At 48.3% G+C, this 115,343-nt stretch carries 94 protein-coding genes and 3 tRNA genes (1 of these 97 running past the window's edge); 68 read left to right on the forward strand and 29 right to left on the reverse strand.

The window, feature by feature from the left end:
- Positions 1-279: 279 nt before the first annotated feature.
- From GCU44_RS01435 to miaB, 6 genes are all read right to left on the reverse strand, one after another.
- Positions 280-1,254, reverse strand: coding sequence for a sterol desaturase family protein (locus GCU44_RS01435; RefSeq protein ID WP_154852827.1), 975 nt, complete (start codon positions 1,252-1,254; stop codon positions 280-282).
- A 151-nt stretch (positions 1,255-1,405) separates the two neighbouring features.
- A complete protein-coding gene (secG, locus tag GCU44_RS01440; protein WP_154852830.1) occupies positions 1,406-1,777 on the reverse strand; it encodes a preprotein translocase subunit SecG in 372 nt (123 codons plus the stop codon).
- 3 nt (positions 1,778-1,780) lie between these two features.
- On the reverse strand, positions 1,781-2,629 hold the full coding sequence (locus GCU44_RS01445) for a hypothetical protein (RefSeq protein ID WP_154852833.1): 849 nt from the start codon (positions 2,627-2,629) through the stop codon (positions 1,781-1,783).
- 42 nt (positions 2,630-2,671) lie between these two features.
- A complete protein-coding gene (locus GCU44_RS01450; RefSeq protein ID WP_154852836.1) occupies positions 2,672-3,208 on the reverse strand; it encodes an LptE family protein in 537 nt (178 codons plus the stop codon).
- Positions 3,195-4,508 carry a sigma-54 interaction domain-containing protein gene (locus tag GCU44_RS01455; RefSeq protein ID WP_154852839.1) on the reverse strand — a complete coding sequence of 438 codons (1,314 nt, stop codon included), beginning with the start codon at positions 4,506-4,508 and terminating at the stop codon, positions 3,195-3,197. The genes GCU44_RS01450 and GCU44_RS01455 overlap by 14 nt, the downstream gene beginning before the upstream one ends.
- A gap of 14 nt (positions 4,509-4,522) precedes the next feature.
- A complete protein-coding gene (gene miaB / locus GCU44_RS01460; RefSeq protein ID WP_154852841.1) occupies positions 4,523-5,986 on the reverse strand; it encodes a tRNA (N6-isopentenyl adenosine(37)-C2)-methylthiotransferase MiaB in 1,464 nt (487 codons plus the stop codon).
- A gap of 238 nt (positions 5,987-6,224) precedes the next feature.
- On the opposite strand from miaB, the gene GCU44_RS01465 reads away from it, so the two are divergent.
- The 26 genes from GCU44_RS01465 (at position 6,225) to rplT (ending at position 38,284) form a co-directional block, all read left to right on the forward strand.
- Positions 6,225-11,258 (forward strand): translocation/assembly module TamB domain-containing protein, encoded by a 5,034-nt coding sequence (locus tag GCU44_RS01465; protein ID WP_154852844.1) that lies wholly within the window; start codon positions 6,225-6,227, stop codon positions 11,256-11,258.
- Positions 11,200-13,575, forward strand: coding sequence for a translocation and assembly module lipoprotein TamL (gene tamL / locus GCU44_RS01470; protein WP_241684803.1), 2,376 nt, complete (start codon positions 11,200-11,202; stop codon positions 13,573-13,575). Before GCU44_RS01465 ends, tamL begins: the two co-directional genes overlap by 59 nt.
- 367 nt (positions 13,576-13,942) lie before the next feature.
- Positions 13,943-15,190, forward strand: a complete 1,248-nt coding sequence (locus GCU44_RS01475; protein WP_154852847.1) for a dihydroorotase — start codon at positions 13,943-13,945, stop codon at positions 15,188-15,190.
- Positions 15,183-15,701 (forward strand): DUF4199 domain-containing protein, encoded by a 519-nt coding sequence (locus GCU44_RS01480; protein WP_154852850.1) that lies wholly within the window; start codon positions 15,183-15,185, stop codon positions 15,699-15,701. The genes GCU44_RS01475 and GCU44_RS01480 overlap by 8 nt, the downstream gene beginning before the upstream one ends.
- 11 nt (positions 15,702-15,712) lie before the next feature.
- A complete protein-coding gene (locus GCU44_RS01485; protein ID WP_154852853.1) occupies positions 15,713-16,270 on the forward strand; it encodes a DUF4199 domain-containing protein in 558 nt (185 codons plus the stop codon).
- A gap of 6 nt (positions 16,271-16,276) precedes the next feature.
- A complete protein-coding gene (locus tag GCU44_RS01490; protein ID WP_092175240.1) occupies positions 16,277-17,239 on the forward strand; it encodes a glycosyltransferase family 2 protein in 963 nt (320 codons plus the stop codon).
- Complete coding sequence (locus tag GCU44_RS01495; protein WP_154852856.1) at positions 17,239-18,195, forward strand: glycosyltransferase; 957 nt, start codon at positions 17,239-17,241, stop codon at positions 18,193-18,195. Before GCU44_RS01490 ends, GCU44_RS01495 begins: the two co-directional genes overlap by 1 nt.
- 412 nt (positions 18,196-18,607) lie before the next feature.
- Complete coding sequence (locus GCU44_RS01500) at positions 18,608-20,014, forward strand: anthranilate synthase component I family protein (protein WP_154852859.1); 1,407 nt, start codon at positions 18,608-18,610, stop codon at positions 20,012-20,014.
- A gap of 23 nt (positions 20,015-20,037) precedes the next feature.
- Complete coding sequence (locus GCU44_RS01505; RefSeq protein WP_154852862.1) at positions 20,038-20,601, forward strand: anthranilate synthase component II; 564 nt, start codon at positions 20,038-20,040, stop codon at positions 20,599-20,601.
- 11 nt (positions 20,602-20,612) lie between these two features.
- Positions 20,613-21,623: an anthranilate phosphoribosyltransferase gene (trpD, locus tag GCU44_RS01510; protein ID WP_092175252.1), complete on the forward strand. Its 1,011-nt coding sequence runs from the start codon at positions 20,613-20,615 to the stop codon at positions 21,621-21,623.
- A 1-nt stretch (position 21,624) separates the two neighbouring features.
- A complete protein-coding gene (trpC, locus tag GCU44_RS01515; protein WP_154852866.1) occupies positions 21,625-22,446 on the forward strand; it encodes an indole-3-glycerol phosphate synthase TrpC in 822 nt (273 codons plus the stop codon).
- Positions 22,443-23,096: a phosphoribosylanthranilate isomerase gene (locus GCU44_RS01520; protein ID WP_154852868.1), complete on the forward strand. Its 654-nt coding sequence runs from the start codon at positions 22,443-22,445 to the stop codon at positions 23,094-23,096. Before trpC ends, GCU44_RS01520 begins: the two co-directional genes overlap by 4 nt.
- Before the next feature lie 12 nt (positions 23,097-23,108).
- Positions 23,109-24,287, forward strand: coding sequence for a tryptophan synthase subunit beta (gene trpB, locus GCU44_RS01525; RefSeq protein ID WP_092176061.1), 1,179 nt, complete (start codon positions 23,109-23,111; stop codon positions 24,285-24,287).
- Between the two features lie 5 nt (positions 24,288-24,292).
- Positions 24,293-25,066, forward strand: coding sequence for a tryptophan synthase subunit alpha (trpA, locus tag GCU44_RS01530; protein ID WP_154852871.1), 774 nt, complete (start codon positions 24,293-24,295; stop codon positions 25,064-25,066).
- Complete coding sequence (gene aroF, locus GCU44_RS01535) at positions 25,063-26,082, forward strand: 3-deoxy-7-phosphoheptulonate synthase (protein WP_154852874.1); 1,020 nt, start codon at positions 25,063-25,065, stop codon at positions 26,080-26,082. The genes trpA and aroF overlap by 4 nt, the downstream gene beginning before the upstream one ends.
- Positions 26,083-26,246: 164 nt before the next feature.
- Entirely contained in the window at positions 26,247-27,023 is a 777-nt protein-coding gene (locus GCU44_RS01540) for a phenylalanine 4-monooxygenase (RefSeq protein ID WP_154852877.1), read from the forward strand.
- Between the two features lie 118 nt (positions 27,024-27,141).
- Entirely contained in the window at positions 27,142-28,683 is a 1,542-nt protein-coding gene (locus GCU44_RS01545; protein ID WP_161993878.1) for a sialate O-acetylesterase, read from the forward strand.
- Between the two features lie 96 nt (positions 28,684-28,779).
- A complete protein-coding gene (locus GCU44_RS01550; RefSeq protein WP_092175272.1) occupies positions 28,780-29,283 on the forward strand; it encodes a DNA topoisomerase IV in 504 nt (167 codons plus the stop codon).
- A gap of 13 nt (positions 29,284-29,296) precedes the next feature.
- Positions 29,297-31,195, forward strand: a complete 1,899-nt coding sequence (locus tag GCU44_RS01555) for a DNA topoisomerase IV subunit B (protein WP_092175274.1) — start codon at positions 29,297-29,299, stop codon at positions 31,193-31,195.
- Positions 31,196-31,309: 114 nt separating this feature from the next.
- A complete protein-coding gene (locus GCU44_RS01560) occupies positions 31,310-31,558 on the forward strand; it encodes a hypothetical protein (protein ID WP_154852883.1) in 249 nt (82 codons plus the stop codon).
- A gap of 60 nt (positions 31,559-31,618) precedes the next feature.
- Complete coding sequence (locus GCU44_RS01565; protein WP_154852886.1) at positions 31,619-31,786, forward strand: hypothetical protein; 168 nt, start codon at positions 31,619-31,621, stop codon at positions 31,784-31,786.
- A 32-nt stretch (positions 31,787-31,818) separates the two neighbouring features.
- A complete protein-coding gene (locus tag GCU44_RS01570; protein ID WP_154852889.1) occupies positions 31,819-34,434 on the forward strand; it encodes a DNA gyrase/topoisomerase IV subunit A in 2,616 nt (871 codons plus the stop codon).
- Positions 34,435-35,030: 596 nt separating this feature from the next.
- The gene (thrS, locus tag GCU44_RS01580; protein ID WP_154852892.1) at positions 35,031-36,986 is read left to right on the forward strand and encodes a threonine--tRNA ligase; all 1,956 of its coding nucleotides are present in this window, start codon (positions 35,031-35,033) and stop codon (positions 36,984-36,986) included.
- 85 nt (positions 36,987-37,071) lie between these two features.
- Positions 37,072-37,623, forward strand: a complete 552-nt coding sequence (gene infC / locus GCU44_RS01585) for a translation initiation factor IF-3 (protein ID WP_092175293.1) — start codon at positions 37,072-37,074, stop codon at positions 37,621-37,623.
- Between the two features lie 22 nt (positions 37,624-37,645).
- Positions 37,646-37,840 carry a 50S ribosomal protein L35 gene (rpmI, locus tag GCU44_RS01590; RefSeq protein WP_092175295.1) on the forward strand — a complete coding sequence of 65 codons (195 nt, stop codon included), beginning with the start codon at positions 37,646-37,648 and terminating at the stop codon, positions 37,838-37,840.
- Positions 37,841-37,939: 99 nt separating this feature from the next.
- Positions 37,940-38,284: a 50S ribosomal protein L20 gene (rplT, locus tag GCU44_RS01595; protein WP_092175298.1), complete on the forward strand. Its 345-nt coding sequence runs from the start codon at positions 37,940-37,942 to the stop codon at positions 38,282-38,284.
- Between the two features lie 309 nt (positions 38,285-38,593).
- Here rplT and GCU44_RS01600 read toward each other — a convergent pair.
- A tRNA-Met gene (locus tag GCU44_RS01600) sits at positions 38,594-38,667 on the reverse strand.
- A gap of 91 nt (positions 38,668-38,758) precedes the next feature.
- Between GCU44_RS01600 and GCU44_RS01605 the strand changes: the two genes are divergently transcribed.
- The 8 genes from GCU44_RS01605 to bshB1 all read left to right on the forward strand — a co-directional run bounded on the left by GCU44_RS01605 (position 38,759) and on the right by bshB1 (position 47,515).
- Positions 38,759-39,160, forward strand: coding sequence for an START-like domain-containing protein (locus GCU44_RS01605; protein ID WP_092176064.1), 402 nt, complete (start codon positions 38,759-38,761; stop codon positions 39,158-39,160).
- Between the two features lie 72 nt (positions 39,161-39,232).
- Positions 39,233-41,092 (forward strand): LptF/LptG family permease, encoded by a 1,860-nt coding sequence (locus tag GCU44_RS01610; protein WP_154852895.1) that lies wholly within the window; start codon positions 39,233-39,235, stop codon positions 41,090-41,092.
- 63 nt (positions 41,093-41,155) lie between these two features.
- The gene (rpsO, locus tag GCU44_RS01615) at positions 41,156-41,431 is read left to right on the forward strand and encodes a 30S ribosomal protein S15 (RefSeq protein WP_092175303.1); all 276 of its coding nucleotides are present in this window, start codon (positions 41,156-41,158) and stop codon (positions 41,429-41,431) included.
- A 101-nt stretch (positions 41,432-41,532) separates the two neighbouring features.
- Complete coding sequence (gene pnp / locus GCU44_RS01620; protein ID WP_092175305.1) at positions 41,533-43,668, forward strand: polyribonucleotide nucleotidyltransferase; 2,136 nt, start codon at positions 41,533-41,535, stop codon at positions 43,666-43,668.
- 99 nt (positions 43,669-43,767) lie between these two features.
- On the forward strand, positions 43,768-44,631 hold the full coding sequence (locus tag GCU44_RS01625) for a sigma-70 family RNA polymerase sigma factor (protein ID WP_010853621.1): 864 nt from the start codon (positions 43,768-43,770) through the stop codon (positions 44,629-44,631).
- Between the two features lie 157 nt (positions 44,632-44,788).
- The gene (trxB, locus tag GCU44_RS01630) at positions 44,789-45,727 is read left to right on the forward strand and encodes a thioredoxin-disulfide reductase (protein WP_154852899.1); all 939 of its coding nucleotides are present in this window, start codon (positions 44,789-44,791) and stop codon (positions 45,725-45,727) included.
- Positions 45,728-45,739: 12 nt separating this feature from the next.
- Positions 45,740-46,771 carry a M23 family metallopeptidase gene (locus tag GCU44_RS01635; protein ID WP_154852902.1) on the forward strand — a complete coding sequence of 344 codons (1,032 nt, stop codon included), beginning with the start codon at positions 45,740-45,742 and terminating at the stop codon, positions 46,769-46,771.
- Positions 46,772-46,798: 27 nt separating this feature from the next.
- Positions 46,799-47,515, forward strand: a complete 717-nt coding sequence (gene bshB1 / locus GCU44_RS01640) for a bacillithiol biosynthesis deacetylase BshB1 (protein WP_092175312.1) — start codon at positions 46,799-46,801, stop codon at positions 47,513-47,515.
- A gap of 173 nt (positions 47,516-47,688) precedes the next feature.
- On the opposite strand, the gene pdxH is transcribed toward bshB1, so the two are convergent.
- Positions 47,689-48,327: a pyridoxamine 5'-phosphate oxidase gene (pdxH, locus tag GCU44_RS01645; protein ID WP_154852905.1), complete on the reverse strand. Its 639-nt coding sequence runs from the start codon at positions 48,325-48,327 to the stop codon at positions 47,689-47,691.
- A gap of 97 nt (positions 48,328-48,424) precedes the next feature.
- Between pdxH and GCU44_RS01650 the strand changes: the two genes are divergently transcribed.
- From GCU44_RS01650 to GCU44_RS01665, 4 genes are all read left to right on the forward strand, one after another.
- Complete coding sequence (locus GCU44_RS01650) at positions 48,425-48,994, forward strand: YqgE/AlgH family protein (protein ID WP_154853406.1); 570 nt, start codon at positions 48,425-48,427, stop codon at positions 48,992-48,994.
- A 58-nt stretch (positions 48,995-49,052) separates the two neighbouring features.
- Entirely contained in the window at positions 49,053-51,218 is a 2,166-nt protein-coding gene (locus GCU44_RS01655) for a DUF349 domain-containing protein (RefSeq protein WP_154852909.1), read from the forward strand.
- Positions 51,219-51,366: 148 nt separating this feature from the next.
- Positions 51,367-51,439, forward strand: a tRNA-Thr gene (locus tag GCU44_RS01660).
- Positions 51,440-52,206: 767 nt separating this feature from the next.
- Positions 52,207-53,907: a DUF262 domain-containing protein gene (locus GCU44_RS01665; RefSeq protein WP_154852912.1), complete on the forward strand. Its 1,701-nt coding sequence runs from the start codon at positions 52,207-52,209 to the stop codon at positions 53,905-53,907.
- Between the two features lie 162 nt (positions 53,908-54,069).
- Here GCU44_RS01665 and GCU44_RS01670 read toward each other — a convergent pair whose 3' ends face one another.
- Positions 54,070-54,759, reverse strand: coding sequence for a TVP38/TMEM64 family protein (locus tag GCU44_RS01670; protein ID WP_154852915.1), 690 nt, complete (start codon positions 54,757-54,759; stop codon positions 54,070-54,072).
- Between the two features lie 326 nt (positions 54,760-55,085).
- Between GCU44_RS01670 and GCU44_RS01675 the strand changes: the two genes are divergently transcribed.
- The 5 genes from GCU44_RS01675 to tnpA all read left to right on the forward strand — a co-directional run bounded on the left by GCU44_RS01675 (position 55,086) and on the right by tnpA (position 62,438).
- The gene (locus GCU44_RS01675; protein WP_154852918.1) at positions 55,086-56,384 is read left to right on the forward strand and encodes a glycoside hydrolase family protein; all 1,299 of its coding nucleotides are present in this window, start codon (positions 55,086-55,088) and stop codon (positions 56,382-56,384) included.
- A 175-nt stretch (positions 56,385-56,559) separates the two neighbouring features.
- Positions 56,560-57,861 (forward strand): amidohydrolase family protein, encoded by a 1,302-nt coding sequence (locus tag GCU44_RS01680; RefSeq protein WP_206670796.1) that lies wholly within the window; start codon positions 56,560-56,562, stop codon positions 57,859-57,861.
- Between the two features lie 404 nt (positions 57,862-58,265).
- Entirely contained in the window at positions 58,266-58,961 is a 696-nt protein-coding gene (locus GCU44_RS22985) for a putative phage abortive infection protein (protein ID WP_161993880.1), read from the forward strand.
- 422 nt (positions 58,962-59,383) lie between these two features.
- On the forward strand, positions 59,384-61,045 hold the full coding sequence (gene ggt / locus GCU44_RS01690; protein ID WP_154852927.1) for a gamma-glutamyltransferase: 1,662 nt from the start codon (positions 59,384-59,386) through the stop codon (positions 61,043-61,045).
- A gap of 931 nt (positions 61,046-61,976) precedes the next feature.
- Positions 61,977-62,438, forward strand: a complete 462-nt coding sequence (gene tnpA, locus GCU44_RS01695; protein ID WP_154852930.1) for an IS200/IS605 family transposase — start codon at positions 61,977-61,979, stop codon at positions 62,436-62,438.
- Positions 62,439-63,103: 665 nt separating this feature from the next.
- Here the strand turns inward: tnpA and GCU44_RS01700 are convergent.
- Positions 63,104-63,176, reverse strand: a tRNA-Gln gene (locus GCU44_RS01700).
- 360 nt (positions 63,177-63,536) lie between these two features.
- Here GCU44_RS01700 and GCU44_RS01705 point away from each other — a divergent pair.
- Positions 63,537-66,290 carry a TonB-dependent receptor gene (locus tag GCU44_RS01705; protein WP_154852933.1) on the forward strand — a complete coding sequence of 918 codons (2,754 nt, stop codon included), beginning with the start codon at positions 63,537-63,539 and terminating at the stop codon, positions 66,288-66,290.
- Positions 66,291-66,354: 64 nt separating this feature from the next.
- Here GCU44_RS01705 and GCU44_RS01710 read toward each other — a convergent pair whose 3' ends face one another.
- Positions 66,355-67,530 (reverse strand): hypothetical protein, encoded by a 1,176-nt coding sequence (locus GCU44_RS01710; protein ID WP_154852936.1) that lies wholly within the window; start codon positions 67,528-67,530, stop codon positions 66,355-66,357.
- A gap of 132 nt (positions 67,531-67,662) precedes the next feature.
- On the opposite strand from GCU44_RS01710, the gene GCU44_RS01715 reads away from it, so the two are divergent.
- The 3 genes from GCU44_RS01715 (at position 67,663) to GCU44_RS01725 (ending at position 71,704) form a co-directional block, all read left to right on the forward strand.
- A complete protein-coding gene (locus tag GCU44_RS01715; protein WP_154852939.1) occupies positions 67,663-68,238 on the forward strand; it encodes a uracil-DNA glycosylase family protein in 576 nt (191 codons plus the stop codon).
- Between the two features lie 162 nt (positions 68,239-68,400).
- Positions 68,401-69,768 carry a Gfo/Idh/MocA family protein gene (locus tag GCU44_RS01720; protein ID WP_154852942.1) on the forward strand — a complete coding sequence of 456 codons (1,368 nt, stop codon included), beginning with the start codon at positions 68,401-68,403 and terminating at the stop codon, positions 69,766-69,768.
- A 166-nt stretch (positions 69,769-69,934) separates the two neighbouring features.
- On the forward strand, positions 69,935-71,704 hold the full coding sequence (locus tag GCU44_RS01725; protein WP_154852945.1) for a hypothetical protein: 1,770 nt from the start codon (positions 69,935-69,937) through the stop codon (positions 71,702-71,704).
- A 157-nt stretch (positions 71,705-71,861) separates the two neighbouring features.
- On the opposite strand, the gene GCU44_RS01730 is transcribed toward GCU44_RS01725, so the two are convergent.
- The gene (locus GCU44_RS01730) at positions 71,862-72,980 is read right to left on the reverse strand and encodes an alkene reductase (protein ID WP_154852948.1); all 1,119 of its coding nucleotides are present in this window, start codon (positions 72,978-72,980) and stop codon (positions 71,862-71,864) included.
- 324 nt (positions 72,981-73,304) lie between these two features.
- On the opposite strand from GCU44_RS01730, the gene GCU44_RS01735 reads away from it, so the two are divergent.
- From GCU44_RS01735 to GCU44_RS01765, 7 genes are all read left to right on the forward strand, one after another.
- A complete protein-coding gene (locus GCU44_RS01735) occupies positions 73,305-74,039 on the forward strand; it encodes a DUF542 domain-containing protein (protein ID WP_154852950.1) in 735 nt (244 codons plus the stop codon).
- 10 nt (positions 74,040-74,049) lie between these two features.
- Positions 74,050-75,156, forward strand: a complete 1,107-nt coding sequence (locus tag GCU44_RS01740; protein ID WP_154852953.1) for a hypothetical protein — start codon at positions 74,050-74,052, stop codon at positions 75,154-75,156.
- 50 nt (positions 75,157-75,206) lie between these two features.
- Complete coding sequence (locus GCU44_RS01745; RefSeq protein ID WP_154852956.1) at positions 75,207-75,596, forward strand: hypothetical protein; 390 nt, start codon at positions 75,207-75,209, stop codon at positions 75,594-75,596.
- A gap of 324 nt (positions 75,597-75,920) precedes the next feature.
- Positions 75,921-78,176 carry a TonB-dependent receptor domain-containing protein gene (locus GCU44_RS01750; RefSeq protein WP_154852959.1) on the forward strand — a complete coding sequence of 752 codons (2,256 nt, stop codon included), beginning with the start codon at positions 75,921-75,923 and terminating at the stop codon, positions 78,174-78,176.
- A gap of 94 nt (positions 78,177-78,270) precedes the next feature.
- Positions 78,271-78,759: a hemerythrin domain-containing protein gene (locus GCU44_RS01755; RefSeq protein WP_154852962.1), complete on the forward strand. Its 489-nt coding sequence runs from the start codon at positions 78,271-78,273 to the stop codon at positions 78,757-78,759.
- A 6-nt stretch (positions 78,760-78,765) separates the two neighbouring features.
- Complete coding sequence (locus GCU44_RS01760; protein ID WP_154852965.1) at positions 78,766-79,209, forward strand: RrF2 family transcriptional regulator; 444 nt, start codon at positions 78,766-78,768, stop codon at positions 79,207-79,209.
- A 22-nt stretch (positions 79,210-79,231) separates the two neighbouring features.
- Positions 79,232-79,630 (forward strand): group III truncated hemoglobin, encoded by a 399-nt coding sequence (locus GCU44_RS01765; RefSeq protein ID WP_154852968.1) that lies wholly within the window; start codon positions 79,232-79,234, stop codon positions 79,628-79,630.
- On the opposite strand, the gene GCU44_RS01770 is transcribed toward GCU44_RS01765, so the two are convergent.
- From GCU44_RS01770 to GCU44_RS01780, 3 genes are all read right to left on the reverse strand, one after another.
- Positions 79,627-80,232 (reverse strand): SCO family protein, encoded by a 606-nt coding sequence (locus GCU44_RS01770; RefSeq protein ID WP_154852971.1) that lies wholly within the window; start codon positions 80,230-80,232, stop codon positions 79,627-79,629. The genes GCU44_RS01765 and GCU44_RS01770 overlap by 4 nt on opposite strands.
- A gap of 36 nt (positions 80,233-80,268) precedes the next feature.
- The gene (locus tag GCU44_RS23245) at positions 80,269-80,736 is read right to left on the reverse strand and encodes a formylglycine-generating enzyme family protein (RefSeq protein ID WP_241684804.1); all 468 of its coding nucleotides are present in this window, start codon (positions 80,734-80,736) and stop codon (positions 80,269-80,271) included.
- A 188-nt stretch (positions 80,737-80,924) separates the two neighbouring features.
- Positions 80,925-81,542, reverse strand: coding sequence for a multicopper oxidase domain-containing protein (locus GCU44_RS01780; protein ID WP_241684805.1), 618 nt, complete (start codon positions 81,540-81,542; stop codon positions 80,925-80,927).
- 335 nt (positions 81,543-81,877) lie between these two features.
- Between GCU44_RS01780 and GCU44_RS01785 the strand changes: the two genes are divergently transcribed.
- The 8 genes from GCU44_RS01785 to GCU44_RS01820 all read left to right on the forward strand — a co-directional run bounded on the left by GCU44_RS01785 (position 81,878) and on the right by GCU44_RS01820 (position 89,519).
- Entirely contained in the window at positions 81,878-83,140 is a 1,263-nt protein-coding gene (locus tag GCU44_RS01785; RefSeq protein WP_194201667.1) for a hypothetical protein, read from the forward strand.
- A 25-nt stretch (positions 83,141-83,165) separates the two neighbouring features.
- On the forward strand, positions 83,166-83,657 hold the full coding sequence (locus GCU44_RS01790; RefSeq protein WP_154852974.1) for a c-type cytochrome: 492 nt from the start codon (positions 83,166-83,168) through the stop codon (positions 83,655-83,657).
- Between the two features lie 25 nt (positions 83,658-83,682).
- Positions 83,683-85,653: a Sec-dependent nitrous-oxide reductase gene (nosZ, locus tag GCU44_RS01795; protein ID WP_154852977.1), complete on the forward strand. Its 1,971-nt coding sequence runs from the start codon at positions 83,683-83,685 to the stop codon at positions 85,651-85,653.
- 117 nt (positions 85,654-85,770) lie between these two features.
- On the forward strand, positions 85,771-86,361 hold the full coding sequence (locus tag GCU44_RS01800) for a hypothetical protein (protein WP_154852980.1): 591 nt from the start codon (positions 85,771-85,773) through the stop codon (positions 86,359-86,361).
- Between the two features lie 2 nt (positions 86,362-86,363).
- Positions 86,364-86,804 (forward strand): nitrous oxide reductase accessory protein NosL, encoded by a 441-nt coding sequence (locus GCU44_RS01805; protein WP_154852984.1) that lies wholly within the window; start codon positions 86,364-86,366, stop codon positions 86,802-86,804.
- 7 nt (positions 86,805-86,811) lie between these two features.
- Complete coding sequence (locus GCU44_RS01810) at positions 86,812-88,053, forward strand: nitrous oxide reductase family maturation protein NosD (RefSeq protein ID WP_154852987.1); 1,242 nt, start codon at positions 86,812-86,814, stop codon at positions 88,051-88,053.
- On the forward strand, positions 88,040-88,759 hold the full coding sequence (locus GCU44_RS01815; protein ID WP_154852990.1) for an ABC transporter ATP-binding protein: 720 nt from the start codon (positions 88,040-88,042) through the stop codon (positions 88,757-88,759). The genes GCU44_RS01810 and GCU44_RS01815 overlap by 14 nt, the downstream gene beginning before the upstream one ends.
- Positions 88,752-89,519, forward strand: a complete 768-nt coding sequence (locus GCU44_RS01820; RefSeq protein ID WP_154852993.1) for an ABC transporter permease — start codon at positions 88,752-88,754, stop codon at positions 89,517-89,519. The genes GCU44_RS01815 and GCU44_RS01820 overlap by 8 nt, the downstream gene beginning before the upstream one ends.
- A gap of 1,576 nt (positions 89,520-91,095) precedes the next feature.
- Here the strand turns inward: GCU44_RS01820 and GCU44_RS01830 are convergent.
- The 4 genes from GCU44_RS01830 to GCU44_RS01845 form a co-directional block, all read right to left on the reverse strand.
- A complete protein-coding gene (locus GCU44_RS01830; RefSeq protein ID WP_154852999.1) occupies positions 91,096-91,578 on the reverse strand; it encodes a hypothetical protein in 483 nt (160 codons plus the stop codon).
- 383 nt (positions 91,579-91,961) lie between these two features.
- A complete protein-coding gene (locus GCU44_RS01835; RefSeq protein ID WP_154853002.1) occupies positions 91,962-92,468 on the reverse strand; it encodes a hypothetical protein in 507 nt (168 codons plus the stop codon).
- Between the two features lie 235 nt (positions 92,469-92,703).
- Positions 92,704-93,981, reverse strand: a complete 1,278-nt coding sequence (locus tag GCU44_RS01840) for an ApeA N-terminal domain 1-containing protein (RefSeq protein WP_154853005.1) — start codon at positions 93,979-93,981, stop codon at positions 92,704-92,706.
- Positions 93,978-97,034, reverse strand: a complete 3,057-nt coding sequence (locus tag GCU44_RS01845) for an Eco57I restriction-modification methylase domain-containing protein (RefSeq protein WP_154853008.1) — start codon at positions 97,032-97,034, stop codon at positions 93,978-93,980. The genes GCU44_RS01840 and GCU44_RS01845 overlap by 4 nt, the downstream gene beginning before the upstream one ends.
- Before the next feature lie 367 nt (positions 97,035-97,401).
- On the opposite strand from GCU44_RS01845, the gene GCU44_RS01850 reads away from it, so the two are divergent.
- Positions 97,402-98,592, forward strand: a complete 1,191-nt coding sequence (locus GCU44_RS01850) for a T9SS type A sorting domain-containing protein (protein ID WP_154853011.1) — start codon at positions 97,402-97,404, stop codon at positions 98,590-98,592.
- 62 nt (positions 98,593-98,654) lie between these two features.
- Positions 98,655-99,293 (forward strand): porin family protein, encoded by a 639-nt coding sequence (locus tag GCU44_RS01855; RefSeq protein WP_154853014.1) that lies wholly within the window; start codon positions 98,655-98,657, stop codon positions 99,291-99,293.
- Between the two features lie 126 nt (positions 99,294-99,419).
- Here GCU44_RS01855 and GCU44_RS01860 read toward each other — a convergent pair whose 3' ends face one another.
- Complete coding sequence (locus GCU44_RS01860) at positions 99,420-99,983, reverse strand: hypothetical protein (RefSeq protein WP_154853017.1); 564 nt, start codon at positions 99,981-99,983, stop codon at positions 99,420-99,422.
- A 463-nt stretch (positions 99,984-100,446) separates the two neighbouring features.
- Here GCU44_RS01860 and GCU44_RS01865 point away from each other — a divergent pair, with 463 nt between their 5' ends.
- Positions 100,447-101,079, forward strand: coding sequence for a hypothetical protein (locus GCU44_RS01865; protein WP_154853020.1), 633 nt, complete (start codon positions 100,447-100,449; stop codon positions 101,077-101,079).
- On the opposite strand, the gene ccsA is transcribed toward GCU44_RS01865, so the two are convergent.
- The 6 genes from ccsA to GCU44_RS01895 form a co-directional block, all read right to left on the reverse strand.
- The gene (gene ccsA, locus GCU44_RS01870) at positions 101,069-104,191 is read right to left on the reverse strand and encodes a cytochrome c biogenesis protein (RefSeq protein ID WP_154853023.1); all 3,123 of its coding nucleotides are present in this window, start codon (positions 104,189-104,191) and stop codon (positions 101,069-101,071) included. The two genes, GCU44_RS01865 and ccsA, sit on opposite strands and share 11 nt — an antisense overlap.
- Positions 104,192-104,202: 11 nt before the next feature.
- Positions 104,203-105,525, reverse strand: a complete 1,323-nt coding sequence (locus GCU44_RS01875; protein WP_154853026.1) for an alginate export family protein — start codon at positions 105,523-105,525, stop codon at positions 104,203-104,205.
- Positions 105,526-105,589: 64 nt separating this feature from the next.
- Positions 105,590-107,083: an ammonia-forming cytochrome c nitrite reductase gene (nrfA, locus tag GCU44_RS01880; protein ID WP_154853029.1), complete on the reverse strand. Its 1,494-nt coding sequence runs from the start codon at positions 107,081-107,083 to the stop codon at positions 105,590-105,592.
- Between the two features lie 11 nt (positions 107,084-107,094).
- Positions 107,095-107,727: a cytochrome c nitrite reductase small subunit gene (gene nrfH, locus GCU44_RS01885; RefSeq protein ID WP_206670797.1), complete on the reverse strand. Its 633-nt coding sequence runs from the start codon at positions 107,725-107,727 to the stop codon at positions 107,095-107,097.
- A 748-nt stretch (positions 107,728-108,475) separates the two neighbouring features.
- Positions 108,476-109,684 (reverse strand): chromate efflux transporter, encoded by a 1,209-nt coding sequence (gene chrA / locus GCU44_RS01890; protein WP_154853409.1) that lies wholly within the window; start codon positions 109,682-109,684, stop codon positions 108,476-108,478.
- Between the two features lie 9 nt (positions 109,685-109,693).
- Complete coding sequence (locus GCU44_RS01895) at positions 109,694-110,674, reverse strand: isopenicillin N synthase family dioxygenase (RefSeq protein WP_154853035.1); 981 nt, start codon at positions 110,672-110,674, stop codon at positions 109,694-109,696.
- A gap of 77 nt (positions 110,675-110,751) precedes the next feature.
- Between GCU44_RS01895 and GCU44_RS01900 the strand changes: the two genes are divergently transcribed.
- Complete coding sequence (locus GCU44_RS01900) at positions 110,752-111,510, forward strand: hypothetical protein (RefSeq protein ID WP_154853038.1); 759 nt, start codon at positions 110,752-110,754, stop codon at positions 111,508-111,510.
- A gap of 11 nt (positions 111,511-111,521) precedes the next feature.
- Here the strand turns inward: GCU44_RS01900 and recO are convergent, their stop codons facing one another.
- Positions 111,522-112,208 (reverse strand): DNA repair protein RecO, encoded by a 687-nt coding sequence (gene recO / locus GCU44_RS01905; RefSeq protein ID WP_154853067.1) that lies wholly within the window; start codon positions 112,206-112,208, stop codon positions 111,522-111,524.
- 4 nt (positions 112,209-112,212) lie between these two features.
- Positions 112,213-112,797: a thymidine kinase gene (locus GCU44_RS01910; RefSeq protein ID WP_154853412.1), complete on the reverse strand. Its 585-nt coding sequence runs from the start codon at positions 112,795-112,797 to the stop codon at positions 112,213-112,215.
- 223 nt (positions 112,798-113,020) lie between these two features.
- On the opposite strand from GCU44_RS01910, the gene GCU44_RS01915 reads away from it, so the two are divergent.
- Together GCU44_RS01915 and GCU44_RS01920 are read left to right on the forward strand one after the other, a co-directional pair.
- Positions 113,021-114,070 (forward strand): hypothetical protein, encoded by a 1,050-nt coding sequence (locus GCU44_RS01915; protein ID WP_154853070.1) that lies wholly within the window; start codon positions 113,021-113,023, stop codon positions 114,068-114,070.
- Positions 114,071-114,075: 5 nt separating this feature from the next.
- Positions 114,076-114,780: a 2'-5' RNA ligase family protein gene (locus tag GCU44_RS01920; protein ID WP_154853073.1), complete on the forward strand. Its 705-nt coding sequence runs from the start codon at positions 114,076-114,078 to the stop codon at positions 114,778-114,780.
- A 1-nt stretch (position 114,781) separates the two neighbouring features.
- Here the strand turns inward: GCU44_RS01920 and GCU44_RS01925 are convergent, their stop codons facing one another.
- Positions 114,782-115,343 carry the end of an exo-alpha-sialidase gene (locus GCU44_RS01925; RefSeq protein ID WP_241684806.1) on the reverse strand. Its footprint extends 1,301 nt past the window's final position, so only the last 562 of its 1,863 coding nucleotides appear in the window; its start codon lies beyond the right edge, outside the window — the gene reads right to left on this strand; its stop codon occupies positions 114,782-114,784.

Consider the following 115,343-nt stretch of genomic DNA (forward strand, 5'->3'; position numbering starts at 1 on the left):
CAGCCTAAAGACGAAAACGATCAAAAACCCTTTCCGATGGGATAACTATGCCCCATTGACAAAAAAGCAAAAAAGAGGTACTCGATTCACCAGAAAATTGTACTTTACCGTAGCGGAATTGTACTGTCGATCAGAGCAAATAATCATAAAAAAAAACCACGAAGGATATAGTTTCATCCTACGTGGTCAAATTTTATTGGATTTTCCAAGAAGCCCTACAAAAAAAAAGAGGCTGTCTCCTTCGTAAGAGACAGCCTCTTTTAGCACTTGTGCGGTGGATTAATCTTCTTTTTTCAACAAGGAATTTTCGTTGCTTACCAAAATGGGACGCGGAGCCTGGCTGGCCCGGTTCTCGGTGGGCTTTTCCAAGGCTTCTCTCTCGCGAAGCTCCCGGTTTTTGATTACCTCGTCTCCTGGTTTTCCGAAAAGTATCTGAAATACCTCGGTTCCATTTTTCGCTTTCCTAAGGTCTTTGACGATATCTGCCCATTCGTGGAAATTAAGATAAATCGGATTGTAGGAAGTGACGGGCTTGGTTATTCCGTAGTTGGGGCGTTCGCCTTCCGGCATGAAGGTACCAAATATTCGGTCCCAAATAATGAATGTGGAACCATAATTCTTATCCAGGTAATGTGCATCGCTCGCGTGATGAACACGGTGGTGAGAAGGCGTGGTAAAAAAGTATTCGATGGGCCTGGGAAGTTTTGTAATGTATTCGGTATGGATCCAAAACTGATACAACACAGCTATCTGATGACAAATAAAGAAGACAAAAGGATCGAATCCCATGAGCATCACCGGTACGAAGAAGATGATTTTTATATGTTGGGTCCATCCCAGGCGGAAGGATACCGAAAAGTTGTACTTGGAAGAATTGTGATGCGTAATGTGCGTAGCCCACCAAAAACGCTGCTCGTGCGCTACCCGGTGTGCCCAATAGCGGGCAAAATCAATGGCAAAAAAGCAAGCAATAAACGACCACCAGGTAGCGGGGATTTTCCAGGGTACCAGGTTCCAGCAAAACAATGCGATTCCAAAGATAAACACTTTAAGCAAGGCACTGATGCCCACGTTTACCAGGCCGATCGTCGTAGCAGCCAAGAAATCTTTCTTATCATAGGTGTCTTTTTTTTGGTATAAGCTAATTCCCCACTCGATGAATACCAATAAGAACATCACAGGAGCTGCCCACAGGATGATATTGGGCCATTTGTCCGCACCCAAATCTTCCATTGTTAAATGATTTTCAAACATAAATCGTGATTTTGGTTGATTTTTTATGGTTGTTAAAACGTTAAATTAATCATATTCCTCCTTTTCTTCAATGTTTTCGGGGATTTGTTGGAAAATAAAAAAAAGGCCTGTTTAAAAAAACAGGCCCGGTAAATATCGTTTAAATGTTTCGTTACTCGACGGAATCAGCTCCGCTTTCGGCGTCGATCGGTTCTATCGGCTGGCCCTCTGTAGGGAGTAGTGGCTCGTCATCGAAGGAAGGCGTCAGAATCTGTTTTTGCGCGTTTTCGACGTTAGGTGAACTAAACCCGGAAGGAGCGCTGGTTTTATGAAAGGCCGAAGATCCGAGCGACAGTACCAAAATGGCAATGGCCAATACCCAGGTCGCCTTTTCAAGGATGTTACCCGTTTTGGTTACACCCATGATTTGAGAAGCGCTTCCGCCAAATGCGGCCCCCACTCCTCCTTTGGAATTTTGGCCAAGAATAACCAAAATCAACAACACCGCCAACACTATAATGATACTAATTAGTACTACAAACATGTTTTATGCTTTTAATTTCTCAATTTGATCCGCAAAGTAAGTCTTTTTCTTTGGGAATTTCAATATTAATTTTCTATATATTTCAATGGCCTCCTGCTTTTTATTTTGCTTTACCAACAGCTTGGCGAAGGATTCGGAGAGCATGGAATCGTTTAAATGAGTGCTCTTTTCGGAAAGGTCTGGCAGGTCCGGCTGGGATTCTATCTGCTCACGTGGTAAGCGAATCGGCTTTTCCTGAAATGAATTGATTAGTGCTAGTTGTTCTTTTTTCCGATGATCCGATACCAACCGTTCCTCTTTTTTGGCAATGCTTTCGATCAAATCACTCCCCTCCGAATCCGGGTTTGCCCCCGGATTTACCTCCTTTTTTTTTTCTGGGGTTGCATCGGAAGACCCGCCGCCATCATTTTTTTTTATTTTTTTCAGGTTTTCCTCTAGCCTGCGCAGGATTTCATCCCGGTTGGGTCGGGAGCTGCTGGGTTCGGGTGTTTCTGGTATTGCGGCGGCTTCTGGCTGGTCCGGTTTGGTAGAGGACTCCTTTTCTGCCAGGTTGTTTTCTTTTTTTTCTTCTGCCACCTCTACGGACGGCAGGTCTGGAAAGCGAACCTGAGGTAATGAAATGCTTCCTGTAAGCAAGCCCTTTAGTCGTTTTCGATTGGGACTGAGCACGGCCGCGGCGTGCAACAGCGCATTTGACGTACCTGAGGATCGTTCCCACTCGTATTTCGCACCAAGTACCTTCGGTATCAAGAAATAGGGGAAATCCTCCTGCAAAGAAAGCACGTCTTTAAAATCTTCTGGACTCAATTGCTCCGATTTTTGAAGCAGGGCTAGAAATTCTTGAGCGTTCACAGCATTTCAGTTTACGTTACTTTTAGTAAGGTACTTATTTTTTTACCAATTAGCCACTGTTGAGGTGAAAACATCTTGGATGATGTTTTCAAATATTACTTCTACCAGTTCTGTCTCTACCTGCAGCAGGGAGGTGGTGCGGGGATCGTAATCCTGGAAAAACGAAAAGCTTTTCTTACCATTTTCTTCCTCGTTGGCCAGATTCACGAAATCCACTTCCACCCCTATTGTGATGCGCATCTGACCAGCTCTGTCGGGTTGGTTGCTGTTGGGATTGGATACCGTAGCCTGAGGACTGATGGTGTACCGGGTGATGGCTCCGGATAGCTGTAGGTCTCCGCTGTTTCGTATCAATTCCAATTGCGTGTTTCGCTGAAAATAATCCTTAAGCTCTTCCGTAAATAATTGCCCCATATTGGCCGGTCCTCCGCCGGAGTCATTGAAGAAATTCGCCACCGAAAAGGTCTTTGTGACGTTGTAATCCAGGGTGGTTCCCGTAAAGCTGTACTCTATCTTACAGGCATGCATCCAGCAGGATGCCAGGCAAATCAGAACCAGGGAAAACTTACTGGATGTCATACTGCTTTATTTTTCGATAAAGGGTCCGTTCCGAAATGCCCAGGTCCATAGCTGTGTATTTTCTTTTGTTCTGGTGTTTTTTTAGTGCCCTGCTGATCAATTCTTTTTCTTTTTTTTCCAACGATAGGGAGTGATCGTCCTCTTCGTGTACAATGTCCTCGATAATGTCTTCTTCGTAGCTGCTTCGTACCGATTCCTTCTCCTCTGCATTCGCATTTTTGTCGCTCAATGATTCCAGGACCAGCGGCAGGTTTTTGGAAGGAGCAGGACGGTCTTCGTAGGAATTATCCGTATCCATATCGTCAAAGAGCGTTTGGTGTTTTTTCATAATTGTTTGATCCAACCCGCCCGAACGATACGACTCAAGAATCAACTTTTTCAATTCGGTCATGTCTTTTTTCATGTCAAACAAGACCTTGTAGAGAATTTCCCGCTCGGAGAAATCCGAAAAACTATCCTGTTGCCCCTTGTTTCCAGGCAGGGAGGCAGGTAAACTACTTCCTTCTTTCGGTAAATACCTGGCAAGTGTATCGGCATCTACCTCGCGCTCCTGCTCCAATAACGAAATCTGCTCTGCTAAATTTTTTAGCTGCCGGATATTTCCCGGAAAAGGAAACTTGGTCAGCAGAATTTTTGCCTCATCGGTCAAAACAATAGGTTTTACCTGATATTTTTCCGAAAAGTCCGTGGTGAATTTCCGAAAGAGCAAGACCATGTCCTCACCTCGCTGCCGCAAAGGGGGTACAAAAATCGGAACGGTATTGAGCCGGTAGTACAAATCTTCTCTGAATTTGCCCTTTTCCACCGCCTTTAGCAGGTTTACATTTGTGGCAGCGATTACCCGCACGTCGGTTTTCAGGACTTTGGAGGAACCCACTTTTATAAACTCCCCGTTTTCGAGCACACGCAAAAGCCGGGCCTGGGTTCCAAGGGGCATTTCTCCGATTTCATCCAGAAAAATCGACCCTCCGTCGGTGACTTCAAAGTACCCTTTTCTTGCTTCGTGCGCCCCCGTAAATGAGCCTTTTTCGTGCCCAAAAAGCTCGGAATCTATCGTGCCTTCCGGTATTGCCCCACAGTTAATGGCAATGAATTTTCCATGCTTTCGCTTGCTAAGGGCGTGAATGATCTTCGAGAAAGACTCCTTTCCGCTTCCGCTTTCTCCCGTAATCAATACCGTCATTTCCGTGGGCGAGGCCTGCATGGCTACCTGGATGGCATGATTCAATAAGGGGCTGTTGCCAATGATTCCAAACCGTTGTTTGACACTAAGAATTTCTGATTCGCTGATTGGGACCATACCTTTTTTCCTGATTATCGGTCGATGACTTCTCCAAATAAGGTGGCTGAGGAGCAATCCGTAATCCGTACCTGCACGTAATCCCCGACCGCTAACCCTTGCGAAGGAACGATCACCACTTTGTTTGCGGAGTTTCTTCCCTTTAGTTCTGCGGCAGAGCGTTTGGATTGACCCTCAATTAAAATCTCCTGCACGCGGCCAATGTCTCGTTGGTTACGCATCAGGGAAAGTTGATTTTGTTTTTCGATGATTTCCTGGAGTCGCCGTTTTTTTATCTCCAACGGTACATCGTCTGGTAACTTTTTGGCGGCCAGGGTTCCGGGGCGTTCCGAGTAATAAAACATGTAGGAGAAATCGTACTGGACCAAATCCATCATGCTGAGGGTGTCCTGGTGTTCTGACTCCGTTTCCGTGCAAAACCCAGCGATCATGTCGGAAGAAATGCCACAGTCTTCGCCCAGGATTTCCCGGATTTTCCGAACCCGATCCAGGTACCAGTCCCGGTCATAGGTGCGGTTCATCAGGGCCAATACACGTGAATTGCCGCTTTGTACCGGCAAATGAATGTATTTGCAAATGTTGTCGTGCCGTTTCATGGTCAGCAGCACCTCGTCCGTGATGTCCTTGGGGTGAGAAGTGGAAAACCGCACCCGCAATTTAGGATCGACAAGTGCGACCATCTCTAGTAAATCGGAAAAATGGATCACTTCCGATAGTGCGGTCTCTTTCTTGGTCAGCCGGGCCTTGTTGTTTTCCTCTGCGGACCATTTGTAACTGTCTACATTTTGCCCCAAGAGGGTAACTTCCTTGTATCCTTTTTCAAACAGTTCGCGGGCTTCTTTCACGATGGAATGGGGGTCCCGGCTTCTCTCGCGGCCCCTGGTAAACGGAACCACACAGAAAGAACACATATTGTCACAGCCGCGCATGATGGAAATAAATGCCGTAACACCGTTGGAATTGAGCCTTACCGGGGAAATATCCGCATAGGTTTCCTCTCGCGACAAAAAGGTGTTCACCCCTTTGTTGCCTACTTCGGCCTGTCCTACCAGGTTGGGCAAGTCCCGGTACGCATCCGGCCCCACGACCAGGTCGACCAATTTCTCTTCTTCAAGCAATTTTTCCTTGAGTCGTTCGGCCATGCATCCCAGCACCCCGATCGTGAGTTCGGGGTTCTCAGACTTGACCTGATTAAACTGGCTTAGGCGCTTCCGCACCGTTTGCTCTGCTTTCTCCCGGATCGAACAGGTATTTAGAAAAATAACGTCCGCACTCGTGAAATCAGACGTCGTATCAAACCCATGGTCCTTCATAATGGAAGCCACGATCTCGCTATCAGAAAAATTCATCTGACAACCGTAACTTTCAATGTATAATTTTTTTGTTTTCCCCGTACTTTCATCCGCGGTGATCGCAACGTCACAACTTTTCTCTTCCTCATCCCGGATGATATCGATGTCTTTGATGATGTTTTCCATTGGCTGACTTTCTTTCAGACGGCAAATTTAATAAAATACAGACAGATTGTCAGGATAACGTCGCATTATTATGGAGCAAATATGCGGTTTGGATTTTCATTCGGGAAAAATTGAGATTACCCCTGATTTTTTGTAAATTTTTGGTGTAGTCTTTGATACGATTGGTCTGAACAATAAATTGTATGTAACACGGGAGTGGGTTGTTTATCCACTCTTTTTTTTACCCATATTTGTAGTCTTGAGCAAGCGAAAAAACATACTGCGACAGATTTTTAAAGTAGCCGGCTGGATTTCCCTGGTCCTGTTCCTACTTCTGGCAGTCCTGTTGCTATTCATTCGAAGTCCTTTTGGTCAGAAACTACTCGTAGGCAAAGCGACGAGCTACGTATCCGAAAAAACAAACACGAAATTTTCCATCGATCGCTTGTTTGTCACCTTCCGCGGCGATCTTTTTTTGGAAGGTCTCTACCTGGAAGACCAAAGAGGAGACACGCTTATTTATTCACACCGGCTGGAGACCGGAGTGTCCTTGCTCCCCTTTTTTAGAAAAAATGAACTTGCCATTTCCCGTTTGGAATGGGAAGGCCTGCAGGCAAACGTTCGCCGGGATACATCCGGGACCTTTAATTTTGATTTCCTTCTGGAGGCATTTTCGGGTTCCCCAGCGGATAGCACCTCCCGTTCCGAACCACAGCAGGAGCAACCCCAGGCCTTTCCGGAAATTTCTACGGGCCCGGTAGTCCTTCAACAGTGGAAAATCCGCTACGAGGACGATTTTTCCGGTACGGACGCTACCCTGGACCTGGGCGAGTTGAACGCAAAATTGGAGAGGATGTCCCTGGACAGCATGGCGTTTCATGTTAGCAACCTCCATTTTGAAAATAGTGAGTTTAGTTACATCCAACGGGAGCCGCTTCCGGAAGAAACGGATAGCAGCGATTCAGAACTTGCCCTGCCCTTGCTTATCCTGGATCGGTTATCCCTCAGCAATATTCACGTACAGTATCAATCTTTACCGGATGGCATGGATCTGGAGGCTAGTATTGGGGAGTTTCTGCTGGATTTGCCGGAAGCAAACCTGCCGGAAAAACGCATTCGTATCAACCGAGTACAGCTCAAGCACAGCCAGGTGGCCTACCGCAGTTTACAGGAAGAAGGTGATACGAGAACCGGGTCCACAGCGGATGCTCCAGCAGATGATTTTTCCTGGCCGGAATGGAACATAGAACTGGCTTCCCTGGATTTGGTAGAAAACGAAATAAGGTATCAGGTGGCAGATAAGCCTGTCCGCACCGGAGAATTTGATCCCGATAATTTGGTGCTTACAGGTATCAACATGGAGTTTGATCACGTGTTTTTTACTACCCGGGGGGCCGGAGCTTCCGTTAAGCAGTTGGCTTTCCGCGAGCGTTCCGGATTTGCCCTGGAGAAGTTTCAGCTGGATCTTGGCATGGACACTACAGGCCTGCGGCTGGAGGAGATCCGGATGGCTACTGGCTCGAGTAAGCTAGCCGGTGCCTTGAGCCTTTCGTTTGAGTCACTGGACCGTTTCATTGCCCGGCCGGAAGACTCCGGCTTTGCGATCCGGCTTGGTGAGTTGGGGCTGGGCTTGACGGATGCTTATTATTTTGCTCCGGAGTTGCGGGAAGATCCCTACCTTCGAATACTCGAAAGCAAGCCCCTTTCCGGGGAAATCGAGGCCTCGGGTACGTTGCAGTCCGTGAAACTCGAAAACGTTGCAGCGCATTGGGGAAGCCAGACAGGGATGCATTTGCACGGCCAAATCGGGTCACCGATCGATCCCGAGCGGATCTCCTGGCGGTTAGACACCCTTACGTTTGCCAGTGTTCGGGAGGACTTAAACCGGCTTTATCCGCAGGATAGCCTGGGGATCGCTTATCCGGACAATCTGGGCCTGGCGCTTCGTAGCGAAGGGACCCTCGAGGAATTTTCCCTAAACTCCCGGTTGGATGCCTTCGAAAGCAGCATGGGCCTGGAAGCAACCGCTACCGCGGCCGAAGGTGGCTACACCTACGCTCTTCGGTCCGATTTATCCAGCTTTCCCCTGGGCAACTTGTTGCAGAATTCCGAGCTTGGAAACCTCGGCTTTACGCTTATAGCGGAAGGAAATACCGGACCTCCCGAAGCTCTGGACCTGGTGCTCGAAACCCAAATCAGCGAATGGGAGGTATTCGGGCACGACTATGCCGGGCTTCGGTTGCAGGCGGACATTTCGGAAGGTCTGGGAAAGTTGGAACTATCCCAGGAGGAGGAGTTTCTCGATTTGCAGCTGCGGGCGGAGGTAGACCTGGATCCTAACGATTTCGACCTGCAGCTGGATTTCAATCTCAACGGCGCTGACTTGAACGGGTTGAACCTAAGTTCCCGCATGCTCCGCATAGGAATGGACCTGACGGCAAATGCGAAAGGAAACGGCAGCAGTTACGAGTTGCAATCCCAGCTTAGAAACGGTACCGTGGTGCTGGAGGAGCAATCCTTGCCTATGGGTGATTGGGATCTTGCGCTTGGCGTCAGTCCGGATACCACTGACTTTAGGGTAGAGAGTAATTTGTTACAGGGAACCCTTCATGCAAATGCCGATCCGAGCCGCATTATGGACGGGCTGCTTCGGCATGTTAACCGGTATTTTTCCGACAGCCTGCCCCGGTTGGACAGGCAGGATTCTACGGGACTACTGGCAGATTTGGTGCTTAAGGTACGTCCCACGCTTTTACTTGACGAGGTGGTCTTGCCGGGGCTGGAGCGAATGGATGAAGGATCCATCGAAGTTACTTTTGACGAAGCAAATGCGGCCCTGGAGGGAAGGGTTGATTTCCCGTACCTGTCCAATTCCGGTTTAGTCATGGATAGTCTGGGTATTCGAATTCACAGCGATTCGGAGAATTTTGACTTTGGTTTCGGGCTGGTAGGATTGGAGTCCGGCCCAGTCTCTTTGGGACGTACCTACGTTACTGGCAAAATTCTTGAAAAAATGCTCTACCTGGACTTCAATGCCTGGGATGAGGAGGAGTTGCTGACGCACGTCGCCTTTGATGTGAGCCCCGTCCCGGATAGCCTGCGTATTCACGTAAATCCAGACAGCCTGATTTTTAACCGAAAAGAATGGACGGTTCCTCCGGATAACGAGGTGCTATTGGGTCCTTCGTTGATCGGTTTTCGTGAGTTCGCATATAGCAGGGAAGGTCAGGAATTTTCGATTGCGAATAAGGGCGATGATGCCATTGCGCTGAAATTTAATGATTTTCGACTGGCGACCTTTACCACCTTGTTAAATACCGATGAGATGGTCGCATCCGGCCTGTTGAACGGGGAGGTAGTGGTTGAAAACCCATTTGGTGCCACCGGCTTGCTAGCGGACATTACGATTCGGGATCTGGGCTTTTTAGAAGTTCCGCTCGGAAACTTGAGTTTGAACGCGGCTACCTCGAGCCAGAATAGCTATGATTTTGATTTGGCGCTTGCAGATAAGGGCATTGAATTGCAGCTTTCGGGAGGCTATAGAGCTGACCCGGAGGGAGCTCAATTGGATCTTGCGCTTAATCTCGAACGCCTGGACATGGACGTTTTGGCCGGGCTGTCTGCTGGCAACATCCGAGACGGATCGGGCTACCTGTCAGGTTCATTTGGCGTGGAAGGAAGCATCAATTCTCCCAGGTACCAGGGTTCCCTTCGCTTTCAGGATACAGAATTCAGTGTTTCTGCTTTAAATGCTGCCTTTACGCTGGACAATCAGGAGATTGACTTGGATCAGACCGGAGTTTTCCTGAATCAATTGACCATTCGGGATGCCCAGGGCAATGAATTTAAACTCGATGGGGAAATTTCAACAGAAAGCCTCAGCAATCCGGGATTTGATTTGGCGTTGGAAACCAAAAATTTCCGCGTATTGAACTCCACCGTGGAGGACAATGATCTTTTTTACGGAGATGCGATCATCGGTGCCAACGTAACCGTTCAGGGTGATTTGAACTTACCGGTAGTGGATGCCGAATTGACCATCGAAGACGGCACCAACCTGAGTTTTGTGGTTCCGGAGAGTCAACTCGATGTGGTAGAACGAGAGGGCGTGGTCCTTTTTGTTAACCGGGAGGATCCTGAGGATGTGCTTACCAAACGAATGGACGAAAACGTCAGTGCCGGCTTTTCCGGTTACCAAATATCCGCATTACTCAACGTGTCGTCCTCAGCCATTTTTAACCTGGTCATCGATCAGCGATCCGGGGACAATCTGCTGGTGGAAGGTGCCGCGGACCTGCGGTTAAACATCGATCCCAATGGCCGCATCAACCTTACCGGCAGGTACGAACTGAGCAGGGGGCACTATGAACTCAGTTTGTACAACCTGGTCAACCGGAAGTTTGATATACAAGAAGGAAGTTCCATTACCTGGGCCGGGGATCCCCTGGATGCAACCCTTGACATTACGGCCATCTACCGCATTCGAACGTCTGCGGCAGGACTGATGACGGCTGCGGCAGCCGGCGGGAGCAGGGAAAACATGGCACAATACCGTCAGGAACTACCCTTTCTGGTCTATTTGATGATCAATGGCGAGCTGCTCAGCCCACTGATTTCCTTTCGGATGGACATGCCGGAAGACCAGCGTGGGGCTGCGGGCGGTAGTGTGTATGCACAGGTACAGCAATTGAACAACCGGGAAGGAGAACTAAACCGACAGGTTTTTTCCCTGATGGTATTGAACCGGTTTTTTCCCGATGGGGACAATGCCGGGGGCGGAAGTACCGCGGCCATGGCAAGGTCCAGCGTAAGTCAGCTACTTTCGGGGCAGCTAAAAAGTCTCACGGATAATGTATTGGGAAACAGCGGGCTGGAACTGGATGTGGATTTGGATAGCTTTCAAGACTACCAGCAGGGGTCTCTTCAAGCCCGAACCCAACTCAACCTGAATGCCAGGAAGCGGTTTTTAGACGACCGACTGGTGGTGCAGGTAGGTAGCCAGATTGACATTGAAGGCAGCTCCCAAAACCGCGGCGCGGAAAACACCCTGCTGGGAAACGTCAGCATCGAATACCTGCTTACCGAAAACGGCAGGTATCGTCTCCGCGGATTTCGAAAAAATCAGTTTGAAAGTTTTATCGACGGGCAGTTGGTGGTCACTGGTGTCTCGGCCATTTTCAATCGAGAGTTTAACCACTTTCGCGAGTTATGGAAAGGCATCGAAACCCGCAGAAATGGCAGCAACCTTATGGCATCACCGACAGAAAACCCAGAAAAAAACCCAGAAAATTAACATGGATACCAACCGTTTTTTGCAGTTGTACCGCTTGGATACATCCTGGCTATTCGCTCTGGTACTGGTAACCACATCCTGCAACGTCAGCAAATACCTGCCCGAGGACGAGTTTCTCTACACGGGCGCCCACCTGGAGATCGTACAGGAAGCACCCGTAAAGGGAATGAAAGCCGTCCGTGAAGAGCTCCAGGGACTGCTTCGCCCCAAGCCAAACAGCAAAATTTTGGGGCAGTACCTGGGATTATGGGCGCATTATAAAATGCAACAGGAGCATCCCGGATTTATCAACCGCTTTATCTATAACAGACTTGGGGAAGAACCGGTGTATTTTAGCCAGGTGCAGCCCGAAAAAACCGAAGAACTGCTACTCAACAGGTTGGATAATAACGGGTTTTTTTACGCGGAGGTGTTGTCCACGAGTTCGCGAGATGCCAAGAAAGCGGATATTACCTATCAGGTAACCCTTCCTCCGCCGTATTCACTGAGAAACTACTATTACGAGCAGGACAGCCTGCCCATTGATCGGCACCTAAAAGAACTTCTGGAAAGCAGTGAGCTTACCTCTGGAGATCGATTTGCGTTGGACAAAATGAAGGCGGAGCGGGAACGAATAAATACGGCACTCAAAAATCGGGGCTTTTATAATTTTAATCCCGACTACCTGATTTTTGAGGCCGATACCAACCAATACGAGGGGCGTGAATACGATTTGTATGTACGCCTAAAGGAAAGCGTTCCCGAGGAAGGCATTCTTCCCTACCAAATCCGGTCCATCCGTGTTTTTCCCAATTACTCCCTGGATGAATACGGCGCAGGTACGGATACGACGAGGATCGAGGGGGTGGAATTTATTCAGGAACAATTTTCTTTTAAACCCGAACTGCTGCGGCAATACCTGCTCATCGAAAAGGGCGGACTATTCAATGCGCAACGGTCCCGGCTTACCAGTAACCGCCTTTCGGGCATTGGCAATTACCGCTTTGTGAACATCCGCTACACGGAAGTTGCCGGGGAGAAAGACGGGGAAAGCGGCCTCTTGGATGCCAATATTTACCTATCTCCGTTGGATAAACGCTCGGTTCGGGCCGAATTGCAGGGGGTTTCCAAGTCGAACAACTTTGCCGGCCCCGCGTTGCTTTTGAACTACCGAAATAGAAACCTGTTTTTCGGTGGAGAAACCTTTGATTTGACAGGGAAGGTAGCCTACGAAAGCCAGATCGCATCCGGAGAACGGGAGGGATTGAATGCCTTTGAGTTTGGCCTAAAAGGAGACCTGATTTTTCCACGAGTGGTGTTTCCTATTCCCATCAAGGAGCGTTTTGCCTATTCCGTGCCCAAGACCAAGATCAGCCTGGGTTCCGAATACCAGGACCGCAGGGGACTTTACCGCTTGAATAGCCTTTCCGCGTCCTACGGATATTTTTGGAACGCCAATCGGTTTGTATACCACGAGATTACCCCGATCAGCCTAAACTTTGTAGATTTGTCCAACACCTCGGGGGAGTTTGAGGAAATACTGAACAACAATCCATTTTTGCGGCAAAGTTTCGAGCAGCAATTTATCGCCGGGGTTACCTACAGCTATGCTTTCAACAAGCTGATGGATACGTACCGAACCCACAGCGTATACGTCGGTGTCAATATGGACCTGGCCGGATTTGGTCTTCGGTTTGCCAACAACGTCTTCAATGGGGCTGACCCCAATACCTTTCTCGGATTTACTTATGCGCAATACAACAAAGGGGACATAGATTTTCGGTATTACTTGCGGTTTACGGAAGAGAAGTTACTGGCACTTCGCTTGTTTGGGGGAGCGGGACTTCCCTATGGAAATTCGGTTTCGCTTCCGTTTGTGAAACAATATTTTTCGGGTGGTCCGAGCAGCGTACGTGCGTTCCGCATTCGATCGTTGGGGCCTGGGTCCTTTCGGCCTGACAGCGAGACGACGGCCAATTTTTTTGATCAGGCGGGAGACGTGCGCATCGAAGGAAATCTGGAATTTCGCTTCCCGATTTTTTCGTACCTAAAAGGAGCCGTTTTTGCCGATGCAGGAAACGTTTGGCTCATAAACGAGAACGAAGCCCTACCGGGAGGTAAACTGGGTAGCGATTGGTACCGGGAATTGGGAATAGGGGCTGGCCTTGGATTGCGGGTGGATATTGAGTTTTTTGTTCTCCGGTTTGACCTGGCCACCCCTTTGCGAAGGCCCTACCGTGAGGAAGGGCAGCGATGGGAAAGAGATTTTCGGTTTGGGGACAATGACTGGAGAAAGGAAAATTTTATTTTTAATTTTGCAATCGGGTACCCGTTTTGATTCCAGCCTCAAACCGGCGGTGCGCCAATATGGTCAGCCTTTTTCACACGGCATGGAGCAAGCGGTCTGGGACCTTCCCAAGGATGTGCGATGTTCTCCGCGGAGTTAAGGAAAAGACCCTACTACCGATAATAATGGCTTTCGATCAGCCCAAAAAGGGGCAAAAAGCAAGTCGCTAACCCATGCAAGCCGGTGTTTCCCGGAAATTAACAAACGTTTTTGTCGGGCATGCATCCATTTCTGCGCGAAGACCGAGGCTTACACCGGTGTTCCCCTATTTTTTCCAAGGGACTAATTGGGGCTTTCCTTTTCATTTATTTCCATTTTCAGGAATAAAATTGCAGTTTTGCAAAAATACCTACCGCACATGACCGTACGCTTTCAGTCCCTAAAAATCATCACTGAAAAGGAACTACTTCCTCCCGCTGATTATCTTTTTGATGGCCATAAACTCACGAAAGCTAGCACCGCTGCCGCTGCAGACCAGGAGGTCAGGGTTGATTGCTCAGGATTGCTCGGTTCCAGGGGATGGACCGACTTGAGGTGTTTTTCCGGTGAGCCAGGCCAGGAATACCGAGAAACCCTGGAAACCCTGGCCTTGGCGCTCATCCAGGGAGGGATGACCGAGGCGGTGCTACTTCCAAATACCCAGCCACCCCTGCAATCCAAAAATGAGGTGGCCTATGTACAAAGCAGAACGGCCGGGTTATTCCCAACCTTTCACATTCAGGCGGCGGTAACAAAAAATTTTATGGGGGAGGAATTGACGGAAATGCTCGATCTCAACCATCACGGGGTTCGGATATTTGGGGAAGGGATGGAGCCCCTGGCGCACTCGGACCGGATGATGAAAGCGCTTCAGTACCTTCAAAAGTTCGACGGCGTACTTTTTGACCAAAGCGTAGACCCGATGCTGGCCCTTTTTGGGCACATGCACGAGGGACTGGCCTCTACCCGGCTGGGGCTTAAAGGTATCCCGGATCTGGCGGAGGAAGTAGCTATTCAGAAAAACCTGGAAATTCTCCGGTATACCGGAGGAAGACTACACATTCAGACCGTAAGTACCCGCGGTGCATTGGAGCAAATCCGCAAGGCGAAGAAAGAGGGGCTGGCAGTTACCGCAGATGTATCGATTTACCAGTTGCTGTTTTTTGACAAAGATCTGCGGGAGTTTGATACCCGTCTGAAAGTGATGCCGCCCTTTCGGGGAGATTCCCAACGGGAAGCCCTGATAGAAGGATTAAAAGACGGAACCATCGATGCCCTGGTATCCAATCACGTTCCTCAGGATACCGATGCCAAAAACAGGGAATTTGACCTGGCACCCTTTGGAATGTCTGGTTTGCCGGCATTTGTACCGGCAGTGGTGACGCTTGCGGATGAATTAGGCTATCCCTTATTGGTCAGCAAACTTACTTCAGGACCACGACGGGTTTTGGGACAAACGGAAGACGACTGGACCAGCCTTACGGTTTTTGACCCCGAAGAAGTGTGGGAATTGAACGAGGCTACAAACGCTTCGCTAGCCGAAAATAGCCCTTATTGGGGCCAGTCGGTAAAAGGCCGGGTGAAATACCTGATCAATCGTGGAAAAATGGAGGGACTTTATGTATAGGTACTGGAGGGCGGCGTATCCGTTTGGACTTTCGGGTGCTGGCCTATGCCTGTTGGGGATGTTGGTCATGTACCTGCTGCAGGTGGAGCCCATTCGTATGAACCTCATAATCGGGTACATTTTTACGCCCATTTTTGTTTTTTTTGGGATCAAAGGCTTTCGGGATGGCTACAATGGGGGAGAGTTGTTCTTTAGCCAGGGGATGACGGTGGGATTCTTTGTCTACACGCTAATTGCTCTACTCTCCGGACTCTATGTATTTATTTTCCTTCAGGTAGACGCACAGGCTTTTGAAACATTCCGGCAGGTGAACCTGGATCTAATGAGCGACAATCAGGAGGTGCTGAAGGAACAGCTAAACGAGCAGGCCTACGCCGATACCTACGCCAGTATTGCGGGGATGAGCCGGGGGGATGTAGCCATGAACGATTTTCTCAGAAAAATTTTCCCGGGTTTGTTCTTTACCATTATTATTTCCATAATTTTAAAGAGGACTAGTCAAAATCAATAACATTCTGCATCATGGACTTACAACCACAACCAACAAATTCCCCAGCGAGTAGCGCAGTAAAAACAGGGCTGATTATCGGTCTTGTCATGCTCAGCATCAATTTTATCGTGTATTTCATTGATTACAGTTACCTCGTAGCTGGATGGTACGGTTTTTTCGTAGTGGTATTGTTTTTCGGACAGGTGATTTACTTCGGCAAGCAATACCGAAAAGAGATCGGTGGGTTTATGGATTTTGGTACGGCGTTTCAGTTTTCCCTCGTCACACTCATTGTATCCGGCTTTATCAGTACCCTCGGAAACATGCTGCTGTATTTTGTCATCCATCCCGGACTTCCTGAATTGCTGGTTGAGACCCAATTGGAAAACATGGTGGCCATGTTGGACAGTTTCGGAGCAGGTGACAGCCTATCCGGCGATCAGATCGACGAGATGCGTGAAGAAATGGCTTCCAATTTTACTCCCCTGGGCCAATTCAAAGCCTTTGGCATTTCACTGATAATCTATGCCATCCTTTCCTTGATCCTGGGAGCCATTTTTAAAAAAAGAGACAAATCAAACGATTACTAAACCTGCATGCCCGAGCTATCCATCCTTATACCCGTATACAACGAAGAAGAATCCCTTCCCGAACTCCAGGATTGGATCGTAACGGTGGTGGATGATGCCGGGTTGGATGCGGAACTTCTATACATTGACGACGGATCCACGGATGGATCCTGGAAGGTGATCCAATCCCTGTCCAAAAAAGATGCTCGGGTAAAAGCCGTTCGGTTTATCCGCAATTACGGAAAATCCGCAGCCCTGGATGTGGGCTTTTCGCGGGCCGATGGGCAGGTGGTAGTGACCCTGGACGCAGACCTTCAGGACAGCCCCGAAGAAATCCCCGAGCTTTACCGCATGATTCGGGAAGAGGGTTACGATCTGGTGAGTGGCTGGAAACGAAAGCGCTACGATCCCCTTTCCAAAACCCTGCCGTCCCGCTTTTTCAACGGCGTTACCCGGCTTTTGTCCGGGATCAAGCTTCACGACTTTAATTGCGGACTTAAGGCCTACAGCCAGCGGGTGGTAAAAAACATACACATCTACGGAGAAATGCACCGGTACATTCCCCTGATCGCCAAATGGAATGGATTTGGTAACATCGGCGAAAAAGAGGTAGCCCATAGGCCCCGAAAATACGGTACTACCAAGTTTGGACTGGAGCGATTTGTTCACGGTTTTTTGGACCTTATTTCGGTGTCTTTTGTCAATCGGTACCGCAAGAATCCCATGCATTTTTTTGGTGCCTTCGGCACGCTTTCCTTTTTGTCTGGCTTTGGCATCACCATCTGGCTAGCCCTCGAAAAAATTCAAGGATTGCGCAAGGGAATTGCGGTGCGGGAAATTACCGATCAACCCCTATTTTTTCTTGCGCTTGTGGCCCTGATAATTGGTGTGCAGTTATTCCTTACCGGATTTCTCGCCGAAATGATGACGTCCAATAATTCCGGAAAAGGCGATTACAACATTTCTGACGAGATCAAGAAGAATAGCTGATGCGTTTTTCTGTGATTGTTCCGGTATATAACCGTCCAGCGGAAATCAGGGAGCTGTTGGAGAGTCTGTACCGGCAGACCTACACCGACTTTGAAGTGTTGATTGTGGAGGATGGATCGTTTCTGACTTGCGCGGATGTCGTTGCTGACTACCGGGAAAAGCTGGATTTGCGGTATCATTTTCAGGCCAATACCGGGCAGGGCTTTGCACGAAACAAAGGCATGGAATTGGCAGAGGGCGATTATTTTGTATTTTTTGATTCGGATTGTATCCTCCCGCCGGGTTACATGGATGCCCTGGAGCAGGCCATTCAGACCCGGGGACTGCAGGCACATGGCGGACCGGATGATGCCGATGATACCTTTTCTGCCTGGCAAAAGGCCATGAATTTCAGCATGACCTCTTTCTGGACGACGGGAGGCATACGGGGCAAAATGAAAAACCCGGCGAAATACCAGGCCAGGGGGTACAACATGGGATTTTCCCGGGAGATCTACGAGCGTTTGGGGGGATTTGTGCATGCAAACATGGCGGAGGACATCGAAATGAGCCTTCGAATAAAAAAAGCCGGTTTTCGCCTGGAGCTGGTTGAAAAGGCCCTGGTGTATCACCGGCGGAAGAATACCCTGAAATCCTTTCTGCGACAAAGTTTCCAATTCGGTAGAAACCGGGTGTTCATTCGCCGATTTCATCCCGAAGCCGTAAAGGCGGTTCATCTCTTGCCGGTATTTTTCCTTTTAGGGCTCCTGTTTCTACCAGTGCTTGCGCTGATCGCCCCCCAGGCAGCGCTGGTAATGGTACTGGGGATTCTGGCATGGACGCTGCTTGTTTTCTTTTCGGCTTTTGAAAATCTTCGGGTGGCTTCCTATGCCGTCCTCACTTCTTACGGGCAACTGCTTGGCTACGGGCTGGGCATTCTTCGGGAATTTTTATTTCCGGATACGGAGGACAAGTAGGCTTTTTCCCGAATCAACGTTCGGCACCAAGGGAATACGCGCCGGTATAATACAGGTAATGGGCAATGGTGGCAACGGCCGGTGTTCCGTTTATGAGACTTCTTTTTTTGCCCGATGGCCAACAAATACTGGGTAGGCATGCGCAACGAAATCCCGTTTTGTATCCAGTATTTACATGAGCCGTACCTGCTTCTGGCAATTCACGTTTAAAATAAATCATATTTACTTTTGAAAATGAGCCCCCTTTTCTATATTTGCCCAACCTTATGAAACAAACGAATCAAATTTGGTGGTGGCTTTCTTACTTCTTTTAAAGGGAGAACAGCTATCCATTGCCCAAATTTGTTAGTGTAACGATACCATGGCTTGCTGGACTCCCGGCAAGCCTTTTTTTATTTTAAACACACAGCACATGAAACCTATTCGCATCAATACCCGGTATAAAAAATTGCTGGCAGATACCATCACTCCGGTGAGTATTTACCTGCAAATTCGGGATAGGTACCATAATACCATCCTGTTGGAAAGTTCGGATTACCATGGAAATGAAAACAGTTATTCCTACATCTGTTGTGAGCCGATCGCCTCTTTTTCGCTGATTAATACCACAATCCGGCAATCGTTTCCAAATGGGCAGACCAGCCTCCGGGAGCTGGCAGCGGGGGAAAAGGTAATGGATGCCTTGCGGGCATTTTCCAATACCTTCCAGGAAGAGAAACTCGATTTCAAGTTTATCACCAACGGCTTGTTTGGCTACATTCAATACGATGCGGTAAGCCAGTTTGAAGACATCGATTTGCAGAATACGGAAACATCCCAGACGCCCCTGATTCACTATGCAGTGTACAAAAACATGATCGTGGTGGATCACTTTAAGAACGAACTGCACATCTTTGAACATTACCTGGAAGAAGAACCGGGGGAATCGGGTATCGCCAAAATCGAAATGATTCTTAATAATAAGAACATTCCGAGCTACGATTTTAAATTGGACGGGGAGGAACGCTCCAACTACACCGATGGAGAGTTTTTGGAGATTCTTGCCAAAGGGAGGGAGCATTGCTTCCGGGGAGATGTATTCCAGATTGTATTGTCACGGGCATTTTCCACCGGGTTCAAGGGAGATGAATTTAACGTGTATCGGGCACTGCGTTCCATAAACCCTTCTCCGTATTTGTTTTATTTCGATTACGGATCGTACAAGGTTTTTGGGAGTAGCCCCGAAGCGCAGATTGTGGTAAAAGGCAACAAGGCCACCATCTATCCCATCGCGGGTACGTTTAAACGTACCGGTAACGACGCCGCCGATGCGAAACTTGCCATCAAGCTGTACGACGACCCCAAAGAAAACTCGGAGCACGTTATGTTGGTGGACCTTGCCAGAAATGACCTCAGCCGTTCGTCCGAAAAAGTAAACGTGGAGGTATTCAAAGAAATTCAGTACTATTCACACGTAATTCATCTGGTATCCAAAGTAACCGGTGAGTTGCCCGAGGGAGCCAATCCACTTCAATTGGTGGCAGATACGTTTCCAGCCGGTACCCTTTCGGGAGCACCCAAATACCGGGCCATGGAGTTGATCGATTCCCTTGAAAACAAGGCCCGGAGGTTTTACGGTGGCGCCATCGGCTTTCTGGGTTTCAACGGGGATTTCAACCATGCCATCCTGATTCGTTCCTTCATCTCAGAAAACAACCAGTTGCGCTTTCAGGCAGGAGCAGGGGTGGTGGCCAAGTCTTCTATCGAAAGTGAACTTCAGGAAGTCAGCAACAAGCTGGAAGCTTTACGGGTAGCACTGAAGTCTGCCGAGGCGATTTAATTTTTATACGAAAACAACAGACAATGAAAATACTGGTACTGGATAATTACGATTCCTTCACCTACAATCTGGTCTATATTCTCCGGGAATTGGGATGCGAGCTGGACATTTATAGAAACGACAAAATCAGCCTGGAAGCGGTGAATCACTACGACAAAATCCTGTTGTCACCCGGACCCGGCATTCCTTCGGAAGCCGGTATCATGCCCGAACTGATCAAGAAATACGCACCTACCAAGGACATACTGGGGGTCTGCCTGGGTCACCAGGCCATCGGTGAGGCCTTTGGGGGAGGATTGATAAACCTGAGCGAAGTCGTGCATGGAGTGGCCTCCAAAGTACGTATTCAACCGGACGCCTTATTCAAGGGACTGCCTGAGTTTTTTACCGTGGGGAGGTACCACAGCTGGGTCATTGACGAAACGCTGCTACCTTCGGAGCTGGAAGTTATTGCCAAAACCCCCGACGGCCAAATCATGGCCGTCAGGCACAACAGCTACCGGGTCAAGGGCCTGCAATTTCACCCGGAAAGCATTCTGACCGAACATGGCGTAGAGATCATCAAAAACTGGATTGACGGAGAATAAACGATTGGACAATGAAAGATATTCTGAATCACCTGATTGAACACAAAACCCTGAATAAGGAACAGGCGAAAGGGGTCCTGAAAGAAATGACTTCCGGAGAGGTCAACCAAAGCCAGATGGCTGCCTTTTTGACTATATTCATGATGCGTAGCGTTCGTGTAGAGGAGCTGATGGGATTTCGAGAGGCCATGTTGGAACGGTGCATTCCGGTGGATATTCCCGAATACGGCGCCATCGATCTTTGCGGTACCGGAGGCGACGGCAAAGATACCTTTAATATTTCCACGCTGGCTTCCTTTATTGTGGCTGGTGCGGGACAGCCGGTCGCCAAGCATGGGAACGTGGGGGTGTCCTCGGTTTGTGGCTCCTCCAATCTGCTGGCCCATTTTGGCTACGAGTTTACCAACGACCCGGACAAACTAAAAAGCAGTCTGGATCGGGCCGGAATCTGTTTTCTGCACGCGCCGTTGTTTCATCCCGCCATGAAATACGTAGGGCCGGTACGCAAGGAGTTGGGTGTAAAGACGTTTTTTAACATGCTGGGCCCGATGGTGAATCCCAGTTTTCCAAAAAAACAACTGGTGGGGGTCTTTAGCCTGGAACTAGCCCGTTTATACGGGTACCTTTACCAAAACAACGAGGTGCAGTTTAGCATCCTGCACGCACTCGACGGCTACGACGAAATATCCCTCACCGGTGACCTAAAGTGGATTTCCAATGGGGGAGAGCGCGTAGTTAGCCCAGGGGAACTTGGTTTTGAAACCCTATCTCCGGAATCCATCGTGGGAGGCAGTACCGTGGAAGAATCCGCCAAAATCTTCCTGGAAATCCTGCAAGGGAAAGGCAGCCCGGCACAGGATGCCGTGGTGATCGCCAATGCCGCTGCGGCGCTGCTGACCGCCAAGCCGGAATGGACCTTTTTAAAAGCAAAGGAAGTGGCGACCGAAACCCTTAAAAACGGTACGGCTTTTTCCGTGTTCAAGAAATTAGTCGACCCCCAAACGTCTATTACAACGAGTTGATATGAATATACTGGATACCATTATTGCCCGTAAAAAAGAAGAAGTAGCGGAGAAGAAGGCACTTTACCCCGAAAAATTGCTGGAAAAAAGCCTGTTCTTTGGAAGCCCGGTGGTTTCCATGAAAAAATACGTGAGAGACCCGGAAAAAACCGGAATCATCGCCGAATTCAAAAGAAAATCTCCCTCCAAAGGGTGGATCAATCCGAGCGCATCCGTCGAAAAAACCACCATCGGATACATGCAAGCAGGGGCTTCTGCACTGTCCGTATTGACCGATAGCACCTTTTTTGGAGGATCAGAAGAGGACCTGAAACAGGCGCGAAAGTTCAATTATTGCCCCCTCCTCCGTAAGGATTTTATGGTGGACGAATACCAATTGATCGAATCCCGCTCATTGGGAGCAGACTGCATTTTATTGATAGCAGCCGCGCTATCGGCCCAGGAAATCAGGAAACTGGCGGCTTTCGCCAAGGACCTGGGGATGGAAGTGTTGCTCGAAGTCCATAATCGGGAGGAACTGGACGCTTCACTAAACGAATACGTCGACCTGGTGGGGGTGAATAACCGTAACCTGAAAACCTTTGAGGTAAGCGTGGAAACTTCCCTGGAGTTGATTCAGCGCATTCCTGAATCCTACGTTCGGATTTCGGAAAGCGGACTGTCTGAGCCGGCTACCCTGGTGCAGTTAAAGCAGGCGGGTTTTGACGGATTTCTTATTGGTGAAAACTTCATGAAAACCATCCGACCCCATCAGGCGGCGTACAATTTTATGAATCATTACCGGAAATTACTGAAACCTGTAACCGAAGCAAAGAACCCGTGATTATCAAAGTCTGTGGAATGGCCGAACCCGCTAATATTCGGGGACTTGTGGACCTACAGCTGGTAGACTGGATGGGTATGATATTTTATCCCCCTTCCCGGCGATACCTGCCAGGATTCCAGGTAGCCCCGGAATTTTACCGGAACATTGTCCTGCCGAAAGTAGGGGTGTTTGTCAATGCCAGTGCTGCGGAGATACAGGAGGCAGCGACCACCTATGGGCTGGATCGCGTTCAACTTCATGGAGACGAAAGCCCGGAGCAGGTCAGAGAGGTCAAACAGCAAACAGGGCTGCCGGTAATCAAAGTATTGCGGATCGGTGCGGATTGGGCCTGGGAGGGGCTCGAAAATTACGAAGAGCCGGTGGATTTTTTTCTCTTGGATACGGATGGTCCTTCCTACGGAGGTACCGGGCATCGATTTAATTGGGGAATCGGTAAACAATATCCCTTCCACAAACCGTTTTTACTGAGCGGTGGCATTCAGGAGGATCATGTGGACGAATTGGTGGATCTGTACCGCTCCTGTCCGCAGATGGCGGGAATCGATATCAACTCAAAATTTGAGCTGCGACCGGGAGTAAAAAACCTGGACCTGATCCGGATATTTGCCAGCAAAATCAGACAACAACTTGAAAAAACGAACGAATAAATGGAAAGAGCGATGATAAAAGTAGACGAAAATGGATTCTATGGGCAGTTTGGGGGTGCCTTTATCCCAGAGATGTTGTATCCCAACATCGAAGAACTACGGGAGAATTACGAAGCAATCATGGCCACTCCTGCTTTTCGGCAGGAATTTGATTCTCTCCTCAAAGATTACGTGGGCAGACCCACCCCTTTGTTTCTGGCGCAACGGTTGTCAGAAAAGTACGGGGCCAAGATCTACCTGAAGCGAGAGGACCTTTGCCACACGGGCGCACACAAGATCAACAATACCGTGGGACAGATCATACTGGCCAAAAAACTAAACAAAAAGCGTATCATCGCCGAAACCGGTGCCGGTCAGCATGGAGTAGCCACGGCTACGGTCTGCGCCCTTATGGGGATGGAATGTACGGTATACATGGGAGCGGTGGACATGGAGCGGCAAAAGCCCAACGTGGAGCGCATGCGCATCCTGGGTGCCAAGGTGGTGCCCGCCAATTCCGGAAGCAAGACCCTAAAAGATGCCACCAACGAGGCCATGCGTCAATGGATCAACAATCCGGTAGATACGCATTACATCATTGGTTCCGTGGTCGGGCCGCACCCCTATCCGGAAATGGTCGCCCGCTTTCAATCCGTGATTTCGGAGGAGATGAAGTGGCAACTCCAGGAAAAAGAAGGCAGAGAAAACCCCGATCTCGTGATTGCCTGCGTGGGAGGAGGAAGCAACGCGGCCGGTTCGTTTTACCACTACTACAACGAGCCTTCGGTTCGTCTGATTGCCGTAGAAGCAGCCGGAATGGGCATCACTTCAGGCAGGTCGGCCGCCACTACTACTCTCGGTAAACCGGGTATTCTGCATGGGAGTAAAACACTGCTGATGCAAACCGATGACGGTCAGGTAGTGGAACCGCATAGTATTTCGGCAGGGCTGGACTATCCGGGGATCGGGCCGGTACACGCCCACTTGTTTGATTCCGGTAGGGGAGAGTTTGTGGCCGTAGAAGACGAGCACGCCATGCAGTCAGGAATCGAAGTGAGTCGTTTGGAGGGCATTATTCCGGCCATCGAATCGGCCCATGCGTTTTCCGCTCTGAATCAGATCCACTACGAGCCAACCGATGTGATCGTCATTAATCTCTCGGGCAGGGGAGACAAAGATTTGGAAACCTACATTAAATGGGGAAATTACTAGCAGTTATGAATCGTATAGACGAATTATTTAAACAAAAAAAGGAGCGTATTTTATCCATCTATTTTACGGCAGGGTTTCCGCAACTTGACGATACGGTGTCGATCATGGAGGCCATACAGGCGGCGGGGGCTAATATCATTGAGATAGGGGTGCCCTATTCGGATCCCATAGCCGATGGTCCCACGATACAGGAAAGCAATAACCAGGCCTTGAAGAACGGCATGACCCTGAAGGTTCTTTTTGAACAATTAAAGGGGTTTCGGGAACGCATACACATCCCGGTGATTCTCATGGGATACCTAAACCCCGTGGTGCAATACGGCATGGAGGCCTTTTGTAAAACCTGCAAGGAGGTGGGCATCGACGGGCTAATCTTACCGGATTTACCCATGCAACAGTACCTGACAGAGTACAAGCATACATTCGATGCCTACGACTTGCGCAATACCTTCCTTATTTCTCCCCAGACTTCGGAAGCCAGAATCCGTCAAATAGACCAGCACACGGATGGATTTATTTACATGGTTTCTTCGGCCAGCATCACCGGAGCGAAAAAAGAGGTGAGCCCGGAACAAATTGCCTATTTTGAGCGGGTGAAGGCCATGAACCTGAAAAATCCCCGCTTGATAGGCTTTGGAATCTCCGACAAGCCTTCCTTCCAAACAGCAGCTGCCCATTCGCATGGGGCTATCATCGGCAGTGCCTTTATCAACGTACTACGCGAATCAACAAATTTAAAAGAGGACATTCAGGAATACATTCAAGGAATACTAGCATGATTATTCAGCTCAAACAAGACATCCCTTCCGTACAAAAAGAAACCCTGATCGAGAAAGTAAATGGGTTGGGCTACACCGTCACGGAAGTGAAAACGCAGGTAGGCGCTTACCTGATCGGCATTGGGAAGAAAGCATTTGATATCCGAAAAATCGGTGCGTTGGATGGGATTCAGGACATTCACATCGTTTCGGACGAATACAAACTGGTTTCGAAAAAATGGAAAGTCAAGCCCACCAGCATCGACCTGGGCGATGGCATTGCGATCAAAGATGGCGACATGGCCATCATTACCGGGCCCTGCTCCATCGAGTCGGAGGAGCAAATCGTAAAGGTGATCGAACACATGAAGGAAAATAACCTGACCATGATGCGGGGAGGGGTATTTAAACCCAGAAGCAGTCCCTATGCGTTTAGAGGATTGGGCATGGAAGGGCTCAAGCTTTGGTACCGGTTGGCGAAAGAGGCCGGCATTAAGATCGTGACGGAAGTCATGCAGGTGTCCCAAATCGAAGAGATGTATGACTATGTGGATGTATTTCAAGTTGGGGCGAGAAACACACAAAATTTCAATTTGTTGGATGAATTGGGTAAGGTGGATAAGGCCGTTTTGATAAAACGGGGCATTTCCGGTACCATAGAGGAATTGTTGCAATCCGCCGAATACGTGTTTTCCGGAGGAAACGAGAAACTGATCCTCTGCGAACGTGGCATCCGTACCTACGAAAAAGCCAGCAGAAACACCTTGGATCTAAACGCCGTTCCTATTCTTAAATCCAAATCGCACCTGCCGGTGGTGGTGGATCCCTCGCACGGTATTGGTATCCGTGAATTTGTACCTCAAATGGCGCTGGCAGGCGTCATGGCAGGAGCAGATGGCATCATTTATGAATCCCACGAAAACCCCGATAAGGCCTATTCGGACGGACAGCAGACACTTAATTTTGCGCAAAGTTCCCTGCTGGCCGAGCAAATCCGGAAAATATTTGCCATGAGAAAAACCTTCGACCTGTTGTAGCAGACCTGCGCAATGTGGATCGTCCTTGAAACCGAAAAATAAAGGTACCATGGAAACAGAACGGGAATTTATCCGTTAGCTAATTGAAGGGAAGAGCCCCACTGAAAAAATAATCGCCGCAGTTAGTTAGGTAAACGCCCTGTCGAAAATCCCAGATGACTACCATGACCGATTCACCATCGCCGACCAATTTTTCCGACCCACGATTGAAACCCCTGCATCAGGAATACGGGGCCTACACCTCGGAGGATTTTCAGGTGTGGAAAATTCTTTTTGAACGGCAATACAAAAACCTACCCGGAGCAGCGTCTCGCAAGTTTTTGGAAGGACTGGGCATAATCGGTTTTACAGCCCACCGCATTGCCAACTTTGCGGAGGCAAACGAGCGGTTGGGAGCCGCTACCGGTTGGTCCATCCAGGTAGTTCCCGGATTGATCGATGACGATTTGTTTTTTGGCTTGCTGCATCAGCGCCGGTTTCCGGCGTCTACCTGGCTACGTTCGTTGGAGCAGTTGGATTATTTGCAGGAACCGGATATGTTTCACGACGCCTTTGCCCACCTGCCCTTGTTGACTGACCCTGCCTACGCGCGGTTTTTACAAGATTTGGCAGGGATTGCATTGAAGCACCTGGACAACCCCCTGGCGATCGACCTACTTTCCAGGGTCTACTGGTATACCATCGAATTTGGGCTGATCCGGGAAGCTGGACAGGTAAAGGTTTATGGTGCGGGTATCCTTAGTTCGGCAGGCGAGACGCAGTTTTCCCTTTCCGACGAGCCCCGTCACCTGCAATACGATGTGGAGGAAATCCTGAATACGCCCTATTGGAAAAACAAATTTCAGGAGAGGTATTTTATCATCGATAGTTTTGAAGACCTCTACACGTCCATTCCATTGATTGAAGAAAAATTGGGCGAACTTCTTGAGAAAGCAGGTTAAATTTCGAAAGATTTTCAGTATTCTTGGTTTGGAAACCTAATGCGACCAAACCAGTAGCCTTCGTATGCGCGTCTCAATTAAACTTCTATTCTTGCTTATTTTCGTAATCTGGCCATTTATGGGACAGCTATTCGCCCAGCAAAGCAGGGTTTTGGATATTTACCTGGCCATTGGGCAGTCCAATATGGCAGGCAGGGCTGTCGTTCCGCCCGACCTTTTGGCTCCCCTTGAAGGGGTCTTTTTATTTACCGGAGCGGATTGGGTTGCCGCCACCAATCCGCTCAATATCCACTCCACCATCCGAAAAGATAGCAGCATGCAACGGCTGAGTCCCAGCTACGGTTTTGCCAGAAAGATGCAGGAGTTGCAGGGAAGCAAAAACCTGGGCCTTGTCGTCAATGCCAAAGGCGGAACGGCCATTGAGGAATGGATGCCTGGTACCCCCTTCTTCAGGGACATGCTGCTTCGCGCTCGGCTTGCCGCCAAGGATGGAACGCTCCGTGGGGTGATTTGGCATCAGGGTGAGTCCAACGCAGGCAAACCTGACCGGTACCTGGAGCAGCTGGGGCAGTTCATTACCGCTTTGCGGGATTCGCTTTCATTGCCCGATCTGCCCTTCGTCGCTGGTCAGCTTTCGGAGGACAAGGACATTCGAAAACCCTTCAACGAACGATTGCTGGAGCTCCCTAAAAGGATTCCTCACACCGCGGTGGTTCGGTCCTACGGTACCGCTACCTTTGATAGCACCCATTTTGACAGTCCCAGTCAGGTTTTATTGGGAGAACGATATGCCGAAAAAATGAACCAACTTCTGGAAAAAAATCATGGCCGGCACGAATTTGCGTTCGGACTTATTGCCGATGTGCAATACGCCGACGCAGCGACGGCAGGAAAAAGAAATTACCGGGGTACGCTGACGACACTGCAGCAAACCATTCCTTTTTTGAATGCGTTTGAACCGGAGTTTGTCGTAAGCCTTGGAGATTTGATTGACCGGGATTTTGCCAGTTTTGATGCCCCGCTTGGAATCCTGGAGGGCGTCAACGCTCCCATGCATCACATTTGGGGTAACCACGACTTTTCGGTTGCGGATAGCCTCAAAGCAAAGGTGGGGGAGAAGCTGGACAACCCTACCGGTTACTACTCCTTCGAAAAGGGGGGGCTGATTTTTTTGGTAGTCAATGGTATGGATATTAGTCTGGAAGGACATCCGGAGGGAAGCGAAAATTACCAAAAAGCCAGTGAATGGATGGCCCGATTGGAGTCCTCGGGTGCCAACAATGCCAAACCCTGGAACGGCGGTATTGGCGAGGAGCAACTGAATTGGTTGGTTTCGAAAGTGAACGAAGCCGAGGAATCCGGGAAAAAGGTACTGGTATTTTGCCACTACCCGCTGCTTCCCGAAAATGGCCTTCATCTGCTCAATAGCCGGGAGGTATTGGCAAAAATTGGTCCTTCTCCGGCCCTTGTCGCCTGGATTTCCGGACATCATCACGAAGGTAACTATGTACAAGACGATCAGGGCACGCATCACCTTACCCTTCGCGGAATGGTGGAGGCACGGTCCCCGGCCATGGGGGCGGTGGTTCGGGTGTATACAAATAAATTGCTTATTCATGGCATCGGTGACGAAGTAGACCGTGTGCTGGAATTCAAGTGATTATCCCGATTAGCTGGTTATTTTCCAAAATGGGGCCGGAACTTTCCAAAATTCGTACTGGATAAATTTTTATATTAGCGATCTAAATAAAAAACCATGTACACCCGTTTCGCCAAAGTGTTTTATTTTCTTTCCCTGGGGTTGTTCCTGTTCCTGCTACTATACGTCTATGCCGCACTTCCCGAGTTTGCCACCTATGCCGTAAACGATGCGGGCATGCCGCTAAAGCAGGTTAGCAGAAACAGTTTCTTCTACGCCGCCATCGGGGTATTTTTGGTTGTAAACCTGGCCTTGATCGTACCGGCGAAACTGATGGAAATGAAACTGAGCAATTCACTGAATCGCTTGTTTCCCGTGGGGGATGTGTACCGGGACAAAATGTTGGCCTGGCTGTTCTCCTTTATTGCCGTTGCCAATCTGGCCACAGCGGTACTGGTTTTTTACATACACAGCATCAGCAACCAAAATGTCATCAGCAGTTCAGAGTATAATTTCTTTTTTTACCTGGCTCCAGTATTGATGCTGGTGTGGGTAGCCCTTCTTTTTTTCCTGATCGCCGGGAAAATAAAACAGGTGAAGTCAGGAAACATCCTAAGTTGAATTACGGTATTTTATGGCAGCAAACGCAAATTATACAGAAGACAGCATCAAATCCCTTGATTGGAAGGAACACATTCGCCTGCGACCCGGCATGTATATTGGGAAGTTGGGGGACGGCAGTGCACAAGACGATGGTATCTACGTGTTGGTAAAGGAAATCCTCGACAATAGCATTGACGAACACATGATGGGGCACGGACGCACCATCGAGGTAAAGATCAGTGAGCACAAGGTGGAGATTCGGGACTACGGCCGCGGAATTCCCCTGGGGAAGGTGATCGATTGCGTGTCAAAGATCAATACCGGGGGCAAGTACGACTCCGGCGCCTTTCAAAAATCAGTGGGCTTGAACGGCGTGGGTACCAAAGCGGTAAATGCCCTCTCGGAAAACTTCATGGTCCAATCCTATCGGGAAGGCGAGTGCAAAGTGGCACGCTTTCAAATGGGGGAATTGATCGAAGATCGGAAAATCGAAAAAACTTCCGAGCGGAACGGTACCCGGATTGTGTTTTCGCCGGATGCGAGCATTTTTAAAAATTACCATTTCATCCCCGAATACCTGGAAAACCAGATTTGGAATTATGCTTTTCTGAACTCCGGATTGACCATCAACTTCAACGGGGTGAAGTTTTATTCCCAAAACGGCCTGCTGGATCTGCTGGATCGGAAAGTGGACGACGATAGCCGCAGGTACCCCATCATCCACCTGAAAGGAACCGATATCGAAATGGCCCTCACCCATTCCAATCAATACGGGGAGGAATATTATTCTTTTGTCAACGGACAGTTTACCACGCAGGGAGGCACCCACCTGGCAGCCTTTCGCGAGTCCATCGTGAAGTCGGTTCGGGATTTTTTCAAGAAAGACTACGATGCCTCCGATATACGGCAGAGCGTGGTAGCAGCCATTGCCGTCCGGGTGCAGGAGCCGGTCTTTGAATCGCAGACAAAGACCAAACTGGGCTCCCAGAGCGTGGGGCCGGATGGACCGACCCTCCGGACCTTTGTCAATGATTTTGTCAAGGTAGAACTGGACAATTACCTGCACCAAAATCCCGACACAGCCAATGCCTTGCTGAAGCGAATCCTTCAGTCGGAACGGGAGCGAAAGGAAATTTCGGGCATCAAGAAACTGGCCAATGAACGGGCCAAAAAAGCAAACCTGCACAACAAGAAGCTACGGGATTGCCGGGTGCACTACGACGACCCCAAGGCGGATCCCGAAGTTAAAGACGGAACCATGCTCTTTATCACCGAGGGCGATTCGGCTTCCGGATCCATTACCAAATCCCGGAATGTGCAGACCCAGGCGGTCTTCTCGCTTCGCGGCAAGCCGTTGAACTGCTACTCCATGACCAAAAAGGTGGTGTACGAAAACGAAGAATTCAACTTGCTGCAGCATGCCTTGAATATCGAAGACGGCATCGAAAGCCTGAGGTACCGAAAGATCGTCATTGCCACGGATGCCGATGTGGACGGCATGCATATTCGGCTATTGATCATGACATATTTTCTTCAGTTTTTTCCCGATTTGGTGAAAAACGGCCATTTGTACATCCTAGATACCCCGCTTTTTCGGGTACGAAACAAAAAAGAAACCATCTACTGCTACACCGATGAGGAGCGGCAGCGGGCCATTCATAAGCTGGGAAAGGCGGCTGAAATCACCCGTTTCAAAGGGTTGGGTGAAATTTCACCCGAAGAATTTGGCACGTTTATCGGGGAGGATATTCGGCTGGAACCCATCATTCTCAACAAGGAAACCAAAATTGCGGACTTGTTGAGTTTCTACATGGGAAAAAACACCCCGGACAGGCAAACCTTCATCATTGATAACCTAAAGATTGAAAAGGACATTGTCTTCGACGACCCGGCAGTAAAATCAGCTGAAGAAGAGGAGGTGGTTGAATAAAGGATGACCAAGCACATCATTCCATAGCGGATGCTTGTTTCATTTTTTATGAAATAAGTACATGTATGTCATTCTGTTCGGAATAAAATTTATTTCTGTAAAAAACCGAATCGAATGAATTACATCCTAGTGGCAGCTAGTAGTGAAAGTGGGGAATTTGCAGATCTTGCCAACGTAGCCCGTGTTTTTTCGCACGTAGTTGACGCATGCAAGCGAGTGAATAAAGAGGAGATCCTTTCTCCATTGACCATCACGTTGGGTGATGAATTTCAAGGGATCGTAAAAGTAAGGCGTGTTTCATTTACCGGATCATTACCCGGTTTGGGAAAAATAGATGGAAAGCGGAGGAAGAAATTTACTTAAGGTACGCGATGTAGCGGGGAAAAATTGAAACCGAGATCAATAAAAAGAGTAGCTCACGGGATGATGGAGCCTTCGTTAGCCGATGCGAGAAATCGGTTGATGCGCTTGAAAGAGAAAGGCGATCTCTTCGCCCTCGAAGGAGAAATTGACGATAGCGGAATAAAAAGCTTTCAACCAACCTGTACCTTTCGATTGTCAGGAATTGGCATTGGAGAGATAAGGCTTTAATTTCCGGTTTTTTGGAGTTATGTGAATAAATTATGAGTGATAACGATACAAACCCCGAAAACGGGGACAAAAGCTTACACGATTCGATTCCGGTTACCGGAATGTATAAGGATTGGTTTTTAGATTACGCTTCCTACGTGATTCTGGAACGAGCCGTCCCAGCCATCGAAGACGGGTTTAAGCCCGTGCAGCGGCGGATTCTCCATGCCATGAAGGAAATGGACGATGGACGGTTCAACAAGGTGGCCAACATCATCGGGCAATCCATGCAGTACCATCCGCATGGAGATGCCTCCATCGGGGATGCCATCGTGAATCTGGGGCAGAAGGATTTGTTGATCGAAACGCAGGGCAACTGGGGAGACGTGCGGACCGGTGATGGGGCTGCAGCGGCGCGGTATATCGAGGCCCGGCTATCCAAGTTTGCGTTGGAGGTGGTCTTCAATCCTCAAACCACCGAATGGCAGCTGTCCTACGATGGCAGGAAAAAAGAGCCGGTCACCTTACCGGTAAAGTTCCCCTTGCTACTGGCGCAGGGAGTGGAGGGGATTGCTGTGGGCCTGAGTACCAAAATACTCCCCCACAATTTTTGCGAGTTGATCGATGGTTCCATTCAGATCCTGAAAGGAAAAAAAACCAACCTGTTGCCGGATTTTAATACCGGCGGCCTGGCTGACTTTTCCGAATACAACGAAGGCCTGCGAGGCGGGCGCATCAAGGTACGGGCAAAAATCGAAGAGGAGGACAACAAAACCCTCCTGATCAAAGACATCCCCTACGGGACCACCACCAATTCCGTAATCGAATCCATTATCAAAGCCAACGATAAAGGTAAGATCAAGATCAAAAAAGTGGTGGACAATACCGCCAAAGACGTGGAAATTCAGGTGCAATTGGCCCCCGGGCAGTCACCCAACATGACCATTGACGCCCTGTATGCCTTCACCGACTGCGAGGTCAGCATTTCTCCCAATGCCTGCGTGATTATCGAAGAGAAGCCCGTGTTCCTGACGGTTAATCAGATCCTGGAGTACAACACCCGGCAAACAAAGGCCTTGCTCAACCGGGAACTGGAAATCCGCAAGGGGGAGTTGATGGAGAAATTGCTGTTTTCTTCCCTGGAAAAAATATTCATAGAAAACCGGATTTACCGGGATATCGAGGAATGCGAAACCTGGGAAGCCGTCATCGAAACCATCGATCGGGGATTGGACCCATTTAAGCCGGACTTTTACCGGGATATTACCCGTGACGATATCATTCGCCTGACAGAAATCAAGATCAAGCGAATTTCAAAATTTGATACCTTCAAGGCGGATGAGTTGATGCGCAAGCTTCAAGAGGAACTGGAAGAAGTAAACCACCACCTGGAAAACCTGACCGATTATGCCATTCAGTATTACAAAAACCTGCTGAGTAAATACGGAAAGGGAAGGGAACGAAAGACCGAAATTCGGACCTTTGATACCATTTCCGCCAATGTAGTGGCGGCAAACAATGCCAAATTATACATCAATCGGGCCGATGGATTTATAGGTCACGGACTGAAAAAAGACGAATTCATCTGCGACTGCTCCGACTTGGACGACATCATCGTTTTCCGCAAAGATGGGGTCTGCCTGGTTACGAAAATTCAGGACAAGGTGTTTGTCGGTAAGGATATTGTCCACGCGGCCGTTTTCCGAAAAGGGGACGAACGCATGGTGTACAATCTGGTGTATCTGGAAGGAGCCTCGGGCAGGGCGATGATCAAGCGCTTTCAGGTGCTGAGCGTAACCCGAGACCGGGAGTACGTCCTTACCAAGGGCACCAAAGGCTCCCGAATTTTATACTTCACTGCCAATGCCAATGGCGAAGCGGAAATCATTACCGTCTACCTGACCGCAGGCAGCAAGGCGCGGGTCAAGGTATTTGATTTTGATTTCAAGGATATTGAGATCAAAGGCCGGGGTGCCCAGGGAAACATCCTGACCAAGTACCCTGTTCGGAAGATTCAACTCAAGATGGAAGGTGTTTCCACCCTGGGGGGATTGGACATCCATTACGATCCAGCCGTGGGTAGGCTCAATACCGATGGGCGGGGCAAATGGGTGGGTAACTTTCTGGGCGAAGACAAGATCATCGCGTTTTTCAAAGATGGCAGTTACGAGTTGACCAATTTTGAGCTAACCAACCGCTTCGACCAGGAAAATTTGCTGCATATCGAAAAATTCGACCCGGAAAAAGTGGTTTCCGCTATCTATTATGATGGGGCCAGCAAGAACCACTACGTCAAGCGATTTTTAGTAGAAACGTCTACTCTGAACAAGGAATTTAATTTCATTTCCGACCATAAGCAGTCTCGTTTGACGGTAGTCACCACCGATAAGCAGCCACAGGTAAAGGTGAAACTCCAGAAAGGCAAGGAAGTGGACGAAAACGTATACGATATGGACATGCTGATCGACGTGAAGGGCTGGCGGGCTGTAGGCAACCGGCTAAGCAACCACACGGTAAAAGCCATAGAACTAGTGGCATCCCCTGATAAAAAAGGGAATGGCTCGGATGATAGCCTTTCCGTTGGTTCCACCGTCAAATTTGATCTGAAGAAAAAGCGTGAGGGGGACGACGACGAAGATGAAGATAAGGAACAATTGGGCTTGTTTTAATTAGCTTTTCCTCTCGCTTCGTTTTCTGGGAGCTAAAAAGAATGGGTGAAACATAGGAATAAGCACAAGATCACACGCAGCCATGGCTAATTATACGCTTGGCAGGCACAAAAGTCGGAATTGACCTGTTATACTCCCGGAAGGCTTTCCCATATCCGGCGAACGAAGCGCAGCAAAAAAAACCAATTCCTATTTTGTCTGATCCACACGTATCCAATACACGACAAAATATTGAAGAAAAGAAAAGGACCATAAAAAAACAGAAGCATACTCCACTCTCGCTAAAATCGGGGCTTTAGCAGCAATCGATCAGAGGATGATGATATCCTTGGTGATGCTTCCGAGTATCTGATGCGGCAATTCGCTACCGAAGGCGGAAGAAGCAGTTTGGAACTAGTAGCTCCCCTTCAGTTATACCGTTATTGGTTAGATAATCCCCCTGCCATGACTCAGATCAACAAGCAATCCATCCCCCATTATTCCCGTCTCCGGGATAAGGTTTGTTTCCCCTTTTATTTACCCTCCCGAATGTGCATATTTGCAGTCCGTTAAAAAACACCTGTTTGTAAAGGTGAAAACAAATCGAAAGCGCACGCATGTCACACTCTGAAAATGAAATTAATGTAACCTTTCCCGACCAGTCGGTACGGGTTTTTGAAAAAGGGGTCACCGGACTGGATATCGCCATGAGTATCAGCGAGGGTCTGGCCCGAAACGTCCTGGCCGCAAAGGTCGACGGGGAGGTCTGGGACGCCACACGCCCGATAACAAAGGACGTGAGCATTGCCCTGCTAACCTGGAACGATAAGGAAGGGAAATCCACTTTCTGGCATTCCTCCGCCCACCTGTTGGCCGAGGCGCTGGAGGCGCTGTATCCCGGGATTAAATTTGGCATTGGACCGCCCATCGAGCAGGGGTTTTATTACGACGTGGATTTTGGTGAGCGAACCCTGGAAGGTGCGGAGCTGGAAAAGATTGAAGCCAAAATGGTGGAATTGGCCCGGCAGAAAAACGCATACGTTCGGAGCGAAATTTCCAAGCAGGATGCAGTAAGCTATTACGAAACCAAGGGCGACGAATACAAGTTGGACCTGCTCGAACGGCTGGAGGACGGTACCATCACGTTTTACAAGCAGGGGGAATTTACCGACCTCTGTCGGGGACCACATATTCCGCATACCGGTTTTGTAAAGGCCGTCAAGCTGCTCAATATCGCCGGAGCCTACTGGCGAGGGGACGAGCACAACAAAATGTTGACCCGTATTTATGGCATCACCTTTCCCAAAGCCAAGGAGCTGAAGGAATACCTGGAAATGCTGGAAGAGGCGAAGAAAAGGGACCACCGCAAGCTAGGCAGGGAACTGGAATTGTTTACCTTTTCGGAGAAGGTAGGGATGGGCCTGCCCCTGTGGTTGCCCAAGGGAACATTGCTTCGCGAACGCCTGGTTAGCTTTTTGAAAAAGGAGCAGGACCATTCGGGCTACCAGCAGGTGATTACCCCCCATATCGGTCACAAGGCCTTGTACGAAACCTCCGGGCATTACGAAAAATACGGCAAGGATTCTTTTCAGCCCATCACCACACCCCATGAGGGTGAGGAGTTTTTGCTCAAGCCGATGAATTGCCCCCACCACTGCGAAATATACAAGAGCAAGCCCCGGTCTTACAAGGATTTGCCGGTGCGGTATGCCGAATTTGGCACCGTGTATCGGTACGAACAGAGCGGGGAGCTGCATGGATTGACCCGCGTCCGTGGATTTACGCAGGACGATGCACATATCTTTTGTCGGCAGGATCAGGTGAAGGAAGAGTTTATCAAAGTTATTGATTTGGTATTATACGTATTCAAGGCCCTGGGCTTTGACGATTATACTGCACAGATTTCGCTGCGTGATCCGCAAAACAGCGAAAAGTACATTGGTGGAGAAGCTGCCTGGAACAAGGCTGAGGCCGCAATCATCGAAGCTGCAGGTGAGAAAGGCTTGCAGACCGTTACAGAATTAGGAGAGGCGGCCTTTTACGGGCCAAAGCTCGATTTTATGGTTCGGGATGCGCTGGGAAGAAGTTGGCAATTGGGTACCATACAGGTAGATTACCAGTTGCCGGAGCGTTTTGAATTGGAATATACCGGTTCAGACAACCAAAAACACCGGCCGGTAATGATTCACCGGGCACCTTTTGGCTCCCTGGAACGTTTTGTGGCCGTATTGATTGAGCATTGTGCGGGCAACTTCCCCTTGTGGCTGGCACCTGAACAGCTGGTGATTCTTCCTATTTCGGAAAAATTCGCTGATTACGCCGAAAAGGTGAAGCTATTATTGGCCGATCAGGGCATTACCGGAGACATTGATCACCGGGACGAAAAGATTGGGCGAAAAATCCGGGATGCCGAAGTCAAAAAGATTCCGTTTATGGTGATTGTGGGCGAGAAAGAACAGGAAGAAAATAAGATTTCGCTGCGAAAACACGGGGAGGGAGACATCGGTAGTTTTGAATTGGAAGCCTTTGTCGGCTACTTCCAGGGAATCATTAAGGAATCATTGAATAAATAACGGTATAATAATTTGTTGATTTTTAATATTTAAAAAATTATTAGATATTTGCAGATTCAAACTTTAAACAACAACCATAACTATTTTGAGAGGAAAAAGAACGTATACTCCGAGACAAGAGGAACCATATAGGGTAAATTCAAAAATCCGGGCCAGGGAAGTCAGGGTTGTGGGGGATTTTGTAGAAGGTGGAAATGCCGTCATGGCGACGGATAAGGCCATCGCACTTGCCCAGGAAAATGGTCTTGATCTCGTGGAAATTTCTCCTTCCGCTGCCCCACCTGTTTGCAAGGTGATTGATTATGCCAAGTTCAAGTACGAACAAAAGAAAAAGCAGAAAGAAATCAAGTCCAATGCGGCAAAAACAGTAGTTAAGGAAATACGATTCGGTCCCAATACAGACGACCACGATTTTGATTTTAAACTAAAGCACGCCATTAATTTCCTCAAGGATGGCGCTAAAGTTAAAGCCTACGTGCATTTTGTGGGACGAACCATTGTGTTTAAAGAGCGGGGAGAAATGTTGCTGTTGAAATTTGCCCAGGCCCTGGAGGATTACGGGCAGGTGGAGCAGCTTCCCAAGATGGAGGGCAAGCGAATGAATATCTTTGTCTCTCCCAAAGCTGGAAAGAAATAAGTTAACTAATAGATAGAGGGTAATGCCAAAAGTAAAAACCAAATCAAGTGCAAAGAAAAGGTTCAAGCTTTCTGCTACCGGAAAAATCCGGAGAAAGCATGCATTCAAAAGCCACATTCTGACCAAAAAGTCCACCAAGAGGAAGCGAAACCTTACCAAGTGGGGTGTCGTTCACGAAACGGACGAGGGTCGGGTAAAAGCAATGCTACGAATCTAATCGATTCCATTCAGGTTATTTAATTCACACCAGGCCTTTGGTTGACTAAGACTTGCCTGCCAACGCAGGGAGCGCCAACGGCCAAAAACGAAAACAATCATGCCAAGATCGGTAAATGCAGTGGCTTCCAGAGCCAGAAGAAAAAAAGTATTAAAAGCGACCAAAGGCTACTTTGGAAGAGGGAAAAACGTCTGGACGGTAGCTAAAAACAAGTACGAAAAAGGACTTCAATACGCCTATAGGGACAGAAAAGTCAAGAAAAGAGAATTCCGCGCATTGTGGATTCAGCGGATCAATGCAGGTGCTCGTCAGTACGGCATCAGTTATTCCCAATTCATGGGTATGCTGAAAAAATCCAGCATTGACCTAAATAGAAAAGTATTGGCCGATTTGGCCATGAACCACCCGGAGGCTTTCAAAGCAGTGGTGGAAAAAGTGAAATAAATCAGGTATTGACCGGATACAAAAAAACCCTCATGCGAGGGTTTTTTTGTATCCGGTTATTGCGAAGAAGCGTTACTTTTTTGAAAATTTCAGTATATTACTTTTCCTTACGTCGCGAGGGTGTCGGGTTACGTACACCGAGTGGCAGTATAACCAACCAGCCCTGTTCAGAACGGAACCGGGAAAAGCCAAATGGCAGAAATTGAAATCGGGGAAATTTTGCAACAAGGAATAGAAGATACTATCCTGCCTGTCTTGCGGTAATCGACAAGATAAAAAAAAGGTCTCTTGGAAGAGACCTGTCGTGTGTAGCGAGGAGGGGAGTTGAACCCCTGACCTCAGGGTTATGAATCCTGCGCTCTAACCATCTGAGCTACCTCGCCAAAAGGGAATGCAAATATGTGAGGATAATCCTTGAATTGCAAATTGAATACCTAAAAAAAATTACTTTTTACAACCAGAAACAGAATGGCCATGCAGAAAATTAAGTTTGTTTCAGACTACCAGATTAATACTTCCAAAAAGATCATTTATCCCTACTTAAGTACGGCTAGCGGGCTGGCACAGTGGTTTGCAGACGATGTGGTCATCAATGAGGACAAGGTATACAACTTCATTTACGACGGAGAAAACCATTATGCACGACCAGTGATCATGCGGATCAACCATCACGTTAAGTTCGAATTCTTTGACCCCTCGGATGAGGAAGAAGTGGATACCGACCACCCATTCATTGAGTTTAAATTGGAGGAAAACGAGCTTACCCAAACCTTTTACCTACGCGTGATCGAATACGGAGATGCCTACGACGAACAAGAGCAGCGATCGATCTGGGAAGGCCTGATCAACGGCCTAAAGGAAATTATCGGCGGATAAGCAGCAAAATTATTCTTTTTTGTGACATAATATGCTCAATTTTGTTTCGTCTTTAAGGAAGTAAGGCGTTTCATGAAAAAATTAGATAAACTCATCCTGGGTTCTTTCCTGGGTCCCTTTTTGTTGACCTTTATCGTGGTGGATTTTATTCTGCTGACGGTAAACATGCTCAAGTATTTTGATGAAATATTTGGGAAAGATCTTCCCTTTATGGTCTACATGGAGTTAATCGGCTATTTTGTGATCAGCATTTCTCCCATGGCGCTCCCCCTTGCGGTCTTGCTTTCTTCCCTGATGACCTTCGGTAACCTGGGCGAGCATTTTGAGCTAACAGCTATAAAAAGCAGCGGTATTTCGTTGCTTCGGGCCATGCTTCCCATCGGGGTATTTGTGGTGTTCTTGTCGGTTTTTGCCTATTTGTCGAATAACTACCTGGTCCCTCGGGTAAACCTGAAAACCTTTAGCCTGCTGTACGACATCCGGAAGAAATCACCCGCACTGGATATTAAAGAGGGCGTTTTTTACAACGGGATTCCTAACTACAGCATCAAGGTAAACCGAAAACTGGATGAGGTGCGGCTGGAAGACGTGCTGATATATGACCATACCCGGGGGCAAGGCAACTTACACCTTATCACGGCGGATTCCGGACGGATGGAACCCTTCTTTAACGAGCGTTACATGATGCTGACTCTGTACCACGGTAACAGCTATCAGGAGGGGCAAAGCCAGCGTGGTATCAAAGACAAGCCGGTTGCCTTTAGCAGAACCCAGTTTGAGACCAACCAAATGGTGTTTAGCCTGGACGCGTTTGACATGAAAAGGACACCGGAAAATCTTTGGTCCAATAGCAAATCCATCAAAAATATTGGCGAGATCCGGGTGGATCTGGACTCCATGGACAGGGAATTGAACCATTGGTATTTTTTCAATTTTGCCAATACCGAAGCTTCTTACAATTATTTTGGCAGAACCCGGGAGTTAAATCCACCGAAAGCGATTGTGGATAAGAAAAACGAATCCGACTCCCTGCGGAATTTGAAATACAAGGAGGAAAACGAAAATAATGAAAACGGCGTACCCCTCGACACGGCCCGCACCAGCGCCGATACGACCGCAAGCCCTACCCGGTCTGCCAGGCCAGGAAGGGACAGTTCCGCGATACAAAGGAGCCCCGAAACAAAAGTAACCGCATCCATGGAGCAGCAAGGCAATGCCCCGGATACGGTGGCCACCCAAAATCGACGTCAATTAGCCCGTTCCGGCCAGAGAGATACCCTTCGCAGCGATACATCGAACGCCGCCGGTAGTGTCAGGGCTACGGCACCCGACCTGCGGCGCATCAACCAAAATGCCGCGGCAAGCACGCCTAACAGTCCAGCACCGGTGGTCAGCCTAAGCCCCGAGCAGCAAAAGACACTGGATTCCGTGCGCAACACGCCGCGGTACCAGACTTCGCAGGCTACCGTCGGACTGACCGCTGCCCGCAATATTAAAAACAACTTCACCACCAACAAGGCCCGTATAGCAGAGGTGGAAAGAAATTACCGGGTATTTAAAGTAGCCTGGTACCAAAAATACACCCAGTCCCTGGCCTGCTTTGTCTTGTTTATGATAGGGGCGCCTTTGGGGGCCATTATCAAGAAAGGCGGCTTGGGCATGCCGGTACTCCTGTCCATTATTTTCTTCATCATGTATTACATGTTGACGATAACGGGCGAAAAGTGGGCGAAGGAAGGCTTGTCGGATACGTTATTCGGGACGTTCTTTTCCAATTTAGCCCTGATACCTTTTGGGTTATTTTTTCTGCGACAAGCAAGAAAGGATGCCCGCCTGTTCGAACCGGATTTTTACCAGGGGATTTGGGACAAAGTGGTAAAAGGGGTCGGGCGGTTTCGGCCACAAAAAAAGTTAAAAGAAGATATTTTATAAATTGGAATAAAACAGCTACCTTTGTCTCTGTTTTAAAAAAATTACCATCATATTTGACTAAGCATGTATTTAGCGAAAGAAGAAAAAGTAGAACTATTCAAGAATCATGGTCGGTTGAAGTCAGAAGTGGATACGGGCTCTCCCGAATCACAAATTGCCCTGTTTACCTACAGGATCAAGCACCTGACGGAACATTTAAAGACCAACAAGAAAGATCATTCATCCCGAAAAGGACTTTTGAAGTTGGTAGGTAAGCGACGGCGTCTGCTGAATTACCTGGTGAAGATCGACATCGAACGCTACAGGGCTGTTATTGCAGACCTGGGTATCCGTAAATAACAACACGTGGGGTTCCCTATTTCAGGGAACCTTACTTTTTTGCTACCTCCTAGTATTAAGCCTTACTTTTACAACTATACACGTTACCGAATCAAAAATTTATGTTACCAAATGTAATTTCAAAAACCATCACCCTGGAAGACGGCAGGGAGATCATCCTGGAAACGGGTGCCCTGGCCAAACAGGCCGATGGAGCCGTGGTGGTTCGTATGGGTAAAGCCATCTTATTGGCCACCGTAGTTACCAAAAAAGAAGCCGGAGAGGGTGTGGATTTTCTGCCCATGTCCGTAGATTATCAGGAAAAATTTGCAGCATCCGGGAAGATTCCCGGCGGATTTCTGAAAAGAGAGGGAAGGCTGTCCGATTACGAAATCCTGATCAGCCGAATGGTAGACCGGGCCATACGTCCGATTTTTCCGGACGACTACCATGCCGATACCAATATCAGCATCACCCTCATGTCATCAGACGAAGACATCCTGCCGGATTGCCTGGCCGGATTGGCCGCATCGGCCGCCCTCGCGGTGTCCGATATCCCCTTTAATGGCCCCATATCGGAGGTTCGTGTAGCCAAGATTGATGGCAAACTCTGCATCAATCCCAAGCCTTCCGATCTGCAAAAAGCCAGCATGGAACTGATCGTAGCCGGCTCGGAGGAGTTTATCCTGATGGTGGAAGGCGAAGGCGACGAGATTTCGGAGGACGAAATGGTAGAAGCGCTTCAATTTGCCCACGAGGAGCTGAAGCGGCACTGCCAGGTGCAGAAAGAGCTCACCAAGGCGGTCGGAAAAGAGCAAAAGCGGGAATACAGCCACGAAGTAAACGACGAGGCGCTTTTTGAAAAAATGAAGTCCGAGTTGTACGATAGCTTGTACGAAGTCGTGAGTCGTCAGATTGCCAACAAGCAGGAGCGTTCCGACCTCACCAAGGCCATCAAAGAAGGCTTTGTGGAGAGTTTGGGTGAAGAGCACGAATACGACGAGTCCCTCATTGGACGTTATTTTGGCAAAATCCATAAGGAAGCCGCCAGAAATTTCACCTTAAACGAGAAGAAGCGTTTGGATGGTAGAAATCCGGATGAGGTGCGACCCATTTGGTCGGTGGTAGATTACCTGCCATCTGCGCATGGATCGGCCATTTTTACCCGGGGAGAAACCCAGTCCATCACCACCTGTACCCTGGGTACCAAACTGGACGAACAAATGGTCGATGGGGCCGTACTTTCGGGGTACAACAAGTTTTACTTGCACTACAATTTCCCCGGGTTTTCCACGGGAGAAGTAAAAATCAACCGCGGTCCCGGTAGACGGGAAGTAGGGCACGGTAACCTGGCGATGCGGGCACTGAAAAAAGTGCTGCCTCCCGAGGCAGAAAACCCCTACACCATACGCATCGTATCGGATATTCTGGAATCCAATGGATCCTCTTCCATGGCGACAGTTTGCGCCGGTTCGCTTGCCTTGATGGATGCGGGTATTTCCATCAAAGCACCCGTGACAGGGATTGCGATGGGAATGATTTCCGATGCCAAAACCGGGAACTATACCATCCTATCCGATATCTTGGGCGATGAGGATCACCTCGGTGACATGGATTTTAAAGTAACCGGTACGGCCAAAGGCATCACCGCTTGCCAAATGGACCTGAAAGTAGAAGGGCTCGATTACGAAGTATTGAAGGAAGCCCTGTATCAGGCCAGAAAGGGAAGACTTCACATCCTGGATGAGATCAATAAGACACTCGCTGCCCCAAGGCCGGAGTTCAAACCCCATGCGCCGAGATCCTTTAACATGCAAATACCCAAGGAGCTTATTGGAGCAGTCATTGGTCCAGGTGGAAAAGTGATTCAGGAAATCCAGAAAGATACGGGTGCTACCATCATTATCGAAGAAGTGGATAATGTGGGTAAAATTAACGTTTTCTCCAATAATCAAGATTCCATGGACGGAGCCGTCGCCCGCATCAAGGCGATTGTGGCCCAACCGGAAATTGGCGAGGTATATACCGGAAAAGTGAAAAACATCATGCCTTTTGGAGCATTTGTTGAGTTTATGCCCGGCAAAGACGGGCTGCTGCACATCTCCGAAATCAAATGGGAGCGACTGGAGTCCATGGATGGCGTGCTGGAATCTGGCGAGGAAATTGCTGTGAAACTAATCGACGTCGACAAGAAGACAGGGAAATACAAGCTTTCCAGGAAAGCCTTATTGCCCAAGCCGGAAAGAAAAGAAAAATAAGCTGAATGTTTCCTGAAAATATAGAACAATTCCCCATAATTGAACTTATTTTCAGGAAACTTCTGTTATGATTGCATTAAAAATAATAGACAAAATTGAATGAGGCAGCTTAAAATCAGTAAACAGATTACCAACCGGGAGAGTCAGTCTCTTGATAAATACCTTCAAGAGATAGGTAAGGTAGATCTATTGACAGCAGACGAAGAGGTGGTTTTGGCCAAAAGAATCCGTGAAGGGGACCAACTGGCCCTGGAGAAATTAACCAAAGCCAATCTCCGTTTTGTTGTTTCTGTTGCCAAACAATACCAAAACCAGGGATTGTCTCTGGGTGATCTGATCAACGAAGGAAATCTGGGGCTGATCAAAGCCGCTCAACGCTTCGATGAAACCAGGGGATTTAAATTTATTTCCTACGCCGTTTGGTGGATCCGACAGTCCATCCTACAGGCCTTGGCCGAGCAATCGCGAATCGTGCGCTTGCCGCTAAACCGGGTCGGCTCGCTGAACAAAATCAGTAAGACGTTTTCGGAGCTGGAACAAAAGTTTGAACGGGAGCCTTCTCCCGAAGAGCTGGCAGAGGTACTTGAAGTTACGGCCGGCGAGGTAGTGGATACCATGAAGATCTCCGGACGACACGTATCCATGGATGCACCGTTTGTTCAGGGAGAAGAAAACAGCCTGTTGGACGTGTTGGAAAACGACGGGGAGACCAAGCCCGACGATGGGTTGATGAACGATTCGCTCAGGAAAGAAGTGCAACGCGCGCTTTCTACCCTCACTCAACGAGAGGCCGATGTGATCACCCTGTACTTCGGGCTGAATGGAGAACATGCCATGACTCTGGAAGAGATTGGTGAAAAATTCAACCTTACCCGTGAGCGGGTTCGGCAGATTAAGGAAAAAGCAATCCGAAGATTGAGACATACCAGCCGTAGCAAAACGCTGAAGCCCTACCTGGGATAAGGCAGCTCCGGTAAAACATGGATATAAAAAGGGCTCTTTGCCCTTTTTTTGTATAAAAAAGAAATTTTATAAGGAAACTTAAACTTTTTTGTATTTATATTTTGTTATCAATCCAACATAGGCTGTGTACAGCATTTAGTTAAAAACCCATTGAACAATGAATCAGGAGATTGAACGTGTAAAAGTGCTTATAATCGGTTCCGGTCCTGCCGGCTATACAGCGGCAATTTATGCTTCCAGAGCAGGCCTGTTACCGGTACTGTATACCGGTGCCCAACCCGGTGGTCAGCTTACCATCACCAATGATGTAGAAAATTACCCGGGTTATCCGGATGGAGTAGTGGGACCTCAGATGATGGAGGATTTCCGAAAGCAGGCCGAACGTTTTGGCACACAGGTTCGGTACGGCGTGGTAACGGCTGTCGATGTGAGCAAGCGACCATTTACTGCCACGATCGACGATAGCAAATCCTTGATTGCCGATACCCTTATCATTTCTACCGGGGCCTCCGCTAAGTGGCTGGGGATTGAGAGCGAAACCCGCTTGAATGGAAAAGGCGTGTCCGCCTGTGCCGTTTGCGATGGGTTCTTTTTTCGTGGAAAAGAAGTAGCCATTGTGGGAGGAGGAGATACCGCATGTGAGGAAGCCAGTTACCTGGCCAATATCTGTAAAAAGGTGTACATGCTCGTACGTCGGGATGAATTACGGGCTTCACAGATCATGCAAAAGCGGGTGATGAACAATCCGAAGATCGAAATATTGTGGAACCACGAAACGGAAGAAATACTAGGTGAAGAGGAAGTGACCGGTGTTCGGGTAAAAAGTAATCAAACTGGCGAGGAAAAGGTATTGGATGTAGAGGCCTTTTTCGTAGCCATCGGGCATCAACCCAACACGGCCATCTTTGAAGGCTTGGTAGACATGGATGCCAATGGATACATACAGACCGTACCGGGAACCACGCGAACCAATATTCCCGGCGTTTTCGCATGCGGGGATGCGCAAGACCACGAATACCGGCAGGCAGTCACGGCGGCAGGAACGGGCTGCATGGCCGCTCTGGATGCCGAAAGGTTTTTGTCTGCGGAAGAATAGTCCGGGTTTTCCATGAGGCAACCCGAACGATGGATTCCTTTGGTGGTTTTTTGTTTGTTGCTGTCTTTCAAAAACCTGGCACAGGAGAAAAAGCGTCGCAATAAAGGCGCTAGTCGGCTTGAGCAGCGAATCATTTCGCCGGATGAGTTACAGATTTTTGATGCCGATAGGTACCGGGAGGACCTTTCGGAACTGACCAATACCCTGATCTTTGAGGAAGGAATCGATTTGAAAAAGCGTCTTTCTCTGGTCAGTGAAGCGACCTCATACGCGATTTGGGCCCCCACTAACATTCTCGTGGAAGTGGCGGAGAAAGTGTTGATAGATAGCATCTGGATTACCGCCCACGAGTATTACGGCTTATGGGATAGCAAAAAGGTGAATAGCTACGATTTCGATCCCAGGGAGTTTACCGATACGCTATCGGTGGTGCTGTACGATCCGTATCTCGGATCCAATTGGAGTGTTCCGGTGGAAAATACCGAAATCAACTCGCCTTTCGGCAGAAGGTGGTACCGCTGGCATCACGGTACCGATTTAAAATTGGCGGTAGGGGATCCAGTCAAGGCTGTATTCGACGGCATTGTGCGCGTTCGATCGTATGAGCGGTACGGGTACGGACATTACGTAGTCATCCGACATCGAAATGGCCTGGAAACGCTCTATGGTCACCTGTCAAAAGTGCATGTAGTGGTAGGGCAGGAAATCCGGGCCGGAGAAATTTTGGGGCTGGGAGGAAATACGGGGAGAAGTACCGGCCCGCACCTGCATTTTGAAGTGCGGTACCGGGGGCTTTCGATCGATCCCACCGAGCTCTTTGATTTTGAAATTGGTCGAATCAAGTCGCCGGTATTTATGCTGACAGCTACAAGTTTTGAACACGAGATCCGATTGCGCGAGGCGATCTACCACCGGGTAAGGTCCGGCGAAAACCTATCGGTAATCGCGCGGAGGTATGGGGTTCGCATGAGTCAGATTACCCGGCTGAATGGCATCAGCACCCGCTCCATTTTACGAATTGGACAGCGATTACAGATACAATAATACGAGACGTTTACGAAACCGATAACGATGAAACTGGATATTTTGGCCATAGCGGCACACCCCGATGACGTGGAGCTTTCCTGCAGCGGCACCCTGGCCGCGCACGTAGCAAAAGGCTACAAAGTGGGTATTTTGGATCTTACGCAGGGTGAAATGGGTACGCGGGGCACTCCTGAACTTCGGCTTCAGGAAGCGGGTAAAGCGGGAGAACTGTTGAACGTGAGCGTACGCGAAAACCTCGGGTTTCGGGACGTTTTTTTTGCTGATGACGAGGAGCATCAGGTGGCCATCGCCCGGGTGTTGCGGGCCTATCGTCCGGAAATCGTGCTGGCCAATGCCGTCAGTGACCGGCATCCGGACCATGGAAAAGGGGGAAGCCTGGCTTCCCATGCCTGCTTCGTGAGTGGATTGCGGAAGCTGGAGACCGAAAAAGACGGAAAGCCGCAGGAAGCCTGGCGACCAAAATACGTGTACCACTACATTCAGAACAATTATATCGAGCCGGACCTGGTAGTCGATATCTCTGACCACTGGCAAGTCAAAATAAACAGCATCCTGGCGTTTCAATCCCAATTTTACAATCCCGATTCCCGGGAGCCGGAGAGTTTTATCTCGCGACCGGACTTTTTGGACTTTATCGAAGCGAGAAGTCGGGAAATGGGCCACAAAATCAACGTGAAATACGGGGAAGGCTTTACCGTGGAGCGCGTACCGGGCATTCGCGATTTGTTTGATTTAGTGTAAACTACCGGGATTGTGTCATTTGACGCAAGAGCGAGGAATGGCTTTCCAAACCCTGGATGTAGTTGAGATTTCCAACGAGCCAGGACAGTGGACATGGTATCGGCTCTTCGTTCCTGATGCATTGAACCAAGCCGGCGTCAACTGCCTGCCGTATGGTCAATCGGTCCGGATACCTAGGGCGCCAACCGTTCCATTTTCCAAAGACCCTCAGTGGGCGAAAGCGTGTAGCGAATCCGGTCATGCAGCCGGGCAGGTCTGCCCTGCCAGAATTCCATGGATTCGGGAACAAGCCGGAAACCACCCCAATGTTCGGGTCGGTTGAGGGGCTCGGTTTGAAATCGCTTTACCGCTGCCGCTAATTCTTTTTCCAGGTAAGCCCGATCGGGAATGACCTGGCTTTGGGGACTGACCCAGGCGCCTACCTGGCTTTCTGGAGGCCGGCTTAGGTAGTAATCGTCCGATTCGGCCCTACTTGCCTTCACTACCTTCCCGGCGACGCGTACCTGCCGTTCCAGTTCCGGCCAGAAGAAAGTCAGCGCAGCAACCGGATGCCTTTCCAGCTGTTTGCCTTTGGTACTGCTGTAATTGGTAAAAAAGACGAACCCCTCTTCCACTCCTTTTAATAGCACAATCCGGCCATCGGGCTTCAGGTCAGCGTCTACCGTGCTCAGGTGCATGGCGGTCGGTTCGTTTGCCTGAGCGCTAATGGCTTCTGAAAGCCACAGCTTGAATTGTTCCAAAGGATCGGTTTTCATCCCCTTAATATCTAACGTTTTAGAGGAATATTCCTTTCTTATGTCCGCGAGTTTCATCTTTTCAATTTTAGCGAGGAAAATCAATTAAAGATTACAAATATATTGTATTTAAAAATTTTTACTTTAAATTAAAGCCTCGTTGTCACTATTTTTAATGCAGCCAGTACCAAACATATCGCCTCAATCCGGGAGTCTGTTGATTTCGGAGCCCTTTCTTCAGGACGAAAATTTCGTTCGCTCGGTGGTATTGCTATGTGAGAACAACGAATTGGGGTCTTTTGGTTTGGTGCTTAACAAACTTTCCATCTTCAAATTGGATGAATTGCTCGATGGCTGTGAGCTACGGGACAAAGAAGTATACGTAGGGGGGCCTGTAGAGCAAAATACCCTGCATTTTATTTATCAGGGCGAACAAGTACTGGTCGATAGCATTTCCGTAGGGGAAAACCTGTGGTGGGGCGGCGACTTCACCGAGTTGATGGAAAAACATAGGCTAGGGATGGTCAATACGGCAGACTTTCGGTTTTTTATCGGTTATTCCGGTTGGGAGAGTGGTCAGTTGAAAGAAGAACTGACGGAAAATACCTGGATCGTCTGTGACAATGCCTATGCCCGTAATATTTTTTTGGCAGAACCGGACGATCTTTGGCGGGTGATATTGAAAAACATGGGTGGCGATTTCCAGGTTTTGGCAAATTATCCCATAGACCCAAGACTTAATTAGCCCAAAATTGCTACTTTTGTTTTGTATGGATTGATTTACTCAGGAATACATTACTATTATGGATAAGGATAAAGAAATGTCCGAAAAATCGGATAAGGTTACTGAAAATTTGGCGGATGGCCAAAAATCAGGTTTGGATGCAACGGAAGTGAAAAAGGAAGAAACCACAGACGAGCCACAAGCAGAGGCGGTACCGGAAGCAAGCGCAGCGGAGCAAGAAACGGCCAAAGCCCCCGAGGTACCGGAGCAGGAAAGCCCGACGACCGGGAGTGTGGAATCTGGTGCGGAAGCCGATCCGGCGGGGGAGAAGCCGGAGCAACCGGAGGCTTCGGAAAGTTCCGAATCTCAGGCAGCGATGCCGCTTGCCTCGGCAACGCCAGAGAAACCCGAAACGAACGCGGAAGCGCCCAACGAGCAATCCCCTGTAGATGCCGCAGAGAAAGCCGAGCCGGAAAAGGCAACGGAAGCAGTAGTGGAGGAGACCGAGGAACATCAGGAGGAGGAGCACGAAGACGAAGTAGATTTTAACCAATACAGTAAGTCCCAATTACTCAAAGCGCTGAAGGAGTTTGCTGCGGAGCAGGACTTCATCAAGCGGGATGCCCTTGTGCAGGAGTTAAAAAACCATTACGAGGAATACTACGCAAAAGAAAAGGAGCAGGCCCTGCAGCAGTTTGTCCGGGACGGGGGAGAAGAAGAGGGCTTTGAGTTTCGTGGTTCGGACGAGGACCGGGAATTTTTCGCCACCTACCAGCAGTTTAAGGATAAAAAACACCAGCAAGTAAAAGACATTGAACGCTCCAAAGAGAAAAATGCGCAGGATAAAAATGCCATTTTGGATCGGTTGAGGAACCTGGTAGACGGGGAGGAGACCACCAATAGCATCGAGACGATCAAAAAGATACAGGACGAGTGGAAAAAGATTGGTCCCGTACCCCATAGCCAAAATAAAAATCTTTGGGCATCGTACAACGCGCTGATGGATCGGTTTTACGACAACCGAAGCATTTATTTTGAGCTGAAGGAGTTGGACCGAAAGAAAAACCTCGAGAGCAAGTTAGAACTTTGTGAAAAGGCAGAGGGATTGGCGGAGATGGAAGACATCAAGGAGGCCATCCGCGTCCTGAACGACCTGCACGAGGAGTTTAAACACATCGGCCCTGTACCCCGGGAAGAGCAGGAAGCCCTGTGGACCCGATTCAAAACCGCCTCCGATGGGGTATACAACAAGCGAAAGGCCTTCTACGACAGTCAGAAGGAAGTATTTAAGGCCAATCAGGAATTAAAGGAGAAGCTGATCGAAAAATTATCCGAATTCAGTACGTTCAAAGCGGAGAAAATCAGGGACTGGAACAGCAAGACCAAGGAAATCCTGCTCCTTCAGAAGGAATGGGAAAGCATCGGTCCGGTCCCCAGGGAATCCGGAAAGGAAATCAATAAAACCTTTTGGGGGCTATTCAAGCAGTTTTTTCAGCACAAAAACCAGTTTTTTAAAGAACTGGACGAGATTCGGAACGAAAACAAGGAAAAAGCAGAGGCCCTCATTACCGAAGCTGAATCCCATAGGGAGAGCACCGATTGGAAAACCACCTCCAATCACCTGATCCAACTGCAGAAAGAATGGAAAGAACTGGGACCTCTTCCGGAAAAGTTTCGGGATAACCTGTACTCCCGCTTTAAAAAGGCCTGCGATACGTTTTTTAACAATCGCCGGGATGCCAACAAGGAGACCAATAAGGGCTTTGAGGAAAACCTGGCCGCCAAAGAGGAGCTGTGTAAGCGCATCGTAGCGGCGGCATCCAATCCCGGAGAAGCGAGTCCGGAAGGATTGGAGTCCCTGATTCAGGAATTTAACGAAATCGGATTTGTTCCCCGCAAAAACATGAAGGACATTCAATCCAAATTCAACGAGGCAGTAACTACCTATCTGGGTACCCTGGACCTGGAAGGCGAGAACAAGGAAGATTTTATGTTTCGCCTCAATCTGAATAAGCTCCAATCCGACCCGAATAGCAACCGGGTATTGAACAAAAAGGAGCACGGAATCCGCAAGCAAATTTCCGATTTGGAAAACAACATTACCCTCTGGCGCAACAACCTGGAGTTTTTTGCTGCATCCAAAACCGCCGATAAGCTGAAAGATCAGTTTGAGGAAAAAATCGACAAGGCCGAGCAGGAAGTGGATAAGCTAAAGAAAAAGCTATCCATTATCCGGGAATTTTAATGGGCTCAATTTGAGTGGACTAGTTATTTTTGTATAAAAATACCTGCGGAAATTTTGATTTACCAGGCGTATAAAATTATATTTGCACTCGCATTTGGCCGTAAACGATTTGTTTGTACTGTCATTGCTGAAAAAAACGCTTTCCGAAGCCTCCTTAGCTCAGCTGGTAGAGCAACTGACTTGTAATCAGTAGGTCGCTGGTTCGATCCCGGCAGGGGGCTCTTGATTATCAGGCACTTATAAGAGATACCTTGTAAGTGCCTTTTTTATTTGCCCACCATTTGCACAAAAAGGGTTCTTAGCGGTTGTCTTACCAACTTGGGATCAAGCAATATCCAGCCAACAACATCCTCCCATCCTCCATCAAAAGGGTTTTATGGGGTTTTTTCTTTTCAGGATTTCCCGATCAGGGGATAAGCATGGTACCTGGGGGGCAGGCACCGCAGGCGGACCGTTGAAAGCAATGGAGAGGTGGTTTGTTTCTCCTGATTGGGAAGTGGTGGCAAAGGGAACGCATATGACAAGGTAATTCGACGCTTTTTAAGAGTACTGTTAATCTGCAGGTATATAAGTCACCCTGGATACTGTTGCTTGTATTGGCACAAATGGTACGTAGTACTTTTGCGGCAGTCACTCTGGAGACAGATTGGTTTCATGTCCACAAAAAAACGTTTACAATACGGTGCAGGAATGCAGATAGCTTACCGTTGAACCAAAAAAATCGCAATTACGGTGGTGCTGCCTGTACTTAAAAGGACTGCGTAGGGGATTTACAGCCGTATTCTGTAAGTTTCCAATAAAAAAGAAGTATCTCCGCTTGATTCCTTATCCGAAACCCTTAATTTGTTCAATAAAAACCGAATGTCGGGTGGGCAGATAGCACGGATACACGCAATTCCCTTCCAAAAAATTGCTTTATACAGATGTTGGAGCACATTACAGTAGAGGTTAATTAGCACTTCATCATTCGAGTTCGTAACTTTATCACATGAATTTAGACACATCGAATCGTACATATCGTCAACTTGTAGGGAACGGTCTTATTTATTCTGTCCCAAGATTCCAGAGAGATTACAGTTGGACCCCGACCGAGTGGGATGATCTCTGGCAAGATATAGAAGGGCTTTTCGAAGATGGAGGTGAAGAAGAGCACTATATGGGATATCTCGTCTTGCAATCCAGGGATAGTAAAAACTTCGATGTAATTGATGGCCAACAAAGACTCACCACTTTGAGTATACTTGTTTTGGCATTTTTAGGTAACCTTCAAAAACTCATAGATGATGGATTAGAACCTGAAAAAAATCAGAAGCGACTTGAACAACTGCGTAGTACTTTCATAGCCTATTTGGATCCCGTTACTTTGATTCCTAAAAGCAAGCTTAACCTTAATAGAAATAATAATAATTTATATCAAACGTACTTAGTACCACTTGAAACGGCCCCGAAAAGAAATCTAAAGGCAACTGAACACTTAATGAGAAAGGCCTATGATTGGTTTTTCAATGCTGTCCGACAAAGATTTTCTGCTAACAGAAGAGGAGATGCTTTTGCTCAATATATTGACTCTCTGTCTGATAAATTATTTTTTACGGTAATTACGGTAAATGATGAATTGAATGCATATAAAGTTTTTGAAACGCTAAATGCAAGAGGGGTTAAGCTTTCATCAACTGATCTATTAAAAAACTATTTGTTTGCGGTGGTTCACAATCATGGTGCTGATGAACGGGAAATGATGGAACTAGATAATCGTTGGGAAAGACTAGTAGGCTTAATTGGCAGTGAAAGCCTGCCTGACTTTTTGCGCGCTTATTGGAATAGCAAAAATAAGTTCGTAAGACACTCTGAACTTTTTAAGCGTATTCGAGAAAGTATCACATCAAAGGGAGGTGTTTTCAGCTTAATGCGAGACCTTGAAGGCAATGCTCACATTTTTGCCGCTTTGCCAAGTAGTGAAGACTCACTCTGGAACAATGAACAAAAAAAGTACATCAAGACATTACGGATGTTTAATGTGCGCCAGCTTTACCCCCTTCTTTTGTCGGCATATAACAAATTCTCTGAAGGAGATTTTACTACTCTTCTCAGAACTTGTTGTGTTATTTCATTCAGATACAATATAATAGGAAACCTAGCTACCAACGAACAAGAAAGAGTTTATAATAGGTTAGCAGTTGAACTATCGAGCAATACAATAAGTACTTTACAAGATTTAATTACCGCTCTTTCAACTTTGTATGTATCGGATGATAAATTCAAAGGCGATTTTTCTGAAAAGGAAATGAGGACTACTCAAGCTAGAAATAAAAGAGTTGTTAGATATATACTTTTTGAAATAGAAAGACATATTTCAAATAATGCTTATGACTTCGAGAGCGATTCATACAATTTGGAACATATAATGCCAGAGTCTATTCAAGAAGGCTGGGATCATATACAAGATAGAGATCATGACCAATTTGTATACAGGCTAGGAAACATGACTTTGCTTAATAAAAGTGTCAATCGAGACCTTGGAAATTCTGATTTCGAAATGAAAAAGGAGAAATATCGTGAGAGTGAATTTTCTTTGACTCAAAGGGTTGCAAATGAAAATAGTGAATGGAACCCAGAAAGGATATCGGAACATCAACAATGGATGGCGAGACAAGCAACTGCCATTTGGCGTATTACGCAGCTTAATTGACGTGCTCCGATCGTGTAGAAGGCCTTGCCAGATTCCTCCTACGGGGAGCGTCTCTCACAACCGGAGTGCGACAAGAATTCGCTTAGAGGAGTTGGTTCCAAACAATTTTACAGTAGCTGTACAAGATAGAAGTTTAAAATCCTTGAATTCCATTAGACATGGTTACTTCCTTTGTTTTCGCGTTCGATCCCACCAGACATAGCCGATAAAGCCCAGGAGACTGGCGATACCGATCCAGACCAGGCCGGTTTTGAGGCGCTCGCTATTTTCTCCCAAAAAGGCCGTCAACAGGGTCAGCGGAGCGATTCCCAGCAGGGTACTGCCAATAAACCGCCAGTAGCCCATGCGCAACATACCCGCAATGATGCTGATGGCATCGTTCGATAAAAAGGGAGAAATCCGCGTGACTATCACCGCCCAAAAGCCGTAGTTTTCCAGGAAATCCGATACCTTTTTTTCTGTTTTTTTACCCAGAATTCGGTCCGTAACCGGCGTGCCAAATCTAAAACCAAGCCCATACCCAATGGTAGATGCCGTAAAAATTGCCAGGAAAATAATACCGGACCCGGCCCAGGGACCGTACGCCAGGACCGCTACCACCATCAGAAGAAAGGAGGGAACCACAAATAGAAACATCTGCAAAGTCATGGCACCAACGATGACCAGCGGCCCCCAGTAGTCAAATTGATCCACCCAATTGGAGATTTTCTTCTCGTTGTTGCTGCGAAGCACCTCCCAGGCCTCTGAAAAAAATTCCCGAACCGAATCGTTTAGGAAATAAAGAGCGATTAGCGTTCCGAAAAAAATACTGGAAAGAATATAGGGCCAAACAGCCGCTTTATTTTTGGACATGCATCAGGGATTAACGATAAAAACAGTTTATGGAATAGCATAGATTGTACCGAAAGTACTCATTTTAAGAAAAAAAAAGGAAGATTTCTGCGAGCATGCCTGCCGGCCCGGATTTATTTGCTTTTCCCACTTATTGCCTTTTGTTATTTCCGGAAGCTTATTTTTTCCAGCCAGGCCATTGCAGATTTTTATTATCCCCCAAAGATGGCTATTTTTCGATTACTTGTAGAAATACCGCCTTTACGGAAATCCGGTATAGGTTCGCCTTATTTGCGGAACGATCGTATGAGCCAAGTTAATTTTATTCTGTCAAGAAGTAACTCCCTATGATAGCGCGTAACCATGTTGGTTGGACAGTCTATGGCTGCCTGACGTTTTTTCTTTTCGGGTTCCAAAGCTTGGCTATTGGCAGTGGAGGACCCGGGATACCCCAAACGGTAAACCCCAATGCCTTTGAAGGAACGGACACCGAGCGCATTATCCAGGCCATAGAAACGGCCAAAACAAGTACCCATGTGGTGCGGATTCCTAAGGAAAATGCCAATGGAACTTCCGTATGGATGATTGATAGTGCCCTGTTGTTGCCCAGCAATATGACGCTCATATTGGACAATTGCACCTTACAACTCTCGGATACAAGCAGGGACAACCTGTTCCGTTCGGACAATGTAGGGGAAGGCATACCTGACCCGGTTTGGAACGAAAACATACGAATTTACGGAATTGGAAATGCGGTATTGAAAGGTGCGGACAATCCCCGGGCAACGGGTGACGGTGCCAGGACGCTAAGCCTGAATCCACAAGCAGAGCAGGAAAAAGGAAATTGGCGGGTAAGTTACGGAAGTGATGCCGGAAAACCTGGTTTGAAGCAAACCGGTGACTGGCGGAACATCATGGTGTTGATCGGATACGTCCGGGACTTCAGCCTAAAAAATGTTCGTTTTGAAAATGCCCATGGCTGGACCGTTAGTTTTGAGCGAACGGTGGGAATAGACCTATCCGATGTGACTATTTTTAACGAAGAGTTTGTGACCGTGGATGGGAAGCAATGGATGACGGCGAATAAGGACGGGATTAACCTGAGACAGGGTTGTAAAAACGTTCGGATCGATCATGTCTCCGGTGTAACAGGAGATGATTTTATAGCGCTTTCTAATTTGGATACCGCCCCGGATATTCCCAAGAAAAATGGAGATATCAATGGGAGTATGGTGACAGCCAGTCGCTGGTTCGGACCGGAAGACGATATCGAGCAAGTGGTGATTACGAATATCTCCTGTGAAAACCGGTACCGTGCGGTTGCGATACGGGGCAGCGACCGGGCAGGAATCCACCATATCTACATTAGCGGGGTGATTTTCAGAGCCAGGGAGGATCGATATGAAGCCCTGCTGATTGGTGGGAGGGGCTATGGAGAAGAATCGCTACCGGGTAAAATTCATACCATTCAGGCCATGAACATCATGGGAAATGGCCAATCCCTGGTAAGGATACAGGCAAAAGTAGCCAACTGTCATTTTTTAAATGGCATGTATACCGGGGTAAATGAGCGCGCCACTATATATGAGGTTGACCCTCGGGAGACCAGCAATGTGACCGAAAACTCGTGGTTAAAGGTCAAGTGAGCATTTTTTTTCGAACCGGTGGCTTAACGAAGGATGGTATGGAATTGATACGGGGAGCGATCTCCATTTCGGGTCGAGCGCCCCTTCCCCTTGCTTGTTTTGTTGGGAAAGGATGAATACATTTAGAAGATCCAACATAAGCAGTTATCAAATGAATGTGAAATCAAAGACAACGGTGGTATTATCGAACAGTTTTGTTTTATTGCTAGTCGGCTGTTTTTTAGGTCTGACTCATCTGGCTTTGGCGCAAAACCCCTCCCTTTTGGAGGTAAACCCACCCGAAGGGCCATCAGACGATCAGGTCAGCGCGGTTGTACATGTGCGCCTGATAGATGGCCTGGGAGGGCCGCCACTGGAAAATGCGGTCGTGCTGATCCAAGGCAACCGTATCCTGCAAGCTGGCCCAGCCAATCAGGTAACCGTTCCGGAAGGAGCGGAAATCACCGACGGCACCGGCATGACTCTGCTTCCGGGTCTGATCGATTCCCATTTGCACAATGTCAATAACAACAAGGCATTGCATGCCATCCTTACCAATGGGGTGACGACTGTCCGGGATCCGGGTCATCCGTTTCGGTTTTACCAGTCCCTGTATTTTGCTAAGGCAAAAATGCCCCGAGTCTACCTGACCGGAGCCCATTTGGACGGCTATCCGGGGGTTTACCGGGATCAGGCCTCGCTGATACGGGGCACCGATCATATCCGAACGTTGATTCGGGATTACGTGACAGAGGGAGGGTCGGGTATTAAAATTTATTTCCGCCTTCCTTTGAAGTATTACGAAACGGTGCTTCAGACGGCTGATTTTTACCATATCCCCGTAGTGGCACATTTGGAGCTCGTGGATGCGGACGACGCGATTCGGGCCGGGCTTCAGGGGATCGAGCACGTCACCTCCTACGGTACCTCCCTGGCCGACCCGGAGGATGCCAGAGAATTCCGGGAGGCCGTTGAGGCAGACAATAATTACCGCAGAGACGGCAGGTACCTGCTTTGGTCGAAGATCGATTTGTCCGCTGATCGCGTGAGCGAGGTACTGGACCTGGCCGTTAAGCACGAGGCGGTATTATCTCCCACGCTCACCACCTTCGAAAGGCAAAGCGGGGACGAGGAATACCAGGCCAAAGGCTTTAAGAACATGCTGGATTTCGTAGGAATGGCGCATCAAGCCGGGGTCACCATTGTGACCGGCTCCCACAATTCCGGCAAATACGCCCAACGGGGGCTTGCCTACCAACGGGAGATGGAGTTATTGGTTGCAGCCGGCATGACGCCGCTGGAGGCCATTTCGAGCAGCACCATCCATAACGCCCGTTATTTCCGCACCCAGGACCGCCTGGGCAGTATTGAACCCGGCAAACTTGCTGATCTGATTCTGGTGGAAGGGGATCCGTCCGTGGATATCAAAGCCATGTACGCCATCAAAAAAGTCATGCTCAACGGGGAATGGGTGGATCGAGAGGAAGTGGTGGAGTAGGAGAGAGGAGTTCGGTGCCACGAAGCACCCGCTTTTGCGAGGGAGGGTGCAGGCTTGGAAGTTTTTTCTGGGGACGTGTATTTTGCCTATCTTGTTTGAATGAAATTATCATGAAATTGGATGCTGAATTAGAAAGATCGATAAAAGGTTTGAGGTTGAAAATCAATACTTTTTTCGTTTTTGCTATTGTATTTGCGGTGGCAGCATTAGGTGTTTACGCAGGTTTCTTGTTTTTTCCTACTGAGGTCGACGATTTCTTTTCCGGAGATGGTACCGATATCGTGAATGGTATTACCGTGCTATTCGCTTCACTTTCCGGTGTCCTTTTTGTCTACATCGCTTTCCTGGGCCAGCAGTGGCAGCTGATCTACCAGCAGCAGGAGATCCGGGATAACCGAACGGAAATGAAGGCCTCTACCGCTGAACTTAAAATCCAGGCCAAAGCACTAACGGAGCAAATCAATAAAATGGACCGCGACTTCGTCCACCAAAATTTCTTTCGCATCCTGGAGCAGCATTTTAAGACAAGGGATCGTGTTGAGTTTTCAGGAAGGACAGGAGAAGAAGCTTTTATATTCTTCTTTAAAAGGTTAGTTAGATGGGTAAACGATAAAGGTGGCTGGGATCGAGATATTGATGACCAATTTTTAATGAAAAATGGCTACGAATGGTATCCGAAACGTCCCGAATTAGGACTAATTGGAGATATTGATAATACCAAGCTCAAACCTACCCAAGACCCAAAGCATGATTTAAATAAGTTTGAGGTTGGTTTCATACTTCGTGCAATTTTAAGTGAATATGGACTTGGGAAGTACCTCAGGTCTTGTTATTTTCTCCTGGAATACATAAAGGAAAACGACCAGGAACATGATCTTTCCAACTATCTCAATGCAGTCGAAGCCGGAATGGACCAGAATGAGCGGGTATTTTTATTGTACCAATTAATAAACCAGTTTGATGTGGATGGGTACAAGGAGTTGAAAGATTGGCTTATTGAAAAGCGGTTTTTGGCCTCTGTACAACCCAAACATCTTTTGGATCCGAGACATATGGAATGGATTTATCCTACCGAAAGAAACCCGGAATACAAAAAATAGTCAACCCCCACCCTTAATCCTCAATCTCCGTCAATCTGACCCCTGAGGCAACGCCGAAGGGCCATCAATCTCCCGTCAATCTTTTTCCTTCAATCCATCCCCACTTCAGGCCTTCGAAGAGCGCAGTCACCCCACATCCTTCAATCATCTATCGCATACCGATTGGCTTGTCCCGATTGAGCACTTTCCCCTCTTTTTTCGTGACGATTTGGCTTTTTTTTCCTAGCTTAAACGCCGGCAAGGCTGCTGGAAGCTTCATTGCCCTTTCCGACTCGATTCGAGGCGCGATGGGGGTAGTTGCTGGCAGTTCCATTCCATCTCCGGATAGCGGATTTAGTAGAACCGGAAAGGCTCGTTTCGCCAGATGAGGAAATCAAGGTCCTATTACATCCTTTTACCCGTACCACTAAATACCAGACAAAATGAAAGCATTCTTTTCACTCCTTTTACTACTGACATCACTCCACTTATCGCAGGCCCAGGATAGGTTGTCGGGCAAGGCCTTTGCCACCCGGTCGGAAGTACTGGCCCGGAATGGAATGGCAGCCACCAACCACCCGCTTGCCACCCAGATTGCCATCGACATACTCAAGCGGGGAGGGACAGCCGTGGATGCAGCCATTGCAGCGAACGCTTTTTTGGGATTTGCCGATCCGGGAAACAACGGCATTGGGGGTGACTTATTTGCCATTGTCTGGGATGCGAAAACACAAGACTTGTATGGAATCAACGCCAGCGGAAAGTCACCCGCCAGTTTGTCGGTAGCCAAATTTAAGGCTGAAATCGATGCCGGCAACAGCTACAAGACTGGTGCGCTTTCGGTGACAACGCCGGGTGCGGTGGGCGGCTGGTTTGCCTTGCACGAAAAATTTGGACAGTTGGAATTCGCCGACTTGCTGGAGCCCACCATTCGTTATGCCCGGGAAGGCATTCCCTTTTCTTCCGAAGTATCGGATAATTTTTCGACCGTCAATTTGGGGCCTGGTAATCCATCTTTTAGGGAAACGTACTATACAAGTGAAGGCCGGCTTCCGCGCTTAGGGGAGGTTTTTTCAAATCCAGACCTGGCGAATACCCTGGAAATCATCGCCAAACAGGGGAGGGACGGGTTTTACAGGGGAAAGGTCGCCCAAACCATCGCCGATCAGGTACAAGCGGAAGGTGGCTACCTCAGCACAGAAGATCTGGCAAACAACGCGCCCGAATGGGTGGATCCGGTATCGATCAACTACCGTGGTTACGCTATCTGGGAAATGCCTCCCAACGGTCAGGGAATGGCGGCACTTCAGATGCTGAATATCCTCGAAGGGTTCGACCTGGCAAGCATGGGCTATGGCAGTGCCGCCCATATTCATACCTTTTTAGAAGCCAAAAAGTTGGCCTATGCGGACATGACTACCTACTATGGCGATCCCAACTTTGGTAGCATTCCTATTGATCGGTTGCTGTCCGAAGATTATGCCGTGGAGCGTAGACAATTGATCGATCCCGATCGGGCGGGAAGTTTTACAGAGGGGCTGACCTCCGGTGACCACACGATCTACCTGACGGTAGCGGATGGCGAGGGCACTATGGTTTCGCTGATCCAAAGCAATTCGGCACTTTTTGGTTCCCGGGTGGTGCCGCCTGGCTTGGGCTTTGTGCTGCAAAACCGAGGCGCGGGTTTTATTCTGGAAGAAGGGCACATCAACACCTATGCACCCGGCAAGCGCCCGTTTCATACCATTATTCCGGCATTTGTAACGAAGGACAACCAACCGTTTATGAGTTTTGGCCTGATGGGTGGAGACATGCAAACCCAGGGACACGTGCAGATCATTACGAATATCATCGATTTTAAGATGAACCTGCAGGAAGCCGGGGACGCCCCGCGAATCTATCACCGGGATGAGAACCTCGCCAGTGGCGGCACCTATCTGGAATCCGGCTTTGACTACGAAGTAATCCGTAGCCTGATGGACAAAGGGCATACCTTGCGAATGGGAAAGGGTATCTTTGGAGGTTACCAGGCCATTATGCGTAAAAACGGGGTGTATTACGGGGCTTCCGAATCTAGGAAAGATGGACAAGCGGCGGGGTATTAGTGGTGTAATCCTAAGATTTTTGTACGTAGAATACGGCCACTCCTTATGTATCCATTTCCCTAATTGATCTGCTTGGCTTTTGATACGAGCATGGGTATCCGAAAGGAGTATCAGTCCTGCAGAGAAATCGAATCCCCCATGCTACGATTGAGGGTTCTGATAAATGGCGTATCCGAATCCCGAAGGGATGAAACCTATGATTAACGATCAGCCCATCGGTTAAATCCCGAAGGGATGACAGGATTATAGCAAGGGGACGATTTCCTAATCACCAAAACCCCGGCGGGGTGATATAGCTCCTTTCTGTCTTCTTCGTAACGAAGACCCCTAAAACAATCCCTTTTTTTCTCAACAACGTGAATGTCCCGTCGTCTTTCCCACTCCTTTACTCGTACTTGCTCTTTCCCCATCAAAGCCCACCAGATACGCAATTAATTACCGTAGTGGCGCTGGGCACACGATGATCCTGAACACAGTTTTTGACGGTAAAAGGTGGTCAAATATCTTTGATTTTTACCCAAAGCAAACTATATTGATAAGTATTTGTAGAGGGACCTTGCAATATCACCCCTACGGGGTTTATCGAATAGTTGGTTTTATATTGGCTATAATCCTTACATCCCTTCGGGATTACCTGAAATGAAATTGACGGTAAAAGGAAATTGGTTTTTTCTTGTTACCCTGATTAATCGCTAGGTGACAACCTGCAGATAGGAGCGAGGTGTAAAGCCAAAAGAAAGACATCATCAATACCAAAAATGAATCACCCAATTGGACCGACTTTCCCTGATACGGAAGGAATGACAGGAGTGTAGCGTTGCTAACAAATAGAAATTTAGAGCGGTCACATATACCCTTGTGTTTCAAGGATCGAAAATATTCGTTTATTAGCTCATTATTGTTATTCACAAGTTAATTAATATCAAAAATCATGGCAGGTACCTTCTCTCAAATTTATATCCACTATGTTTTCGCTGTAGAGCGCAGGGAAAATTTGTTAGAAAAGCCCTGGCGTGAGGAAGTATTTAAGTACATAGCAGGTATTATAAAAGGGAAAAAGCAGAAACCGATCATCGTAAATGGAGTATCCGATCACGTCCATGTTTTTGTAGGATTAAAACCAGTGGTCAGCATTTCGGATTTGGTCAGAGACATCAAAAATAATTCCTCTAATTTTATCAACGATCAAAATTTTTTGAAAAGTAAATTTTCCTGGCAAGAAGGATATGGCGCATTTTCCCATTCCCATTCTCAACTGGACACCGTTTATCAATACATAGCAAACCAGGAAAATCACCACAGAAAGAAAACATTTAAAGAAGAATACATTGAGTTTCTTCAAAAATTTGAAATTGAATACCAGGAGAAGTATTTGTTTGAATGGCTGGATTGATGGTATTACCCCTTTCGGGGCTTAAGCTGAATAGGATGTTTATCGGCAATGATTCTTGCATCCTTTCGGGATTGAGGAGATTATGTTACAGGTAAGGTTTTGTCCCATTTCCCTAATTGATCTGCTTGGCTTTTGATACGAGCATGGGTATCCGAAAGGAGTATCAGTCCTGCAGAGAAATCGAATCCCCCATGCTACAATTGAGGGTTCTGATAAATGGCGTATCCGAATCCCGAAGGGATGAAACCTATGATTAACGATCAGCCCATCGGTTAAATCCCGAAGGGATGACAGGATTATAGCAAGGGGACGATTTCTTAATCACCAAAACCCCGGCGGGGTGATATAGCTCCCCACAGTACAGGGGATTAAAAATGGACAAAATAATCGTACAGGAGTTCGCTGCAGCATGGAATAATCAACCCATACATTCAATTCCGAAGGGATGACAAAATGATTTGGAATAAAATGTAATGATTCCAATAAGATTTGCTCCTTTGAATCTCCAAAAGTCAGAAAACTTGTCTGTGAATTGAGCCTGCTCCGCGCGTTCTGCCACAAAAACAGTTTTTCCAACAGCTCAGAGAGAGAGACCCATTCCTACGAAAACTACAAAAAAAAACCGACCCAATGGAGGAAATATCCTCCATTGGGTCGGTACACCGTTGGCCGACCAGGGCTCGAACCTGGACTCTTCTGAACCAAAATCAGACGTGTTGCCAGTTACACCATCGGCCAAAAAAGACAGCGCCTTACGCGCTCTTTTTTAAGTGTCACAAATGTAGCCGAACTTTCTTTTTAATGCAAATCCCGCTCTTAGGAATTTTTTATTTTTCCCATTAATCCACTTGTGCTCAGAAAGAAAGATTCCATAGCCTTCCACCTGCCCCTGCAGCGGCGCACAGTCCCGCCCAAAATACACCTCTTATGCCTCCTTCCCTTCCTTTCGTTTCCCGCTTGCAATTAAATCGATAATTTACCTTATACATTAGCCCTGCCTGCCTTGGCATAATAGAATTTGGCTAGCTCCCGTATTGTGGCCAATTTTCGGTTCAATATTTCGATGCAATACCATCTTCTTTGAAAATTAACCGTCCCATGCCTTTCCGATTACCGTTTTTCCTGCTGCTTGCCTTTGTTTTTACGTCTTTTTCGCTTTTTGGTCAGCAAAAATACACCGGCACCATCGTAGATAGCGATACCAAAGAGCCGCTTTTCGGGGCCTACGTTTTTCTAAAAGACAGTGAAGGCGAAACCCTCAGCTCGTCCTACACCGATTTTGATGGGGTGTTTCAGATCAACAAACCGGGAAAAAACAGTTTTTTGGTGGAAGTGTCCTTTATTGGCTACCAAACCCTGCAAAAAAACGTCAACGCACCTTCAGGAAACGACCTGGGAACCTTTGAACTGCAGAGTGATGGACAGGAGATGGAAGCCTTTGAGCTTTCTGCCGATGCGCTGACCGGGGAAGTTCGGGGAGATACGGTGGCCTTCAACGCCAATGCTTTCAAAACTCGCCCCCAGGCCGACGCCGACGAATTGGTCCGGAAAATGCCCGGTGTGGTCATTCAAAATGGGGTGATCGAAGTTCAGGGGGAAGAAGTAAAGGAAGTGCTGGTCGATGGGCGACCGTTTTTTGGGGACAATCCGGCAGCTGCGCTCAAAAACTTACCCGCGCAAGTGGTATTGAAAATTGAGTTTCTGGACCAGCAGAGCGACGAAGCCCGCCTGACTGGCTTTGACGATGGGGAAACCACCAAAACCATCAACATCATCACCAAGCCGGGCATGCGTGCCGGCAGGTTTGGGAAATTTTACGGAGGCTACGGCACAGACAACAATTATATTGCCGGTGGCAACATGAACTTCTTTAACGGTGCCCGTCGGCTTTCCATCCTGGGATTGACCAACAATATCAACCAACAGAATTTTGGCGAAGACGACCTGGGAAACCTCAATAGTGACGATAGCCGTCGTGGTGGCAACGAACTGGCAGTAGGGGAGTTGCCCGGCATCACCACCACCAATGCGGTAGGCGTCAACTTTTCCGACGAATACCTGGGCGAAAAACTGAAAGTGACGGGTAATTACCTATTCAACGACCGCGACAATGTACTTACCCGAAGCTCTTCCCGGGAATATATCCTGCCCAACGATAGCTTGCAGCTGTACAACGAAGACCGCAACAACCAGACCCGGACCCAAAGCCACCGGATGAGCGCACGCATCGATTACGAAATCGACGAACGGCAGGCCCTTATCCTACGACCACGAATCGGACTGGATTACCGTAAGTCCACCACCATTCGGGATGCATACAATTTGTTTGATGCAGCCACTCCGATCAGCCAGAATCAAAATACCACCGTTTCGGAAAGACAATCCATGAATTTCAGGAACTCTCTGATTTACCGATACAATTTCGCAAAGGAAGGAAGAACCTTGTCTACATACATATATACCAGCACCTACGACAGCGACAGCCAATCGGACCTGGTCGCCGCTAACCGGAATTTCCAGACGGCCAACGTCGATTCCCTGATTCAATTCCGGAACAGCCTGTATTCCAGTCTGTATTACAGTACCGGTGTCAGTTATTTTGAACCCCTGGGAGAGCGTTCACGCTTGCGAATAGAGTACCGGCTTTCCAACAATGCCTCCGATACGGATCAGACGGTAGAGGTTCAGGAACCGGAAACAGACATTATCCGGTTGGACACTGCGCTGACCAACCGTTTTGAAAACCAATACATGACCCAGCGGGGCCGTATCGGATACAGCTATAAATCCGAAAAGGTATCCCTGTACAGCACGGTCAGCTACGAATCGGCATCCATTGATAGCGACCGGCTATTCCCGGGCTTCGAAAATACCCAGCGTACCTTTTCAAACGTGCTGCCAAGACTGGTGGTCAATTACCAGATGGGAGAATACAGCAGTTTGCGGGTGGACTACAATACCGATACCGACGCCCCTTCCATCCGGCAGCTCCAGGATGTCATCAGCAATTCCAATCCCATGCAGATTTCCAATGGGAACCCGGATCTGAAACAGGAATACAGCCACCGTCTATTTACACGGTTTCGCAAGATCAATCCGGAGACCAATCGTTCGTTAATGTTTTTCCTATATGGAAACATCCGGCAAGACTATATCGGAAACGAGACCTTTATCGCACCAAAAGATACACTGATCCAAAACGAGGTGTTGCTGAATCAGGGCGGACAATACACGCGGCCCGTAAACTTGAACAATTACTACGTGGCGCGCTTGTACGGAAGCTATGGGTTTCCGCTAAAATTCATGAAAAGTAACCTGAATATCAATTCTTCCTTCACGGTACGCAACCGGCCAGGGATCATCAATGACCAGGAAAATTTCAATACCAACACCACATTCAGCCAGGGAATCAACCTGAGTAGCAATATCAACGATCGGATTGATTTCAATATCTCTTCCCGAGGGAGCTTCAATACCGTCCGAAGCAGCCTGCAGGAGGATTTGGACAATAATTTTTATACCCACCGGACACGGGCAGACCTGTTTTGGAATTTCGTGGGCGGAATCTTTGTGGGCAGCAGCGTCAATCACCAGGTGTATACGGGACTGGGTGAAGGCTTTGACCGAAGCATTTTTCTGGTCAACCTGGACCTGGGCTACCGCATCCCCCCCAGCAATAAGACCGAAATCAAGCTGACGGTTTTTGACCTGATGAACCAAAATGTCAGCATTGACCGAAACGTGACCGATGTGTTTGTCGAGGACGTCCGTACACAGGTCCTGCGTCAGTTTTTTATGCTGACGGTGACCTACAACCTGCGCCGCTTTGGAGGCTACGACATGGCCCTTTAGAACGTAGGCAACAATTGCCGAACCGTGGCTGTTTTTCTTGCGCTGGCAAACAGGGAAGTCGGGATCAATTTGCCCGGTCCTTTTCAGCGATTTCCACCTTGTACACCGTGACAAAATCCTCCTCCACTTCCGAATTGAATCGGGACAGCCACCAGAGTTCTCCGCCTCGCACCAGAAATTGGCGGTGGTCCAGGGATTCGGGTAGGTCAAGTTTTTGAATCCCCTGGCCCTGATGGTCCATGAGGAACAGGGCCGCAGGGTATTTATCCCCGATGCTTTCCCTGAAGGTACGGTAATCATCCGGATTGTCGATGGTCAGGTAACGTTCCCGATCGGCAAAATCGTATCCGGGATTGAAGGAGCTGATCAGGTAGTCCTTATAAACTTTAAGGGTGTACGTCCGCCCAGCCGTTTCATCGGAGGCAATAGATCTGGGGTCGGCTTTGGCCCGCTCGACTCCCTGACCAGCGCTGTATTCGGGATAGGCAATGGATTTCCGAAACAGCAGCCGATGCGGTGGCTGGATTGCGTAGGCATTGAGGTAGGGATCGGTGCCGGCGACGACCAGGAGTTTGTCCTCCAGGATGGTAAAACTTGGGTTCATTTCCGGAACCTCAAAGGCCTTTCCGCTGCTACGAAAGGAGCTTTCTTCTTCCAGGTGGATGATCCGTTCGGCAGAACCTTTTTCCGGGTCAAATTTGACCAGTAATTGGAACTGCTCGTAGTATTCGTCATTCGTTTTGTTGTACGCTCCCCGGGCGACCAGGCCTTTCTGGTAAAAAATGCCTTCGTGCTCCAGCAATTCGGAGTCAGCCGCGGCCCGTCCACCGAAGAATGGAACGGCTTCTTCAAAAGGCCTGTATTCGGCCAGGTTACCGGCCGAATCGAAGGTAAAAAAACCTTTGTGGGAGATCAGGAAAATACTCCCGTCGGTTTCTATCCGGGCCGGGCTCCACAAATACTGCCCGTAACTCCCTTTGTCATCCCCCTGCTTGTTTAGCGTCAGTACCTGGTTTCCCTCAAAATCGGTGAGCAGAATGGTTCCGCGCTGACGGTCGTGAAGCAGTACCCGTTTCTGGGCGGGATCTACGTCCATTAGGTCCAGTAGCCCAGGGTAGTCTACCCGAATGCTATCGGTAATTTCCAGCGCAAAGGAGCTGCTGGCTTCCTTTTCCTGCGGCTCACAGGCCACTGCCAACAGGAGGCCAAAGAATAGGGCTAGCGATTGTGTTCGTGTCATGGATTTTTTTAACTAAAATAATAAGCAAAAAGATACAATGCAAGCAATGAGCTGATTAATTGTGACTTGCAGTCCGGTGGAGCCAGCCGGGGCTCGGTACTTGTTTGCAAAGAGATTCGTACCTTTGGGGCGATGAAAGACCTTTTGGAGCGCATTAAGGGCTGTACCCACTGCACGGCCCATCTTCCTTTGGGGCCCAATCCGGTGCTTGCTGCCAGCGAACGCAGTAAGATACTGGTCATTGGCCAGGCTCCGGGTACCAAAGTGCATGCCACCGGCATTCCCTGGAACGACGCCAGCGGTAAAGAGCTGAGGCGCTGGCTGGGAGTACCTTCGGACGTGTTTTACGATTCGAGCGTTTTTGGAATCGTGCCCATGGGTTTTTGCTATCCGGGTAAAGGAAAGGGGGGCGATTTGCCGCCTCGCCCAGAATGTGCTCCGTTGTGGCACAGGGACCTGTTGGCGAGGATGCCGGATATCCAGGTCAACTTACTTATCGGACAGTATGCGCAGCAGTATTACCTGGGGAAACGCCGCAAGAAAAACCTAACGGAAACGGTCCGGCATTTTGCCGATTACCTGCCGGAATTTTTTCCTCTGGTGCATCCTTCTCCCCGAAACAAACGGTGGCAAAAACGGAACCCCTGGTTTGAGGAAGAAGTGGTTCCGGTCCTTCGGTCCTACATTCAGGGAATTTTGGGCGCCTAGCAAGGTGTTGCAGTAATAGGAGGTCCCGAATTATTTGGTTAGATGGGCTGCAATCGGCAGCTTGTTGGTTGGATAGCCTGACTATCCCCCATATAAGGCTGCCAGGCCCGGTTTTTACCGGATTTTTTTTGTTTCCATGGCTAAATCCCCGTATTTTCCAACATGAAAAATTCAAGACGCTCATTTATAAAAAAAGCGGCCCTTGCCACAGGGACCGTTTTTGGTATTCCCCAGTACATTCCGGCAGCAGCCTTGGGAAGGGATGGGTTCGTACCTCCTTCGGACCGCATCACCCTGGCATTTATCGGCGCTGGGAATCAGGCCGGGAATGACGTGCGGGGCTTCTTGCCGGACAAGCGGGTACAGGTTACTGCCATTTGCGACGTGAATAAAAAAAGTCCCGGGTACTGGAACGGAAAGGTGGCTGGTAGGGAGTACATTCGGCAAGTCGTAGACGACTATTATTCCGAAAAGCAAGGAAAATCGTACCGTTCCGCAGTGGGCTATACCGATTTCCGGGAAGTGCTGCAAAACGACTCCATCGATGCCGTAGAGGTAGTCACTCCCGATCATTGGCACGCCATTCCGGTGATGATGGCGGCAGCGGCTGGCAAACACATCTATTGCCAGAAACCACTTTCCCTGACCGTGGAGGAAGGTCGGGCCATGAGCGATGCCGTTAAAAAGTACGGCGTCACGTTTCAGACGGGTAGTCAGCAGCGTTCCAGCCATCATTTCCGGCGAGTTTGCGAACTAGCCAGAAATGGTAGGTTGGGAGAGCTCCACACCGTTACCTGTGGTCTTCCGGGTGGAACACCGGACTTTGGGAAAACCGGTCACCTGACGGAAACGGTTCCCGTGCCTTCGGATTTTGACTACGATATGTGGTTGGGTCCCGCACCGGAAGCCCCCTACAGTCCCTGCCGCACCCATGTCAATTACCGTTGGATCATGGATTATTCCGGAGGGAATGTCACCGATTGGGGTGGGCATCACCCGGATATCGCCCAGTGGGGCATGGGTACGGATCATACCGGACCGGTAAAGATCCAGAATGCCCAGGCCGTTTGGTCCGATCACCCGGTATGGAATACCGCAACCCGGTTTTATTTCGAATGTATCTATGAAAACGGTGTCAAACTAATCATTCAAAGCGATAAGGATTTTGGCGTGACCTTTCATGGATCGGAAGGTTCGGCCTGGGCTACCCGGGGCGATCACAAAACCACACCGGAAACATTGATCGATACCGTCATCGGGCCAAACGAGACAACGCTCTACCAAAGCGACAACCATTACGAAAACTTTATTGACTGCATCCTTTCGGGTGAAGAAACGGTAGCGCCCGCAGAGGTGGGGCATCGGTCCATCACTCTGGCGCACCTGGGGAATATCGCCATGATGTTGGGACAGGACCTGGACTGGGATCCGGTTAAGGAACAGTTTATTGGGAATTTTGCCGCGAATCAGTTGCTCGCTAGAAAAATGCGGGAGCCTTGGGCTTCGCTCTACCGGAGCTTACAGGTTTAGCAGTGCTCAGGGGAGTACGTTGCCCGAAAGTCCATTTTTCCTGACGAAAGTCAGTTCGGTGGCTGAGGGTTTTTAGGTTTTTTGGTAGGTGTAGGGAGTAGCTTTGTATTTCCACTCTTTTTGAATCGTCAATAAGAGCACGTATTACCGTATCAAATTACCCTTTATGTCAAAAATTCATAGTTTTCACATCCCGGTTATGGGGCTGGGATTCACGGTCGATAGCCCGCTGAAAGTTGCCCGCTTTGGAATCGCCTCCGTTGTTTCCATTATGGACGATCAATTGCTGGAAGAAATGCGGCGACTTTATTCCAAAAAGTTGGGAATTCCCTACGTACCCATCGAAGAAAAAACAGCAGATGCACGGGCACGTAGGGTCCGGGAGTACTTGGATTTTCTACAGACTGCCGTGACCGGGCAGGTTGAGGAACTGAAAAACCAGGCTTTTGGCAAAAACAGCGAGATAGATACGTATTTCAGCTTATTGCCCGAAGCCCATCCCCTTTACCGGCTATACAGCCGCATGCAGCAGGCAAGTGGTACCGAACAGCTGGCTTTGCAGGAGGAATTAAGAAGGGAAATCGTACCGGGGAGCATTGATGTGAACATCATGACCAAGGTCGATAAACTCAATTACGATAAGGACGGGCAGGCCTTACCGCGCGAATTCTCCGATGCCCTGGCCGCGTTGCGCGGATTCGCTCAGAGTGAGGTAAGCGGCGGGGTGGTGTTTTCTGCGGGTATGAACCCTGCTTTGTACAGCTACCTGGGCGAATTTCCGGATTTCTTTCCGGATCGGGAGGGGAAGCTGAAAAAGCCGATAATTTTGAAAGTTTCCGATTACCGGTCGGCATTGATTCAGGGGAAATTTTTGGCAAAAAAAGGACTTTGGGTGTCGGAATTTCGCATTGAGTCCGGGTTGAATTGCGGAGGGCATGCCTTTGCTACGGACGGGTTTTTGGCGGGACCGATTTTGGAGTCTTTTAAGGAAAACAAGGAAACCCTTCGCCAGGAGTTGCTAGGCCTTTGTCAGCAGGCCCTACAGGAAAAAAACCTGCCCTCCTTGCCGGAGAATGTGCGCCCGAAAATCACCTACCAGGGCGGTATCGGGACCGCCGAGGAAAACGAAATGCTACTCAACACCTACGAATTGGATGGAACGGGTTGGGGGAGCCCCTTTTTACTGGTGCCCGAAGCGACGAGTGTGGATTCAGATACCCTGGATCGGTTGCTAGCGGCCAAAAAGTCGGACTTTTACCTGAGTCGGGCCTCTCCCTTGGGTATTCCTTTCAACAATCTTCGAAACAGCAGTGGAGAGGAACAGCGAAAGGCACGTATCGACCGGGAGCGGCCGGGAAGCCCCTGTTACAAGAAGTTTCTGTCCACCAATACGGAATTTACGGATAAGCCCATTTGTACCGCTTCCAGGCAATACCAACTCTTAAAAATCAAGCAGCAACAGGCCGGAGAAATTTCCGCATCAGCCCTGGAAGAAATCCTGGATAAGGATTGTTTGTGCGAGGGCTTATCGGCGCCTGCCATACTTGCCAGAGGGGAAACACCCCGGAGAAATCTGAAAGCAGTGACCATTTGTCCCGGACCCAACCTGGCCTATTTCAAAGGGACATTTAGCTTAAAGGAAATGGTGGACCATATTTACGGCAAGATACAGCTGACGCTGGATGCTGAGCGGCCGCACGTATTCCTGAAAGAATTGCAGCTGTACGTGCAACACCTGAAAAGTGAAATCGAGACCGCAGTACCCGGAAATGCACGGAAGTTCGAAAGTTATGTGGAGAAATTCCGAAAGAACCTGGCAGACGGAATTGGCTATTACCAAGAGTTAACCTCTCTATGGACAGCAGAGAACGAAGTGCTGCTGGCGAAATTGAAAGAGCAAGTCCTGGGATTGACCTGGGAATTGGAACAGGTCTAATAGTTTTCCCATACAGAGGCGGACGGAGGTATGCGAACAGGATTTCCCGGGCGCCACTGATGATGTTTTTCCTGAAATGAAGACGCGTGCTTAACAAAAAAGGCAAGCCCGACCCCATTTTGGATCGGGCTTGCCTTTTTTAGTGCGTCGCTTCCAATCAGTCGGCAGCCTGCTCTTTTTTTACTTCATGCGCTGTGGGGTAGTCCGTGTATCCTTTGGCTCCCGGTATGTAAAAGGTATCCTGGTCCCATTCGGTAAGGGGCAGATTCTTTGCGATGCGGCTGACCAAATCGGGATTGGAAACAAAGGGTTTGCCAAAAGCAACGGCATCAGCCAGGCCTTTCTCCAGAAACAAATTGCCCTTGTCCCGGTCAAAACCGCCGTTGATGATCAGGTTTCCGCGGTATTTTGGTCGGTACCTTTTGGCGATTTGCGTTTCTGCATGGGGCAAGCTGGACACATCCGTAAAGGGTTCGGACAGGTGCAGGTAGGCCAGGTCGTAGTCGTTTAGTTTTTCGACGATATAGTCAAAGGTAGGGATCGTTTCTTCGTCCAGGGTCATTCCAAACAAACCGTGCAGGGAGGGGTTTAGGCGAACACCCACGCGGTTTTCGGGAAGAACTTCCTTTATCGCATCGATGATCTCAAAGAGAATCCTGGCCCGGTTCGGGATGCTTCCCCCGTAGGCATCGCTGCGAACGTTGGAGGTGCGACTAAAGAACTGGTGCAGCAAATAGCCGTTTGATGCGTGGATTTCTACCCCGTCAAAGCCGGCCTCAAGGGCGTTTTTGGCGCCGTTGCGGAAATCCAGAATGGTTTGCTGAATCTCCTCCAGACTCATCTCTTTGGGAGTGACGGTCTCTTTGAATCCCTCCGGTGTAAAGGATTTGGCTTCCGGATTGATCGCAGACGGAGCCAGGGGCAGATCACCCCCGTGAAAATCCGGGTGGGAGATTCTCCCTACGTGCCAAAGCTGAATGAAGATACGTCCGCCTTCCTCGTGAACCGCCTCGGTAACCTTTTTCCATCCTTCCACCTGAGCGGGGGTATGGATTCCGGGGGTGTTGACATACCCTACCGCTCGTCGTGAAATTTGGGAGCCTTCGGTAATGATAAGTCCGGCCGTCGCCCGTTGCCGGTAATAGGTTGCATGCAGCTCCGTAGGGGCCTTTTCCGGGTTATCCGCCCGGCTACGGGTCATGGGCGCCATCAGGATGCGGTTTTTTAGATTCAGGTCCGCCATGTTCCAGGCCGTCAGTAACGCATTGGTTTTCATAATTTCTAGTTGGTTTAGCTACGTCGGTTTCTTTTTCAATCCTGCCGATCACGCAGCTGCCAGGCAGGCGGAATCGGTAGGGTGTGTAGACAACATATGTAGTTACATGAAAAGTTCTCTTGATCGGTAACGAGTTCTTCGAAATACGGATTTTTCCATGACTACCAGTCGGTTTATTATTTGGCCGACAAAAAAAGATAAAAATATCCTTTTTGTCAGATATGTAGTATCTTTGGAAAACGATGGGAGGGATGGGGTCCGGGCGCGCTTCAGGATCCCTGATTTCTTCAAAAACATATTGGTTACAAAAAATTACGGTATAGGATGGATTTGGACATGCGAACAGCCAGTTTGGGAGCCATTGTCACGGCAAACTCCTGGACAACCGACGTTTTTGACGCGTACGGAATTGATTATTGTTGCCGTGGATCGGAGCGCCTATCGGATACCTGTGAGCGCCTATCGATCCCCTTGGACCAGATCGCAGACCAACTGCAATCCTATGTTGATCATCACGCTTCGCCGCGGTTTTCCTTTGATTTCTGGCCGATGGGGCTTTTGGCCAGTTATATTGAGCGGAAGCATCATCGGTACGTAAAAACACAAATTCCCTTACTGGTGAATTTGTTCAAGGAAGCATTGCATGAACCGTCCGAACAAATGGACATCCTATTCGAGGTGAAGCAGGTATTTTGGAAAGTCGCGGAAGACCTGTTAGACCATATCCAACGCGAAGAGCGAATTCTTTTTCCCTATCTACGAAAAATGGAGGCCAATGAAGAGGGCGATATTCCCTTTGCTGCGCCGCATTTCGGTACGGTTCGGCACTCCATCATTACCTTGTTTCGGGAGCATGAAAAAGAGGGGATATGGCTGCAGCAGATCCGAGACATTACGAATAATTTTTCCCTGCCTGCACAAGCAGGTTATTGGGAGCGACTACTGTTTCCACAATTGGCCGCCTTTGAACAGGATATGAAGACACACCTCCATTTGGAAAACAACATTCTTTTTCCAAAGGCGCTAGCTGTGGCTGAGAAAGTTGGTGCCGGGGCTTAACTCAGTTTACATGAAAAAGATACCCCCTGCATACCTCTTACCGCTTGTGGTTGGTGGCCTACTTGCCGGACTCTTGGGAGGCTGGTTGAGGCTGGGATACGGTGGTTTTTCGGCTCCCCTGGCAGCGGCTCATCACGGAGTCCTGATGGTGGGTGGGTTTCTGGGTACCCTCATTTCTCTGGAGCGGAGTGTAGTCATGAAAAACCCGGCCTGGCTACTGCTTCCCTTACTGAGTGGACTATCCATCCCTTTATTTCTCGGCGGTTGGCACAAAACGGGAGCCATTTTTTTGTTGATTGCCAGCCTGGGTTTGCTGGTGCTGCTGTACAAGCAATCGCTACGGACGTCGGATGTGCCTACTTACCTCATTGCTTTTGGGGGCGCCTGTTGGATGTTGGGAAATTTCACGTATCTCTACACCGATTTTGTGGTCCTTTCTACCGGCTGGTGGATGGCATTTTTGTTTTTTACCATCCTGGGCGAACGATTGGAGTTAAGCCGCTACTTGTCCGTTCCGATACGCATGTACCGCCTGCTGTACCTGCTGCTAGCTGCCCACTGTATCGGTTTATTGCTGCCCTTTCACCTGTGGGGGAGAGTAGTTTTGGGTGCTTCGGCGCTGGGTGTGGGGATTTGGCTGCTACGCTACGACATGGCGCGCCATGGGGTCAAAAAGCCCGGTAAGTTTCGGTACATCGGTTTTGGGTTATTAGTGGGCTATGCCTGGCTGGTACTGCATGGCCTGGTACTGCTTTTCCTGGACAACCACCCCTTTCATTACGACCTGTATTTGCATACCTTTTTCCTGGGATTTGTCTTTTCGATGATCTGGTCACATGCGCCGATTATCTTTCCAGCAGTCTTTGGGATTAAAGTTGACGTATTCCATCCGCTGCTGTGGTGGGTATGGGGAGTTTTTCAGCTTAGTTTGGTAGCACGTATCGCCTCCTCCTGGGCTGGCTGGCCTTCCTGGCGCTTTTTCTTTGGTGCGCTTAACGGGTTTTCCATCATTGCTGTTTTTCTGTCCATGGCCCTGGTCGTGGGTTTTCGATGGCGAGCTATCCACCTCAAATCTTCCGGTATGCAAACCGGGAGTCAACGATCTGGATTGGAATAAAAAAGGATAGGCAATGAGTGGTTCCTTGTGTATCTTTGTTCGTAGAAACCATGGCTAAACGAATCGTATCCTACGGCGTTCCCTTTTTACTGGCAGGCTTGTTGCTCGTGCAGAGTGTCTCGCTGTCCCTGATTCAGTTGGACTTTATGTGGAACAGAGAGACGATTGCTGCCTTGTTTTGTGTCAATTTGGACAAGCCGGAGATGAATTGCGCGGGATCCTGTGAATTGGGGCGGCGATTGGAAAAGGCGGCCGATACGGAACAGCCACACGATCTTCGCCTGGTGGAGTCAATCTCCGCGGTTTTTGTGCTTGCGACCGCCTATGTTTTCCCGGCACGTTTCGGTTTCAAAATGCCCGATCAACGCCTGGCTGTTTACACCGTGTATGGTAGTGGTCAAGTTTTTCCTGCTGGTATTTTTCACCCGCCCCGGCTTTGATTTTATTTCTTACGGTGTAGCCAGGCAATGGCAGTAGTGACGGTAGACCTTCGGAATACCGCCTCCCGGTACCGCTCAATCGGGTATCCCTGTGCGTAGAAATACGATGATAGGTAGCACCCCTTTTGGCCAGACGGTTCGCTGCCCATGCCCCCCTGTCGCTAGCCAGTTGCTGGCTTTCCCCCAAGGAGAAGACCCAGGGTGATACATGCTACACAATTCAAAAAAGCCAGTCAGTATCTTCGTAACACCTTCACGGTTCCTAACCAACGGTACCCTGTTTCACGCATTTCCCCATTCGGGAAATCCAAAAATTTGATTTCAATGAAAACGATCTTTATATATGTGCTACAAGCCATGCTATTGATGGCTCCACTTGCGATTATTCATGCCCAAGAGGGCAAACCTTTGCAGATTTTTGATGCGGAGGATGGTGCGCCCATTTCCGGATTCAGATATCGGTATGGTACACAGCTTGGGAGCAGCGATACTTCCGGAACGATCTTTTTGCGAAGGGATCCGGGCAGTAGGTTGCGGTTGCAACACCTTCGGTACGGGACATGGGAACTAACCGAATCCGCTTTTGACCGGCTTTGGGAAACTGGCAGCAGTACCTGGCAGCCGGAATGGATGGAGCTTTCGCCGGTTTCGGTCATTTCCATTGGCATCCCTCAGGAAAAGGATCAGCAAATTGCCTTTTCGGCCCGGGAGAAGCTGCATCACGACGCGGGGGCTTTGCTCAACGAAAACCCCATGATTTCTTCCATCCGCAAGAGTGGTGCCTTCGGCTTTGACCCGGTGATGCGGGGCTTTAAATACGATCAGATCAATGTGGTGGTGGACGGATTGCAATCGGCCACTGCGGCCTGCCCCAACCGGATGGACCCACCTACCTCCCAGATAGCGCTGGGCCGGATGCAAAAGGTGGAATTACTCAAAGGGCCTCATGCGCTGCGCTACGGGATTGGACTGGGTGGAACTCTAAACTTTGTGAGCGAAGCTCCGGAATTTGTCGAAAACCCGGCTACCTACGGCAGGTTTTCAAGTATGTGGGAGCAAAACGGGCAGGTGCTGCGAAACGAAGGGAAGTTGGGTTGGCGAACACAGCAGGCGGATATGGGGCTTATCGGTTCCTGGTCCCGGGGTTCGGATTACCGGGACGGTGCAGGGAATACCGTACCCGCTTCCTTTATGCGCGCCTCCGTCGGGTTCTACGGGGATTTTGCCACCGGGGCGGGAGAAAATTTGTCGGTGAATCTTAACCGGAATTTTGCCCGCGACGTGGCGTTCCCAACGCTGCCAATGGACCTACGAAAAGACGATACCTGGATGGCAAATGCCAGATTTAAGAAGTCCTTTGAGGGGCGGCTGCTAAAATCCATTACCCAATCGGCCTACCTTAGCAAAGTAGACCATTTGATGGACAATGGCTTACGCGAGATAAATCGCCGGATGATGGATGCCCGAACGCCGGCAAAAACTGCCAATGCAGGGGGACGGGTAGAAGGAGAATGGCACCCGGGTACCGGTCGACTGTTTGCCGGTCTGGATTTCCGAAGCGAAAAGGCTGAAGGAACGCGGGAACGGACCTTTCTGATGGGACCGAACGAAGGCAAAACCCTGTTGGACAATGCCTGGCAAGAGGCGCTGATTCAGAAATTCGGTGTTTTTACCGCCTATTCGCTTCCCTTGAAAGCAGGGATGTTTAGCATCTCTGGCCGTCTGGACATGAACCGGGCACAGGCCCTGGACCCAACCGTTGAATTCAGCCAGCAGTTTGAGGAAATTTCCACCGTTCAAGCCAACCCGGGTTTGTCGCTGGGATGGCAAAATGACCTCAGCGATCGCTGGCAAATCGGTATTTGGCTTGCCCGCGTCAGCAGAAGCGGCAGCCTTACCGAGCGGTACATCCATTATTTTCCGGTAGGGTTGGATCCCTACGAGCTTCTGGGGAACCCACAACTGCAATCCGAAACCAACAACCAATTCGACCTGAGTCTTCAGCACCGCACCGAAGGCCTTTCCATCTCAGTCAGCTTGTTTGGGGCTTACCTGAATGACTACATCACGGGAGTTCGCACCGATCTTGCACCCCGACTGCCCCAAAGTCCCGGAGTCAGGCAGTTTATCAATGTGGAGGAGGTACTAAAAACCGGGATGGAATGGTCCATTGAGCACCGGATCGGCGGCAACTGGTCGCAATCCCTTATGGCCGCCTATACCTATGGTCAGGATCTCAGGCATCAGGAACCCCTCCCGGAAATTGCGCCCCTGGATCTACGCTATTCCTTGCAGGGAAAGCACCTGGACGGAAAGCTGACTTCGGTGCTTCGATGGCGGGCTGTTGCTGCGCAACATCGCGTCTCTTCCCGCTTTGGTGAATCCACCACGCCCGGGTTTCATTTAGTGGACCTGGAGGGAGGGTACCGGTTGCTGCCCGCCCTGACGCTCCGGGCTTCGGTACACAATTTGCTGGATCAGACGTATTACGAGCACCTGAACCGACCCATACGAAGTCAGGCCGGGCCGTTGTTTGCACCCGGCCGAAATTTTAGGTTGATGGTTAGTGTAGACTTCTAAAAAAGATAATTAAGTATTTTATTTGCCCGGTAATCTGATTATCTTTGTTTTTGTTTACTTTTGAAAGAAAGCGAAACAACTGAAAAAACGATCCATGCATAAACCACTAAAGAGGCACGAAGCGTTGGTACCCTTGTCGAGGGACCACCATTTTGGCTTGCTATTGGTGTGGAAGATCCGGCAAGGGCTGGCCTTTGAGGTACGCCTTACGCGTATTCGCGATTACGTGATTTATTACGTTGGGCACCGGATTCTTCCTCACTTTCAATTGGAAGAAGCGGAGGTGTTTCCCATTTTAGAGGCGAATGATTCGCTGCGGCAACAGGCCGAGGAGCAGCACAAAGCGATTCGAGCGACTTTTGACGGGATCAAGCGGGGAGCGCCGGAAGCGATGTCCCAGCCATTGGACGAATTAGCCGAGCGTCTGGAAGCACACATTCGGTTTGAAGAACGAACCCTGTTTGAACACATGCAGGCAGTCCTATCACCCGAGAGGCTGGAGCGCTTGGGAAAAAAAATAGCCGCAAGTCACCGGTTTGCGGACGAAATATGGGAAGATGAATTTTGGAAAAAAGATAACTAGAAGCGCATGTTTTCGAAAGCTTGTGAATACGGGATCAGAGCAGTGATCTACATTTGGTCTCAGAATAAACGTGGGATCAAACTCGGCGTAAAGGATATTTGCAAAGAAATTGATGCCCCGGAATACTTCACGGCAAAGATTTTACAATCCCTAGCGAAGCAAAATTTGGTTAGTTCGACCAAGGGGCCGAACGGAGGATTTTATATCGACACGGACCAGGAAAAAATGCGTTTATTGGATCTGGTAATTGCCATCGACGGTGATTCCCTGTTCAAGGGCTGCGGATTGGGCTTGAAGCATTGTTCGGAACAGCATCCTTGCCCCATTCACGGTGAGTACAAGGTCATACGGGAGGGACTCACGCGCCTGTTGGCGGACAAAAGTTTAAAGGAATTAGCGGAGGAGGTGTCTTCTGGAAAAGCGACACTCTCCACCGTTATGGTTACCTGATGTAGGAATAAACGACGGGAAAGTGGAAGCGAAGAAGAGAGAAATTGGTACCCTGGAAGAAATTCGCGAATTGGTGGATTTGTTTTACGGTAAGGTAAGAAACGATGACTTGTTGGGTCCTGTTTTCGACAAGCGAATCGGCGATCACTGGGACGTTCACCTGGATAAAATGTACCGGTTTTGGCAAACCGTTTTGCTTCAGGAGCACAGGTACCAGGGGAGTCCGTTTACGCCGCATGCAAGCATGCCCATCGGCGCGGCACATTTTCGTCGCTGGCTACAATTATTTGAGGAAACGCTGGAAGAAAATTTCACGGGAGAAAAGGCGGAAGAGGCCCGATGGCGCGCTGCGAAAATGGCAGAAATGTTTCAGCTCAAAATTGCCTATTACCGGGATCACTCCATCCACCCAATTGGCTAGTTTTTCTGGGATACCTGTAGAATTTGCGCGATGATTTCGTCGTTTTGCAGACCCAAGCCTTCTTTCTGGTAGGTAAGAACTCCCTCTGTATCGAAAACGCTGATGATGTTCGAATGGGAAAAATCGATTGGGTCGATTCGCTTGTATTTCATGGAAAGAACGTTGGCAAACTCCCTTACACCGGCTTCCGTGCCTTGCAAAAAGAGCCATTGCTCCCCATCCATACCGTTATCGGCTGCAAATTGCTTTAATTTCTCGGGATGGTCGTTTGTTGGGTCGATGCTGACCAGAATGTATTGCGGTGGTACGGATACGTCCGGTGCGGCTTTCGCTTCGATGGCCCGCATGTCCGCAACCAGCCTGGGGCAGGCCGTTTTGCAGGCGGTATAGATCATGACCACCACCAAGGGCTGCCCCTTCAAATCTTCGAAGGAAATGGACTTGCCCCGGTGGGTATTCCAATCGGAGGGAAGCTGGTAGATGGACATGTCGTTAACGGTGGTCGGTTCGGCCAGATTCATGGCGGGACCCTTTTTTTCCTGGGGACTGCAGCTGAGCAACAAAAGAGAAATCGCGATAATAAATAGCTGTGCGGTTTTCATGGCGGTAGTTGTTTTTTGTTTACGAAAGATTTCTAGTTACTTGTTGGGTAGGGGCAAATCCGCCGCGCAGCGAAAGCCCAGGTTGGTCAGGGAGTAGCGGGCCTTTAGGCTGGAGCGCATGGCATAGCGCATAAAGGCGGCATAGTTCATCAGGTCATTGGCACCGAGCGCTCCGCTGGCACAAAACAAGCCCAAATCCGTATTGCCGTTGTTTCGGGATTCGCCCGTCAGGATTATGGCGTTAAAGTCTTCGGCCCATTCCCAGACCAGTCCATGTAGGTCATGGATTTCCCAGATGTTGGGCTCCTGATTCCCTACGTGGGTGAGGTAGGATTTGGGTTGCTCGTAGCCGGACAGGATGGCCCGGGTAAATAGGCTGTCCTTCCGGGCGTCTTTTTCGGCGGTACTGGCCATGGCCACGTATTCCCATTCGTCTATTGTTGGCAAGCGCTTGTCCAGGCATTCGCAATAGGCTTTTGCAGCAAACCAGGAAACCTGAACCACAGGGCTGTTTTTTTAACCGTTCCGGAAAGGTATCGTCGTCTTCCCAGAAAAGCAGGTACCGCTCGTCGGCAAACAGGCGGGCTACTTCCGATTTTCTCCATTTGGGGTTTTCCCGGACAAATTTCAGAAAATCTGCATGGGTGACCGGGGTCGGATCCATGTAAAAGTCCGCCACCTGAACCAGTTCTTCACCGGTACCGTAGAGGGGCCTGTAGGTCCCGCCGGAAATGGCGACCATTTGGGCATGCAGGCTTGGAGCCTGCATGCCGAGTAGGATAAGGAGTAGGACCGGTTTCATTTTCTTCGGGCCTGGACCATTTCCGGCTGGATGACCGTACCATTGTTCCCCAACTTTGGTACACGTAGCGTCCGGGATTAATTACCTTGAAGGAAAAGGTTTTTTCATGCCCAGGTGCTACGAATGAGGCTTCTGCGCCGCCGCCTTGCCCGGTCACGGCGTGGAGGTCGATGTTGTGTGGAAGCTTGTTGTCGGGGTGGTTTTTGATGGTGAATTCCACCAGATCACCCACGCGGGTACGGATAAAGGAACCCGGTACCGAGCCGCCAAAGGTCCAGTACATGTAGGTGACGCCATCGGTCATTTCGGCTTCTTTTTCGATGATTTCCATTTCCATGTACAATTTTTTAGCGGGTCGATTTCCCGCGGGGGGAGGAAGGAGTGGCGGTGCTGTCAGTACCGCTTTCTCTTCTCCAAAAATCTTTGTTTTGGAATGGACGGCAACACTTTCGGGTTGATGAATCGTTTTGGCGGCTTCGCTACCGCAGCCCGACAATCCTACAATCAATAAAAAGATAATAGGTTAAAAAACTCCTTTAAATGGATTTGCTTGTGTATGTTTCATGGTCTAATGTGCTTAAATGTTTACCAAACATGCGGTCTTCATCAAGGATTCCGACCGATTATGGAACAAAGATAGCGGGCCATGGGAATAGAATATTGTGAGAAAATTAGCTGCGCACATGGTAGTTGTCATACTTTTTTAAAAAAAGATAAAAATATCCTAAAATTATATGTAATTTTGTTCCAGACGAAAAATAGAAGGAAATACACGGGTGTCATCTTCCTCTTTAAATACGATGTATGGTTTTGGACAGGTATGTTCCTTCAAATAACGGATCAATGAGGAAATGTTGGGTGTTGATTGCTATGCTTAATTTTTTGATCGCTGCCTGTTTTGGTGTGCTTCTTCGTGCGGCCTTTGTCTGGGAGATTGCTTGGATGGACTACCGGAATGTGCTTCACGGGCATTCGCACGTAGCGCTCCTCGGTTGGTTATATCTGGGTTTTTTTTTGCTTATTCATGCAACGCTATTACCGAAGAAAAAAGCAGGAAAATCGCTATATACGTGGATTTTCTGGCTTACACAGGTTTCCGTTACCGGAATGATGCTGGCCTTCCCCATGCAGGGATACGCAGGGTTTTCGATTTTTTTCACCACCCTTCACCTGCTTGTGAGTTACCTCATGGTTTTTTCCGTTTGGAGGGACCACGACCGTACCGATATCCGGGTGTCATTGCTGCTGAAAACCGCCTTGCTTTTCCTGGTTTTCTCTACACTAGGGGTTTGGTTGTTAGCGGTGCTGATGGCAACGGGTGGCAAGTCTGGCATCCTGTATCAGGTGGCCATTCAATTTTACCTCCATTTCCAATTTAACGGATGGTTGTTGTTCATTTTGCTCGCCCTGGTGGCAAAGCGTTTACCCATAGAGGTATTTGCCAATTATTTTCCCCCGGTATTCCTAATCCTGGTCTTTAGCCAGTTCTTGACTTTTGGCCTGGTTATCTTTTGGGCATACGGGAGCTATCTGGGGTATCTGGGTCATGCCCTGGGTGCAGCGATGCAGCTTTTGGCGGGCGCCCTGATTGTTTACCGGAGCCTGCGGGCGCGAACACCGGTAAGCCTCCATCACCCCAGTTCGGCCTTTGCTAAGGTAGCACTGTTGGTGGCCCTGATTCGGGTTTTATTCGAAGTACTTTTGGTGGTTCCCAGCCTGGCAGAAATGGCGGTACTAGTACGGCCGCTCATCATTGGATTCATTCATCTGAACATGCTGGGTCTTTTTTCCGCGTATTTGTTGTTTGCAATGCATCCAGGAGAGAAGGCTGAAAAAACGGGTCCATGGCTCTATGTAAGCCTTTTGTTTTTCTGTTTGGGTTTTTTGGGCTCCGAGGCTTACCTGTTTCTACAAGGGCTGTATTACTGGATGGAATGGGGACGGCTAACCTGGTTTTACGAAAGCCTATTGGTTAACGCCTTCTTCTTATCTCTGGGAATAGTTACATATCTAGTTGATCTTTTCAGTAAATTTTATTTTCACACCAGAATTAGGTATATTTATTTATCAAAAAAAGATATTCATACTCGAAAATCGGAAAATTAAGAATTCGAATTAAACCCAATGAACCATGAGATATGCGAAGAGATTGCTTTACGGCACGCCATTGCTCCTTCTTTTTTACTGTGCGGGACCGGAGAAGTCGGAAAATGCTACCCAAACAGCTGCCGAAAACGATGTTCCCGAGACCATCAAAATGGGAAAGGGTGTCGGTGAGTTTACCGAAGTGGAAGTTTCTGATCCCTTAAACGACGAATGGATAGAACGCGGCGAATCCATCTACGACCTGAAATGTTCGGCCTGCCACAAACTGACCGATCAGCGCGTGGTCGGGCCCGGTTTTCAGGGTGTGACCAATCGGAGAAAGCCGGAGTGGATCATGAACATGATTACCAATGTGGATGCCATGCTGGATCAGGATCCTGCTGCACAAAAGCTATTGGAAGAATGCATGACCCGCATGCCCAACCAGAATATCAAGCCGGATGATGCCAGGAAAATCCTGGAGTTTTTCCGGCATAATGATGTAGAAAAAGCCGGTCAAAAAGACCAGGCGATATAACACATACCCCTAAACCCAAGTAACTATGCGAACCAACTTGTTAAGAACGGCCTCTTTTGCAGCAGGACTTATTGTCTCCTTGTATGGCTGCGGAGGCTCAGATACCGGCCAACTAATGGAAGGGGATGCTGCGCAACAGGCGTATGTAGCACCCGGCGAGTACGACGAGTTTTATGCTTTCCTATCCGGAGGGTACAGCGGCCAGATTACCGCTTACGGCCTTCCATCCGGTAGACTGCTGAAAGAAATCCCGGTATTTTCGCAGTATCCGGAAAATGGCTATGGATACAGTGAAGAAACCAAGCCCATGTTCAATACCTCCTACGGTTTCGTTCCCTGGGATGACTCCCACCACATCGAATTGTCCCAGACCGAAGGGGAATTTGACGGACGCTGGCTTTTTGTCAACGGTAACAATACGCCGAGGATCGCACGGATAGACCTGAAAACCTTCGAAACCGTAGAAATTCTGGAGATTCCGGATGTAGCAGGTTTGCATTGCGCACCTTTTATTACCGAAAATTCGGAGTATCTGGTATCCGGAACGCGTTTTAGCGTACCCATTCCCCAAAAGGACGTACCCATCGATACCTACAAAGAGAATTTCAAAGGCTTGATCAATTACGTGACAGTTGACCCGGAACACGGGCACATGGACCTGGCCTTTCAGATTGAGATGCCTGGATTTAACTACGACCTGGCGCGAAACGGAAAGGCAGCCTCGCACGGTTGGAGCTTTTTGACCACGTACAATTCCGAACAAGAGCATTCTTTGCTGGAGGTAAATGCTTCCCAGAAAGACAAAGACCTGATGGCGGTAGTCAATTGGAAAAAGGCGGAGGAATACCTGGAACAAGGGAAATTTACCGAGCGGGAAACCTCCTATTTCCACAACCTGATGGATGAAGGATCCGGAGTCGTGAAGTCCACGGAGCGAAGCCTTACCCGTATACTGGACCCGAAGGAATGCCCCGATATGGTCTATTTCATCCCCGTACCCAAGTCCCCCCACGGCTGCGATGTGGATCCTACCGGCGAATACATCGTGGGCAATGGAAAACTCTCCGCGGATATGTCGGTGTATTCGTTCAGCAAAATCATGAAAGCCATCGAGGAAGAGAACTTCGATGGGGAGTTTGACGGTATTCCCATCATCAACTACGAAGCGGCGTTGCACGGAATCGTGGAGAAGCCCGGATTGGGACCCTTGCATACCGAATTTGACGGCAGGGGAAATGCCTACACCACCTTCTTTATTTCTTCCGAAGTCGTAAAATGGGATGTAGAAAGCAAGGAGATACTGGACCGGCAACCCACGTTTTACTCACCCGGACACCTGGTGATTCCCGGGGGTGAAACCCGAAACCCGGATGGAAAATACCTGGTGGCGATGAATAAAATCACCAAAGACAGGTATTTGCCTACCGGACCCGAACTGGCCCATTCCGCGCAATTATTTGACATTAGCGGGGATAAAATGAAGTTGATTCTGGACTTTCCCACGAAGGCCGAGCCACACTACGCCCAGGCCATCGCGGCTGATAAAATCCAGCCCAACTCGGTCAAATTCTTCGATATCGAAGCCAATACCCATCCCCATGTCACGATGGGGGAGAGCAAATCCAGGGTAGAACGAGACGGCAAGGACGTACACGTGTACATGACGGCGATCCGGAGCCACCTGGCTCCCGATAATATCGAAGGCATACAAACGGGCGATAAGGTGTATTTTCACCTGACCAATTTGGAGCAAGATTGGGATGTGCCGCACGGTTTGGCCATACAGGGCGCTACCAATGCAGAAATCCTGGTGATGCCCGGACAAACGCGTACCTTACTCTGGGAGCCCAAACGGCAGGGCGTTTTTGCGTTCTACTGTACGGACTTTTGTTCTGCTTTGCATCAGGAAATGTCAGGATACGTGCGCGTCTCGCCCGAGGGGTCGGATGTGCCACTGAAATGGGGACTCAACGAAGCATTACACAGCGGCGAATAAGCCGCCGGGCAGCCCTCATGGGCTACCATTCACGTAACGCGGCACGTGCCCGTTTGATACCTAACAGAAAGCTACCGGAATTCCGGTAGCTTTCACTCCTCTTTACTATTCTTCCATATGGCCCTCCTATCACGCTCATCCAAACCCAGGTGGTTTCAGCTTGCCGCCGTAATTGCTTTGGCATTCGTGTTTTTGTTCCCGCTTTGGCAAATCACCCTGGAAGCGGCCCAGTTTCCCGGTGGCTTGCAGATGCATATCTGGATCAATAAGATTTCTGGTAGCGACAAACACATCGTGAAAAACATCAATATTCTGAACCACTACATCGGCATGCAGGCCATTCATCCGGAATCCATTCCCGAGTTGCGCTACTTTCCCAAGGTGGCGGCTGCGCTGATAACGCTGGGACTGCTCGGGATTTGGATCAATAAAACCTGGTATTATGGCGCTTGGTTTATGCTGCTGCTTGTTCTTGGTGGGTTGGGCATCTATGATTTCTACCTTTGGCTGTATGACTACGGCCACAACCTGGACCCCAAAGCCCCCATCGAAGTGCCGGGCATGACCTACATGCCGCCCTTGCTGGGCGAAAAAGATCTGCTCAATTTTTACGTCAAATCGTATCCTCATGTCGGCGGAATTGCCCTGGGGCTGGCGGGCTTCCTCGGTTTTATGGCGGCGTGGTTTCGTTGGAAAATCACACGATAGCCATGAATCGCTGGTACAAATATAGCCTATTGCAGGGATGCTGTCTGCTCGTTTGGTCCTGCAGCACTTCCCCGGAGCCGATCAATTTCGGAAAGGACCATTGCGTCAATTGCAAGATGAAAATCGTCGACCCGCGGTTTGGTGGGGAATTGGTTTCCAGTAAGGGAAGGGTTTTTAAATTTGATGCGATCGAATGCCTGGTTCCCTACCTACAGGAGCATGCGACGACCGACTACGCGCAGGTGCTCGCCATTGCGTACGATCGCCCCGAAACCCTGGTGGATGTACAGGAGCTGGTTTTTGAGCGGGATTCGGCCTACCGGAGTCCGATGGGCGGCAATGTGGCGGCCTTTACCCAGGCAGCAGCAAAGGAAGGGAAATGGATGGACTGGGAAGAGGTCAAGCAGACCATCGGTAGCCCACCCAATTCAACCAATTATTGACGTATTTATGAACGGATGGAAGCTCATTTTCTTGGCGGTAATTTTCATGCAACTCGGAATGGTCGGTGCGCAAACCCGGGTTATCCACCCGGGCGAAGGAGCGGTGATCGCCCGCGCCATTCAGGAGGCAGTTCCACACGATACCCTTTTTCTCAGCAAAGGCATTTACCGGGAAAATGCCATCCTGATCGATAAACCAGTGGTACTTATCGGAGAGGCAGGTACGGTCGTTGACGGGCAAATGGGCGATGAAATCTTTGTGATCGTTTCCGATAGCGTCAGCCTGGAAAACCTAACCGTAAAGAATGTGGGGGTAAGTTACCTGAAAGATCGCGCAGCCATCCGATTAAACCGGGTTTCAAACGTGACCATCCGAAACAACCGGCTACTCAACACCTTTTTTGGGATTTACCTGCAAAAATCCACCGATTGTGTCCTTCACGGGAATACCATCACCGGTGCGGCGGAAGAAGAGTCAAAAGCCGGAAATGCAATCCACATCTGGCAGGGAGAACGGATCCGGGTGAGCCATAATACGCTGAGTCAGCACCGGGACGGCATTTATTTTGAGTTTGTTGACGAAAGTGTGATTACGCACAACCGCAGCATCCAAAACATGCGCTATGGGCTGCATTTTATGTTTTCCAACGACGATCGGTACGAAAGCAACGTGTTTCAGCACAATGGATCCGGGGTGGCGGTCATGTTTAGCAACCGCATACACATGGAAAACAACGAATTTTTGGACAACTGGGGAGGTGCCAGTTACGGATTGCTACTGAAGGAGATTTCTGACGGCACCATTCACCGCAATCGCTTTCGCTCCAACACCGTGGGTATCTACGCTGAAGGAGCCAATCGGCTAACGATCTCCGAAAATCAGCTGGAAAACAACGGAAAGGCCATGGACATGAAAGGCAATAGCATGGACAACCGCATCCTGGAGAATAATTTTATCGGAAATACCTTTGAGGTGTTGACCAATTCCAAAACGAACCTGAACCAGTTTGCGGGCAACTACTGGAGTCAGTATGCCGGATACGATATGGACAAAGACGGTGTGGGAGACCTGCCGCACCGGCCCCTAAATCTCTTTGCCCTCATCACCGACAAGGTCCCTGCTGCCCACATGTTGTTGCATAGTTTTTTAGTTCACAGCCTGGAGGTGGCAGAACGCATGTTTCCGCAATTTATCCCCGAGCAACTGATCGATTCCCAACCCCAAATGCATCCGTATGATCTTGATTAACCAACTGAAGAAAAATTTTGGCCGGCAGGAAGTATTGAAGGGCATAGATCTGCACTTTTCGGCGGGAGAGGGGCTGGCACTGATCGGCCCCAACGGTTCGGGCAAGACCACCTTGATTAAATGCCTGCTGGGGCTAAATACCGTGCAACCCGGCCAGATCCAGTATAACGGAGCGGACATTTACCAACAAAGCGCCTACCGGAAAAGCATGGGATACATGCCCCAAATTTCGCGTTTCCCTGAACAAATGAAGGTGAAGGACCTATTTGTCCTCATGAAATCCATTCGCTCCGACCAAACGGGCTACGACCTGGATCTTTTTGAAGCGTTTGAGATCGAGTCACTTTACGAAAAAAAAATGGGGTTCCTGTCCGGTGGCATGCGTCAGAAAGTAAGTGCAGCGTTGGCGTTCTTGTTTCGTCCCGACGTATTGGTCCTGGACGAACCCACCGCCGGCCTGGACCCGGTTTCAAACGAAGTAGTGAAAGAAAAATTGCAGAAAACCATTCACGAGGAAAACAAACTGGTGCTCATCACCTCGCATGTGCTGAACGACCTGGACGATATTGCCAGCCGCTTGGTTTACCTGGTGGAAGGCAAGGTGCTATTTGATAAACCGCTGGCTGATTTGCAGGCAGAAACCTCCGAAAACCGGTTGAATGCGATGATCGCAAAATTTTTACGAAAACAGCTAAATCATGGGTAAAATCATTCGGTTTTTAGTGACCGATCTTAGTAAAAATAAAGCCATTCTTTTGTACCTGTTGTTTCTTTGGCTAACGGGATTTGGGCTGATCAGCCTTCAGGGCCAGGGAGAAAAGACACTACTCGCGCTATTGAACATCAGTATTTTGGTCGTTCCCCTGGTCTGTCTGGTCTTTTCGATCATTTATTTTTACAACATGTACGAATTTTTGTTGCTGCTTCACGCGCAGCCGCTGGCCAGACGTACCTTGTTGATCGCTTTTTATTGCAGCCTTTCCCTGGTATTCACCGGGGTGTACCTGCTGGGGCTGGGCCTGCCGCTGTTTTTTTCAAATGCCGGGGGACCTGCTCTCTTACTGTTGCTTACCGGCAGTTTATGGAACCTTATTTTCATCGGCCTGGCCTTGCTGATGGCCATCTGGGCCGCTGACCGGACCAAAGGTATGGGGTTTTCCCTATTGATTTGGGTTTATTTTGTGTTGCTATTTGATGGATTGGTGCTGCTGTTGATGTACAATTTCAACGCGTACCCCATCGAAAAATTTGTCTTGTACATTAGCTTTTTGAACCCCCTGGATTTGGGAAGGATTCTGGTCCTGATGCAGACAGATGCTGCCGCCCTGATGGGGTACAGCGGGGCCGTTTTTCAACAGGTATTTACCGAAAACTGGGGAAAAGCACTTGTTTTGGTGCTGTTGTTGCTTTGGGCCCTGGTACCCTTTTCGCTTTCCATTCGTTGGTTTATCCGAAAAGATTTGTGAGGGATCCCGGGCGGCGTTTCCGCTCCTTTTTATACCGTTCCTAATTTTCAGTTGATGCTGCAGGTTCAAGCAAATCTCCCGCTCATTCCTGGAAATGGAGAAGCGATGGAGGATTATCTCACCGTATCACTAAATGTTGCACCAGGTCCATCAACCTTCGACAACCAAGCGCTGAAAGCGCGAAACACCCCAGCACCCGTTGCAGATCTGTGAACGATTCATCCCCGGCCTCTCAGGCCCTGTAGGGGCGAACTATTTTTTTCTATCGTCACGCCGGTTTGCAGGAACCTATCCCGCCCCTACAGGGCTAGTAAACCAATGATGACCTTTCCACGATGGGCTGCACCCATCGCTGGGAGATGTCGCCCTTTCAGGGCTAAAATTAGGCAAGACAAGTTGGGAGCGATAGCCGATCGTTTACCGGATACCTGAATAGTAAACAGTACCAAATACCCGCTCTATAGATAATCCCGAGCGCTGAAAGCGCGAAACACCCCAGCGCAGGGTGCAGCCCTGTGAAAAAATAGATAAACGGATCCCAAGCCCTGTAGGGGCGAAACATTTTTGCCAACCCCCCATGCCGGAGTGCAAGAACCTATCCCGCCTCTACAGGGCTAGCAAACCAATGATGACCTTTCCACGATGGGCTGCACCCATCGCTGGGAGATGCCGCCCTTTCAGGGCTGAAATTAGGCAAGACAAGTTGGGAGCAAGAGCCGGTCGTTTACCGGAAACCTGAATAGTAAACAGTACCAAATACCCGCTCTATAGATAATCCCAAGCGCTGAAAGCGCGAAACACCCCAGCACCCGGTGCAGCCCTGTGAACGATTCGTCCCCGGTCTCCCAAGCCCTGTAGGGGCGAACTATTTTTGCATATCCTACGCACATGTGCAGGAATATCCCTCCCCTACAGGGCTGGCAAACCAATGATGACATTCGCTCTGCCCGGGAGGGGGACTTCGCAAGCCCGCCGGGGTACTTCCGAACCCCAGGCGGGGACTTCCTATCGGCACCCCTGAACCAAAAACTGACACGCGTCGACCGAAAACTGACAGGCTTGACTATAAAATATTCAACGCTGCGGTTCGGAAGTCGGCTTTTGAACGGCAAACCCGCAGATTTTCACTAAAAACGGACAAGGCTTTTGGTTCGAGAACAAAAAGTCTGACATTTTTTCCGGAATTTTTGCTGGATGGTGAAAAATGGGTGCTTCAGAGCTCCGATCACGGCGTTCGGAACTCGGCGTGTCAGTTTATTTTATTCAACGTTTCGATTTTTAGGTAAATCGTTGTCTGTTTTTGGCGGGCTGTTGCACCTGGTAGGCGGATGGTTTCGCTGCAAAGGTGCCACCTTGGATAAAATAGGTCGACCGGTGGATGGTAGCGGTGGATGGTTGGGTTTCCGAATCGAAACGTGGTAGCTGGGAACCCGTGCGTCGGGGTTTGGAAGGGGTCTACCCCAGCTAGGAAGTACCCGGATACCAAAAGTGAGCTTTAAAAAGAAAGGGTGCAGTCAGGAAGGTTCCAACTGCACCCGTCAATGAGGTGAAGGTGACATAAGCAGCTTTTCTTTTTTTACAGTTCCGATCCGTTGGTTGTTGGGGAGGATGATCGGGCAAAGCGCTGCCTTAGGTCCTCGTAAATCGTCTTGGCATCGGCTACATTTATTTTGGCACCATACTTCACAGAATTGTAATAGCTAAGTGCCCCTACATAGGCCTCGGAGCCGGCCATCGTTACCGAGTCATTCAGGTTACTTACCAGTTGCTGCAAATCCCGAAGCACGGGCATCAGGGTTTTGACGGCATTCCAGTCCTTTTCCAATTCAGTGATCTCGACATAAGGCGGCAAAAACTGTCCGTCTTCCCGTGCATATTCCATGGCTTTTTCCACGAAGGGAAGGGTGCCGTCACTCATCTTGGGTACTGTCCGCCGCTCAGAAGGGGTAAGGGCGAGCAGGTAAGGGCCCAAGCTGGTTTTAAGTGTGTTTAAGGTTTCCCTGATCGTTGCCAACTCCGCCTCAGGAATCTCGATAGAAATGGTGTTTTTGGTACTCATACTAGATAAATTTAAAGTGAAACAATAAAAACAGAATGAAAATACATTTTTATAGTTTCAAATGCAAATTATTGCGGGTGAAAGTTATTAAAAAGTTGGTTTGAAAAGAAACCGAAATTTTCTGGTCTTCAAAAATCTGGGTTTATTCCGCAAAATCGAAAATATACGGCCCATATAATGATAAACCAAATTGAAAATATGTGCTGGGACTAACAATAAAAAAAATTTAAAACCTCGAACTTTTCTTAGGAAAGACCAATTCAAAAGCCTGACTCAAGAAAATATCCCACCCTTTTAAGACTAAATCAAACGATTCCCTCCCTTTACCGTAGGCTGCACACCTTAAATTATTGAAAAGGTAAATTTAAAATAAAGTTTAAATATTAAACCTTTTTGTTATTTGAAAAAAAATGATCATCAATAAATCCTATAAAATAAATGGAATTTAAAGGATAAAATTTACGAATATGAGAATCGCGCTTCTGTTTATCTTCAATTTTTGGAAATTCTTTCATTATTACACTGATAGCAATTTGGCACAATTCCTCCCACCCTTTGAAAAGAGTTCCTTCTGTTTCCATTATTTTTTCTTGCACTGATTTAAGAGTAATATCGATAATTTCCTTTGACTTTAAATCAAACTTCTTTTGCAAATCCAATGCTTGATTATCAAGCTTCAATTTTAGTCTTTTTTCAAAATCCTCAATATCAAATAAGGATTTATACCTTTCGAAATCAGAAATAATTTTACTTTGTCCATCAAGCAAATCTCTTAATTTAGTTGATGTGTTTTCTAAAGAAGCAATTCGCTTATTTTGAATTCGATAAATCAAAAGATTACTCATTATAAGAATCAAAATTAATCCGATATTAATAAAATCTGTAACCATAACAAATAATTATTATTAAACATTCTGTCAATACCTTAAAAATAATAAAAATAAAATTACTATGCTATTAAAAAAAACATTTTTTCTCTATTAATAACCAAGCTAAAAGTATTCAAATAAATTCCATTTCATCAGAGAATATCATATTTAAATAGGATAAATATATGACTATTTTTTAAAATTAGATAATATTAATAAAAAAGTATGTGGAATAAAATCATATTTTAGTTATAATTCACAATAATTCCAAATTAATCATATTCAACAACTCGTCATCAAATCCAATTTCTCTTAAAACACAACAATATAATAATTTTCTTAAATCAAAGGTTATGTTAATCAAATCTTGCATCTCGTATAAATATTTGAAATCTTTTTCATAAAAGTGAGAATAATAATGTCTATTTCTACTAATTAAGAAGGTATTAAATTTTAGCCTTTTGAAATTTCTAATTGAATTAAACTCATTCACTAGCGAATTTAATCTATCCTTTAATGGAATTTCAACTTTATCTTTATTTTCTTTTTTATCCCTAAATCTTCTGTGAAACCCTTCCAAAGCATTTACTACAATCATAAAATTGCTAGGGTCAAAAAAATAATCGTTTTGAAAGCTTTTAACCAAATAATTTAAAATGGGCAGCAATTTAGAATCAATCTCCATCCAATTACACAATATTTTATCAAATTTTTTTTCAATCATTTGAAAATTAAAAATTGGTCTATCATACTGTGCATTTTCTCTTAAAAAACTAACTCTATTATAATATACAGTGATGGATTCATTCTTTAATTCTTCTTGATTATTTTGAAAGTTAAATATAGACAGATTGATAAAGCTCACTTTTGATGCAAATGCTAATTCAAAAAATAAATTTAATCTTTCAGCTTTTTCAAGAAATTCAAAAAAGGTAATAGCCTTAATAGTAGATATTTTTATTAAATAAATTTGATGAATACTAATATCATCAAACTCATTTTCGTTCTGCCAACTATTACTTAATATTTCTATGCTAAAATTATTATCAATTTGAACATTAAATAAAAATTTATCAACAGAACTATCATATGAAATGGAAAACTTACTAATTTGATTATTAGAATTAAATGTGTATGAGTTTTTATAATTACTTCTTAAGAACCATTTATTAAGCTTATCTGTATTGAAATTTAATTTATAAAAAATTTTCTCATTGATATTTAAAAGATGAATTCCATATAATATAAATTGTATCCTATATGTAGTTAATGAAAAGTTTGATCTATAAGATTTATCGTGATTTGTTACGGAACAGTAAAGAAGACTAATTTTAACATGTGATGAATCAATACCATAAATCAATTCAGCCCTCCTTTTACTATGAAAAATTAATAAATTCTCATCTTCGTGAAGATTACCAATCAATTCAAGAACTATTTTCCCTTGAGGATCAAAGTTGACAGTACCAGGTATTAATTTTTTAGGCCTTTCAGGCAACCACCAAAATCCCTTAAAAACTTTCTTTTTTTTCACCCGTCACCCCCTTCCACAATTCGTATTTCCTCCTCCGTCAAGCCATACAACTCGTACACCAGCCGATCGATTTCCTGATCGATGCGGGTGATTTCGGCCTGTAGGTCCTTGGCTTTGGCTTTTTGTTCGTTAAAATAGGCCATCCATTCGGCTTCTTCCGATAGACTTAACTTGACCTTGGCCTTTTTCAGCTCTCCCAAAAACCCCTTAAAATCTAAGGAAGACCAGTTTTGGAGTTTTGTATTGGGTTTTTCGATAGAAAGTTTGGCTACCAAAAGTTTTAAAAAATCTGATTCGAAATTAAATAACGATTTTTTATTCCTTAATAAATCATCTACTAAATGGGTTACAATAATTGTGAAATTTTCCGGCAGGTATGGCACCACAAAACTCATTAAATTATTAACATTCAGCTTAGGAAATGCTGCTCTTGAAAGATTCACATTAGAATTTCGAAAATAAGTCGAGCAAACGCTACTTGCTAAAATTGCCAGAATAGGCTTTAGAAAGTTTTTCTTACCAGGTAAAGCTAAGAAATTAAAAACATCAGTATTATTGACAAGAGGCTCGTCTTCATAGGTTAAATCAATCTTTTCTTTTGACAAAATTCGGTTCACCAATAATCTAGGCTTGATAAAAATATCTAGGTTTCTAGGTGCAGCCAAATTAGCCCCATATTTAATGAATTCTTTATTTGGCTTTAATAGGTATCTTTGAACATTCCCTGCTCCAATCAGTGGAAGGTAGGAATCGTCTAGCTTTGTATCTGAATGATAAATTTTGTTATTCATCATTTCTCTGGTTTGAACGGGTGTACCCTTTCCTTTTTCATATGTTTTAGCTCCCTGATAGCCGATTAAAAAATCAGAGATTTTATATTCACCAATCAAAGTTAAAGCGGCTTCAAACGAAAGGAAGGTAGATAAATCCGGACCTGAAAATTCTACCCATTTTTCGCTAAACCAATTTTTTTCTGCCAGTTGATTTAATCTTTCTGAAATGGATTTTAGATTCTTTCTTATGGATATGAAATTGGTTCTCTTAGGAAATTTCGGAGTCGAATTTTTTTCACCTGTTAAAATAACAGTATCCACCGTTGCATCTTCAAATACGCTGAAAACATTCAAAATTTCTAAACACCTGTTATCAAGAAACATTTGCTTCCTTAATTTTGAATCGTTTTGCGTGGACAACCAATAATTTGGGATAATTACACTATAATAGGCACTATCATGGAGAATACTCAATATTCTTTCCATAAATACGGCATAGGTATTTATTTGATACTCCGCAGTTTTAAAGTTTTTATAAATAAACTGTTTCGTCCCCTCATCTAAAGCATGGGACTGAACATAAGGCGGATTCCCTACCACCACATCAAACCCTCCCTTGGCAAAGACCTGTGGAAACTGCTCCTGCCAGTTAAAGGCCAGGTCTCCGGCTACGGCGGGGTCGTCGATCAAGGAGTTGCCAACTTTGATATTGGCATTGAGGCTGCTGAGTTTGCGGCCTTTCTTCGCCGTGCGCAGCCAGAGGGAGAGGCGGGCGATCTCTACCGATTCCTCGTTGATGTCCACGCCGAAGATGTTGTTTTCGAGGATGTGGTTTTCCACATTGGGCAGGATCATGGGTGAGTCAAAGAGTTGGGCTTCGAGTTCGTCCACGTAGCGGTGCTCGGCCATCAGGAATTCCAGTACCTGATTCAGAAAGGCACCGGAACCACAGGCCGGATCACAGATGGTGAGCTGTAGCAGCCAGGCACGATAGGTATCCAGTTTTTCCTTGAGCTTCTGTATGGTTTTCTTCTGCCTGCCCCGCTTGCCCTCGGCAAAATCCTCATCAATAAGGGCCAGTTCGTCTTTTTTCTCCTTACACAGCCTGCAAAGGGTATTGTCCACGATGTATTTGGTGATGTACTTGGGGGTATAGAAGACACCGTCCCGCTTGCGTTTGGTTTTGGACTTATCTACCAGCTCACCGGCCAGCTGGGCACGGACATTCTCGATATCGTTCAGACTGTGCTCGAAGATATGCCCCAGGATATTGGTATCTACTTCGGATTCAAAATCGTATTCCGTCAGTTTCTTAACGTGCTTTTCGAGAACATCATCCGATATTTTGAGTGCCTCTAAAACGGGGTCCGGGGCGAATAGTCCTCCATTATAAGCATGGATTTCGGCTTTGCCAGGCTGCACACGTCCCGTGTTCAGGTAGCCGAAGTATTTTTTGAACCGATCGTAAAGCGGCCGGTATTCATCCAGTTCGCTCAGTTTATGCCACTGCCCCACGATCTCCATGATGGAATTGGGCGGCAATAATCCCTTGTCCTCCGCAAAAAAGATAAACAGAAAGCGGTCCAGCAGCTTTTGGCTTTTTTTATAGAGTTCCAGTTCATCCTGTCCGGGATTTTTGGCCACCATGTCCTGCCAGAGTTGCTGCTTGAAGGAGGAGTAATCGGCATAAAGCTGTTTGGTAATCTGCTCTTCCACGAGCAGGGATTCCTCTTTGAGCTTTTTGGGCAGATCGCGGAGCAGGTTGTCCTTTTGGAGGAGCAGCCAGAAAAGCTGGAAATCCTCCCATTGCATGCCAAAAACATTGAACTCCACGAAGTCTACAGCATTGTCGATGTAAAAGCGCAGCTTTTCGAAGTTGCTGGTAATGACATAGCGGCATTCGGGCTGGTTGTTTTTGTAGTTGAAGGCCTGGTCCCGGATTTTTTCCAGGTCTTTGGTATCGGTCCCTTTCAGTTCGATCACAGCGAGGGCATTTCCATCACGAAGGATTGCTCCATCGGTCTTTTTGGCGTCCTTGGTGTTTTTGAGTTCCGTGGTCAGGTTATAATCCGGATTGGGATTGATGGTAAAGCCCAGGATATTGACAAAGAGCTCCCGGAGAAAGCCCTCCTGAAACTGTTCTTCCTTGGATGCCCGGATATTGCCATGAATCCTGGGATTGTGAAAATAGGCCCTGTAAGCTTCAAAGGCCTCTTTGATGGGGAGATTGTCCTGGGCGGCAAGGTATTTTTTTCGTACGGAATTTTGGAATAGCGCCATTCAAAAAAGATTGATGATCGGAAAGCTAAAATGAAACGTTTCCTAAAAATAGAAAGAATGATGGTTTTAGGTAAACCAATGGGAAAAATTATTGAAATTTTTAACAGGAAAGCGACTGAAATTAACAGAATGGAAGGGAAGGCACCAAAAATATAATTGTTGGTTCAAGAAAATACTGCAACCTTTCAGTATATCCCAAGTAAATCGATATTGTGATATCGGAATTTTGTTTATTTAGGCGAAAAAATTAAACTAATCTATATTTTTTTTAACTAACCTTTATTTAAAATACCTATTTTGATTGCATATTTAATTTAAACTTGCTAATTTTAAATAAAATAGTATTTTTTATTTAACAATTTATCCCGTGAGAAAATCTTTCTACTTCGTAAATGTACCTTTGTTTTTGCTTACAAACAGTGTATTTGCCACTAAACCTCCAAGTGTTGACCCGGTTCCTCCGAGGGTTAATGTAGATGGTACCTGGTACAACGATGGTGACACAGCATACATCGAATGCAGTAAAACAAGTACTACAATAGTAATAGATCCGGTTTTTACGGGTTCGGGGGTATTGGGAATATCGGTAGAAACTACCGCCAATTTCAGTAGTAGCGATACACCTTCTTCCTTGCAAAAAACACTAAATTTGGATCCTAACAGCCAAAATGGACATGTTGATGTAGGTTATCAATTTGTCGTTGGTGACAAAATGAGAGTGTACATCCAACAAAAGCCTCCTGAACCAATTATTACAGCAGGATCCAATGTTTGTGCGGGAAATTCGGGTAGTTTTACGGCTATCAGTAATTATGATTTTCAAAGCACAAAACCAATTAACCTGGTTTGGCAGACAACTGGTGGGGTCACCGTAAATGGGAGTAATAGCTATACGGAACAGCCTGGAGTATCCAGTACAGTCACTATCGCGAATGGTTCTTCGGGATCCTTTTCTGTTAAAGCTGTTATTGCCGGTTGTAGTAGTTTAGAAAGTACCCCGAAAACCGAAAATATAGGTGCGCCGGTCATAGCAAATCCTAATTATTGGTTATTTGATTCCTATTCCAATATGTGGCAATTCAGCCAAAGTGTAACCGGGCCTGGAATAACTTATACCTTTTATGTTTCTTCTGGTACTGCCCAACTAAATCAACAGCTTCAGGACTGTTACATCACCACGACAGAGGGAGCTACGGTTTGTGTAACCGGCACAAATTCATGTGGAACAGGTACACCTTATTGTTTTTACATCCCTCCGGCCAGTGGACTACTTCGAACAGTTTATCCAAACCCTGTTACCAACCTACTAACTTTAGAATTCAATACCAGTAAATCATCCTATTCCATTCCTTTTGAGGTGATTCTTTATTCTGAAAAATCTATGAAAGCAGTTAAGCACCTGACTCAAGAGGAGGTCAATTCACTAGAATCTTTTAAAACAAATCACAGTATTGAGATGGATGTAGCAGATTTACCCCGAGGGATTTATTATCTTCATACAATACCTGATAAAAAATCAAAGCTTGCTATTCAAAAAACAAAAATCATAATAGAATAATTAGCCATTGATTAAAAAACAAATGGAAAAATAATGACCTTTCATCATAAATTAACCGGATCATGAATTACAGAATTAAGGTGGTGGCTTTTATTGGCGCTGTACTTTTTTTGAGTGCTTTCTTGAACGGATACGGGCAAACTGGTATCCGGATAGGCATTACTGGCGGGGTTAATGCAAATCAGATTAAAACAAGTACGAACGTTTCCAACCTGCTCTGGAAATACAATGCAGGCATATCAGGTACTAAAAAAATTTCAGATAATTTTGCATTGACAAGCGAATTGTCATACAGCCGACAAGGTAGACGTCTTGATCTGAGCAGTGCCAGGAAATACGTCACGAATTTCGACTATCTGGCTCTTCCAGTTTTACTCCGGTACAGTCCAGGTGGAAAAGAATGGTTTATCCAGGCAGGTGGCAAGTTTGGTTTATTGGTAAATAGCAAGGAAACCTACATTTATAATAATAATAACTCTCCCAATAATCTCCAGCATCTCCGCCAGTGGGACGCAGGGGCCTTAGCGGGTCTGGGCTATCGGTTGGGCAGCCATATTGTCGTAGATGTCCGCTATTATAATGGACTGACACCTTTGATTAAAGATCATTGGATGTTTGGTCCTGATTCAACTCCCCTTTTTTATGGGGCCGACCGGTGGGTACACCGAGTTTGGTCGATGAATCTGACCTATTATCTCTGAGTACAAAATGTCCAGCCCCTACAGGGCTAGTAAACCAATGATGACCTTTCCACTTAGGTAGTTTTTGCTGCGCAAACGATTGGAGCTGTCAGCTGGGTTTCTGGCCCCAGTATCAAATCCAACGATTTAGGAGCTACTTGTTTCACCACTATTCTCAACGTTGGATTCAGCGTCTTTTAGTTCTCCAGTGGCTTTTGCCGCTGGAGAAGTAGCCGGCTTTTCTTCGGGTTGATGGATGGCTATTTTTCGTAAAAGTGCGTTTCTTCTGCTCAAGGTGGCGACGATTAATAGTACTAAAATCAGTACGAGAAAATACGTATCGGCTACAACCTGGAAGAACTCCGGCTGTTTTGCCTTTGCGTAGTCCATCACGATCAGCAGCACAGTTAATAGGGCTAAACTGAAAAATCCCACAAATTCGGCGTATGCTTTAGAAACCAATTTTGCCTTTTTCTTTTTTATCCTGTCCGAAAATAGGTTAATCAAACCACTTGATATCGGTTGTATCAGGTGCCCGAGCAAATACCCCGAAAAAAGGAACACCCATGCGTTTTCTCTAACGGCATCCATGGGTGTTTCGTTTGAAATCAGGTAAAAGGAAATGGCAAGGCAGCCGGGTAGCAATCGGGCATACCAGTCAAACCAAATATCCGGAATTTTTTCCGTAAGTTTCTCAATTGCTTCTTTCATCGGTTATGACGGTAGGATACAACGATATCCGTGGTATCTAGTAGCGTTTACTCAACATCCGCTTTGTATGCGTGGCGCTGCAAGCGTTACCTTAGCCCGTTTGCTGCTTTTCTAACTTGTGGTGGGAATATTCCGTCCCAGTACATGCAAGCCATTCCATTTCCAGCCCTTGTGCTCGTTAGGCATATCGGTATTCCATTCGAATATACTGAAATATCCAGATATTTTTTATCGGATTATCGATAAGCTGCTGCTTCACCACGTACGTAACGGCCAATCCTTTCTCCGAATGGGTAAACCAGGTGATGCGTCAACCCCTTTGCTGCCTAAAAGCGTATTTTCTCGCACAACTCAGAATGCTACGTAGGACGACAGAGACAACCATTGCCCGTAGATAGGAAATGGATGCGTTGGTTTACCCGGAAAGATTGGTGATATTTCGAAAAACAAACACATTATCTCCATGCTACCATTTGTTTACTACCTTCTTCTTACCACGATACCCGCCTTCAGCGGAACGCTGGGTGCAGGACAAACCGAAGGGTTGATTTTCCGGGAGGACTGGAAAGAAATCCCCGCCGAAACTCCCGTTACGGCCGCGCACCTTACCCATCCGGAGCTGGAACTGCACCTCTACGGGGCGGCAAAAACGCAGCTAAAGAAAAGCAACCACCCGGAAATTCCCAATGATCCCTTTTACATTTGGTCGGGGACCTGTGAGGGAAACTGGGCCATGGCCCTTGCCCTGAAAAATGGTTTGGCCATGGATCTGACCGGAAACGGTAAGGTAATTTGGAAAACCCGGCAGTCCGGTTTCCGACACTTGCGGGTCTTGGTACAACTCACGGACGGTTCCTGGCTGGTAAGCGAGGAAGGTAGCAGTGAAAGCGCCGATTGGCAGGTGTCCACCTTCCACCTGGATAAAATCGGCTGGAGAAAACTAAACATGGAGCGGATTACGGAAGGCACAAAAGTAACCGATCCCGATCTGAGTGCGGTGCAGAAAATTGGAATGAGCGACCTGATGGCAGGTGGCGGCAGCCCGGCCTCTTCCCGCCTGGATTGGCTGGAGGTACACGGCACCATCAGGCAATGACCGCGTTCCGTTCCTTGCGTGACCATTTTCTAAAGGAAAGGATGGCGGCCAGCGAGATGAGTACCAGTATTCCCACGACTACAAAGACCCAATTGGGTACCGGTACCGGATCCCCTGCGGCATAGGAGTGCAGGCCGGAAAGGTAATAATTGACACCAAAAGAGGTCATGACGATGCTGCTAAAGGCCCACAGACTTGCCAGGTTAAAGACCAGCGCATTTTTCAGCCCGGGCACCAGCCGTAGGTGCAGCACAAATGCGTATACCATGATGGAAATCAGGGCCCAGGTTTCCTTTGGGTCCCAGGCCCAGTACCTGCCCCAGCTCTCATTGGCCCAGACGCCTCCCAAAAAGGTGCCGACCGTCAACAAAAACAGGCCGATCGTTAGTGCCAGTTCGTTGACGACATGTATTTCCAACAGGCTTTTCCACCACTCCGGACGGGGTGATTTGGGTTTACATACCATCAACAGTAAACTAAGCAAGGCCAACAGCGCAGCGAGGGCCAACGGCGCATAGCCACTCACAATGATGGCCACGTGGATTTTTAGCCAGTAAGAATGCAACACGGGCATTAGGTTGGTGATTTCCGGATTGAGCCAATCCAGGAATCCCACAAACAACAGGGTGCCAGAAAACAGCAAGCCCAGGGGTACGGTAAAGGGCGATTTACCGGAAAATAGCAGACTGAAACCTAAAATTCCCCAGGCCACAAATACCAGCATTTCGAAGCCATCCGTCCAGGGAGGGTGTTGGGCGATGTACCAGCGCAAGCCCAGGTGGAAGGTAAAGGTTCCCCACCCCAGCCAGGAGAGAATCAATCCTGCTTTCCAGAGGGTTCCAAGCCACGGTCTCCGGTAAAACAAGCGGGCAATTCCCAGCACCAGCAGGGCCAGTCCCAGCAGCCAGAAGGGAGCGAAGAGACGGGAACCCAGACTCAGTTCGTTGTAGAGCAATTCGGCCCGAATCCGGGAGGCGTCCGGGTACACGGACTTTCCGGCTTCCCGCTGAAACAAGTCCATGTAGGCCAGGGCTTCGTCCGCAGCTTTCCAATCACCCGTCTCCATGCCTTCCCTCAACCCGGCCAGGTACAGGTTTCCGATATTTTCCACAAAACGCGCATCTTCGGCGGTAAACCCCTGTCGGGATTCATTTTTGGTAAACCAGGTGTCGTTGGGATCGATCTTGTTTGGATAGAGCCGCAGGAAATCGCCCGTCAACAATCCGTAAAAAATATTGAACCGTTCGTCGGTTTTCAACAATTCGTTATCGCTATCGGACCGTTCGGCAGGTTTGCGTTGGTTGGCGGCTTCTACGCGTTCGTATAGCAGGTAATTTCCCTCCTCGTCTATAAAATCCAGGAAGCTGAGCGCAGCTGCCGGGGCTACGTCCAGCTGCTGGAATACACCGGCGGCGGTTTTTGGGTCGATTTTCAACAGGTCCAGCCGCTGGCACAACTCCGGATCAAGCTGTACCGCCAACAAGAACTGTTCGGGTGTCAGGTGGACTTCTTCTGCGCCCAAGGGTAGGGTGACACGGGTTTTTCCACTTAGTTTACGGGTAATTTCCAGGGCCAGGGTATTGAGCGGCTTCATGCGTCCGTCGATGTCCTGGACAATCAACTGGCCGTAGGCCTCGGCCTTTTCCTTCGGCACCTGCGGGATGGCCGTTGGCAGCACCTGGCCCATGCTTCCAAAGACGGGGAGCAGCAGGAAAAGCAGGGGAAGGCTATATTTACGATTCCTATGTTTTAGCGTTTGGTTGAGCCGTTGAAACCGGCTACCCTTGGCAAAAAGGGTCAGCAGCATGCCCAAAAACAGCAGGAAATAGCCCAAATAAGTCGTGTAGGTACCGAGGCGGTCCTGGTTGACGGTCAGGACCGTTCCCTTTTCGTCCTGATCGTAGGAAGATTGGTAGAAGCGATACCCACGGTGGTCCAATACATTGTTCATAAAAATCCGGTACGGGAATTCCTCCCCATTTTCCATAACCATCACTTCCGAAGCATAGCTGGCCGGGCTTTGGCTTCCTGGGTAGCGTTCCAACTCAAATGCATTCAGGTAGAGTTTGAAGGGGAGGGAAATGGCCTTGGGGCCGAACGTAAGCCGAAAGGGATTCCCCTCGTGGGTAAAGGCGAGCCAGCGGGGTTCGGTTTGCACCAACGGAAGGTAGCCGCTTACCAATTCCCTACCCTCCCCGTCCAGGACGGCCAATTGCACCACATCGGGCAGGTTTTTGGCCAGTTCCGGATCCTCTTCCTGTACGTACTGCAGGTCCGCATCTTCGTGGATACTTTTTACCAGAAAGGCGCCCTCTTCCCATTGGTAAAGCGAACGCAGGCGTAGGGGCTGCGTTTCTCCTTCGTGCAGCACCTGCATTTGCTGACTGGCCATGTCCATGACTTGCAGGTGAACCGCCGACGTGATTTTCCATCCCTCCGCCGATTTGATGAGGCGAATGGGAGCCGATGTCAGGCTATCGGTTGCAAGGGATAGGTTACCCAGAGCGAGGGTTTCGCCTTTTTTTAGCAGGTAGTCTTTTCTGCCGGATCCCTGGGCCAGCGCGATATCCAGGTAATCCTGGGTGCCGGGCTGAAAGGATTTTTTGGCACCCGGCAGGTAGGCCTCCATTCGGATGGTAAGGCTGGGCAAATCCGGAAGTGCCACTTGCATCGCTTCTGGATTAAACGATTCGGTGAGTAGGGGAAAGGCCTTTTCGAATTTATGAAAATCCCCGGGTTTTGGATGTTCGAGTTGCAGGTAATTTCTGGACGAATAAAATATACCGGATGCTTCTCCCTCCCGAATGCGCATCGTTCCCTCGGTACTAAAATACCGGGTAATTCCCGCACCGAGGAGGATGCAGACAAAGGCCAGGTGAAACAGGCCAATTGGCCATTTTTCTAGCCGGTAAAGTCGGTATTTTTTGAAATGAACAAGAAAGTTGACGGCCATCCAGCCCATCACGAGTTCAAACCACCAGGCCTCGTACACCCGTGCCCGCGCGACCTGGGTGCCGTGATCGTTTTCGATAAAAGTAGCAACCGCCATGGCGCCTGCAAACAGCAGAAAAAGAATCAGGGTGACTTTGGTAGAAACCAATAATCTGACCATAAAACAGTGGACTAAAGCAATATACCTATAAATTTATTTTTCATAGTGGGCCGGACGATGAGCATGAGGTAGGCCCAGTTTTGGCTACTTTTTAGGGGACCGTTGTTTTGGAGATGTTCCATCGTTTCGGTGGCAAAAAACTGGCTGTATCCCCCCTGAAGCGAGACGGTGTCGTTGAAAAGGTACCCGGCGGACAAATCCAATTCCTTGCCCAGGTGCGCATCCATCGGTACGGTAGGTTGGTTTGCGTTCCGGATATCCGCCTGACTATTGAACCAATGGCCGTCCAGTTGTACAAAAAACCGGGGAGAAAAGCTCATCCTTCCCTTGAGGTAATAATCGGCAAGCCCCACGGAATTTTCATGGGTTCCGCCCACATAAAACAGATCCATGTAGCCGTTGTACAAATGGTTGGTGCCGTATAAGGGAGAAAATGAGCGGTTTACCGATCGGTCATCTGTGGGCGTTCCGCTAATTACTTCCAATCCTCCTCCCAGCCGGAAACTTTGCCCTTCTGCCTGTCCGAGCGGAAAGGTTTGGATTACTTGCAGGTTGATGTCAAAGGCGCGGACCGGGTCGTTTTGCCAGTTACCCAATTGCTGGTAGTAGAAGCCACTAACGAGGGTGTTGCCAGCCTGGTACTTCAGGCTTGGAATGCCCAGTGTTTGCCGGAATTGGGTTTCGCTGCGCAGGATTTCCCCGGCATTGTTTCGTTCGATATACTGCCTTCCGTCGTTCCAGAAGAGAAGGGACAGGTGCCAGTTATCCCAGCGGTTTTCGTAGCGGGCCATTTGGGCAAACTTGTATTGATTGGGTAGGGTAAAAAGGGTTCCCGAAAGGCTTTGGCCGTTCTGATTGTACCCTGCGCCCAGGTGTAATTTCTGTTCGTTTTTTTCGTATTTGACCAGGGCAAAGTCGTGGGCTCTTCCCTGCAAGGCCCAATCCAGGTTTCCCAGAAAGCGGAAATTGTCGTAATTCAACTCCTGACGTCCCAACTTTACTTGCCAGGATTCGCCCAGGGTAAATTCGGCGTAGGCCTCGTGAACCGACAGGAAGCCATCGCTTGCCTTTACCTGCGGGGTATTTCCCCAGGTGCGGATATCTTGAACGCTCATGTAAAACGATACCGCATCGCTTCTATAGCTGGCCTGGATTCGGGCGCGCTGGGCAATAAATCCCGCCGGCGAATCAGTTTGGTGAATCAGCCGGCCAAAGCCGTTGCGGTATTCGGCTCGTTGGATCAATTGGCCGTCCAGAGTGAACTGGGCCAGCAGGGCTGGAAATTGGAAAAATCCGAAAATGGAAAAGAAAATTAAGAGAATAGGCTTCTTCATAGAATAGAGGGTCTAGGCTGGGTAGGCACTGGGTCATGCAAAAGGATGATCGGAAAGGGAGCGTTTACCGGTTGCTGACAGGGGTGACATTCATTCGGGACTCCCGTTCCTTCCCCTCTTTCAGCCAACGGGGCACGACCTCCTCCAGGAATTGCTCTTTGGCGTTGGTTTCGGCTTCCATATCCAGGCCGATGTAGGCCTGCAAAGCCGATTTATCGGTAAAGTCTGGCATGTCTACCGGATCGGGATGTCCCAATTTCCCCAGCAAACGGGTAAGGGCAATGCGCGTTTCCTGAATGATGCCCGTGGCGGAGGTAACGATCCGACTGGTTTCAAGCGGTGCATGGAACGCCGCTCCATGGGAAGCCACGGAATAATCCCAACGCCATTGGGCATGCCGGATACCGGTGAGAATTTCCTCCATATCCTGCTCGGTTGCTCCGAGTTCCCAGGCCTTGGCAGCTTCGATATGGGCTTTGGCGAGTTGGGTTTGCAAGTACCCCGTCCCTTCCTTGATCTTCCGTTGCCTTTCGTACACATCCGTTACCAGGTCGTCTATTTTTTCCCGGTGGCAGACGAAGCAGCTGTTTTCTACATTGCTTAAAAGCGATCCGATATGGTGGTCGGTAAATTTTTGCCCTCCTTCGGACTTATAGGGCATGTGGCAGTCGGCACAGGACACGCCTCTTTTGGCGTGCACCCCCAGCGAATAGATTTCGTAATCCGGATGCTGCGCTTTTAGCATCCGGGCCTTACTGAGCGGGTGCACCCAATCGGCAAAATCAATGGCGTCGTAATAGCCGGTTACGGCTTCCACATCCATGCCCTCCTTCCAGGGAAAGGTGAGGTATTGCGCCTGTGGAGCATCCTCTTTGGTTTTATCAAAATAATACTCCACATGGCATTGTGCGCAAACCAGCGAACGCATTTCCTGGTGAGACGCCTGATTGATGTCTTTTCCCATGGCCTCGTAGGCCTCGATCAGCGCAGGTCGGGTGATCGTCAGGTTCATCGTTTCGGGGTTGTGACAATCGGCGCAGCCAATGGGGTTGATCACCTCCGAACCCAAATCGGAGAATTTCTGGCTGTAATAATCCGAGACGCCCATTTCCTTCATCAGTCGGGGCACATCCGGACTTTTGCAGGTCCAGCAGGTACTGGGCATGGGGCCTTCGCCTGCTTCCATGGGTGCGCCTGTACGGAGAGTCGTTCGGATGTCTTCTACGGCGTAGGCATGTCCTCTGGGATGGCTGTAATCCTTACTGAACCCGTACCCGGCCCAAAGAATCACCATTTCTGGATTATCGGCCAGCACATCCCGGGAACCGCTGGTATTATACAGGCTGCTGAAGGTCGTGTCTGCCGTTCGTTGATAGGATTGGTATTGCCTCGGGTAGTTCAATCCCCAAACCGAATCCCGGGGTTCGATCCCTTCGAGCTGCACCTTGGGCTGGTAGGCAAACCGGGCCTCCGTTTTCCGGTCCATGATGGTATACCCCAGCATGGCCAGGAGGAAGACGACGACAACTGTAAGTCCGAAAAGTATCCAATTCTTCATAATTGCAGGGGTTATTTGTTGGTTTTGTTCATCAGGTTTTCCAGCCAGGGAGGAACGATGGAAAGGTCCTCCGGCGCATGGGCACGAATGGGTTCAATCTGGTGTCCGGTAGCCGACAGGCTTTTAACGCGTCCATGCGGTACCTCCCGGTGGCATTCCCAGCAGGTCCGATCGGTTCGATTTTCGAAATGCTCCGCTGTAAAACCCATCAGCCGCGCATCCGTAACCTGGGTTTCGTGACAGCGGATGCAATTGTTTTGTATGACTTCAATCGAAGGACCCAGGGCCTTGATTACCTCTGGTTCTGCCCGTGCCGTAAAAACCGAAGCGTGGTACAGGCCATCTTTGGCTTTGAAATAAAACTTGTTTACGATGTTATCCTGAGGCACGTGGCAATCGTTGCAGTGCGCCACTTCCCGGTGGGAACTGTGGTTCCAGGTAATGTACTGCGGAGTCATGATGTGGCAGTTGACACAGGCCTGGGGATCGTCCGAGAGGTAGGAAGCGGCATTGCTTAGCCGCAAGAGATACAGACCCAACCCGAAAAAAACTGCAACAAGAACGGTGGCTGCAGGTCGCCACTTGTGTGGGGGAGCCAGACTGTATCGGAGCAAAAACCGTTTTATCTTCAATCCCATTTTCATTGGTTAAAAAGATTTGTTCGTCCCTAAAAGCAATTTTAACTCCTTGATAGAAGTTCTTTCTTACTTATTCTATGCATAATCATAAAGTTTTAATTTAATCAATCCATCGCTAAAATCAAATTTCTTTTCGTCAAATTCGAACCAGGTGACAGGAGACAAAAATAAATGAGCGGATCGATTTAGATTAATATACTGATAAACAATATGTTGCGTAATATTTCGAGTAAAATTCTTTGTTTCTTAACTTTCCGTTAAAAAAAATTTTATCCTTTTTTTTTGCTTTGAAGTACGTTTTTATTATGTTTAAAAGAATTTGAATGGTCGGAAATTATTAATTCGACCAAATTTCAAAACATTATAGCTGTTAGTCAGTTTAAAATAAACCCAACCTGAAGGATCTTTACAAGATCCTTCTTTTTTTTGGTTAAAATTTAAACCTGTTTTTGTATAATTGACGTAAAAAATGAAAAAACTGGTTAAAAAATAAACCCGGGACTGCTTTTATTTTGGCTTTTTATTTTGAAATCTTTTTTTCGGACCTGCTTAGGGGTGTTTTTGTTGGTATTGCCGGGAATAGGCTTGCTTCCGTAGGCTTCCAGGACAAAAAAGATATCGGCAGCCCGTTTTTACCTTCGATGGGAGATTTGAATTTAGTTTCTGAATACTGCCGAATGGGGAGAACGGCTCAGAAAGAAGCCCAGCTAGTTTGGATCAGTCCGTTTGAACGACAGGTATTTGGCAAGTTACCTCAACCAATCCCCTTTGCTATCCACTGGTACGAAATACCGGCAGCGACCCCAAGGACGACGATCAAAGGGGAGGGAATTTTGGTAAACTGAAGCAAGGCGTAGGTGCCGATAATCGCCATGATATTGAACAGGTTGTTTTCCAGGGGCTCGAATAGCAAATAGGCGGCCGCGATCAACATGCCGCAACTAACGGCGTTGATTCCTTCCAGGGCAGCGCGAACCCGGCGGTATTTTTTGAGTTCGTCCCAAAACCGAATTACAAAAAATATCAGAAAGGTGCCCGGCAGAAAAATACCCGCAGCCGCAATTAGCCCCCCGGTGACCAACCCGGTAACCCCCCATTCGCGCATGGACAAGGCCCCTATGTAGGAACTGATGCTAAACGTGGGTCCGGGAATACTTTGCGAGATGGCATAGCCCGTTAGAAATTCTTCCGAACTCAGGTAACTTTTGAATTCTACAAACTCGGTGTAGAGGTACGGAACAAGGACCTGCCCTCCGCCAAATATAAGGCTGCCGTTTCGGTAGAAGTTTTCAAAAAGCCTTATCGGTAGAAGTCGGGTATAGTGTCCCAAAACCGCAGCAGCCACCAACACTCCTGCCCATAGGGCAAAATTACTCCAGGAGATAGTGATTTTTGATTTTTCTTCGATAACCGGCTGCTTGTTGTAATTATGGGTGGTAATCAAGCCTCCAATGACCAGCATGATGGGAAAAATAAAGGGAGAATTGTAAAAGAATGCCACAAAGGCTGCCATCATCATTAGGATGGCGGCTTCCACGGAATGAATCATCTTCTTAATGGTGATTTGAGCGGCATACAGGATATAGCCAATGGCCATGGGTTGGATGAATTTTGCAAAACCCAGGGCGCCGTCGGTATTGGCTTGCAAGTGATCGATCAACAGGGCAGTACCAATCATAAGGGTGGTCGCCGGAAATACCCATACCAAAAGCGATAGATAGGCCAGGGAAGGGCCACCGATCCGAAACCCGATCGCAGAGATCGTTTGCGTAGAGGTCGGTCCCGGTAGTACCATACACAGGGCGTTTAATTCCAACAGGTCTTTTTCCGAGAGGTACCCTCTTTTTCGGACCATCACATCGATGACCATGGCCAGAAAAACCTGTGGACCACCAAACGCGGTTAAGGAAAGTACCAGTACATCCTTCAAGTAAATGTAAAACCGTACCCTCCGAATGGTCATCATGGCCTGCTATTTTTTTAAGCCCAATTCCTTTAACCGTTCGTCCAAAAATTCGCCTGCAGTGCAATCGGCGAAGGCTTTCGGATGATCGCCATCCACGCAACTATCCAGGCAGCTGAGGTCCATTTCGGACCGGGGATGCATGAAAAAAGGGATGGAATACCGGCTGCTATTCATTTTTTCACGGGGGGGATTTACTACCCGGTGAATGGTCGATTTCAGCTTTTTATTCGTCAGTCTTTCCAGCATATCGCCCACATTCACCACCAATTGATCCGGCAAAGCAGTAATGGGGATCCACTTTCCGTCCCGCCTCAGTACCTGCAGGCCATCCGCACTGGCACCCATCAGCAGCGTTATGAGGTTGATATCCCCGTGTTCGGCGGCCCTTACGGCATCGGCAGGCACTTCCTCGGGATTTGGGATCGGAAAGTAGTGGATGGACCGCAGAATGGAATTGCCTTGGAATACCTTGTCGTCAAAGTACGATTCTTTTAATCCCAGGCTCAAAGCGATGGCTCGCAACATCTGCTTGCCTGCTTCTTCAATTGTTTGAAATACCTGCAACGAAACCTCTCGGAACACGCTTACCTCTTTTGGCCAGACATTTGGCGGGTAATCGGCCTTTACGGGGTCGTCGTTCGAGATCCAGTCCAAGTCCTGTCCCACATGGTAAAACTCCTTCAAATCTCCGGTATTTCTCCCTTTGGCATGTTCCTTGCCCTTGCCGGTGTATCCCCGCTGAAAACCGATTTCCGGCCGTTCGTAGGCAGCCTTTACTTGGTCGGGCAAGGAGAAAAAGGCATGAATAGCCCGGTAGAGTTCTTCCTGAAGGGAGGGGCTCAAACCATGATTTTTGATGGCAACAAAGCCGATGTTCTGGTAGGCCTCGCTCAAGTTTTTTACAAAGGCTTCCTTTTTTTGTGCATTCCCGGAAGTAAAATCAGCCAAATCCAAAGAAGGTACTTCGTCAAATAATAGTTCGCGCATTCGTCGTCAAGTTTGTTGCAAGGTAATTTTTTTTGGGCTAAAATTAAATACCTTTGTTTCCTTTTAAACCCCAGTTCATGAAGCTTGCCTCTTACTTACTGGCCGCCCTCTGCTGCCTCTTGCTGATCGTTTCCTGCGATTCTTCCGAAACAAAAAATGAATCCGTTACTTCGTCTGAGATGCCGGATTCCAGGCAGTTGGAAGAATCGGATTGGAAACTGGAAGAAATACCTTCTTCGGGCATGCCGGATGCCCTGCTGGATATGTATACCCCCGCCGGAAACGAAAATTTTGATGCCGGCAAGGTGTCTTTTTCCTTCAATATACGGAATTACCCCTTGGGAAAGGATCGGCCGTTGATGGTTGCCGTAAATGGCAGGACGGCCATCGCTCAGGGAAGCCCGTCCTTTGGTTTGCAGCTAGAAAAAGGGGCCTACCAGGTGGTCGCTTTCCTCTTGGACGAACGGGGATTGGCATTGAAAGAATACGGAAACTACTCCGAAAGGTACTTTACGGTGGCAGGGGCAGAACCTTTTTCGGAGAGCCCCCATCCGGCCCTGTACCTGCATTTGCCCGCTGAGGAGCAGCAATTTGACTGGGGGGAACCGGTACCGGTAGACTTCCTCTACCTGGGCGGCGACCCGGTATTGGACGGTATTTCCATTCAGGTAGAAATCGGAACGTTTCGGTACAGGACCCAAAAAGTTGGGGCGGTAGCCATTTCAGGGCTTCCAAGAGGGACCTTTGACCTGCAGGTACGCCTGCTGGCGAGTGATAGTGGCACTACGATTCCCGGGAGATTTACCACCGTTTCCAGAAAAATACGGGTGGAATGACACGGGGCAGGCTACCCAAGCAGCGTACGCAGGACAGCGAGAGATTTGATGTCACCAAATCCCTCGATGTGAATTTTGTAAAACAGCACCCAATCGTCGATCAGTATCCGCTTCAGCCTACCCGGTAAGGAAGGCAAGACCGATCCCGGGCCTTCCAATAGCTGGTTCAAAAAGCGGATTTTTTCTTGATGGGTGGTGCTAGCTGGGTCACCGGGGAGTTGCAGGTAAAATTCCTCTGCATCCTCGGGTTCAAAACCCAGGTACCGCGAGGTGCGAATCAAGAAGCGGAGTACGAAGAATCCGGGTTGGAAAGCGGGACCGTCCAGCTCCAGTATGCTGTCAAAAAAGTAGTCAAAAAGCTGCTCGTTCTGGTAGTTTTCGACCACTACTTTCCCCAAAATTTCGCCCATGAACATGCTGATGCCGGAACGGTAGAAATCAAAGGGGATGCGTTGAAAGGCCCGGGCCAGTTTTGCCTCCGATATCCGGTTGATCGAGGCGGTTTCTCTGTCATAGACCACCAGATCCAGCAATGTCAGGGGTTGAAAATACGCCATTTTCGTTTTTGACCGGGCGCTTCGTACGCCGTTTACCAGGTAGCTCTTCAGGCCCATGTCCCGGGTGAAAATCCGTACGATGATGGACGTTTCCCGGTATTTGATATAACTGATGACGATACCGCTTGTTTTTCGAAGCATGCAGCTAGTTTTTGTCCCCGTAAAAGCAACGTCGGCAGCGGGCCTCGTAACTTTCTTTTTCCCCCAACATCACCTTGGATTTTTCGCCAGATAGCCGGTAGCTGAATGCCGCAAGGTCTCCACATTTCATGCAGATTGCATGCACCTTGGTCACGTATTCGGCGATGGCCATTAACTGTGGCATGGGTTCGAAAGGCTTCCCCTCGAAATCCATATCCAGCCCCGCGAGAATTACCCGAACGCCAGAGGCTGCCAGTCTTTCGGCTACGGCGACGATTTGGTTATCAAAAAACTGTACCTCATCGATGCCCACCACGTCACAATTCCCTGCCAGTAGCAAGATATCATCGGCAAATTGCACCGGTGTGGACCGGATAACCGTTTCGTCGTGCGATACGACGTTTTTGGCATGGTACCGTTGGTCGATGGCCGGTTTAAAGATCTCCACCTTTTGCCGGGCGATTAATGCCCGGTTTAGTCGGCGAATCAGTTCTTCGGTTTTTCCAGAAAACATCGATCCGCAGATTACTTCCACCTGTCCCTTGCGACCGGCGTGGTGGTGGTTTCCTAAAGAGGTTTCAATAAACATGGGTGTAAAAATAGTCGCAAACGCCTTATTTTGTCCGAACGAACCGTAAAAAGCCGCAACGAAATTCTTCAAAATTTTACAATAGGTAAAATTACGCGTTTTTATCGGGTATTTTCATACGATTCGCCGGGCATTTCACGGGAGTCGCCACTCGTTCATTCGTAATTTAAGCGAGAAAATGCCTACCTTTACCCGTATTTTTAATCGAATAATGACAAGTCAAATGCCAAAGCAACACCGTTTGAATCAGACCTATGCTGCCCATTATTCCGCGGAATTCACACAAAAGGTTTGCAGGGATTTTTTTGGATCCAACAAAACCATCAGTGGAAAGCAGATCGTTGAATTAAGCGCATGCAAGCAACTTAACCTGATGGTCATCAAAAGCCTTTTTGAAAGCTGGCAGGAGCAGCTGGAACTGCTTTCACGAACGCCCTATTTTGATTACACCGACGCAGGCGTACAAGCATCGCTTCGGGAGTTTATGAACAGCCTCTCGCAGGCCATCTCCATACGGCAGGCGGATTTTGAGCCGCTATTGGCCCGATCGTTGGAAAAAACCCTGTTGCTCGCAGTGCAACCCGTGGAATTCATGGAAGATACCCTGCAGGCATTGACACAAAATTCAACTCCGGACTTCTCCGGACTCCGAAAATACATCAAATGGCATGCAGACGCATGGGGCCCGGCAGTGGATCTGCTGTCCGGTTTGCCCGAAAGTCCTGCCTGGAGAGAGACATTGTACGAGGGCTTTGGCAAGCAAGCAGATGCGCCATCGATGGCGGATTTATTGGCACCGCTCCAGGATACCCTGCCGATTGACCTGGATCGGTTGATACACCAACCGGAAATTACGGAAGAAAGCAGCAGGAATAATTCAGAGGCCTTTTCTGCGGAAGCAGCGCCGTCCGAAGCGTCTGCGGCTTCCCGGTACGGAGAGGAAGCGGATCCGGATGAGTCAGGAGATTTCATCGATCCTGCATTGGCCTGGGCACGGTTTGAATCCGAAGAGCATGCCTACATGAAAGGTAGCATCCGCCATCTGCGGGAAGGCATGGGTATCAATCAGCGCATCATGTTTACCAGGCGATTGTTTCAGGGGAATCAGGATCTGTTGGATCAGGCCCTGGAGGAATTGGATCGGACAGAGAGTTTTTTTGATGCGGTGAACCTATTGAACGCCAGTTTTGTCGGTACACTGAAATGGGACGTGCAATCGGACGAGGTGCAGGAATTGCTGCAACTGGTGTTTCGGAAATTTGACGGTGACTGAGTTAAATGGATCTGAAGGCACATTACAGCCGCCTGCATCGGGAGGCATTGGAGCGGGTCCGGCAGGAAGGATTTTCGTATGACCCCCTCCTGCTCGATTCCACAGACACAAGAAAAGGGCTGACGCTTCTGTTACGTCCGGAGGAGCACCTTAAAGCCGCTTTCTCGGGTTTCGTGGATGCGGTACGGCAGGTGGCGCCCGGACACCATGGCTACCCTCCCTCGGATATGCACCTGACCCTAATGCCCCTGGTCACCTGCTACCCGGAATTTCGGCTAGAGGCGATCGATATTCCCGCCTATCGGCAATTGATTGCGGAGGCTCTTCGGGACATCCCCCCCATACCGGTGGCGTTCAGCGGTGTTTTTGCTTCCGCTTCCTGTCTGATGGTCCAGGGCTTTCCGGGAAACGCATACCTGGAGCAAAGCAGGGAAAATCTGCGACGGCTGTTCAAAAATTCCAACCTGGAGCAATCTCTGGATAAGCGGTACCGGCTGGTTACCGCGCACTGTACCCTGGTTCGCTTCCAAAAACCCCTTTTGGATACGGAAGCTGCAGCCGTGCTGGCCATCCTGGAACGCTTTCAGGATTACTTTTTTGGCTGCCAACATTTTGAGCAGGTGGAGTTTGTTTGCAACGATTGGTACCAACGGCAAAAGAACGTGACCCTTGTCGAAAGCTTTGTGCTGCCGGGAAAAAATCCCGTGTAAATCAGGGGTGTACGGAGACCTGATCGATAAAAAACCGCGCACGCGGCACTTTCTTGTCGGCTCCGGGCAGGGGAGGAACCGGGTCTTCGTTCGGCGTTTTTCGTCCAGGCAGGTCGCGGTAGGGGCCCGTTCGAAAAGACAGCCGTTCGATGGATTTTACGGCCACTGTCAGGGGAATGTGTTCGGCGATTTGCTCCCCATTCCAGGCGAGTGAAAAATGCCCCCCGGGCGTAGCTAACACCCGCAGGCGGAGGCGTTGCCAGTTACCCGTTTCGACTTTTCCCACTACTTTTCTTTCGTGGCCCGACCAGTAGCTGAGGTTGCGCGATTCGTCCAGGGTGATTCTGACGGGGCGGTTCCCATACCGGTCGGTGAGGTCCATTTCCAATCGTCCGTTTTCCCCAGCGGAAGCCATGAATTCCCATTCCACGGAAACCTCCTGTCCCTCTTCAAAAATACGGATGGCCCGGGCATAGTCGTAGGGATCTTCGTCTGCAAGCTCTAGTACCATTCCTTCACCAGAAGGAGAGGGGACCACCTGTACCGGTGCCCAGCGGGGCGAA

Source organism: Cyclobacterium xiamenense (genome assembly GCF_009467825.1).
Classification (GTDB): Bacteria; Bacteroidota; Bacteroidia; order Cytophagales; family Cyclobacteriaceae; genus Cyclobacterium; species Cyclobacterium xiamenense.

Excerpts from the sequence above, each read along its gene's own strand:
- GCU44_RS01915 (WP_154853070.1), top strand. The coding sequence starts at position 113,021 with ATGCCAAAGCAACACCGTTTGAATCAGACCTATGCTGCCCATTATTCC.
- GCU44_RS01815 (WP_154852990.1), top strand. The coding sequence starts at position 88,040 with ATGATCTTGATTAACCAACTGAAGAAAAATTTTGGCCGGCAGGAAGTA.
- trpB (WP_092176061.1), top strand. The coding sequence starts at position 23,109 with ATGATAAAAGTAGACGAAAATGGATTCTATGGGCAGTTTGGGGGTGCC.
- GCU44_RS01855 (WP_154853014.1), top strand. The coding sequence starts at position 98,655 with ATGAATTACAGAATTAAGGTGGTGGCTTTTATTGGCGCTGTACTTTTT.
- GCU44_RS01730 (WP_154852948.1), bottom strand. The coding sequence starts at position 72,980 with ATGAAAACCAATGCGTTACTGACGGCCTGGAACATGGCGGACCTGAAT.
- GCU44_RS01540 (WP_154852877.1), top strand. The coding sequence starts at position 26,247 with ATGACCGATTCACCATCGCCGACCAATTTTTCCGACCCACGATTGAAA.
- GCU44_RS01455 (WP_154852839.1), bottom strand. The coding sequence starts at position 4,508 with ATGGTCCCAATCAGCGAATCAGAAATTCTTAGTGTCAAACAACGGTTT.
- GCU44_RS01715 (WP_154852939.1), top strand. The coding sequence starts at position 67,663 with ATGAAAGACCTTTTGGAGCGCATTAAGGGCTGTACCCACTGCACGGCC.
- tamL (WP_241684803.1), top strand. The coding sequence starts at position 11,200 with ATGGCAGCAACCTTATGGCATCACCGACAGAAAACCCAGAAAAAAACC.
- GCU44_RS01725 (WP_154852945.1), top strand. The coding sequence starts at position 69,935 with ATGTCAAAAATTCATAGTTTTCACATCCCGGTTATGGGGCTGGGATTC.
- GCU44_RS01760 (WP_154852965.1), top strand. The coding sequence starts at position 78,766 with ATGTTTTCGAAAGCTTGTGAATACGGGATCAGAGCAGTGATCTACATT.
- GCU44_RS01845 (WP_154853008.1), bottom strand. The coding sequence starts at position 97,034 with ATGGCGCTATTCCAAAATTCCGTACGAAAAAAATACCTTGCCGCCCAG.
- rplT (WP_092175298.1), top strand. The coding sequence starts at position 37,940 with ATGCCAAGATCGGTAAATGCAGTGGCTTCCAGAGCCAGAAGAAAAAAA.
- chrA (WP_154853409.1), bottom strand. The coding sequence starts at position 109,684 with ATGACCATTCGGAGGGTACGGTTTTACATTTACTTGAAGGATGTACTG.
- bshB1 (WP_092175312.1), top strand. The coding sequence starts at position 46,799 with ATGAAACTGGATATTTTGGCCATAGCGGCACACCCCGATGACGTGGAG.
- GCU44_RS01740 (WP_154852953.1), top strand. The coding sequence starts at position 74,050 with ATGAAAAAGATACCCCCTGCATACCTCTTACCGCTTGTGGTTGGTGGC.
- aroF (WP_154852874.1), top strand. The coding sequence starts at position 25,063 with ATGATTATTCAGCTCAAACAAGACATCCCTTCCGTACAAAAAGAAACC.
- GCU44_RS01790 (WP_154852974.1), top strand. The coding sequence starts at position 83,166 with ATGAGATATGCGAAGAGATTGCTTTACGGCACGCCATTGCTCCTTCTT.
- GCU44_RS01875 (WP_154853026.1), bottom strand. The coding sequence starts at position 105,525 with ATGAAGAAGCCTATTCTCTTAATTTTCTTTTCCATTTTCGGATTTTTC.
- GCU44_RS01480 (WP_154852850.1), top strand. The coding sequence starts at position 15,183 with ATGTATAGGTACTGGAGGGCGGCGTATCCGTTTGGACTTTCGGGTGCT.
- GCU44_RS01820 (WP_154852993.1), top strand. The coding sequence starts at position 88,752 with ATGGGTAAAATCATTCGGTTTTTAGTGACCGATCTTAGTAAAAATAAA.
- GCU44_RS01610 (WP_154852895.1), top strand. The coding sequence starts at position 39,233 with ATGAAAAAATTAGATAAACTCATCCTGGGTTCTTTCCTGGGTCCCTTT.
- pnp (WP_092175305.1), top strand. The coding sequence starts at position 41,533 with ATGTTACCAAATGTAATTTCAAAAACCATCACCCTGGAAGACGGCAGG.
- GCU44_RS01860 (WP_154853017.1), bottom strand. The coding sequence starts at position 99,983 with ATGAAAGAAGCAATTGAGAAACTTACGGAAAAAATTCCGGATATTTGG.
- GCU44_RS01650 (WP_154853406.1), top strand. The coding sequence starts at position 48,425 with ATGCAGCCAGTACCAAACATATCGCCTCAATCCGGGAGTCTGTTGATT.
- trpC (WP_154852866.1), top strand. The coding sequence starts at position 21,625 with ATGAATATACTGGATACCATTATTGCCCGTAAAAAAGAAGAAGTAGCG.
- GCU44_RS01545 (WP_161993878.1), top strand. The coding sequence starts at position 27,142 with ATGGGACAGCTATTCGCCCAGCAAAGCAGGGTTTTGGATATTTACCTG.
- GCU44_RS01555 (WP_092175274.1), top strand. The coding sequence starts at position 29,297 with ATGGCAGCAAACGCAAATTATACAGAAGACAGCATCAAATCCCTTGAT.
- GCU44_RS01485 (WP_154852853.1), top strand. The coding sequence starts at position 15,713 with ATGGACTTACAACCACAACCAACAAATTCCCCAGCGAGTAGCGCAGTA.
- GCU44_RS01770 (WP_154852971.1), bottom strand. The coding sequence starts at position 80,232 with ATGAAAACCGCACAGCTATTTATTATCGCGATTTCTCTTTTGTTGCTC.
- miaB (WP_154852841.1), bottom strand. The coding sequence starts at position 5,986 with ATGGAAAACATCATCAAAGACATCGATATCATCCGGGATGAGGAAGAG.
- rpmI (WP_092175295.1), top strand. The coding sequence starts at position 37,646 with ATGCCAAAAGTAAAAACCAAATCAAGTGCAAAGAAAAGGTTCAAGCTT.
- GCU44_RS01705 (WP_154852933.1), top strand. The coding sequence starts at position 63,537 with ATGCCTTTCCGATTACCGTTTTTCCTGCTGCTTGCCTTTGTTTTTACG.
- GCU44_RS01900 (WP_154853038.1), top strand. The coding sequence starts at position 110,752 with ATGAAGCTTGCCTCTTACTTACTGGCCGCCCTCTGCTGCCTCTTGCTG.
- recO (WP_154853067.1), bottom strand. The coding sequence starts at position 112,208 with ATGCTTCGAAAAACAAGCGGTATCGTCATCAGTTATATCAAATACCGG.
- GCU44_RS01560 (WP_154852883.1), top strand. The coding sequence starts at position 31,310 with ATGAATTACATCCTAGTGGCAGCTAGTAGTGAAAGTGGGGAATTTGCA.
- GCU44_RS22985 (WP_161993880.1), top strand. The coding sequence starts at position 58,266 with ATGAAGGCCTCTACCGCTGAACTTAAAATCCAGGCCAAAGCACTAACG.
- GCU44_RS01895 (WP_154853035.1), bottom strand. The coding sequence starts at position 110,674 with ATGCGCGAACTATTATTTGACGAAGTACCTTCTTTGGATTTGGCTGAT.
- GCU44_RS01655 (WP_154852909.1), top strand. The coding sequence starts at position 49,053 with ATGGATAAGGATAAAGAAATGTCCGAAAAATCGGATAAGGTTACTGAA.
- GCU44_RS01675 (WP_154852918.1), top strand. The coding sequence starts at position 55,086 with ATGATAGCGCGTAACCATGTTGGTTGGACAGTCTATGGCTGCCTGACG.
- GCU44_RS01505 (WP_154852862.1), top strand. The coding sequence starts at position 20,038 with ATGAAAATACTGGTACTGGATAATTACGATTCCTTCACCTACAATCTG.
- GCU44_RS01865 (WP_154853020.1), top strand. The coding sequence starts at position 100,447 with ATGCTACCATTTGTTTACTACCTTCTTCTTACCACGATACCCGCCTTC.
- GCU44_RS01495 (WP_154852856.1), top strand. The coding sequence starts at position 17,239 with ATGCGTTTTTCTGTGATTGTTCCGGTATATAACCGTCCAGCGGAAATC.
- GCU44_RS01750 (WP_154852959.1), top strand. The coding sequence starts at position 75,921 with ATGAAAACGATCTTTATATATGTGCTACAAGCCATGCTATTGATGGCT.
- GCU44_RS01755 (WP_154852962.1), top strand. The coding sequence starts at position 78,271 with ATGCATAAACCACTAAAGAGGCACGAAGCGTTGGTACCCTTGTCGAGG.
- GCU44_RS01745 (WP_154852956.1), top strand. The coding sequence starts at position 75,207 with ATGGCTAAACGAATCGTATCCTACGGCGTTCCCTTTTTACTGGCAGGC.
- GCU44_RS01800 (WP_154852980.1), top strand. The coding sequence starts at position 85,771 with ATGGCCCTCCTATCACGCTCATCCAAACCCAGGTGGTTTCAGCTTGCC.
- trpA (WP_154852871.1), top strand. The coding sequence starts at position 24,293 with ATGAATCGTATAGACGAATTATTTAAACAAAAAAAGGAGCGTATTTTA.
- trxB (WP_154852899.1), top strand. The coding sequence starts at position 44,789 with ATGAATCAGGAGATTGAACGTGTAAAAGTGCTTATAATCGGTTCCGGT.
- GCU44_RS01565 (WP_154852886.1), top strand. The coding sequence starts at position 31,619 with ATGATGGAGCCTTCGTTAGCCGATGCGAGAAATCGGTTGATGCGCTTG.
- trpD (WP_092175252.1), top strand. The coding sequence starts at position 20,613 with ATGAAAGATATTCTGAATCACCTGATTGAACACAAAACCCTGAATAAG.
- GCU44_RS01450 (WP_154852836.1), bottom strand. The coding sequence starts at position 3,208 with ATGACATCCAGTAAGTTTTCCCTGGTTCTGATTTGCCTGGCATCCTGC.
- GCU44_RS01920 (WP_154853073.1), top strand. The coding sequence starts at position 114,076 with ATGGATCTGAAGGCACATTACAGCCGCCTGCATCGGGAGGCATTGGAG.
- GCU44_RS01910 (WP_154853412.1), bottom strand. The coding sequence starts at position 112,797 with ATGTTTATTGAAACCTCTTTAGGAAACCACCACCACGCCGGTCGCAAG.
- GCU44_RS01710 (WP_154852936.1), bottom strand. The coding sequence starts at position 67,530 with ATGACACGAACACAATCGCTAGCCCTATTCTTTGGCCTCCTGTTGGCA.
- nrfA (WP_154853029.1), bottom strand. The coding sequence starts at position 107,083 with ATGAAGAATTGGATACTTTTCGGACTTACAGTTGTCGTCGTCTTCCTC.
- GCU44_RS01830 (WP_154852999.1), bottom strand. The coding sequence starts at position 91,578 with ATGAGTACCAAAAACACCATTTCTATCGAGATTCCTGAGGCGGAGTTG.
- nosZ (WP_154852977.1), top strand. The coding sequence starts at position 83,683 with ATGCGAACCAACTTGTTAAGAACGGCCTCTTTTGCAGCAGGACTTATT.
- GCU44_RS01785 (WP_194201667.1), top strand. The coding sequence starts at position 81,878 with ATGAGGAAATGTTGGGTGTTGATTGCTATGCTTAATTTTTTGATCGCT.
- GCU44_RS01490 (WP_092175240.1), top strand. The coding sequence starts at position 16,277 with ATGCCCGAGCTATCCATCCTTATACCCGTATACAACGAAGAAGAATCC.
- GCU44_RS01635 (WP_154852902.1), top strand. The coding sequence starts at position 45,740 with ATGAGGCAACCCGAACGATGGATTCCTTTGGTGGTTTTTTGTTTGTTG.
- GCU44_RS01435 (WP_154852827.1), bottom strand. The coding sequence starts at position 1,254 with ATGTTTGAAAATCATTTAACAATGGAAGATTTGGGTGCGGACAAATGG.
- GCU44_RS01810 (WP_154852987.1), top strand. The coding sequence starts at position 86,812 with ATGAACGGATGGAAGCTCATTTTCTTGGCGGTAATTTTCATGCAACTC.
- GCU44_RS01605 (WP_092176064.1), top strand. The coding sequence starts at position 38,759 with ATGCAGAAAATTAAGTTTGTTTCAGACTACCAGATTAATACTTCCAAA.
- GCU44_RS01500 (WP_154852859.1), top strand. The coding sequence starts at position 18,608 with ATGAAACCTATTCGCATCAATACCCGGTATAAAAAATTGCTGGCAGAT.
- GCU44_RS01550 (WP_092175272.1), top strand. The coding sequence starts at position 28,780 with ATGTACACCCGTTTCGCCAAAGTGTTTTATTTTCTTTCCCTGGGGTTG.
- GCU44_RS01570 (WP_154852889.1), top strand. The coding sequence starts at position 31,819 with ATGAGTGATAACGATACAAACCCCGAAAACGGGGACAAAAGCTTACAC.
- GCU44_RS01835 (WP_154853002.1), bottom strand. The coding sequence starts at position 92,468 with ATGGTTACAGATTTTATTAATATCGGATTAATTTTGATTCTTATAATG.
- ccsA (WP_154853023.1), bottom strand. The coding sequence starts at position 104,191 with ATGGTCAGATTATTGGTTTCTACCAAAGTCACCCTGATTCTTTTTCTG.
- GCU44_RS01625 (WP_010853621.1), top strand. The coding sequence starts at position 43,768 with ATGAGGCAGCTTAAAATCAGTAAACAGATTACCAACCGGGAGAGTCAG.
- GCU44_RS01805 (WP_154852984.1), top strand. The coding sequence starts at position 86,364 with ATGAATCGCTGGTACAAATATAGCCTATTGCAGGGATGCTGTCTGCTC.
- GCU44_RS01665 (WP_154852912.1), top strand. The coding sequence starts at position 52,207 with ATGAATTTAGACACATCGAATCGTACATATCGTCAACTTGTAGGGAAC.
- pdxH (WP_154852905.1), bottom strand. The coding sequence starts at position 48,327 with ATGAAACTCGCGGACATAAGAAAGGAATATTCCTCTAAAACGTTAGAT.
- tnpA (WP_154852930.1), top strand. The coding sequence starts at position 61,977 with ATGGCAGGTACCTTCTCTCAAATTTATATCCACTATGTTTTCGCTGTA.
- ggt (WP_154852927.1), top strand. The coding sequence starts at position 59,384 with ATGAAAGCATTCTTTTCACTCCTTTTACTACTGACATCACTCCACTTA.
- GCU44_RS01735 (WP_154852950.1), top strand. The coding sequence starts at position 73,305 with ATGGATTTGGACATGCGAACAGCCAGTTTGGGAGCCATTGTCACGGCA.
- nrfH (WP_206670797.1), bottom strand. The coding sequence starts at position 107,727 with ATGAAAATGGGATTGAAGATAAAACGGTTTTTGCTCCGATACAGTCTG.
- thrS (WP_154852892.1), top strand. The coding sequence starts at position 35,031 with ATGTCACACTCTGAAAATGAAATTAATGTAACCTTTCCCGACCAGTCG.
- GCU44_RS01670 (WP_154852915.1), bottom strand. The coding sequence starts at position 54,759 with ATGTCCAAAAATAAAGCGGCTGTTTGGCCCTATATTCTTTCCAGTATT.
- secG (WP_154852830.1), bottom strand. The coding sequence starts at position 1,777 with ATGTTTGTAGTACTAATTAGTATCATTATAGTGTTGGCGGTGTTGTTG.
- GCU44_RS01475 (WP_154852847.1), top strand. The coding sequence starts at position 13,943 with ATGACCGTACGCTTTCAGTCCCTAAAAATCATCACTGAAAAGGAACTA.
- rpsO (WP_092175303.1), top strand. The coding sequence starts at position 41,156 with ATGTATTTAGCGAAAGAAGAAAAAGTAGAACTATTCAAGAATCATGGT.
- GCU44_RS01720 (WP_154852942.1), top strand. The coding sequence starts at position 68,401 with ATGAAAAATTCAAGACGCTCATTTATAAAAAAAGCGGCCCTTGCCACA.